The organism is Reichenbachiella sp., assembly GCF_039969095.1.
Taxonomy (GTDB): Bacteria; Bacteroidota; Bacteroidia; order Cytophagales; family Cyclobacteriaceae; genus Reichenbachiella.
On record NZ_JBDVOL010000015.1, the window covers coordinates 115,343 to 230,685 of the forward strand.

At 38.1% G+C, this 115,343-nt stretch carries 102 protein-coding genes and 1 tRNA gene (2 of these 103 running past the window's edge); 36 read left to right on the top strand and 67 right to left on the bottom strand.

The genetic code is table 11. From position 1 onward, the window contains the following. From ABJH98_RS15850 to ruvB, 4 genes are all read right to left on the bottom strand, one after another. Positions 1 to 302 carry the 5' portion of a M3 family metallopeptidase gene (locus ABJH98_RS15850; RefSeq protein WP_348308679.1) on the bottom strand. 1,750 nt of this gene lie to the left of the window's left edge, so the window shows 302 of its 2,052 coding nt (coding positions 1–302); it begins with the start codon at positions 300 to 302; its stop codon lies off the left edge, out of view. Positions 303 to 363: 61 nt separating this feature from the next. Next, a complete protein-coding gene (gene queG, locus ABJH98_RS15855) occupies positions 364 to 1,290 on the bottom strand; it encodes a tRNA epoxyqueuosine(34) reductase QueG (protein ID WP_348308680.1) in 927 nt (308 codons plus the stop codon). Then, entirely contained in the window at positions 1,290 to 2,222 is a 933-nt protein-coding gene (locus ABJH98_RS15860) for a hypothetical protein (RefSeq protein ID WP_348308681.1), read from the bottom strand. Before ABJH98_RS15860 ends, queG begins: the two co-directional genes overlap by 1 nt. 1 nt (position 2,223) lies before the next feature. Beyond that, positions 2,224 to 3,252: a Holliday junction branch migration DNA helicase RuvB gene (gene ruvB, locus ABJH98_RS15865; protein ID WP_348308682.1), complete on the bottom strand. Its 1,029-nt coding sequence runs from the start codon at positions 3,250 to 3,252 to the stop codon at positions 2,224 to 2,226. 131 nt (positions 3,253 to 3,383) lie between these two features. Here ruvB and ABJH98_RS15870 point away from each other — a divergent pair, with 131 nt between their 5' ends. The 12 genes from ABJH98_RS15870 to ABJH98_RS15925 all read left to right on the top strand — a co-directional run bounded on the left by ABJH98_RS15870 (position 3,384) and on the right by ABJH98_RS15925 (position 14,372). Further along, positions 3,384 to 4,400 (top strand): FAD:protein FMN transferase, encoded by a 1,017-nt coding sequence (locus tag ABJH98_RS15870; protein WP_348308683.1) that lies wholly within the window; start codon positions 3,384 to 3,386, stop codon positions 4,398 to 4,400. A 54-nt stretch (positions 4,401 to 4,454) separates the two neighbouring features. Then, positions 4,455 to 5,189, top strand: a complete 735-nt coding sequence (locus ABJH98_RS15875; RefSeq protein ID WP_348308684.1) for a class I SAM-dependent methyltransferase — start codon at positions 4,455 to 4,457, stop codon at positions 5,187 to 5,189. Position 5,190: 1 nt separating this feature from the next. After that, positions 5,191 to 5,934 (top strand): ZIP family metal transporter, encoded by a 744-nt coding sequence (locus ABJH98_RS15880; RefSeq protein ID WP_348308686.1) that lies wholly within the window; start codon positions 5,191 to 5,193, stop codon positions 5,932 to 5,934. Between the two features lie 308 nt (positions 5,935 to 6,242). Then, positions 6,243 to 7,100 (top strand): ATP phosphoribosyltransferase, encoded by an 858-nt coding sequence (gene hisG / locus ABJH98_RS15885; RefSeq protein WP_348308687.1) that lies wholly within the window; start codon positions 6,243 to 6,245, stop codon positions 7,098 to 7,100. After that, positions 7,097 to 8,377, top strand: a complete 1,281-nt coding sequence (hisD, locus tag ABJH98_RS15890) for a histidinol dehydrogenase (RefSeq protein WP_348308688.1) — start codon at positions 7,097 to 7,099, stop codon at positions 8,375 to 8,377. The genes hisG and hisD overlap by 4 nt, the downstream gene beginning before the upstream one ends. A 3-nt stretch (positions 8,378 to 8,380) precedes the next feature. Then, a complete protein-coding gene (gene hisC, locus ABJH98_RS15895) occupies positions 8,381 to 9,418 on the top strand; it encodes a histidinol-phosphate transaminase (RefSeq protein WP_348308689.1) in 1,038 nt (345 codons plus the stop codon). Positions 9,419 to 9,505: 87 nt separating this feature from the next. Next, positions 9,506 to 10,660, top strand: a complete 1,155-nt coding sequence (gene hisB, locus ABJH98_RS15900) for a bifunctional histidinol-phosphatase/imidazoleglycerol-phosphate dehydratase HisB (protein ID WP_348308690.1) — start codon at positions 9,506 to 9,508, stop codon at positions 10,658 to 10,660. Then, positions 10,657 to 11,244, top strand: coding sequence for an imidazole glycerol phosphate synthase subunit HisH (hisH, locus tag ABJH98_RS15905; protein ID WP_348308691.1), 588 nt, complete (start codon positions 10,657 to 10,659; stop codon positions 11,242 to 11,244). The genes hisB and hisH overlap by 4 nt, the downstream gene beginning before the upstream one ends. A 16-nt stretch (positions 11,245 to 11,260) precedes the next feature. After that, positions 11,261 to 11,980, top strand: coding sequence for a 1-(5-phosphoribosyl)-5-[(5-phosphoribosylamino)methylideneamino]imidazole-4-carboxamide isomerase (gene hisA, locus ABJH98_RS15910; protein WP_348308692.1), 720 nt, complete (start codon positions 11,261 to 11,263; stop codon positions 11,978 to 11,980). Then, positions 11,970 to 12,725, top strand: a complete 756-nt coding sequence (gene hisF, locus ABJH98_RS15915) for an imidazole glycerol phosphate synthase subunit HisF (protein ID WP_348308693.1) — start codon at positions 11,970 to 11,972, stop codon at positions 12,723 to 12,725. The genes hisA and hisF overlap by 11 nt, the downstream gene beginning before the upstream one ends. 2 nt (positions 12,726 to 12,727) lie before the next feature. Further along, a complete protein-coding gene (hisIE, locus tag ABJH98_RS15920; RefSeq protein ID WP_348308694.1) occupies positions 12,728 to 13,318 on the top strand; it encodes a bifunctional phosphoribosyl-AMP cyclohydrolase/phosphoribosyl-ATP diphosphatase HisIE in 591 nt (196 codons plus the stop codon). Between the two features lie 343 nt (positions 13,319 to 13,661). Beyond that, positions 13,662 to 14,372, top strand: a complete 711-nt coding sequence (locus tag ABJH98_RS15925) for an ion transporter (protein ID WP_348308695.1) — start codon at positions 13,662 to 13,664, stop codon at positions 14,370 to 14,372. Here the strand turns inward: ABJH98_RS15925 and ABJH98_RS15930 are convergent. From ABJH98_RS15930 to ABJH98_RS15990, 13 genes are all read right to left on the bottom strand, one after another. Next, on the bottom strand, positions 14,369 to 14,818 hold the full coding sequence (locus tag ABJH98_RS15930) for a GreA/GreB family elongation factor (RefSeq protein ID WP_348308696.1): 450 nt from the start codon (positions 14,816 to 14,818) through the stop codon (positions 14,369 to 14,371). The genes ABJH98_RS15925 and ABJH98_RS15930 overlap by 4 nt on opposite strands. Beyond that, on the bottom strand, positions 14,815 to 15,837 hold the full coding sequence (locus ABJH98_RS15935) for a hypothetical protein (RefSeq protein WP_348308697.1): 1,023 nt from the start codon (positions 15,835 to 15,837) through the stop codon (positions 14,815 to 14,817). The genes ABJH98_RS15930 and ABJH98_RS15935 overlap by 4 nt, the downstream gene beginning before the upstream one ends. Further along, complete coding sequence (locus ABJH98_RS15940) at positions 15,834 to 17,234, bottom strand: aminopeptidase P family protein (RefSeq protein WP_348308698.1); 1,401 nt, start codon at positions 17,232 to 17,234, stop codon at positions 15,834 to 15,836. The genes ABJH98_RS15935 and ABJH98_RS15940 overlap by 4 nt, the downstream gene beginning before the upstream one ends. Before the next feature lie 135 nt (positions 17,235 to 17,369). Beyond that, positions 17,370 to 18,920, bottom strand: a complete 1,551-nt coding sequence (locus ABJH98_RS15945; protein WP_348308699.1) for a SusD/RagB family nutrient-binding outer membrane lipoprotein — start codon at positions 18,918 to 18,920, stop codon at positions 17,370 to 17,372. 23 nt (positions 18,921 to 18,943) lie between these two features. Beyond that, positions 18,944 to 22,216, bottom strand: a complete 3,273-nt coding sequence (locus ABJH98_RS15950; protein WP_348308700.1) for a SusC/RagA family TonB-linked outer membrane protein — start codon at positions 22,214 to 22,216, stop codon at positions 18,944 to 18,946. A gap of 342 nt (positions 22,217 to 22,558) precedes the next feature. Beyond that, the gene (locus ABJH98_RS15955; protein WP_348308701.1) at positions 22,559 to 23,614 is read right to left on the bottom strand and encodes a proline racemase family protein; all 1,056 of its coding nucleotides are present in this window, start codon (positions 23,612 to 23,614) and stop codon (positions 22,559 to 22,561) included. Positions 23,615 to 23,671: 57 nt separating this feature from the next. Continuing rightward, positions 23,672 to 24,916, bottom strand: a complete 1,245-nt coding sequence (locus ABJH98_RS15960) for an FAD-dependent oxidoreductase (RefSeq protein WP_348308702.1) — start codon at positions 24,914 to 24,916, stop codon at positions 23,672 to 23,674. A gap of 47 nt (positions 24,917 to 24,963) precedes the next feature. Further along, on the bottom strand, positions 24,964 to 25,329 hold the full coding sequence (locus ABJH98_RS15965; protein WP_348308703.1) for a four helix bundle protein: 366 nt from the start codon (positions 25,327 to 25,329) through the stop codon (positions 24,964 to 24,966). Positions 25,330 to 25,418: 89 nt separating this feature from the next. Continuing rightward, complete coding sequence (locus tag ABJH98_RS15970) at positions 25,419 to 26,420, bottom strand: 4-hydroxyproline epimerase (protein ID WP_348308704.1); 1,002 nt, start codon at positions 26,418 to 26,420, stop codon at positions 25,419 to 25,421. 80 nt (positions 26,421 to 26,500) lie between these two features. Then, positions 26,501 to 27,448, bottom strand: a complete 948-nt coding sequence (locus ABJH98_RS15975) for an ornithine cyclodeaminase family protein (protein WP_348308705.1) — start codon at positions 27,446 to 27,448, stop codon at positions 26,501 to 26,503. A 42-nt stretch (positions 27,449 to 27,490) separates the two neighbouring features. After that, entirely contained in the window at positions 27,491 to 29,236 is a 1,746-nt protein-coding gene (locus tag ABJH98_RS15980; RefSeq protein WP_348308706.1) for a DUF885 domain-containing protein, read from the bottom strand. Continuing rightward, positions 29,233 to 30,813 (bottom strand): aldehyde dehydrogenase (NADP(+)), encoded by a 1,581-nt coding sequence (locus tag ABJH98_RS15985; protein WP_348308707.1) that lies wholly within the window; start codon positions 30,811 to 30,813, stop codon positions 29,233 to 29,235. The genes ABJH98_RS15980 and ABJH98_RS15985 overlap by 4 nt, the downstream gene beginning before the upstream one ends. A gap of 124 nt (positions 30,814 to 30,937) precedes the next feature. Beyond that, complete coding sequence (locus ABJH98_RS15990) at positions 30,938 to 31,858, bottom strand: dihydrodipicolinate synthase family protein (RefSeq protein ID WP_348308708.1); 921 nt, start codon at positions 31,856 to 31,858, stop codon at positions 30,938 to 30,940. A gap of 288 nt (positions 31,859 to 32,146) precedes the next feature. Here ABJH98_RS15990 and ABJH98_RS15995 point away from each other — a divergent pair, with 288 nt between their 5' ends. Next, a complete protein-coding gene (locus ABJH98_RS15995) occupies positions 32,147 to 33,025 on the top strand; it encodes an AraC family transcriptional regulator (RefSeq protein ID WP_348308709.1) in 879 nt (292 codons plus the stop codon). 234 nt (positions 33,026 to 33,259) lie between these two features. Here the strand turns inward: ABJH98_RS15995 and ABJH98_RS16000 are convergent, their stop codons facing one another. From ABJH98_RS16000 to ABJH98_RS16015, 4 genes are all read right to left on the bottom strand, one after another. Further along, positions 33,260 to 34,198, bottom strand: coding sequence for a hypothetical protein (locus tag ABJH98_RS16000; protein ID WP_348308710.1), 939 nt, complete (start codon positions 34,196 to 34,198; stop codon positions 33,260 to 33,262). Between the two features lie 146 nt (positions 34,199 to 34,344). Further along, positions 34,345 to 37,617, bottom strand: coding sequence for a glycosyl hydrolase (locus ABJH98_RS16005; RefSeq protein WP_348308711.1), 3,273 nt, complete (start codon positions 37,615 to 37,617; stop codon positions 34,345 to 34,347). Positions 37,618 to 37,764: 147 nt separating this feature from the next. Then, a tRNA-Val gene (locus ABJH98_RS16010) sits at positions 37,765 to 37,839 on the bottom strand. A gap of 47 nt (positions 37,840 to 37,886) precedes the next feature. Next, entirely contained in the window at positions 37,887 to 38,660 is a 774-nt protein-coding gene (locus ABJH98_RS16015) for a class I SAM-dependent methyltransferase (protein ID WP_348308712.1), read from the bottom strand. A 59-nt stretch (positions 38,661 to 38,719) separates the two neighbouring features. Here ABJH98_RS16015 and ABJH98_RS16020 point away from each other — a divergent pair, with 59 nt between their 5' ends. Both ABJH98_RS16020 and rlmB read left to right on the top strand, forming a co-directional pair. After that, the gene (locus tag ABJH98_RS16020) at positions 38,720 to 39,922 is read left to right on the top strand and encodes a GWxTD domain-containing protein (protein WP_348308713.1); all 1,203 of its coding nucleotides are present in this window, start codon (positions 38,720 to 38,722) and stop codon (positions 39,920 to 39,922) included. After that, on the top strand, positions 39,901 to 40,674 hold the full coding sequence (gene rlmB / locus ABJH98_RS16025; RefSeq protein WP_348308714.1) for a 23S rRNA (guanosine(2251)-2'-O)-methyltransferase RlmB: 774 nt from the start codon (positions 39,901 to 39,903) through the stop codon (positions 40,672 to 40,674). Before ABJH98_RS16020 ends, rlmB begins: the two co-directional genes overlap by 22 nt. Here rlmB and ABJH98_RS16030 read toward each other — a convergent pair. Continuing rightward, positions 40,671 to 41,744, bottom strand: coding sequence for a mannose-1-phosphate guanylyltransferase (locus tag ABJH98_RS16030; RefSeq protein WP_348308715.1), 1,074 nt, complete (start codon positions 41,742 to 41,744; stop codon positions 40,671 to 40,673). The two genes, rlmB and ABJH98_RS16030, sit on opposite strands and share 4 nt — an antisense overlap. A 238-nt stretch (positions 41,745 to 41,982) precedes the next feature. Here ABJH98_RS16030 and recQ point away from each other — a divergent pair, with 238 nt between their 5' ends. The 4 genes from recQ to ABJH98_RS16050 all read left to right on the top strand — a co-directional run bounded on the left by recQ (position 41,983) and on the right by ABJH98_RS16050 (position 47,369). Next, positions 41,983 to 44,172 (top strand): DNA helicase RecQ, encoded by a 2,190-nt coding sequence (gene recQ / locus ABJH98_RS16035; RefSeq protein WP_348308716.1) that lies wholly within the window; start codon positions 41,983 to 41,985, stop codon positions 44,170 to 44,172. A gap of 167 nt (positions 44,173 to 44,339) precedes the next feature. Further along, positions 44,340 to 45,617 (top strand): phosphoribosylamine--glycine ligase, encoded by a 1,278-nt coding sequence (gene purD, locus ABJH98_RS16040; RefSeq protein ID WP_348308717.1) that lies wholly within the window; start codon positions 44,340 to 44,342, stop codon positions 45,615 to 45,617. Positions 45,618 to 45,709: 92 nt separating this feature from the next. Continuing rightward, positions 45,710 to 46,876 carry a regulatory iron-sulfur-containing complex subunit RicT gene (gene ricT / locus ABJH98_RS16045; protein ID WP_348308718.1) on the top strand — a complete coding sequence of 389 codons (1,167 nt, stop codon included), beginning with the start codon at positions 45,710 to 45,712 and terminating at the stop codon, positions 46,874 to 46,876. Positions 46,877 to 46,880: 4 nt separating this feature from the next. Then, positions 46,881 to 47,369, top strand: coding sequence for a gliding motility lipoprotein GldH (locus tag ABJH98_RS16050; RefSeq protein ID WP_348308719.1), 489 nt, complete (start codon positions 46,881 to 46,883; stop codon positions 47,367 to 47,369). 1 nt (position 47,370) lies between these two features. Here the strand turns inward: ABJH98_RS16050 and ABJH98_RS16055 are convergent, their stop codons facing one another. Genes ABJH98_RS16055 through prfA form a run of 4 tightly spaced genes read right to left on the bottom strand, consistent with a single transcriptional unit; the run spans position 47,371 to position 54,892 of the window. Continuing rightward, a complete protein-coding gene (locus tag ABJH98_RS16055; RefSeq protein WP_348308720.1) occupies positions 47,371 to 51,396 on the bottom strand; it encodes an AAA domain-containing protein in 4,026 nt (1,341 codons plus the stop codon). A gap of 57 nt (positions 51,397 to 51,453) precedes the next feature. Further along, positions 51,454 to 52,368, bottom strand: a complete 915-nt coding sequence (locus ABJH98_RS16060; protein ID WP_348308721.1) for a helix-hairpin-helix domain-containing protein — start codon at positions 52,366 to 52,368, stop codon at positions 51,454 to 51,456. A 47-nt stretch (positions 52,369 to 52,415) separates the two neighbouring features. Next, complete coding sequence (locus ABJH98_RS16065; RefSeq protein WP_348308722.1) at positions 52,416 to 53,819, bottom strand: hypothetical protein; 1,404 nt, start codon at positions 53,817 to 53,819, stop codon at positions 52,416 to 52,418. Between the two features lie 2 nt (positions 53,820 to 53,821). Further along, on the bottom strand, positions 53,822 to 54,892 hold the full coding sequence (prfA, locus tag ABJH98_RS16070; RefSeq protein WP_348308723.1) for a peptide chain release factor 1: 1,071 nt from the start codon (positions 54,890 to 54,892) through the stop codon (positions 53,822 to 53,824). A 154-nt stretch (positions 54,893 to 55,046) separates the two neighbouring features. Between prfA and ABJH98_RS16075 the strand changes: the two genes are divergently transcribed. Next, positions 55,047 to 55,598, top strand: a complete 552-nt coding sequence (locus ABJH98_RS16075) for a hypothetical protein (protein ID WP_348308724.1) — start codon at positions 55,047 to 55,049, stop codon at positions 55,596 to 55,598. On the opposite strand, the gene ABJH98_RS16080 is transcribed toward ABJH98_RS16075, so the two are convergent. The 4 genes from ABJH98_RS16080 to ABJH98_RS16095 all read right to left on the bottom strand — a co-directional run bounded on the left by ABJH98_RS16080 (position 55,595) and on the right by ABJH98_RS16095 (position 60,955). Then, positions 55,595 to 56,461, bottom strand: a complete 867-nt coding sequence (locus ABJH98_RS16080; protein WP_348308725.1) for a universal stress protein — start codon at positions 56,459 to 56,461, stop codon at positions 55,595 to 55,597. The two genes, ABJH98_RS16075 and ABJH98_RS16080, sit on opposite strands and share 4 nt — an antisense overlap. Before the next feature lie 102 nt (positions 56,462 to 56,563). Next, a complete protein-coding gene (gene asnB, locus ABJH98_RS16085; protein ID WP_348308726.1) occupies positions 56,564 to 58,438 on the bottom strand; it encodes an asparagine synthase (glutamine-hydrolyzing) in 1,875 nt (624 codons plus the stop codon). Positions 58,439 to 58,484: 46 nt separating this feature from the next. After that, positions 58,485 to 59,513 carry a phenylalanine--tRNA ligase subunit alpha gene (gene pheS, locus ABJH98_RS16090; protein WP_348309098.1) on the bottom strand — a complete coding sequence of 343 codons (1,029 nt, stop codon included), beginning with the start codon at positions 59,511 to 59,513 and terminating at the stop codon, positions 58,485 to 58,487. 62 nt (positions 59,514 to 59,575) lie between these two features. Continuing rightward, a complete protein-coding gene (locus ABJH98_RS16095; protein ID WP_348308727.1) occupies positions 59,576 to 60,955 on the bottom strand; it encodes an undecaprenyl-phosphate glucose phosphotransferase in 1,380 nt (459 codons plus the stop codon). Between the two features lie 383 nt (positions 60,956 to 61,338). Here ABJH98_RS16095 and ABJH98_RS16100 point away from each other — a divergent pair, with 383 nt between their 5' ends. Both ABJH98_RS16100 and ABJH98_RS16105 read left to right on the top strand, forming a co-directional pair. Continuing rightward, entirely contained in the window at positions 61,339 to 62,874 is a 1,536-nt protein-coding gene (locus ABJH98_RS16100) for a right-handed parallel beta-helix repeat-containing protein (protein WP_348308728.1), read from the top strand. Further along, entirely contained in the window at positions 62,861 to 64,348 is a 1,488-nt protein-coding gene (locus ABJH98_RS16105) for a sulfatase (RefSeq protein ID WP_348308729.1), read from the top strand. The genes ABJH98_RS16100 and ABJH98_RS16105 overlap by 14 nt, the downstream gene beginning before the upstream one ends. 70 nt (positions 64,349 to 64,418) lie before the next feature. Here the strand turns inward: ABJH98_RS16105 and ABJH98_RS16110 are convergent, their stop codons facing one another. The 29 genes from ABJH98_RS16110 to ABJH98_RS16250 form a co-directional block, all read right to left on the bottom strand. Continuing rightward, positions 64,419 to 66,035, bottom strand: coding sequence for a sulfatase (locus ABJH98_RS16110; protein ID WP_348308730.1), 1,617 nt, complete (start codon positions 66,033 to 66,035; stop codon positions 64,419 to 64,421). A gap of 190 nt (positions 66,036 to 66,225) precedes the next feature. After that, positions 66,226 to 66,828, bottom strand: coding sequence for an HAD family hydrolase (locus ABJH98_RS16115; RefSeq protein WP_348308731.1), 603 nt, complete (start codon positions 66,826 to 66,828; stop codon positions 66,226 to 66,228). Next, positions 66,829 to 67,416 (bottom strand): phosphoribosyltransferase family protein, encoded by a 588-nt coding sequence (locus ABJH98_RS16120; RefSeq protein WP_348308732.1) that lies wholly within the window; start codon positions 67,414 to 67,416, stop codon positions 66,829 to 66,831. A gap of 2 nt (positions 67,417 to 67,418) precedes the next feature. Further along, positions 67,419 to 68,222 carry a glycosyltransferase gene (locus tag ABJH98_RS16125; protein WP_348308733.1) on the bottom strand — a complete coding sequence of 268 codons (804 nt, stop codon included), beginning with the start codon at positions 68,220 to 68,222 and terminating at the stop codon, positions 67,419 to 67,421. Further along, complete coding sequence (locus ABJH98_RS16130; RefSeq protein ID WP_348308734.1) at positions 68,223 to 69,104, bottom strand: glycosyltransferase; 882 nt, start codon at positions 69,102 to 69,104, stop codon at positions 68,223 to 68,225. Between the two features lie 11 nt (positions 69,105 to 69,115). Beyond that, on the bottom strand, positions 69,116 to 70,021 hold the full coding sequence (locus ABJH98_RS16135; RefSeq protein WP_348308735.1) for a sulfotransferase: 906 nt from the start codon (positions 70,019 to 70,021) through the stop codon (positions 69,116 to 69,118). Positions 70,022 to 70,026: 5 nt separating this feature from the next. Beyond that, on the bottom strand, positions 70,027 to 71,142 hold the full coding sequence (gene glf, locus ABJH98_RS16140) for a UDP-galactopyranose mutase (RefSeq protein WP_348308736.1): 1,116 nt from the start codon (positions 71,140 to 71,142) through the stop codon (positions 70,027 to 70,029). Next, positions 71,130 to 72,017, bottom strand: a complete 888-nt coding sequence (locus ABJH98_RS16145; RefSeq protein ID WP_348308737.1) for a sulfotransferase — start codon at positions 72,015 to 72,017, stop codon at positions 71,130 to 71,132. The genes glf and ABJH98_RS16145 overlap by 13 nt, the downstream gene beginning before the upstream one ends. Next, positions 72,017 to 72,967, bottom strand: a complete 951-nt coding sequence (locus ABJH98_RS16150) for a sulfotransferase (RefSeq protein ID WP_348308738.1) — start codon at positions 72,965 to 72,967, stop codon at positions 72,017 to 72,019. The genes ABJH98_RS16145 and ABJH98_RS16150 overlap by 1 nt, the downstream gene beginning before the upstream one ends. Positions 72,968 to 72,972: 5 nt before the next feature. Continuing rightward, positions 72,973 to 73,932 carry a sulfotransferase domain-containing protein gene (locus ABJH98_RS16155; RefSeq protein ID WP_348308739.1) on the bottom strand — a complete coding sequence of 320 codons (960 nt, stop codon included), beginning with the start codon at positions 73,930 to 73,932 and terminating at the stop codon, positions 72,973 to 72,975. Then, positions 73,929 to 74,810, bottom strand: coding sequence for a sulfotransferase domain-containing protein (locus ABJH98_RS16160; protein WP_348308740.1), 882 nt, complete (start codon positions 74,808 to 74,810; stop codon positions 73,929 to 73,931). Before ABJH98_RS16160 ends, ABJH98_RS16155 begins: the two co-directional genes overlap by 4 nt. Continuing rightward, complete coding sequence (locus ABJH98_RS16165; protein ID WP_348308741.1) at positions 74,803 to 75,822, bottom strand: sulfotransferase domain-containing protein; 1,020 nt, start codon at positions 75,820 to 75,822, stop codon at positions 74,803 to 74,805. Before ABJH98_RS16165 ends, ABJH98_RS16160 begins: the two co-directional genes overlap by 8 nt. Further along, positions 75,815 to 76,417 (bottom strand): sulfotransferase family 2 domain-containing protein, encoded by a 603-nt coding sequence (locus ABJH98_RS16170; protein WP_348308742.1) that lies wholly within the window; start codon positions 76,415 to 76,417, stop codon positions 75,815 to 75,817. Before ABJH98_RS16170 ends, ABJH98_RS16165 begins: the two co-directional genes overlap by 8 nt. 1 nt (position 76,418) lies before the next feature. Further along, a complete protein-coding gene (locus tag ABJH98_RS16175) occupies positions 76,419 to 77,756 on the bottom strand; it encodes a polysaccharide biosynthesis C-terminal domain-containing protein (protein ID WP_348308743.1) in 1,338 nt (445 codons plus the stop codon). Further along, positions 77,753 to 78,610 carry an O-antigen ligase family protein gene (locus ABJH98_RS16180; RefSeq protein WP_348308744.1) on the bottom strand — a complete coding sequence of 286 codons (858 nt, stop codon included), beginning with the start codon at positions 78,608 to 78,610 and terminating at the stop codon, positions 77,753 to 77,755. Before ABJH98_RS16180 ends, ABJH98_RS16175 begins: the two co-directional genes overlap by 4 nt. Before the next feature lie 470 nt (positions 78,611 to 79,080). Then, on the bottom strand, positions 79,081 to 80,148 hold the full coding sequence (locus ABJH98_RS16185; RefSeq protein ID WP_348308745.1) for a hypothetical protein: 1,068 nt from the start codon (positions 80,146 to 80,148) through the stop codon (positions 79,081 to 79,083). A 34-nt stretch (positions 80,149 to 80,182) separates the two neighbouring features. Continuing rightward, positions 80,183 to 82,720 (bottom strand): SLBB domain-containing protein, encoded by a 2,538-nt coding sequence (locus ABJH98_RS16190; protein ID WP_348308746.1) that lies wholly within the window; start codon positions 82,718 to 82,720, stop codon positions 80,183 to 80,185. A 33-nt stretch (positions 82,721 to 82,753) separates the two neighbouring features. Continuing rightward, positions 82,754 to 83,524, bottom strand: coding sequence for a 3'(2'),5'-bisphosphate nucleotidase CysQ (gene cysQ, locus ABJH98_RS16195; protein ID WP_348308747.1), 771 nt, complete (start codon positions 83,522 to 83,524; stop codon positions 82,754 to 82,756). Positions 83,525 to 83,535: 11 nt separating this feature from the next. Further along, positions 83,536 to 84,816, bottom strand: a complete 1,281-nt coding sequence (locus tag ABJH98_RS16200) for a GTP-binding protein (RefSeq protein WP_348308748.1) — start codon at positions 84,814 to 84,816, stop codon at positions 83,536 to 83,538. Positions 84,817 to 84,843: 27 nt separating this feature from the next. Then, positions 84,844 to 85,749: a sulfate adenylyltransferase subunit CysD gene (cysD, locus tag ABJH98_RS16205; RefSeq protein ID WP_348308749.1), complete on the bottom strand. Its 906-nt coding sequence runs from the start codon at positions 85,747 to 85,749 to the stop codon at positions 84,844 to 84,846. Next, positions 85,742 to 86,338, bottom strand: a complete 597-nt coding sequence (gene cysC / locus ABJH98_RS16210) for an adenylyl-sulfate kinase (protein WP_348308750.1) — start codon at positions 86,336 to 86,338, stop codon at positions 85,742 to 85,744. The genes cysD and cysC overlap by 8 nt, the downstream gene beginning before the upstream one ends. After that, positions 86,335 to 86,769: a DUF2061 domain-containing protein gene (locus ABJH98_RS16215; protein ID WP_348308751.1), complete on the bottom strand. Its 435-nt coding sequence runs from the start codon at positions 86,767 to 86,769 to the stop codon at positions 86,335 to 86,337. Before ABJH98_RS16215 ends, cysC begins: the two co-directional genes overlap by 4 nt. A 197-nt stretch (positions 86,770 to 86,966) precedes the next feature. Beyond that, a complete protein-coding gene (locus ABJH98_RS16220; protein WP_348308752.1) occupies positions 86,967 to 88,217 on the bottom strand; it encodes a nucleotide sugar dehydrogenase in 1,251 nt (416 codons plus the stop codon). A 6-nt stretch (positions 88,218 to 88,223) separates the two neighbouring features. After that, positions 88,224 to 89,168, bottom strand: a complete 945-nt coding sequence (locus ABJH98_RS16225) for a UDP-glucuronic acid decarboxylase family protein (RefSeq protein ID WP_348308753.1) — start codon at positions 89,166 to 89,168, stop codon at positions 88,224 to 88,226. Positions 89,169 to 89,173: 5 nt separating this feature from the next. Next, positions 89,174 to 89,725 (bottom strand): dTDP-4-dehydrorhamnose 3,5-epimerase, encoded by a 552-nt coding sequence (gene rfbC / locus ABJH98_RS16230; RefSeq protein WP_348308754.1) that lies wholly within the window; start codon positions 89,723 to 89,725, stop codon positions 89,174 to 89,176. A gap of 1 nt (position 89,726) precedes the next feature. Further along, complete coding sequence (rfbA, locus tag ABJH98_RS16235; RefSeq protein WP_348308755.1) at positions 89,727 to 90,587, bottom strand: glucose-1-phosphate thymidylyltransferase RfbA; 861 nt, start codon at positions 90,585 to 90,587, stop codon at positions 89,727 to 89,729. A 30-nt stretch (positions 90,588 to 90,617) separates the two neighbouring features. Then, positions 90,618 to 90,854 carry a hypothetical protein gene (locus ABJH98_RS16240; protein ID WP_348308756.1) on the bottom strand — a complete coding sequence of 79 codons (237 nt, stop codon included), beginning with the start codon at positions 90,852 to 90,854 and terminating at the stop codon, positions 90,618 to 90,620. 255 nt (positions 90,855 to 91,109) lie between these two features. Further along, positions 91,110 to 91,586 carry a DUF4920 domain-containing protein gene (locus ABJH98_RS16245; RefSeq protein ID WP_348308757.1) on the bottom strand — a complete coding sequence of 159 codons (477 nt, stop codon included), beginning with the start codon at positions 91,584 to 91,586 and terminating at the stop codon, positions 91,110 to 91,112. Next, positions 91,583 to 92,689 (bottom strand): glycoside hydrolase family 3 N-terminal domain-containing protein, encoded by a 1,107-nt coding sequence (locus ABJH98_RS16250; RefSeq protein WP_348308758.1) that lies wholly within the window; start codon positions 92,687 to 92,689, stop codon positions 91,583 to 91,585. Before ABJH98_RS16250 ends, ABJH98_RS16245 begins: the two co-directional genes overlap by 4 nt. Positions 92,690 to 92,816: 127 nt before the next feature. Here ABJH98_RS16250 and dxs point away from each other — a divergent pair, with 127 nt between their 5' ends. The 3 genes from dxs to ABJH98_RS16265 all read left to right on the top strand — a co-directional run bounded on the left by dxs (position 92,817) and on the right by ABJH98_RS16265 (position 96,856). Then, the gene (gene dxs, locus ABJH98_RS16255; protein ID WP_348308759.1) at positions 92,817 to 94,730 is read left to right on the top strand and encodes a 1-deoxy-D-xylulose-5-phosphate synthase; all 1,914 of its coding nucleotides are present in this window, start codon (positions 92,817 to 92,819) and stop codon (positions 94,728 to 94,730) included. A 178-nt stretch (positions 94,731 to 94,908) separates the two neighbouring features. Beyond that, on the top strand, positions 94,909 to 96,330 hold the full coding sequence (locus tag ABJH98_RS16260) for a transporter substrate-binding domain-containing protein (RefSeq protein ID WP_348308760.1): 1,422 nt from the start codon (positions 94,909 to 94,911) through the stop codon (positions 96,328 to 96,330). Between the two features lie 79 nt (positions 96,331 to 96,409). Continuing rightward, a complete protein-coding gene (locus ABJH98_RS16265) occupies positions 96,410 to 96,856 on the top strand; it encodes a hypothetical protein (RefSeq protein ID WP_348308761.1) in 447 nt (148 codons plus the stop codon). A gap of 272 nt (positions 96,857 to 97,128) precedes the next feature. Here ABJH98_RS16265 and ABJH98_RS16270 read toward each other — a convergent pair whose 3' ends face one another. The 5 genes from ABJH98_RS16270 to ABJH98_RS16290 all read right to left on the bottom strand — a co-directional run bounded on the left by ABJH98_RS16270 (position 97,129) and on the right by ABJH98_RS16290 (position 104,164). After that, a complete protein-coding gene (locus tag ABJH98_RS16270) occupies positions 97,129 to 97,965 on the bottom strand; it encodes an alpha/beta fold hydrolase (protein WP_348308762.1) in 837 nt (278 codons plus the stop codon). A 58-nt stretch (positions 97,966 to 98,023) separates the two neighbouring features. Further along, on the bottom strand, positions 98,024 to 98,959 hold the full coding sequence (locus tag ABJH98_RS16275; protein WP_348308763.1) for a LysR substrate-binding domain-containing protein: 936 nt from the start codon (positions 98,957 to 98,959) through the stop codon (positions 98,024 to 98,026). 49 nt (positions 98,960 to 99,008) lie between these two features. Then, entirely contained in the window at positions 99,009 to 101,045 is a 2,037-nt protein-coding gene (locus ABJH98_RS16280; protein WP_348308764.1) for an OmpA family protein, read from the bottom strand. Positions 101,046 to 101,091: 46 nt separating this feature from the next. After that, positions 101,092 to 101,811, bottom strand: a complete 720-nt coding sequence (locus tag ABJH98_RS16285) for an OmpA family protein (RefSeq protein ID WP_348308765.1) — start codon at positions 101,809 to 101,811, stop codon at positions 101,092 to 101,094. Positions 101,812 to 101,872: 61 nt separating this feature from the next. Next, positions 101,873 to 104,164, bottom strand: coding sequence for a patatin-like phospholipase family protein (locus ABJH98_RS16290; protein WP_348308766.1), 2,292 nt, complete (start codon positions 104,162 to 104,164; stop codon positions 101,873 to 101,875). Positions 104,165 to 104,287: 123 nt separating this feature from the next. Between ABJH98_RS16290 and ABJH98_RS16295 the strand changes: the two genes are divergently transcribed. The 6 genes from ABJH98_RS16295 (at position 104,288) to ABJH98_RS16320 (ending at position 109,023) form a co-directional block, all read left to right on the top strand. Next, positions 104,288 to 105,505, top strand: a complete 1,218-nt coding sequence (locus tag ABJH98_RS16295) for a HAMP domain-containing sensor histidine kinase (protein WP_348308767.1) — start codon at positions 104,288 to 104,290, stop codon at positions 105,503 to 105,505. A 105-nt stretch (positions 105,506 to 105,610) separates the two neighbouring features. Then, a complete protein-coding gene (gene atpD, locus ABJH98_RS16300) occupies positions 105,611 to 107,116 on the top strand; it encodes a F0F1 ATP synthase subunit beta (protein WP_348308768.1) in 1,506 nt (501 codons plus the stop codon). An 8-nt stretch (positions 107,117 to 107,124) separates the two neighbouring features. Then, positions 107,125 to 107,382: an ATP synthase F1 subunit epsilon gene (gene atpC, locus ABJH98_RS16305; RefSeq protein WP_348308769.1), complete on the top strand. Its 258-nt coding sequence runs from the start codon at positions 107,125 to 107,127 to the stop codon at positions 107,380 to 107,382. Positions 107,383 to 107,547: 165 nt separating this feature from the next. Beyond that, positions 107,548 to 108,255, top strand: coding sequence for an NAD-dependent epimerase/dehydratase family protein (locus ABJH98_RS16310; RefSeq protein ID WP_348308770.1), 708 nt, complete (start codon positions 107,548 to 107,550; stop codon positions 108,253 to 108,255). After that, positions 108,227 to 108,679, top strand: a complete 453-nt coding sequence (gene dtd / locus ABJH98_RS16315) for a D-aminoacyl-tRNA deacylase (protein ID WP_348308771.1) — start codon at positions 108,227 to 108,229, stop codon at positions 108,677 to 108,679. Before ABJH98_RS16310 ends, dtd begins: the two co-directional genes overlap by 29 nt. Next, positions 108,679 to 109,023, top strand: a complete 345-nt coding sequence (locus tag ABJH98_RS16320; RefSeq protein WP_348308772.1) for a nucleotide pyrophosphohydrolase — start codon at positions 108,679 to 108,681, stop codon at positions 109,021 to 109,023. The genes dtd and ABJH98_RS16320 overlap by 1 nt, the downstream gene beginning before the upstream one ends. 46 nt (positions 109,024 to 109,069) lie before the next feature. Here the strand turns inward: ABJH98_RS16320 and ABJH98_RS16325 are convergent, their stop codons facing one another. Genes ABJH98_RS16325 through dusB form a run of 3 tightly spaced genes read right to left on the bottom strand, consistent with a single transcriptional unit; the run spans position 109,070 to position 111,788 of the window. Further along, entirely contained in the window at positions 109,070 to 109,900 is an 831-nt protein-coding gene (locus ABJH98_RS16325; RefSeq protein WP_348308773.1) for a lysophospholipase, read from the bottom strand. A gap of 5 nt (positions 109,901 to 109,905) precedes the next feature. Continuing rightward, positions 109,906 to 110,793, bottom strand: coding sequence for a DMT family transporter (locus tag ABJH98_RS16330; RefSeq protein ID WP_348308774.1), 888 nt, complete (start codon positions 110,791 to 110,793; stop codon positions 109,906 to 109,908). Then, positions 110,790 to 111,788: a tRNA dihydrouridine synthase DusB gene (gene dusB / locus ABJH98_RS16335; RefSeq protein WP_348309099.1), complete on the bottom strand. Its 999-nt coding sequence runs from the start codon at positions 111,786 to 111,788 to the stop codon at positions 110,790 to 110,792. The genes ABJH98_RS16330 and dusB overlap by 4 nt, the downstream gene beginning before the upstream one ends. Before the next feature lie 81 nt (positions 111,789 to 111,869). Here dusB and ABJH98_RS16340 point away from each other — a divergent pair, with 81 nt between their 5' ends. The 5 genes from ABJH98_RS16340 to ABJH98_RS16360 form a co-directional block, all read left to right on the top strand. Continuing rightward, positions 111,870 to 112,793, top strand: coding sequence for a CPBP family intramembrane glutamic endopeptidase (locus tag ABJH98_RS16340; protein WP_348308775.1), 924 nt, complete (start codon positions 111,870 to 111,872; stop codon positions 112,791 to 112,793). Further along, positions 112,786 to 112,992, top strand: coding sequence for a hypothetical protein (locus ABJH98_RS16345; protein ID WP_348308776.1), 207 nt, complete (start codon positions 112,786 to 112,788; stop codon positions 112,990 to 112,992). The genes ABJH98_RS16340 and ABJH98_RS16345 overlap by 8 nt, the downstream gene beginning before the upstream one ends. Then, positions 112,973 to 113,812: a phosphatidate cytidylyltransferase gene (locus tag ABJH98_RS16350; protein WP_348308777.1), complete on the top strand. Its 840-nt coding sequence runs from the start codon at positions 112,973 to 112,975 to the stop codon at positions 113,810 to 113,812. The genes ABJH98_RS16345 and ABJH98_RS16350 overlap by 20 nt, the downstream gene beginning before the upstream one ends. A gap of 83 nt (positions 113,813 to 113,895) precedes the next feature. Beyond that, positions 113,896 to 115,170 carry a Glu/Leu/Phe/Val dehydrogenase gene (locus ABJH98_RS16355; RefSeq protein ID WP_348308778.1) on the top strand — a complete coding sequence of 425 codons (1,275 nt, stop codon included), beginning with the start codon at positions 113,896 to 113,898 and terminating at the stop codon, positions 115,168 to 115,170. Positions 115,171 to 115,192: 22 nt separating this feature from the next. Next, positions 115,193 to 115,343, top strand: partial view of a phosphatidylserine decarboxylase family protein gene (locus ABJH98_RS16360; RefSeq protein WP_348308779.1) — the 5' portion only. It continues 509 nt past the right edge of the window; 151 of the gene's 660 nt are visible here — the first part of the coding sequence; the start codon lies at positions 115,193 to 115,195; its stop codon lies off the right edge, out of view.

Sequence of the window (115,343 nt, forward strand, 5' to 3'; positions counted from 1 at the left end):
TCGGTGAGCATCGGAGACAGCTCATTGGCTAGAGCTTGCATTTCATCAGAGGTTTCTGCAGAATTTAGATTAAAAAATATCTCAGCCGCTTGATCTAAATCTCGTCCTCCTCTTTCTAGTGCGACTACTGTATTTTCAAAGCTTGGAGTTGCTTCTAGATTTGAAATGGTATCGATCTCATTTCGTGATTTTTCTATTAGCTTTTCAATGCCTGTCTTGTAATGCTCCAGTTTGATTTCAGCAAAAGGAGGCACACCAAAAGGGGTGTTGAAAGGTTCTAAAAGAGGATTGTTGCTAGCCATAAGAGTTCAATTAATAGGTCGGCAAAAATAGATGAATAGAGCTAAAAAGATAGTGATTTTGCTACTCCCTTTTGAGGAATTTCAAATTTCTCTTTAGCCCAGTATACTTTGCTCGCTTCACGGCTGAACCCTTGAAAATTTCTCGGAAAAGCTCTTCTGTCAATTCCTCCCAGTCCGTGGAATTCATTTCTCCTAGCCTTTCATGAGGAACAAAATCAGGTTCTTGATGCGGTTGTGAAAAACGATTCCAAGGGCAAACATCCTGACAAATATCACAACCAAAAGCCCAACTTTCCATTTGTCCGGCAAATGAAGATGGAATTTCATTCTTGAGTTCTATGGTCAAATAAGAAATACACTTACTTCCGTCTACTACATATGGGTCTGGGATGGCATCGGTAGGACAGGCATCCATACAAGCGGTACAGGTTCCACAGTAGTCTTTCATTGGGCCGTCGTAATCCAACTCTATATCGACTATTATTTCCGCTAAGAAGAAAAAAGAACCCATGGATTTGTTGAGCAACAGAGAATTTTTTCCTACCCATCCTAGCCCAGCTTTAGCAGCCCAAGCCCGCTCATGCACAGGTGCCGAGTCCACAAATACGCGAGCACTCACGTCGCCCACTTGATCGGTTATAGATTGAAGAACGGTCTTAAGCTTGGGTTTGATAATGTAGTGATAGTCCTTGCCAAAAGCGTACTTGGCAATTTTTACGTTTTTGTCTTCATTCAAATCCTTTTCAGGATAGTAGTTATAAAGCAGGGAGATAACGGACTTGGCTCCATCGACCAATAGGGTAGGATCAAGTCTTTTGTCAAAATGATTGGCCATGTATGCCATTTCACCATGCATACCTTGATTGAGCCATTTTTCAAGTCGAGGTGCTTCTTCTTCCAGGAATTCTGCCTTGGCTATACCACAAAATTGAAATCCCTCTTCTGCAGATTTTTGTTTGATGAGTTGGGTGAGTTTGGAGCGATCCATTAATTGCACTTACATTCCCCAACGAAGTCCTTTTCAATATAGAAATTGTCATTAGACTCAATCCTAATCACGCCGGACTTTCTCAGCACTTCGCCGATATTCTCCTCTTTATACGGAATTTCAGTAACTCGAAAACCTTGAAATTTCTTGGAAAAATCAATACTTTTTTGTTCTCCATTGATTGACAAGTATTCGATAGTACCATAGTCATTCGCATAGAAAAATTCTTGATTCTTGAATTTTTCCCAACTTTCAGCATACAAGCAGCCACATTCCTTTATTTTGTTACTTGGCTTTATATGACCTAAACTAAATTTTATGTCATTGGATTTTTTGAAGCTCTTCAGTACACTTGAAGTAAGTAAGTTATTAATTTTTGCCTTTGAATCTTGAACAGTTTCTTGAGCATAAGAAGTATTTTTTCCTTCTTGTTGAACTAGAAGACCTTTTTGTTGACAGCTATCTATTCTAAACATAATTTCATAAGGCTCGTCAAAGGTAGATTCAGTTAAAAACTTGGGTAAAGTTGAATCAATATCGTACATGTGATTGAAAGACTCATCGACTATAATCCCATTTGAGAATAGGGTAATTTGTTCCGTATCATATTCGATTTTTCCTCCAGTTAATCTAACGTCACCCACGCAATAATTAAATAAATAGAAAAGTGAACCTTGTAGAATAAGATCTCCTGAACAACAATCACATTCAAAGAAAAACTTACAATCTGAAAAATCTTGATATGACCCAATTGTAAAAAGACCACTAATTTCTTTTTTTTCATTTTTCGGCACTGCTTTATCAATGCTGATAGTTAAAGAATCATTCGGTCGAATACTATAGGATGTTTCAATATTTGTTCGTTCTTCTTTTGAGCCATTTTGACAACTTAGAAGTATTAAAAAGAAAAAGGAACAAATAAAATATTTCATACTAGTCAAACAAAGTGCCCATCCTTGAAGGAGGCACAATTTTTAGATGTTTGTAGGCGAGTTCGGTAGCCTCACGACCTCTACTCGTTCTTTTTAGAAATCCTTCCTGAATTAAAAAGGGTTCATAAACTTCTTCGATCGTATCCGCTTCTTCTCCGCAGGCTGTAGCAATGGTTGAAAGGCCGACTGGGCCACCTTTAAATTTTTCAATGATGGTGGTCAGAATACGATTATCCATTTCGTCCAATCCATGGGCATCTACATCCAAGGCATCCAGTGCAAACTGGGTAATTTCTTTGGTGATCGTTCCATTGCCTTTGATCTGGGCAAAATCACGCGTTCTGCGTAGGAGATTGTTGGCGATTCTTGGTGTACCTCGACTTCTGCGTGCTAGTTCTACAGCAGCATTTTCTTCGATTGGTGTTTCTAAAATGCCCGATGATCTTTTCACTATGCTCGACAACAATTGTGAATCATAATATTCTAAACGAGCATTGATGCCAAATCGAGCGCGCAATGGTGAAGTCAAAAGGCCTGATCGGGTAGTAGCTCCGATTAATGTGAATGGATTCAGGCCGATTTGTACCGATCGGGCATTTGGACCGGAGTCCAGCATGATGTCGATTTTATAATCTTCCATGGCTGAATAGAGATACTCTTCCACTACTGCATTCAAGCGATGAATTTCATCAATGAATAATACATCATTGGGTTCCAAATTGGTCAACAGACCAGCTAAATCACCAGGTTTGTCTAAGACTGGCCCTGAAGTTACTTTGATGCTGGAATCCAATTCGTTAGAAATGATATGGGAAAGCGTGGTCTTTCCTAAACCAGGAGGCCCATGCAATAGGACATGATCCAAAGGTTCAGATCTTTGTTTGGCAGCTTGTACAAAGACCTTGATATTTTCTACCACCTTGGCCTGACCGGTAAAATCATCGAAAGACAGGGGGCGCAATGCCTTTTCAAACTCAACTTCTTCTGAGTTTAGCTCTTCACCATCTGCATTCAAATAATCTTCCCTCATGGTTCTTGAATAATTTCATCAAAAATAGGATATTAAAAGCAGTCTGAAGGAATGAGAAATCCTAAAGTTTACAAGATAGCAGCAGCTTTGATGGATTTATTCTTTCTTTGCACCCGCAAAAAAGAGAAAAGATGCAAAAGCGAAGAATATTGATCATTGTCCTGGCCGTAGGAATATTGATCTTATACAGACAACTCAACCCAGTTGAAACCCAGGTGTTGCAGCATGTCACGGGTACTACGATGGGTACTATTCCTTATTCGATTAAATATTTAGCAACGGAAGAAAACTTCTTCAAAACAGAAGTAGATTCTATTTTGGTGGCTTTCAACCAGTCGCTTTCCACCTATATTCCAGATTCAGAAATTTCTCGGTTCAATAGATACGATACAATTAGTTATGAATCCACTTTCCTCTATCCTGTTTTAAAGATTAGTCAGGAAATGTTTATCAAAAGTAAAGGAGCCTATGACCCTACCATCGGGCCGCTTGTAAATGCCTGGGGGTTTGGCCCAAAAAAGAAAACTATACTTGATAGTGCGACCGTTGATTCATTGCTTCAGATTGTTGGATTCGATCAAGTGATTTTTGATGAAAAGAGAGCACAAAAACCTACAAACACCTATTTGGACTTCAGTGCATCTGCTAAAGGATATGCCTTGGATGTAATTGCACATTATTTAAATGAAAAAGGAGTGGATAATTATATGATCGAAATTGGTGGAGAGGTACGTTGCCAAGGTCAGAATCAGAACCAAACCATTTGGAGAATTGGGATTGAAAAACCTGAAATGAATCAAAGCGTGGGCAATGTTTTTGCTACTGTTTTTGTGAATAACCGGTCGCTTGCTACTTCTGGCAATTATCGAAACTACTATGAAGAAAATGGTAGAATTATCTCACATACTATTAGTCCTTTTACAGGCTATAATGTTTCTCATCATTTGCTTAGCGCTTCCATTTTTGCGCCCAATTGTACATTGGCTGATGGTTATGCTACAGCTTGTATGGTTATGGGGTTAGAAGAATCTATAGAAATGATAAAAAAGCTAAATGGCGTTGACGCTTTCTTCATTTATTCAGATGAAAATGGAGAACTCCAGTCCTATGCAACCTCTGGGATAGAATCTCAAATAGAAGTGCTTTAATCCTTATCAACTAGAATCAGTTATTTTAGCAATCCAGTTCAAAATCATCTAAGAATGTCAAAGAAGGAATGGTTTGACGAATGGTTCAATACCATTTACTATCATATTTTGTATAAACACAGAGATTACGAAGAAGCGGCTTCTTTTCTGGATCATCTCATTGACTATTTTGGGATGAAACCCGGATCAAAAATTTTAGACTTGGCATGTGGCAAAGGCAGGCATTCTATTTATCTAAATGAAAAAGGGTTCGATGTAACTGGTGTGGACCTATCGGAAGAAAATATCAAATATGCCAATACGAAACAAAACGATTCGTTGCACTTTGCCGTTCATGACATGCGTGATGTTTTGGACAGAGAAAAGTTTGATTATGTTTTCAACCTTTTTACCAGCTTCGGCTATTTCGATTCGAAGGAAGAAAACCTGAATGTAATTGATGCAACCATCCAATCTTTAAAACCTAAAGGGAAATTTTTACTGGACTTTTTAAATCCGTATGTGGTGGTGAATAACTTGGTGCACGAAGAGGATAAAACCATTGAAAACATCCATTTCCGGATTCAAAGAGAATTTACCAAGGATGAATTTATTGTCAAGAACATCCTGGTGGACGACCATGGTCAGCATTATGAATATCAGGAAAAAGTAAAAGCAATCAGGCGAACCGATTTTTTAGCACATTTTGATAAAATCAATTTGAAAGTAATAGATATATTTGGTGATTATGAGCTCTCTAAATATCATGCTGAAGAATCTGAAAGGCTCATTTTTGTTTTAGAAAAGTAATATGATTTTCAACTCCATTGTTTTGTTTTTGTCCGCTGTATTTGGTGGGCTTTATGCTCTCAGAGTGACTAAAACTAAAGAGTCTCAAGTCAAATCAGTGCTCGTTTTTGCAGGATCATTTCTGTTCTCTATTACAGTAGTACATATTCTCCCAGAACTTTTTGAAACGCATAAAAATCAGTTTCATATAGGCATGTTCATTTTGGCAGGCTTCTTTTTTCAGCAAATTTTAGAATACTTTACTAGTGGTGTGGAGCACGGTCACATGCATGTTCATCATCATAGCAACAAACACTCTGCCTGGTCAGGCATTTCATTAATGACAGCGTTGTGTGTCCATGCTTTTTTGGAAGGCACTATTTTGGCTCATCCAGAAGTCATTCATGACAGCCATAGTCAAGGTAGTTTACTTACAGGCGTGGTATTGCACAAAATCCCAGCTGCTTTAGCATTGATGACGGTCTTAGCTTGTCATTACGATAAGAAGCAAACACAATTGATTTTACTTTTGACATTTGCATTGGCTTCTCCATTAGGAGTTGTGGCAGGTCATTGGTTGACCCCTATGGGATTATTTAGTGAAGATGGAATGGTTATGTTGTTTGCATTTGTAGCAGGTAATTTTCTCCATATATCTACTACAATTTTTATTGAGTCTAGTCCAGAGCACCATTGGAATTCTAAAAAACTAATAATTAGTTTGCTTGGAGCCGGGCTAGCCGTAGTTTCTGAAATGTTCTATTAGAAGAGATAGACTGTTTTGATAGTTTCTTCGGATTACCTGGTCTGACTTTCAGGAGCATCTTTAATGCTTTTCAGGCATCAAAGTAAAATTTTCAGGCATTATACTTTTTATATCAATTGATCATTCAGTATGTTTGCATCTCAATACAAAAATCATGAATATCAGGACACAACATCATCACCATCATATGATCGCACAGGCGAGGTGATATTGTTGTAGTCAATAAAAATATCAAATCCCGTCTGAGTAATTGGACGGGATTTTTTTATGCCCATCTTTGGTTTACTCAGGCACTAACAAAACAAAACATGAGTAAACTTAAAATTGCAGTTCAGAAATCAGGAAGGTTAAACGAAGACTCTATAGGTCTACTCAAAAACTGCGGAATTCACATTGATAATGGCAAAGATCAACTCAAAGCCAGTGCCTCAAATTATCCGTTGGAGGTTTTATATCTTAGAAATGGCGATATTCCTCAATATGTGGAAGATGGCGTGGCAGATCTTGCCATTGTAGGCGAAAACCTATTGGTGGAAAGCCAAAACGACATTGATATCGTCCGAAAATTGGGCTTTTCTAAATGCAAACTTTCATTGGCCGTACCCAAAGAGGTAGATTACCAAGGGGTGCAATTTTTCGAAGGCAAAAAAATAGCAACTTCCTACCCCAATACTTTGAAACAATATCTCAAAGAAAATAATGTGAATGCTGAAATTCACCTGATTAAAGGTTCGGTAGAAATCGCACCAAACATTGGATTGGCAGAAGGGATATGTGATTTGGTAAGCTCTGGTAGTACACTATTCAAAAATGGTTTGAAGGAGACAGACACTATTCTGACTTCTGAGGCCTGTTTGGTAAAAAGCAAAAAGCTGAATGCTGAACAAAATGCATTGTTGGATACGCTGTTGTTCAGATTAGATGCCGTGCAAAAAGGCAAAAAATCCAAATATGTATTGATGAACGTGCCAAATGCGAAACTTGATGAGGTGGTGAATATCCTGCCTGGTATGAGAAGTCCAACGGTGTTACCCTTGGCAGAAGAAGGATGGAGTTCTGTGCACTCGGTAATAGAAGAAGGTGAATTTTGGGAGGTGATAGACCAGCTGAAATTGGCTGGTGCTGAAGGCCTTCTGATTGTTCCAATAGAAAAAATGGTATTATGATTTTAGCCAAAAATCCAGATCGGAAGAACTGGGACAAATTGACAAAAAGACCTACTTTGAAGCAACAAAACCTTCAACAGCTGGTTAATGAAGTATTTCAGGCCATTCGTGAAGAAGGTGATCGAGCAGTACTTTCATACACCAAAATTTTCGATAGAGCTGAAGTAGAATCGTTGAAAGCCACTCCGGAGGAATTGGCTGGTGCTGCTAACAAAATTTCAGACGACCTGAAGGCTGCTATCCGTTTGGCTGGAGCCAATATTGAAAAATTTCACAGGGCACAAACTCCACAGCTGGTCGAGGTCGAAACTGTACCTGGAGTGAAATGTTGGCAGGAGACTCGTCCGATTGAAAGAGTAGGAATCTATATTCCTGGAGGCACGGCACCTTTGTTTTCTACCGTATTGATGTTGGCTATTCCGGCACAAATTGCCGGATGCAAAGACATCGTACTTTGCACGCCACCTGATAAAAATGGTCAAATCAATCCTGCTATATTATTCGCTGCTCACTTTGCTGGGGTTACGCAAGTATTCAAAGTAGGAGGAATCCAAGCCATTGGGTCAATGACATTCGGGACAGAAAGCATTCCTAAAGTGAATAAAATTTTTGGTCCAGGAAACCAGTATGTCACAGCAGCTAAACAAAGAGCAACTCAATTGGGAGTTGCCATAGATATGCCGGCTGGTCCATCAGAACTTTTAGTTTTGGCTGATGAAACTGCCAATCCAGAATTTGTCGTCTCTGATTTGCTGTCGCAGGCTGAGCACGGTGCAGATAGCCAGGTCATTTGTGTAGTAAAATCTGCTAGTTTGATTCCTAAGGTTCAAGAGCAATTATTAAATCAATTGCCTTCTTTACCTAGAAAGGACATCGCTCGTAAAGCAATAGAAAACTCTAAATTGGTCTTGATCGAAGACGATCAGGAGTGTTTGGATTTTATCAATGAGTACGCCCCAGAGCATTTCATTTTATGTGTTCAGAATGAGGAATTTTATTTGAACGGATTGATGAACGCCGGTTCTGTTTTTATTGGAAATTATACTCCAGAAAGTGCTGGAGACTATGCATCGGGTACGAATCATACGTTGCCAACTAATGGTTATGCAAAATCATTTAGTGGGGTGAATATTGACTCATTTTGTAAGAAAATTACTTTTCAAAAAATTACAGAAGATGGCATTCGTCGCATTGGTCCGGCCATAGAGTTCATGGCCGAAGCTGAGCAATTGAAAGCGCACAAACTAGCGGTCACTAAAAGATTACTGTCTTTGTAAGTCATGGATATTTCAAAACTCATACGAAAAAACATTCTGAGCTTGACACCATACAGTTCGGCCAGAGACGAGTTTAATCATGTGGCCGAAGTATATCTCGATGCCAACGAAAATCCATTTGAAAATGGCTACAATCGTTATCCAGATCCTTATCAAAAGGCAGTCAAAGAAAGGTTAAGTGAAATCAAAAGTGTGTCAACTGAAAACATCTTGTTAGGCAATGGCAGCGATGAAGTATTAGACTTAATCTATCGCGCATTTTGCGAACCAGCGTTGGACAATGTGATTTCTCACAATCCAAGCTACGGGATGTATCCCGTGCTCTCTGAGATCAACAATGTGTCCTTGAGAAAAGTAAACCTGGAGGGAGGATTTCAATTGAATGGGCAGGCGATGATCGACGTTTCAGATGCACATACCAAGTTGTTTTTCATCTGTTCTCCCAATAACCCTTCGGGCAATCTTCTGGCCAAAGAAGAGATAAAAAAACTATTGGATTTGCAAAAGGGATTAGTAGTCATAGACGAAGCTTATATCGATTTTGCAGATTCTGATTCTTGGCTTTCAGAGTTAAAAAATTATCCGAATCTGATCGTGTGCCAGACTTTGTCTAAGGCATGGGGATTGGCAGGGCTCAGAGTAGGCATGTGCTTCGCTTCTGAAGAAATAATTAAGGTATTGGAGGCCATCAAACCGCCTTACAATGTGAATGAATTGTCACAGCAAGCGGCATTGAAAGCGTTGAACGAAGAAGAGAATTTTAAAGCCAAATTGAAGATTATTTTAGGAGAGAAGGCGAAAATGGAACAAGCACTGGATCAGTTGTCTTGTATTTTGGAGCGTTTCTCTTCCGATGCAAATTTCATTTTGGTGAGAGTGGCAGATGCCAAGGGTCTGTATGATTATTTAATGGAGCAGCAGATCATCGTAAGAAATAGGTCGAAGGAGTATCTGTGTGATAATTGTCTGAGGTTGACCATTGGAACTCCTGAGGAGAATGAGAGGCTGTTGAGTGCACTTCAAGTTTATAGTAGAATTTAACTCAAATTGTCATTTCGAACGGAGAGAGAAATCTTATTGTGATTGATTGGATTTCTTCTATCGTCGAAATGACAAAAAAATATTGAAATGAAAAAAGTATTATTTATAGATCGAGACGGGACATTAGTGCTGGAGCCTCCAGTGGACTACCAGCTGGACTCTTTGGAGAAATTAGAGTTCTATCCGGGCGTGTTTCAGTGGATGTCAAAGATTGCCAAACTTGGATATGAGTTGGTGATGGTGACCAATCAAGATGGTTTGGGAACAGATTCGTTTCCAGAAGAAGCTTTCTGGCCAGCGCATGATAAGTGTATGAAAGCATTTGAAAATGAAGGGGTCGTATTCGATGCGGTAAAAATAGACAAAAGCTTTCCAGCCGATAACGCACCAACCAGAAAACCAAGAACAGGTTTGCTCACTGAGTATATGAATGGCGAGTACGATCTGGCTAATTCTTTTGTGATTGGAGATCGAATTACTGATGTAGAGCTAGCCAAAAACTTAGGAGCACAAGCTATTTTCATAGCCAACGCCCACCTGTCGGACGGACAAGAAGAAGGACAGGGTGCCGAGGAAATTTCCTCGAAAGTTGAAGAATTGAATTCTAATATTGTGCTAACCACAACAGATTGGCAGGACATATATGAGTTGGTGGCTCGAGGTTCAAGAAAAGCGGGTGTTAAGCGAACAACCAAAGAAACAGACATTGACATCGAAGTAGAATTGGACGGCACAGGGCAGTCTCAAATAGATACCGGCATCAAATTTTTTGATCACATGCTGGACCAGATCGCCAAGCATGGCTTGCTTAACTTGAAAGTGATAGTGAAAGGTGATTTGGAAGTAGACGAACACCATACGATAGAAGATACGGGTATCGCCCTAGGAGAAGCTATTGCAGAAGCATTGGGCAATAAAAAGGGAATTGAAAGATACGGATTCTGCTTGCCGATGGACGATTGTTTGTGTCAGGTAGCTTTGGATTTTGGTGGACGTAATTGGATGGTGTGGGAAGCTGAATTCAAGAGAGAAATGGTGGGTAAAATGCCAACGGAAATGTTCTTTCACTTTTTCAAATCCTTCTCTGACGCAGCCAAATGCAACCTGAACATTAAAGCAGAGGGTGGCAATGAGCACCACAAGATAGAAGGCATATTCAAGGCGTTTGCGAAAGCGATCAAAATGGCAGTAAAGCAAGACAAAGACAAAATGATTTTACCATCAACTAAAGGCATGCTATGAGCAAAATAATCATCATAGACTATGGTGCCGGTAATGTGAAGTCAGTCAAATTCGCCTGTGAGCGTCTGGGTCTTGACACGGTTTTGAGCAATGATGCCGAGGAAATAGCATCGGCAGACAAACTCATATTTCCGGGTCAGGGAGAGGCGAGCAGTTCGATGCGTTCACTTGAGAAATATGGTTTGGTAGAAGTCATCAAAAATGCCAAGCAGCCTTTTCTTGGGATTTGTCTGGGTATGCAGATGATGTGTGATTACTCGGAAGAAAATGACACCAAGGGACTTGGATTATTTCCGTTGCCCGTGCAACTGTTTCCTGACCAAGGACTCAAAGTACCACACATGGGATGGAATGAGATCGAAGGATTGAAGACGCCACTGATGGCTGGATTGAAAGAAAACGAGTACATGTATTTTGTGCATTCGTATTATGTGCCGGATTCGGAGTGGACGATCGCACGAGCGAATTATCCAGAACCATTTAGTGCGGCCTTGCACAAGGACAATTTTTATGGTTGTCAATTTCACCCAGAAAAGAGTGGTGAGTTTGGTCAACAGATTTTGAAGAATTTTATAGAACTATGACGACTAAAAAAGATAAATGAGAATAATACCAGCAATAGATATCATAGACGGCAAGTGTGTCAGACTGACCAAGGGAGATTACGATCAGAAAAAGATCTACAACGAAAACCCCTTGGAAGTGGCCAAAATGTTTGAAGGGGCAGGGATAAGGCATCTGCACTTGGTCGATTTGGATGGTTCAAAGGCCAAAGAAATTCGCAACGCCAAAGTACTTGATCAAATTGCCTCTAAGACTAGTCTGAAAATTGATTTTGGTGGGGGTATTAGAACGGATGAAGACATCAATATCGCTTTCAATGCTGGTGCTAAACAAGTGAACTTGGGTAGCGTAGCTTTGGAAAACAAAAAAATATATGGCGAGTGGCTCAAAAAATTTGGGGCTGATAAGATCATTTTGAGTGCAGACTCGACCAATCGAAAAATTGCTATCAATGGTTGGCAGGAAGAGTCGGAAGTGGAGCTGTTTGATTTGATTATGGAATATCAGGATTTAGGCAACAAGTACATTGTCTGTACGGATATAGCAAAGGATGGCATGCTGCAAGGCATTGCAGTGGATTTGTACAAAGACCTGATGAATGACTTTCCAGATCAAAAAATTATTGCCAGTGGTGGAGTAAAAGACATCAAGGATGTGGAAGCTGCAGCAGCTCTGAAAATGGATGGTATCATCATCGGAAAGGCCATCTACGAAAACAAAATCTCACTAGAGCAACTGATGAAATATGTTGACTAAAAGAATAGTTCCTTGTTTGGACATCAAAAATGGACGTACCGTGAAAGGGGTCAATTTTGTTAACCTGAGGGATGCAGGTGACCCTGTAGAACTGGCTGCAGCTTATTCAGAACAAGGAGCAGATGAGTTGGTATTTCTGGATATCACAGCGACTGGAGATGGACGAAAGACGACGGCTGAATTGGTAGAAAAAGTGGCGGAGAAAGTAAATATTCCATTTACTGTGGGCGGAGGCATCAAGTCGGTGGACGACGTCTATACTTTGTTACATCGAGGAGCGGACAAAATTTCTATCAACTCCTGGGCGGTAAAGGAGCCAAAGGTGTTAAATGAATTGGCAGCACAATTTGGCAGTCAGTGTGTGGTGCTGGCGGTAGATGCCAAAAAAATAAATGGTCAATGGAAAGTCCATTTGGTAGGAGGAAAAGTACCGACAGAAATCGATTTATTTGATTGGGTACAAGAAGCTGAATCAAGAGGAGCAGGGGAAATCCTCTTTACTTCCATGGATCATGATGGGTCTAAAAATGGTTTTGCCAATGAGGCTTTGTCCAAAATATCTGAATTGGTCAATATACCAGTGATCGCTTCTGGTGGAGCGGGTAACATTCAGCATTTTGCTGATACTTTTATACATGGGAAGGCTGATGCGGCATTGGCGGCTAGTGTTTTCCATTTTAAAGAAATTGAAATCCCTGTATTGAAACAAGAATTGAAAAATAAGGGAATAGCAATAAGAATATAAAAATGAATATAGACTTCGAAAAAACAAACGGCCTGGTACCAGCCATTATTCAAGATACCAAAACAAAAAATGTTTTGATGTTGGGCTACATGAATGAAGAAGCACTGACCAAAACCCAGGAGACGGGCAAGGTCACTTTCTTCAGCCGTACCAAAGAAAGGCTCTGGACGAAAGGAGAAGAAAGTGGAAACTTTCTAGAGCTAAAAGATATTAAGCTGGATTGCGATAACGATACTTTACTCATTCAGGTAAACCCAATAGGACCAACTTGTCATAAAGGCACCGACACTTGCTGGGCAGAAGAAAACAAGCCCAATTTCAGTTTTCTATCCACACTAGAGACGGTCATCAAGGATCGATACGACAACCCCGATGAAAAGTCATATACATCTTCTCTATTTAAAAAAGGGATCAACAAAGTCGCACAAAAGGTTGGAGAGGAAGCCGTAGAGGTGGTGATTGAAGCGAAGGACGACAACGAAGAATTATTTCTTAATGAATCTGCTGATCTGCTCTATCATTATATGATTTTATTAAGAGCTAAAGGCTATGACCTCAAGGACGTCGTAAAGGTACTTGAAGAGCGCCATTAAATTGAAATATACCTATTTCTAGGTATTGCGCTAATCACAATTATATCAGAATTTTAAAGTGAATTTCATAAGTACCTTTAGCTACTACTCAAATGTGTGCTGGTTAAAAGCATTTGAGGCCAAAGGATAATGGAAGACAAACTTTTCTCTAATGCGTTGCGGCATCTTCTAACGTGAGGATGCCGCAATTTTTTTATCCATTTGTCAATTTTAAAAGGAGACAAGTAAAAGACTTGATTTGAATTTAATTATTGAAAATGAGTATTTTTATAATATTGAATTGATTTAAACCATCCTGAGAAAACAAATATTTCATATTCTTGAGCCGTCTAATAAAAAGGACTTGAGTCACTATTTTGATCTTTTTATTATGGTCATGATCTGTCTCAGTGTAATAGACATAATTCTTGAATCAGAAGAATCTCTAAAAGTAGAGTATAGTTCCTGGTTTCAATTCTTTGAATTTTTTTCAGTGCTAGTATTCAGTATAGAATACGCTTTACGTGTTTGGACTTGTGTTGAACATAGAAAGTACAATTCTTCTCTTTTCGGTAGGATTAAATACATGTCAAACCCAATGGCTCTTGTTGACTTAATTGCCATTCTACCTTTTTATTTACCATTTGTTGGAATTGATTTGAGGTTTATAAGAATTTTAAGACTTTTTAGAATTTTCAGGGTACTTAAAATGGCTAGATATTCTAGCGCTTTCAACTTAATCAAAAATGTATTTAAAGAGAAAAAAGAGGAGTTACTTGTAACATCTGTTTTTATAGTAATTATTCTTATAATTATATCAACGCTCATGTATTATTTAGAGCGAGAAGCTCAACCAGATCATTTTTCAAGCATTTCTAAATCCTTGTGGTGGGGAATAGTAACATTAACAACTGTTGGCTATGGAGATGTATATCCTGTAACAGCTTTAGGGAAAGCATTAGGTGGAATCATTACATTACTAAGTATTGGTCTCATTGCTTTACCTTCAGGGATATTAGCATCAGGGTATACAGAACAAATCATAATGCGAAAGGAAAAAAAGAAAAAGAACTAGGCTATAGATAATATTCTATTCTCCTTTTTCATCCACTCAAAAGTATCCTCCACTTTTTTGCCCAACATGGCTTGCGCAATGGGAGAGATGGCTGAGATGGCCATGATTTGCTGATTTTCGACTTGGATCACACCTAGACTAGCAGAAATGTAATAGGATGAAGTGCTTGTCTCTACCAAAGCACCTAACTCAACTGTTTTTAGAGATTTTTCTGGGTCTACAGCAGTCAATGCTTTTTTCATGTTTATCAATTCTGCGAGTTGACGGGCATGCAAATCTCGCTCGCGCTGACTCATGGCTCGGCCAGTTTCATACTTGTCTCCAGCAGATGATTTGGTTTCATTATTGGCACTGGCTTGAGCTTCCTCCATGCCTTTTTTCGAAATTTCAATTTTAGAATCGAGCAATTCGAGGCATGAAGAATGAATTTTTTTCTTATCTATCATTTTAAGATAAGTTGGGCAATTCTGCCTTCTTTGCCTGCCGCCCAAATCGTGCCATCTTCAGCTACATCCAAGGTATTAAATCCAGAATCACCAAATGCATTCCAAGTGAGTCCGCCATCGCTAGACTGATAGCAGCCTGCTGGTCCTACAGATATTAATTCATTTTCTGAGAGGTATCTAACCGAAGATTGAAAGACAGGGAAGTTTTGACTTAACGACCAAGTTTGACTGGCATCAGCAGTTCTAATCACATTCTTCCCACTTTCTCCTTCTTTTTTGTAATCGCCACCCACAGCTACTCCAGTATTTTCATCGTAAAAATCGATGGAGAATATGCCTTGTGAGCTGTCTCCCTGAATGATTGGAGTATAAACAACCTCCCAATGGTCTCCTTTGTCTTTGGAATAAAATACTCGGGAAGTTGCCGCTCCAGACCCAACCCAAATTGAGTTGCTTTTTACAGTCAAGTGACTTCCGCTTGCCGCAAATCCACCGAACTCACCATCATTCATTTCAGGTAATTTGTCAGGGTGAATTCTTTGCCAACTGTCTCCACCATCAGTGGTTTTCATTAAAAAAAGTTTTCCGTCAATAGGGTCTCCGCCCAATACCCCTTCTGTTTCGTTCCAAAAGGCCATACCATCAAAAAAACCAAGGCTATCTTCATTGGCTAATGTTTTCTCCCAATGATGTCCGCCATCTTTAGATTTAAAAATATTGGATAAAGAATCTGGGCCAGCACTCATCAATACTATTTCATTTTTGGACAAGACTTCTACATCTCTAAAGTCTAAGGAGTCAGCATCGGGAATGTAAACTTCTTCCCAGTCCAATCCTCCATTTTCGGTCTTGAGTACCAATCCGTTGGTACCCGACACCCAGATGATTTTTTCATTTAGAACAGAAATCCCACGAAAGGACGCATCGTCATGCACTGCAAATTCATCCCAGGTGTAAACCTTGCTTGATGGTTGACAAGCAGCTAATAGTATTAGGGCAAATAGGATCAGATTTTTCATGATTGTAAAGCTTCTTTTCTAATTTCTTCTACATCTTTCACTGTTTTGGCGACTGGTTTTCCTAGTAGGTCTGCGCCCTTTTCAGTGATTACAAAATCTTCTTCGATACGAATACCTCCAAAGGTTTTGTAAGACTCTAATTTATCATAATTCAGGAATTCTGCATACTTATTTTCAGCTTTCCATCGATCTATCAATTCTGGAATGATATAAATACCAGGTTCGACCGTAATGACGAATCCAGCTTCCAACTCCTTTCCGAGACGCAAAGATTTTAACCCGAATTCAGTACTTTTCTTTAAAGTATCAGAGTAACCCACATACGGTTCGCCGAGATTTTCCATGTCGTGTACATCCATGCCCATCATATGACCAAGACCACATTGGAAAAACATAGTGTGAGCACCTGCAGCCACTGCTTCTTCAGGATTTCCTTTCATCAAGCCGACCTCAGTCAGTCCTTTGACTAATTCAGTACAAGCCAAGAGATGCACGTCTTTGTATTTGATGCCTGGTTTTAATGCTGATATGGCTGCTTCATGCGCATTCAATACCGTTTGATACAAATCACGTTGTGTATCTGTGAATTGAGCGGAAACAGGAAACGTACGAGTCATGTCTCCGGCATAGCCAGAGGCGATTTCTGCTCCAGTGTCGCAAAGAATCATATCTCCGTCCTGAATCGTATTTCCATGATAATGATTGTGTAGCACTTGACCGTTTTTGGTCATGATGACAGGAAAGGATAACTGTCCTTCACCAGCCAAAGCCACTTGATTGACTCTAGCTGCTATCTCAGCTTCTTTCATGCCAGGCTTTGCATATTGCATCGCTGCCAAATGCATATCAGAAGTCAAATCCACCGCTTTGTGCAATTCTACAATTTCTTCTGGGGTCTTAATGTTTCTTTGCGCAATGATCGCTTTGATCAATGCTACAGATTCACCCGATCTAATTTCAATGATTGCTTTACCTGTCCAAGCAGACAACTTAGTCACGTGTTCTTCTCTGTAAGGAGGGATGAAGTGAATCTTTCGCCCAGAAGCTATGGCATTTTTTAATATTTTTTCAATCTGGCTTGCTGGAGCAGTTTGGATGATTCCACTTTTTTCGGCTAAAGAAGCAATGCTTGGTTGTGGGCCTGTCCAGACGATATCATCGATGGTCAGTTCGTCACCTAGTATCATGTCTTCCCCACTATCACAATCAAAAATGGCGGTAAGGCTCGGAAGAGCTACAGCACAGAAATAAAGAAAGGAACTGTCTTGACGAAAATGATACCAATTGTCTTTGAAATTGATACTACTTTCTTCGTTGCCAAGTAAGACAATGAGGCCATTTCCGACGTCTTTTTTAAGTCTATTTCTTCTCTGTATGTAGGTGTCTTTGCTGAACATGGATACTTGTTGTTTTGAATTTCAAATATAATATAAAAGGTTATGCTTAGGTTAAACCGTTAGCATTGAAAAAGGGCTGCCGAGTTTTCGGCAGCCCTATAGCAACACAATAGTTATTATGAGAAAACTAATTGATTAATTTACATCCCACCAGACTTTGGCTGTTAGTGAATTTTCTCCACCTAGATCATTGATTGCACTAGCTGTATTGGAAGAATTGAGCAAAACTTCATCCTGAGGATATCTCATTCTACTAGCTACTGCAGGTAGCTCGACAGCACTTTTGACTGGAAGTGTGAGCGCTGGAAAATCTAGTCTTCGCAACTCAGAAAAAGCTTCTGAAGAATAAGGAAAGAACGCAATATATTTTTGAGTTCCAATTTTCTCCTGCCAAGTAGCACCTGCTGTAGCGTATGCTACATTTGGCTGAGCCAAATAAGCCGAAATTGCTGTGGGATCAATCCCCCAATACTCCATAGAAGCCGTGATAGCTTGATTATAGAAAGCCTCGCTAGATCCAGCAATGATGCCTCTTTCAACGGCTTCAGCCTGAAGGAATAAGACCTCTGCATAGTCCATGATAAGATAATCCCAGTTTTCATCGGCGAATTCATCTGCATATCTGAAATTCCATCCTAGAAAAGCCCAGTCATAACTTCCAGGATTCCATCCTAACCCTAGACCCTCATTGATCTTAGCACCATGAGTTACATAACTCTCGTCTGTCAATGGATATCCATCAAACCCACCAGATGAGAATGTATCGCCATAATAGGCAGAATAATCATAGCCCCAGGCATACATTTGATATCCTCTTCGGGGATCTAATCTTTCATTGACGACGTCAGTGAAAGACTTGCAAATGACAATATCAAACCAAGCCGCTTCTCCATTGTTTCTTCTCAATGGGCTTCTGAAGGTTTCATCAGCAAATTGAAATGAAATATTCTCCGCATTGGAGCTGATTACACCGTCTGCTATAGCTTCTGCTACTGCTGCTTCTCCTTTTGAGGTGTTGGCATCTATGATTCTCATGCCCATTCTCAACTTCAGAGAATTGGCAAATAGAACCCATCGACTCATATCTCCATTCAGAATAACATCAGCACTGCCAAAAGACGATGCTCCTAAATCAATGCTAGCTATGGCGGCATCAATTCTGTCAACGAGGTCTGGGTAGATTTCTGACTGCTGATCATAGGCAGGTTGTAAATTGTCCAAAGTATTTAGTGCATCTGAATAAGGAATATCTCCAAATTGGTCTGTCAATTGCGTCCATGTCCAAATCTCAAGGATTTCAAAAATGGCTTTTTGGTTTGCTTTTATTTCATTGGATTGAAGATTATAGGGAGGCGTGTCAATCATTTTAAGTGCCTCTCTCATCCTGTACATGTTGTGATAGCGTCTGTTCCAGTAAGTATTGAACATCCCACCTCTGAAGTCATAAACATTCTCATCAGTGTACAAGTGTTTGGCAAAATATTGTGCCATTGTACCAGTCTCATTTTCATTGAGACTACTGGTATAAACATAATTGTTCATAAGGTCTCCCTCGACTCCAGTCAGAATAAAAGCTGGATCTACTTCAGTGGGTTTTTTTGCATCTGTATTGATCTCTTCGAAATCGCTTGTGCATGATGCTAATGCTACCACTAGAGACATTAGCCATATATTTATTTTTTTCATTTTAAATTCTTTTAGTCAATAAATTAAAATTGAGCAGTGATCTTGAAACCATAAGATCTTTCTCTTGGTAGCATTCCCCAGTCTATGCCTTGAGAATTACCAACACCATAAGAGACTTCTGGATCAATAGGAGCATTCTTTTGTAGAATGGCTAGGTTTCTTCCAGTCAGTGAAAGAGACACCATGGTAAATGGAGTATTACCAATCACAGATTTTGGCAAGGAATAGTTTAGGGACATCTCTCTAAGCTTGATGTAGCTTGCATCAAAGATTGAAGCCGACTCAGGATTGTTAGAATCATGGTGAGCATCAGAAGCTGAAATTCTCGTTGTGTTTTCAGAACCATCCGCTACGACTCCATCCAATATAACCCCGCCTTGTGCAGGATTAGCAATTTGATTGCCATTGCCATCATCTATAGTTTCGCTATAGTCATTTCGAATTGGGAATCCTAAATCATTTGTGCCGACAGTTTCGGCAGCATTCCCAGTTTCTCTTAACCATCTGTGCGACTGAGAGTAAATCTCTCCACCTTTTTTGATGTCAATTAATACATTCAAACTAAGGTTTCCATTAGAGAAAGTATTTGTAATTCCCATTTCATAATCTGGAACTATACTGCCCAATACTTTAGGGTCGGATAATTCATAAGTACCGAAACTATTGATTACTTTTCTCCCTTCGTCGTCATATACATAATCTCTTCCGTAAAAACTTCCGTAATCTTCACCTTGGATATGCAATTGTTTAAGTTCATAAACAGATGCGATCTCGATGCTCTCAAGCGATTCTGGTAATGCAGTCACCTTATTGTTGTTCTTAGAAAAGTTGATGTTAACATTCCAATTGAATTTGCCTAATTGTAATGGAGTGGCATTTAATGCTAATTCAATACCATCGTTTTCAATTTCGCCAGTATTAGCATAAGAATAATAAACACCACTAGATCCAGATACAGGAACGTTAAGCAGTTGGTTATAACTTCTTCTCTTGTACCAGGCAAAATCAAGCTTTAATCTGTTGCTGAAAAATGCCAGCTCTGCACCCAATTCAACATCTTTAGTGATTTCAGGCTCTAAGTCGCCATTTACTACAGACTGCACATAATAGGCAGGATTGCCATTAAACTTGTCTCCAGCAGTATAATTTGGAACTTCGTTGGTACGATATCGAACCGGAGCATTACCAGTTTTTGCAAAACTTGCTCGTAGCTTTCCGAATGATAACGCAGAGAATGATTTGATTACATCAAGTTCAGAAAACACAAATGAAAGTGAACCAGCATAATACCCAAAATCAAATGGTGATTTCATAGTAGAAGACCATTCATGACGATACGATCCTTCTGCATAAATTAAATCAGCATAACTCAAATTTAAAGTACCATACACCGCATGATCTTTTCGCTCTTGGTTCCATTCACTAAAGTTAACGTTGTCACTTGCAGAGTTGCTAATGGCATACACGTCGGGTAAAACCAACCCATCTCTTGTTCCTAATGTGGTGCCTTCCCAGTTTTGTTGTCTGAAGTTAGCTCCAATAATCGCACTCATAGAAATTTGATTGTTAAAATGCTTTTCGATATTGGCAAACAAATCATAGTTCTGCTGCTTTTCAATATTCTCATTCACAGCATAAAGTGGATAGGCTCCACGTCCAACGTATTCTACTACACCACCTTTGGCAATTCTATAGTCTCTAAAGAATTTTGAAAAGTCTAAACCCGCTCTTCCTGTTACACTTATCCAATCCAATACATCATAAGTCAATTCATATTTTCCGTAAAAACGGTCTCTATTATCACTTTGAACGTTTTCATTTCTGGTCCAATATGGGTTGTCCCAATAGGCTGGATTAGGATTGTCGTATGAGCTTCTGTTCCATGATCTTTGGATTCCATCTACAGTTTTCCATTGAGTCATTCGACTGATGTCTAATTGGCGCTGGTGCCAGTTGCCAAATGCAGCCATAATACTAATACCATCATCATCTGAATAGCCTGTACCCGCTCTTCCTTCCGCCTCAGATCGAACTACATTGGCGCTGAAAGTAGACCTTAGTTTTTCGGATAATTCATTGGTCATTGAAGCGTTGAATGTCCTTCTATCGATTGTACTATTAGGCATAGTGCCATCTATTCTGTAATCTGTGTACCCAACTCTGAAAGAGTTCTTTGCATTTCCTCCTTCAAGAGAAATATTGGTACTGATTGCAACTCCAGTTTCGAAAAATGATTCAATTCCATTTGGTGTCGCTACCCATGGTCTCACTTGTCCAAAATTTTCTGGATCAGACTCATCCCAACTGTCCCAGTGTCTTACATTTCTATTGGGGTCGAACTTAGGCCCCCAACTAGCATCGGCATCGTATTCGACCATTTCTTGTCCATCAAAAGATGCCCAAGAACTTGGATGTATGGCTGGGTCATATGAGAAAATCGGCATGTTTTCTCCTCCATAACCTCCACCATACTCATTTTGATATTCAGGTAAAGTAGATTCATCTATTTTGGAAAACGTAACTCCAGAACTGACTGTAATTTTTGTTTTTCCCGTTGTTCCTTTTTTGGTCGTAATCAAGATGACACCATTTGCCGCTCTTGAACCATATAGTACTGAAGCACTACCGCCTTTTAATACGGAGACAGATTCAATATCGTCAGGGTTGATATCCGAAGCAGAGTTACCGAAATCATAACCGCCTCCGCCAGATAGTTGAGAGGAACTATTGTAAGAAGAGTTATTTACCGGCACCCCATCTACTACAAACAATGGCTGATTATTTCCAGAAAGAGAAGAATTTCCTCTAATAAGAATGTTGGTACCACCACCCATTGTAGAGGCAGCTCTTACATTTACTCCTGCAATTTTTCCAGATAATGATCGAATGAAATTCTCTTCTTTAGCTGTATTGATAGCATCACCATCCACTTGTTGAACTGCATAACCAAGCGAGGCTTTATCTCGCTCTAATCCAAGTGCCGTAACAACCACTTCTGATAATTCAGTAGCATCTGCAGTCATGGAAACATCTATTTGAGAACGACTCGCAATTTCTACTCTTTCAGTAGCCATACCAATAAAAGTGAAGATAAGTGTTTTGCCACCATCTGGTACTTCTACAGAATAATTTCCGTCAATGTCCGTGACGGTTCCGGCGGCAGATCCCTCTACCAATACTGATACCCCGGGGAGATTTTCTCCTTCCGATGATACCGTTCCTTTAATCGTGCTTTGTGCCCACACGTTTGACATGACCGCACTTACGACGGATGTCAATAGTAAAAACTTTTTCATACATAATGGTTTAGAAATAATACATAGCAATCCCAACCAATCGTCATCGGTATGGGTTAAGCTGTTTAATGGTAGGGCTGAAGAATATCAGCTAATTTGATGCGCAATAATTATTACCTACAAGGTGCGAACGACTTCATTTAAGTCTTTCGCAACGTAAAGGAGAATAATTATTTCTGGACAAATACGTACTATTTTAACTTATGGGAGTACAAATTTGGTGAATCATTTCAATCAAAGTAAAGAGTATTGTGTAGATGTTAAATAAACAAATAATATATTGACATGGACATGCAAATCAATATAAAAGATTGTATGAAGTTGTTGTCAAATGATACGATATTATCTTAAAATGAAACCGTTCTTAAAGGGGTCTTCGGGGTCAATTAAAAATTCGTTTTGAGCCACCACATGTGCTGTGCCCTCTACGCTAGGAATCACAGCATCGTATCTGCCATATTTTTCTTCTTTGTGGATAGACCCAGTGAATACAGAGCCAATAATGCTTTCGATAGACATGGTCTCACCATGCTTAAGTTCTTCTTTTTTAGATTGAATTGCTATTCGGCCAGAGACTCCCGAGCCTGTAGGAGAACGGTCGACTTCACCAGTGGCGAAGATGCATACGTTGCGGGAATCTATTCCAAGGGTATGTGATCGTCCAGTAAATATGGTACCATATAATTCGCTCATTTGCGGTTCAAACGGGTGAATGATTTGATCATTGGTTTGGATGACTGCTTGTTTGATAGCCATTCCTTTCTCAATTAATTGGCGGTAATTGTCCGAGGTCATTTTAATACCATATTTGTCGGCATCCACATAGGCATAGAAAGCACCTCCATAAGCCAAATCATATTGGATAAGACCAAGTCCTTCTACTTCTACCTTGTAATTGAGCCCTACAACAAATGAAGGAACACAGTGAAAATAAACGGATTCTACTTGTCCATTTTTGATACGGGCAAAGCTTTCCAGTCGTCCACAAGGAGCGTCGATGACTACTTTGGTAAGTGGTTCAATTTTTTCAACCCAACCTAAGTCTACAGCGAGTTTGGTGATGGCAATGGTGGCATGGCCGCACATGGTGCTGTAACCTTCGTTGTGTGTAAACAAAATACCAAAGTCCGCGCTTGCGTCGTTGGGTGGTACCAAAATACAACCATACATATCGGCATGGCCGCGTGGTTCGAACATCAGGGCTGTGCGGATGTCATCATGGTTTTCTTTCATGTATTGTCTGTATTCCAACACATTATTTCCCTTCAATTCTGGTAGACCACTTAGAATCACGCGGAGTGGTTCACCTCCCGTGTGCATGTCGATGGTTTTGATTTTTAGCCAATCAGAAGGAGGGGTAAAGGTTTGGGAGGATTGGATGCGTTCGAATGTATTCATGATGTATTTTCTTAAATAAAGAGGTTGGACCTGACAGATTTTCAAAACCTTTCTGGTTTATCTATATCGTTCAACTGCAAGTAATTTGTCATCCAAATGTGGCGTGTTTTCTTGTGCGATTTCACAGACCAGCTGACCTGTAATTGGGCCTAACGAAATACCTAGCATAGCGTGGCCTGTGGCTACAATAAGGTTGTCAAAAATTTTGGTTTTACCAATGTATGGCATGCCGTCTGGAGAACATGGTCTTAGTCCAGCCCAAGGTTTTACATCCTGAAAAGACTCTTGATTGAATTGAGGAAAATAGTCTGGAATGGATTTCTGAATGCCCAATACTCTACGGGGATTGATGGAAAGGTCTAAGCCATTGACCTCCATAGTTCCAGCAAAACGTAGGCCGTGTTGCATGGGTGTGACGGCCACGCGGGCCTCTGTGAGGATGGAAGCGGTCTTGGGCATGACCGGCGGATTTTTTACTTCAAAACTGTAGCCTTTGCCACCTTGCAATAATATTTTTATTCCTAGCTGCTTTAGGAATTTCGCGGTCCAGGAGCCAGTGGCAACCACAAATTGGTCAGCTTCTATTTTACCTTTATCTGTAATCAATGCCTTGAGGTGACCCTGATTCTTTTCCGCGTCGGTCACTTTGGTTTTGTAATAGAATTTGACCCCTTGTTTTTTGAGGTAATCTTGAAATCCATTCATAAAGGAATTAGGAGTAAACCAGGCATCGTTTTTAAAATGTACGGCGCCCACGGTATCAATCTCAAATCCCGGATTGATTTTTTCCGCTTGAGCTGATGATAGCACATCTACATTTTGCCCACATTTTCTTCCTAATTCTGCCATCTCTGCCTCTTCATCCAAGACATGCTGAGACTTGCAATACATGAGTAAACCTTTGTTGTCGAAGCCAGCGTCAATTTTGGTATCAGCTAATATTTCTTCAATCAAAGTTCGGCTTTCCATCAACATTTGGTTCAAAATAGGCACTGCACTTTCGACTCTTTTCTTCGTGGATGCACGAAAAAATTGCCAGCTCCATTTCGCTAAATTCACATTCAGACTTGGCTTGATGTAGAAAGGACTTTCAGGATTGGTCATCCATTTCAGTCCCTGAGCAATAATGCCAGGAGAGGCCAAGGGTACCATATGGCTCGGGCTAAAAAATCCAGCATTTCCATATGAACAATTGTTTGAACCATCTCCTTCATCTATCACAGTGACTTCATATCCTTGCTTGTTCAAATAATACGCCGAGCAAAGCCCGATCATACCGCTACCTACTACTGCTATTTTCATTATTCAATGATTTATTGACTGAATGAAACATTGAATAAAGATTTCATTCACTTATTTTTTCCAGCATTCTTTCTGGCCTTAGAGACCACTTTTACAATTTCCTCACACTCCTTCATCAGTGTTGGTAATTTGGTGTCTTTTGACATTCCAGATTCATCAATTACTTCGAGCCAAAATAATGATTCATCCGCTTCTTCAACCACAATAGACATTTTTGAGAAAAATTCTGCTTGAGATCGAGCGATGCATGCTGCTCTATAATTTGCTGCAACAGAAGTGATTGACCTTATGAGTTGTCTCCCTGCTACTATACTGCTATCTGTTTTTTTTATGCGGTCGTAAAGCCAAATAATCTCAATCGCTAATTTTTTTGTTCTCGCTTTAAATTTTTGAACGAACTCTGATTTTACCATGATTTGTTAGATTAGGTAAAACCTTAATTTAATTCATGATTTCAAAAAAGTCATTAGTTCATTGTTACATTAAATCATTTATTCCCTAATCATATAACCTGAAACCCATGCGCGTACGGATCATCATCATCAATAATAATATTATTATACCCAGTCACCTGCGCCCAGCCTTGAATACTCGGAATTATCGCAGGTTTATCGCCAAGCATAGTTTCTTCCACCACTCTTCCAATAAATTTAGAGCCTATATAACTCTCATGTACAAATTCTTCACCCATTTTTAATTTTCCTTTGGCATGCCATTGTGCCAAACGTGCGGAGGTGCCTGTGCCGCAGGGTGAGCGATCTATGGCTTTGTCTCCATAAAAAACAGCATTTCGTGCTGTGGAGGTGGAATCCAAAGGGTCTCCAGTCCATAGCATGTGAGACAGTCCTCGGATGGTGTCATTTTCAGGATGTACAAACTCGTATTTCTCATTGATTTTGTTGCGGAGTTCTTGGCTCCAGCGGATCAAATCTCCGGCGGTATTCTTGTGAACGCCCGCGAAATTTTTTTGAGGATCGACAATAGCGTAGAAATTCCCACCATAAGCCACATCAAATGTGAGTTCGCCCAAATCCTTGCTTTCAATGGTTAACTTTTCAGCAGCTAGATAAGATTTGACATTAGTCAATTTGACCCATTTCACTTTTTTCCCTTCTTGTAAATATTCAACCAAAACCAACCCAGCTGGAGTTTCTAGTCTCAATTTTCCGGGTACTTTGGGCGTAATTAGCCCTTCTTCAATAGCAATGGTTACGGTACCAATCGTACCATGACCGCACATGGGTAAGCAGCCGCTCGTTTCAATAAAAAGAACCCCAACATCATTTTGAGGATCAGAAGGAGGGAAGAGCATGCTGCCCGACATCATGTCGTGGCCTCGAGGTTCAAACATCAATCCAGTTCTGATCCAATCGTATTCCTTGAGGAAATGCTGGCGCTTCTCACTCATGTTAGCGCCTATCAAGTTAGGGCCTCCGCCGGCTACTACGCGAACGGGATTGCCACAGGTATGAGCGTCTACACAAAAAAATGTTTTTCTAGCCATGGTTTCTTTTAGTTACGTTTTTCAATCCCCATTTTCAAAGGGGGACGGAGGGGGATTTCTGCGTTCTGAAAGTTCTCTTTTCATCTGCTTTCACTTTTCTCGTAGGCCAAAGTGGCTGCTGCCAGATCCTCTAAGGCATGTCCCACGGACTTGAAGCAAGTAATCGCTTCAGGGCTTCTACTGAGTTCTTTTTTGCCTTGAGCTAATTCAAATAAATCAGCTTTGATGTCTTCAACCTTAAATGTGCCATTAGTAATTGGGATGGCCAAATCACCTGTTTCTTTGGTAGCACCTTCTATGTTATCCACGTAGATCTCGGCTTTGGCCAAAACTTCGTCATCCATCTCTCGCATGTCGGGTTTGTAGGCGCCGATCATATCCAAGTGCTGCCCTGGCTTCAAATCTTTGCCAAATACTAATGCAGTCGGGCTGAGCGTGGCGCAGCTGATAATGTCTGCTCGTTTCAGACCTTCTTCAATTGTTGAAATGGTGTTAATAGTGACTCCTTCAAGCTTGACAGAATCAACAACCGATTGTGCTTTTTCTATTGATCTGCCCCAAACCAAAACTTTTGATATGGGTCGGACTGAACAATGCGCCTGAATCAATTCGGCAGATAATGCCCCTGTCCCAATCACTAAAAGTGTTGTGCTTTCCTTTAGCGACAAATACTTTGAAGCCAGGGCAGAAGCTGCAGCGGTTCTTTTTACGGTTAGTTTTTTAGCATCCATCAAAGCTTTTGGTGTACCCGTTTGTAAATCAAAATAGATATATAGTCCTTGGATGGATGGAAGATTGTGCTGAGCATTATTGGGCGAGACATTCACGATTTTGACGCCGAGGTTTTCGCCATTGTCCCAAGCTGGCATCAGAAGCAATGTGGACTCTATGCCTTCCTTTGGGTTAGGGTACTGGTGATGGTGGCGCATGGGGATGTTATAATCCTGAGCAAATGCCTCATTGATTTTTGGAATCAATTCATCATAAGTCAATAATTGCTCGAGCTCTTCTGCTTCTATGTATTTCATAATTAAAGTTTGAATGAATTAAGGAGGGAATGATTCATCAAATCACTTTTTCATTTCCTCATTAATATATTGTTCAACCATCTCTTCCATAATCTCCAAAGTGACTGTGCCTTGCGACAAAATCAGATCATGAAATCCACGAATGTCAAATTGATCACCCAACTGTTCTTCTGCCCTTTTTCGTAAGGATTTTATTTTCAATTCTCCAATTTTGTAAGACAAAGCCTGAGCAGGCCAGGAAATGTATCTATCCGTTTCAGTTTTGATTTCATGCAAGGACAGGGCGGTGTTGGCGGCCATATATTCCATCACTTGGTCTCTCGTCCAACCTTTGGCATGAATGCCGGTGTCTACCACCAATCTACAGGCGCGCCACATTTCATAAGTGAGCCTTCCAAAGTTGCTGTAAGGATCTTTGTAGAAACCTGCTTCAAGTCCTAGAAACTCTGAGTATAAACCCCATCCCTCTCCAAATACGGAGAGGTAAAGTGACTGTCGGAAGTCTGGCAAATGCGTTAATTCTCTAGATAAAGCTTCCTGCAAATGATGTCCCGGTACGGCTTCATGAAAGGACAAGGCTTCTAGCACATACAATGGTCTGCTTTCTAGCGCATAGGTATTTACCCAATATTCGCCTGGTTGATTAGCGTCGAGCGAACCCGGAGAATATCGACCGCCCGTATATTTAGGTGCTAGATGATCAGGTACTGGTTTGACGGTGTAAGGCTGTCTGGGCAACTTTCCAAATAGTTTAGGCAACTTGCCGTCCATGGATTTCGAAATCCAGGTTGCTTCTTTGAGCAATTGGTCTGGTGTATCGGCATAGAATTGCGGGTCGGTTCTTAGAAATGTAAGAAATTCAGTAAAGCTCCCATCGAATTCCACGTCATCAATAATGGTTTGCATTTCCTCTTTGATTCGTGCAACTTCCTGAAGTCCTAATTGATGGATCGAGTCTGGGCTCAATTCCAACGTGGTGAAGTATTTAATTCGCTGTCGATAAAATGCATCTCCCTTTGGCAGTTCGCTGGCTCCAATGGTTGTTCTTGTTTTTAGAATAAATTCATTGGTCATGAATTCAGAAAATAGCTGATAGCCAGCAACTGCCCCGTTGCTTACAGCCTGCGCCCCTTTTTCTTGTAGCTCTTTTTTCTCTTGCTCAGATAATTGATCGGGTAGGTTTAAAAATGGTTGGTAAAAAAGGCTCTCCTCTGCGTTGTCAACGATGTGGTTATTGTAAGTGACTTCGTAACCATCCAAAATGATTTTGGGCTGCACCATTCCAATTTTCAAACCTTTTCGCATCAGTGCAATATGCTGCTTTACATACTGTGGAAATGATTCCAACACACCGATATAATTCAGGTAGTCTTGTTTGCTTGTAAATGAAAAATATTCGGGCGTGAATGCAAATGAGATATGAAAACCATCATCGGCCAGAATAGGGTTGAGATGCCCTTTTAGGTCATATTGAGTAACCTTATCCTCTTGTACAAACTGAAAAAGTGCCAGTGTAATCTGATCTTCAAAGCTCAATTGGTTTTTGTCAATAGTTTCCAATTGAGAAATAATATCCCGAGTGAAATCAGCTCTCTTTTTGATGGCCGCTTCACTCATATTGGGCAAGTGATTGTAATTGTCTGATAGGCTTGAAAATTCTTGCCTTTCAAAGGCTTCATTGGCAGCAATAATTTCAAAAAGTCTGTCCTTTTCAGAAACAGAAGGGCCTGTGCAACTAACTACAAGCAACACAAGCCCTATCCAACAACCATTCACTAAATTTTTCATATTCTTTCGTCAGTCCATTGTCCATTCACACTGCGCCAAATCTGATTTGAATTTTCATCCTTCAACTCAACAGGAAGAAGAAACTGTGGAGCATTTTGAAAAGCTACCGGTCGTGCAAACCTTTTGATGGCATCAGAACCTACAGAAGTAAATCGACTATCCGTGGCTGCCGGAAATGGCCCGCCATGCTGCATCGAAGCACAAACTTCTACGCCGGTTGGTACACCATTATAGATCAAACGTCCTGTCTTTTTCTCCGCAGATTGAATCTGTTGTTCGAATGACTTGAAATCATTTTCACTACCCATGAACGTTATGGTCAATTGTCCATTGAGCTGCTTGATGACTTCATCCAACTGAGCCTGGTCTTGGCAAGTCACTACCAGGGAATAAGGGCCAAATACTTCGTGTTGCAAACTTGAATTGATCAGAAAGTCGGTAGCAGATACCCTCGCGACGGCAGCGTTAGCACCGTTGCGAGGGGTTTCCACATTATTCGAACTAATTAACTTTACGCCGTTTTGAGTTAACGAAGTTTCTTTGTTTTCGGAATAGCTTTTCGCAATTCCTTCATTGAGCATAGTAGCCGCTGCACTGACGGATATTTCACTGGCCAAAGTTTCACAAAACTGATCCAATTCAGGACTTTCAAGGCCAATCAACAATCCCGGATTAGTACAGAACTGTCCTACCCCAAGGGTGATAGAACCAGCATAAGTTTTGGCTAGTTGCTCAGTTTCAGTTTTTAATTTTTCTGGCAGGAAGATCACTGGATTGATGCTTCCCATTTCGGCGAAGACCGGGATTGGTTCGTCTCGCTCTATAGCCATTTTGTATAGCGCCATGCCACCTCCCAGAGAACCTGTAAAGGCAACTGCTTTTGTTTTTGGGTGTTTGACTAGAGTAGTACCTAATTCAATCCCCTCTCCTGCCAATGAAGAATAAACGCCATCTGGCATGCCTGTTTTCTCGGCTGCTTTTGCGATAGCGTCAGATACCAATTCGTTGGTTTGTAAGTGTGAATTGTGAGCTTTCACTATCACTGGGCAACCTGAAGCCAATGCTGAAGCGGTGTCTCCTCCTGCAGTAGAAAATGCCAAAGGAAAATTACTTGCCGTAAATACTACCACTGGACCAATAGGCCTGAGCATTTTTCTGATGTCAGGTTTTGGTAGCGGCTCTCGATCAGGTTGCGCCGTATCGATGGTGGCTTCTACCCATGCTCCATCTCGTAGTAGTGAAGCGAATAATTTCAACTGCCCCATGGTACGACCACGTTCACCAACGATTCGTCCTTCTGGCAAAGCAGATTCTTCCATCGCTGCTTGCACCAACTCATCGCCAAGACTTAGAATTTCATCTGCAATGGCTTCTAAGAATTGAGCCCTTTGTTCAGGTGAGGTTTGACTATACCTGCCGAAAGCCGTTTCGGCTTTTGCCATAGCTGCCTCGATATCTTCTCCAGTTGCTCCTTTGAATTGACCTGCTCTAGTCTCTGCCGTGGCCGGGTTAAAAGATTGCAGTGTAGCTGTTCCTTTGTCTGATAATTCGAATCCTATCCTGTTGTTTCCGTGCATGGGGTAATTTTGAATGAATGAATAATTTTAACGTCATTGCGAACATAGTGAAGCAATCTTATCACTTTTAATAGAACGAGATTGCTTCGTTGCACTCGCAATGACGGCTTTTAATCCTATTTATTTATACAGCCAAAGCCTTATAATCAGGAAGTATTGGTCTTGACTTTATGCCTGCATCAATGATCTCCAATACTTCTTTTCTTTCCTTACCGATGATTGGCAATCGTGGTGCTCTTACATGTTCGGTTCCGATGCCTTCTGCCACTTCTGCTAATTTGATGTATTGAACCAATTTTGGATGTAAATCCAATTCGCAAAGTGGAATGAACCAGCGATTGATAGCAGCAGCTTCTAAAATTCTGCCTGCCTTGAATAGCTCATAAATAGCTACTGTTTCTGCTGGAAAAGCACAAACCAATCCACCAACCCAACCGTCGGCACCATTGATTAAAGTTTCCATGGCCAGCGTGTCTACACCACAAAGTACTGCGTATCTATCTCCGAACTTAGATTTTAAGCGAGTCACATTAGTTACGTCTCTGGTTGATTCTTTGATTGCTTGGATGTTAGTACAAGGCAGAAGCTCTTCGAACATGTCGATCGTTACCTCAATCTTATAATCTACAGGGTTGTTGTAAATCATGATCGGTAAAGAAGTTGAATTCGCCACTGCTTTGAAATATTCTACGGTTTCTCTATCGTCCGCTTTGTATCTCATCGGAGGCAAGAGCATCAATCCATTGGCTCCATTGCTTTCTGCTCTTTTGGCTGCAGCTATGGCTCCTCTTGTGCTTTGCTCCGCAATGTTGATCACCACCGGAATATCTCCTTTAGTCACTTCGATAGTGCTTTTGATCAACACATCTTTTTCTTCCTCTGTGAGGGTACTGGCTTCGCCCAATGTACCGCCTAAGATGACACCGTGTATGCCTGATTCAAGCTGCACTTCAAGATTTTTTTTGAAGGCATCCAAATCAAGATTGTCATTTGCATCAAACTTGGTGGTAATTGCGGGGTATACGCCTTGCCAATTAATTTTCATGTCTTTACTGTTTAAATATCCTTAGGTGAATCAGAGTCAATCATTGGGAACAAGGCTGGCTCCTTCTGTTTATATGACTTTCTCAACCAATTTAAAATTTTTGTAAAAGTAGAGCAAGGGAAAATGCGTGGCTTATCAATATTTGATTGATACTAATACTATATTAACATCATATAAGGGTTTGTTTTGATATTAATGTATAAATAATATCTTTTGTAGTGAATAGTGGTACTATTCAGCGCATTTGATCGATGAAGCAGCAATTAGAAAATGATAATTTGATGAGTTATGAAGGTTTTACCATTTAAAATTCCGAAGACAGACGATTCCTCATTTAGGGTACAGATCGATATCATGCCCCAGTTCTATGATATTCTTCACCAGCATCCTGAATCGCAAATTACACTGATTGTTAAAGGCCATGGTACGGTGATCCAAGGGGACTATATCGGCAATTTCTCAGAAGGCGATGTATTTATTTTTGGAGCTAATGTCCCGCATGTTTTAAAGAGTGATCCTTCTTATTATGAGGAGGATAGTACAGAAATGTGTCATGCAATTTGTGTGTTTTTTGATTCAGAAAGTTTTGGCAAGGACTTTTTTGAGTTGCCTGAGATGCGCAGTGTCAACGATTTTATGCGAAAAAGTGTGAGAGGCCTCAAACTGAATGGCGATGCCAAACGACGGGTATCCAAAATCATAACTGAGATCGAAGAGCATGATGGGATAACCAAAATCATTTCCCTACTCAACATTTTTAACTTACTAAGCCAAACCGACGAACACCAATGGCTGTCCAATGAGCCTCACAACTTGAATGTGGATGAATCTGAAGGCAAGCGCTTGAATGACATTTTCCAGTTTACCATGAAAGAATACCATCGTCCGATCACGTTGGATGAAGTGGCGGAGGTGGCGAATATGACGCCGTCTGCTTTTTGCCGTTACTTCAAACAAAGAACCAGAAAGACGTATGTGAGTTTCTTGAATGAACTACGCGTGGCACATGCGTGCAAACTGTTGCTCAATAAGGAGATAAACGTAACAGAAGTCTGCTATCGCTCCGGCTTTGTGAACCTTTCCAACTTCAACCGAAAGTTTAAGTCCCTAACCAATCACACGCCTTCGCAATACCAGAAGGTGCATTTTCAGGAGCAGTTGCTTTGATACCTTAAACTGTGTCTATAGTTTTTTGTCATTTCGACGAAGGAGAAATCTCATCAAAATTTAATTGCACTTATAAGGTCAAGAAGATTTCTCTCTGTCGTTCGAAATGACAACTAATCACGTGATTGAGTGCATCCCTGTCCGTCGACAGGCAGTGTGATGTGTTCTTCTCTGATTTGGGAATTTCAAATGCCTAGAAAGCTTTAGTAGCAATTCAACTACGACCAACCGGGATTAGCCAGTGCTTAAAAATGTTCTTCTTCTGATGATAGGAAATGTTCTTTGAACTAATCCTCTTTTGACATTGTCGTTTTTGAATTTATCAAGGATGAATAACTGATCAACTAGTAAATTAGTTAAATTAATAATTTCACCTGATTCAAATTCAATTTCGGTATATCCATAAAACAGCCATGGGACTCGACCTCCAACAACAACGTTTAATGATTCTTTTTCAATTGTTGTTTTTAGAACAGTTTTAATATCATTTTTCAGAAATCGCTTTTTGATATCACCATATTCAACGAGAATTTCGGGATTACCTTTTGTGACTATAATTCTGAGATTGGCGTTGTCTTTATAGTATTGCCAATGTATTAGTAGTCCAGGAAGCCAAAGAAAAAGCCCAAGAGCAAAAATTATAAGTGACATTATTATACTGAATTCATTCTGGTTCTTTTGATTAAGAATTGAGAATTCGAAAAATGTAAACATTAAGATGTACGGAATACCTAAAGTAAAAAACCATTTTAATTCCTTCCAATTTCTCTTCGGAGTAAGAGTGTAATTATGATTTTTGAGAAGCTCTTCTCTTAAATATTTTCTATCTTTTGTTGTCTTGTTTAGACTAACTTTTAGTTTGGAAAAATCAGAAACAAAAAAGTAACGCATCGATTCTAAAATCAATTCAATTCTACTTTTTTTATGATAATGATATTTGTTATTTCCAGAATCTAGATAATAAACCTCATACACACCTCTTCTACAATTGTGAAGAAGAATTTGGTTATTTTGATTATCTGAAATATTAATAATCTTTAGATCTTCCAGATATCCTTCACTTGGCCATTTATTTTCAATGATTCTTTCTATTTCAGAGATACTTGCACTAACTGGTTTAGTATATTCTCCGTCCTCATCTTTGTAAAAATGCAGTTTATAAAAAATTGACATAGTTCTGCGCGTAACAATTCAGTCGAAATTAAAAATAATACCAAAACAAAAGGTGACACCGTTGCGACAGCACTTTTTGTTGATTTGATCAGAATTTAAAACATCCATAGCTCAGGGTTTAAATCCTGAGCTATGGATGAAAATCACTAATCCAAATACCTCAAATTCCTTGGCGTATATGGCGCGCCAGCGGCTTTCAATTCTTTCTTGAAAGCTGCCATTTTCACTTCTAGCAGTTCTTTGGTGGCAGCGTATATTGGCTCTAGTTCTTCTACCGTGATTTTATATACATCTCGGTGTGTCTGTGTAGGTGCAGAAGTTGAAGTGGCTTGTTCCCATCCGAGTGACCCGACGCGGCTGCTCAAGGAAGGTACTTGTCCCATATCGAGTTTGGCTTTGTATGGATCGCCATTCACTTTGATGCTCAAGGCATTCAGCTCTTCTTCGATGGCATTGTAAGACGCCAACAATTCGCTTTGTGATTTTGGAGTCGCGAGAATGGCTGCATTCATGTATTTCATCTCGCCTTTCATTTCGCTCAGAGCTTGTGACACACTAGATACTCTGCCTTCGAGTTTCCCTACTTTGGTCATAAACTCCGCCAAAGCTGCTCTATCAGATGCAGGAAGCGTCGTATTATTGATCGGAATCAAATTGAATGATTGCTTGCCGAGCACAGATTCTTGGCCAGCTACGATAGAAGACATCACAACTGAATAATTGCCTGGAGCGACCATCGTGCCTTCATTGGTACCTGCCCATGGATTGTAGAAAGCCGGTGTGCTTAAGTCAATCGGACCCTTAGCTGTATTGCGCAAGTCCCAGTTGAGCCGGTTGATACCTTTTGCCGGGGTAGTGCTGAGTTTTCTTACTATGTTACCCTTAGCATCTTGAATGGTGAAGAGAAGTACTGGTTTTTCTTCTTCTTTTTCCGCTTTTAGAGCCTCATAGGAAGGGAAGTAGTTGTTAGCTTTTTTCTTCACGTTTTCAGCTTCCTGTTCTTTCCTTTGATCAGCTTTCGATTTGATATCGTCTTTAATGAAATAAGTAAATATTACTTCAGAGCCTAAGTTTTCAGCCGTATAGAAGTTGTCTCCTTGCATGGATTTTCCTTTCAGCCCGTACGGGTAAGAATATTCGAAAAGTAGACCTTCTCTCACAGGGAACAGCTCAGCGTTTTTGCTCAACGTGCTACTCACATTTCTCAATGCAGAGTAATCATCGAGCACATAGAAACCACGTCCGAAAGTACCCAGTACCAAATCATTTTCATCTTTTTGTATGGCTATGTCGCGCACCGCGATAGTTGGTAATCCAGCTTTGAGCTGCTTCCATTCTTGTCCGCCATTGTCGGAGAAGAAAGCACCGAATTCTGTACCTGCAAAAAGCAAATTGGCATCTTTGTGGTCTTCTTCTATGCAATAGGCCGAACCTCTTTCTGGAAGGTTTGCGCTGATGCTCTTCCAGCTGGTTCCCTGATCCGAAGATTTCAAAACGTAAGGTTTGAAATTGCCTCTTTTATGGTCGTTAAATACCGCATAAATTACATTCTTATCATGCTTAGAAGTGAATACCATATTCACATAAGTATTGGCAGGAATGCCTGGAAAACTTGATGATTTTCTCCAGGATTGTCCCCCATCTTTTGAGATTTGAATCAATCCGTCATCGGTTCCTACCACCAATAGATTTTCATCTAATGGTGATTCAGAGAATGCGACAATTGTTCCATAAGGAGAAGTAGAGCGGTTTTTGGCGACAGCATCTACACTCCAGATTCTGTCCATGACTTCCAATTTGTTTCTATCGATTTGAGCAGTCAGATCATCTCCTAACACTTCCCAACTATCTCCTCGGTCGTCACTCCGGAAAAGCTTATTGGCGGCGAAGTAGAGTCGCTGCGGCTGATGAGCACTTACTTGAAGTGGTGCATCCCAATTCCAACGGTATTCGTTTTCTCCTTTTCTTTCCTTGGGCTGAATGCCTTTTTGCTCTCCACTTTTCTTGTCGTATCGAGTCAGTCCTCCATACTGATATTGCGCATATACGATGTCTGTGTTTTCAGGGTCAATTTGCGTTTCAAATCCGTCGCCACCCTGAGTGATGTACCAGTCCGAATTGACAATGCTGCTGGCGCTCACTGTTCTGGACGGTCCACCGAGACTATTGTTGTCCTGAGTACCTCCATAGATATTATAGAAAGGTTTGGCATTATCCACAGAGACTTTGTAGAATTGAGTGATGGAAAGGTTGGCCTTGTAGGACCAGTGTTTTCCACTATTCCAAGTTTCATAAATGCCGCCGTCACATCCAGCAAGCAGATGATTAGTGTTAGCAGGGTTGATCCATAAACAATGGTTGTCCACATGTTTGGCGTCTTCACCTACATTTTTGAAGGTACGGCCACCATCCACAGACACTTGCATCCAGGTGTTCATACTGTAGATTTTATCTGGGTTTACAGGATCTGCTATGATTTCCTGGTAGTAATTTCCACTAGAAGAATAGCTACTTCTTTTTTCCCAAGACTCGCCTCTGGTAGTAGAAATATAAAACCCTCCTTCTCCTCTGGCGGCTTCTACAATCGCATAAATGTATTCAGGGTTAGCTGGTGAAATCGCCAAACCGATTCTGCCTAAATCTACTTTAGGTAAGCCGCTGTTGATTTCCTTCCAGTTTTTTCCTCCATCTGTTGACTTATGAATACCAGAACCTGGCCCTCCGCCTATATAAGTAAATACATGCCGTCTTCTTTGGTGAGAAGTAGCATAAAGTACATCCGAATTTCTAGGATCCATGTGTACTTCGTTTATTCCTGTGTGTTTGTCAATATGTAATATGAGTTCCCAGTTTTTACCCCCATCTGTGGTTTTATAAAGCCCTCTATCACCACCATCGTTCCATAATGGTCCAATGGCTGCCACATACACCACATCTGAATTGTTGGGATCGACTACGATTGAGCCGATATGCTCAGAATTTTTCAGACCCATTTGTTGCCATGTTTTTCCACCATCCAAGGATTTATAAATTCCATCGCCATAAGCCACACTTCTTTGATTGTTGTTTTCACCAGTGCCCACCCAGATCACATTGGAGTTGTTTGGATCCATGGTGACTACACCAATAGAATAACTTCCCTGACCATCGAAAATGGGCTCATAGGTATTTCCGTTATTGGTTGTTTTCCAAACGCCACCTGAGGCCACGGCCACATAGTATTCTGTTGGGTTTGCTGGATTGACGGCAAAATCAGCAATACGTCCAGACATGAGTGCTGGGCCCACATGACGAAACTTCATTCCATCAACTGAAGTTTCGCTGAGCACTGACTGAGGTGTAGAACTTGATGATTTTCTTTTTTGGGCACTAACCGTAAGCGTTCCGAAAATAAGAAGGAGGGTTAAAAGCTGTTTCATTTTTCAGGTATTTGATTTAATAGAAAAAGAAAGGTACATCAATCCCATGCAATATGGCAAATCAAAAAATTGAGGGTGGTTAATAATTGGTGTGAGTGGAGGTATAAAATTAAAGAGGTTACTTGAAGTAACCTCTTTAATAAAATGTGGGTCGTACTGGATTCGAACCAGCGACCTCCGCCCTGTCAAGGCGGCGCTCTAAACCAGCTGAGCTAACGACCCGTTGTACTGTTTGGCAAAGCTATATAAAATGTGATTTTGTACAACTACTATTTGGTGACTACACAAAAAAGATCCAGATTCTCTTCGTGCTCTTCTCTTAAGAAATAATCTGTCCGTTCTATCTCGGTGACAAGCCCTTCATCTTGTTTTTGCAGATTGTTTCTATTGAGCCTATTGAGTAAATCATATGGAATTCTCAATAGCGCATTCGGCAATCTGTATTGCAAATTGAAAACATCGAATCTGGTAATTCGAGCTACTGAAGTCCTGTTTTGTTCATGGTATTCCATCACCTTTTCGTTGCCCGCAATACCTTTCATGTCTACTTGCGAAAAAATGCTACCCGCTAAGTCTTTTAGTTCCTGATTGGTGTACTCCCTTTCGTGCCATGGATTTCTCGAGAGTGACATTTTAATATTAGGTGTCGTAATGACCGCTTGTCCGCCTGGTTTTAGCACTCGGTGAATTTCTTCTAGAAACAGTTTGTCATTTTTAATATGCTCGATCACCTGAAAGGTAATGACTGTATCAAATGAATTGTCTTCGATCTGATCAAAAGGAGGAAAGACCGCAGCTCTAAATTCAACTTCAGGAAATTTGGGTTTTAGATTCTCCACCACTTCTTCGATTTTGTCCAGAGCCAAATAGCTATCAGCCAATGGTGAAAGAACGGAAATACCACGACCTTCACCACATCCAGGTTCGAGGACTTTACCTTTCACAAATGGCATAGCCTCATAGTAGGCCTGAAGCAATCTTTGATGAATGGGGTTGTCGGATACTATTTTGTCCGAGGCTATTTCTGTAGTGTATGTTGCCATAGGGCGCAAAAATAAGTCAATTTTATAGGTTAGTGTCCAATTTGATTTATATTAGTTTCATGTGCATTTTCAAATACTTCTATACTGCTTTAGTTCTAATTATCTTGATGGTTTCAGGGCCAAATATGAATGCTCACGACCTAACGAAAGAAAACTTTAGTTACCTCTACAATCATGACCCAGTCAAAATTGATTATCAAATTGCACAACAAGACTCCCTTTATAAACTGATTTTAACTTTTCATTTGGTGAAGGTGCTTCCTTCAGATAAGCTTGAAGAGTTTGAATTGTATGAGCAGAAAAAAATTAATTCAGGGCAAGAAAGTTTAATAGAGCCAATCTTAGTAAAAGTTGATTCTGGGTTTATTAAGAATGTAATTGAATTGGATTTTTATGCTCAAGAGGAGAGTAATTATTTGGTAGTACAATTTTCCTTTTTAGGGAAACCTTACTTGTATGGAATTCCAATCAATGCTTCTTTGGCATTTCCATTAGCCAACATTATTTATGGTGGGGATAATGAAGCCATGTTTTACGAGGGGTATAAAAAATCGGATTCAGTTTGGTTTGAAGATATTGATGATGCTAGTCAAAAAGATCAATTCCATGCCTACCTGTATGAAGAAAATTTTCCCGCTGCCATCCCACCCATGGTAGTGGATGGAGTAGCTTCTGGCGAAATGCTACAGATAAAAAAGCGATTGGCTTTTAGGCGGGGTATGATGCTCAATGAAGCTGATTACTTATATTTTATTCAGAATGATACAGCTTCGGACAAAGGGGTGTCTATTTTAAGTCACAAGGAATATTACCCTCGAAATAAAAAAGTTGGGGAGCTGATCGAAGCGCTGAAATATATCTGTACTGGCGATGAGTTTGAAGAACTGAACAGCGCAGAAGATAAGAAATTGGCTTTTAATAATTTTTGGCTCAGCCATATTGATGATAAGAAACTGGCCTCTGAAACGATTAAAAAATATTTTCGATCAGTGAAGTTTGCTAACGCGCTATTTACGGATTATAAAAATGGATGGAAGACAGATCGAGGCATGATTTATATCGCATTTGGTCCGCCAGAAGTAGTTACAAAAAAAGAGGAGTTAGAAATATGGGAGTATAAGACATTCGATGGTGATTTAAAGTTTATTTTTGCCAAAACACGCAACTTATTTGTTCAATACCACTATTCCCTCATTCGCGAGAAGTCGCTCAATAAGGCGTGGTTTACGGCAGTACAAAAATGGAGAACCGGAGATTTGTAAAACGACCCCCAAGAAAAGAAGAACCTGATAATATGATATTTGGCACCCGTGCCGTAATCGAAACGATCAAATCAGGAAAAACCATAGAGCGGATATTTCTTCAAAAGGACTTAAAGAATGATTTGACTAAGGAATTGGTTGAATTGCTCAGAGGGTCAATGGTAACTGTGTCTAAAGTGCCAGTAGAAAAGCTCAATCGATTGACCAGAAAAAACCATCAAGGAGTAGTAGCATTTGTTTCTCCAATAGATTTTGTTACGCTGCACAATATTGTGGCAAACAGCTATGAAAACGGATTGGCTCCATTGGTTCTGATCTTGGATCGAGTGACTGACGTTCGAAATTTTGGAGCGATTTGTAGGTCCGCAGAGTGTGCGGGCGTAAATGGAGTGATTATTCCGACCAAAGGAGGAGCGATGATTAACTCTGATGCCGTTAAAACCTCTGCAGGAGCATTAAGTTACCTGCCCATTTGCAAAGAAGATAGTTTGACACACTCCATCAAGTATTTGAAAGACAGTGGTTTTCAAATTGTTGCTTGTACAGAAAAGACAGAAAAAAAAGTATTTGATGCTGATTTGTCTATCCCAACGGCCATTATCATGGGTTCTGAAGAGGATGGAATTTCTGAAGAATTGCTCAATGCAGCTGATGAGAAATTGATGATTCCTATCGTAGGCCAGATTGATTCTTTAAATGTATCTGTAGCCGCTGGAGTTATCTTATTCGAAAGTATGAGGCAGCGAAGCTAGAGATATTTGTCGCCTTTTAGTTTTTTGGCTTGCGCTACATATTCTCGAAATTGGGCGTCTTGATCTTTTTTGCAAACGATTAGTACGTCATCAAAATCTCCAACGAGGTAGCCTTCCAGATTGTCAAGTACAAGTAATCTTTTTGTTTCCGATTTGACAATATTGTCTTTGCAATCGCCAAGAATAACTTGCCCATCTATCACATTATCGTTTTCATCCTTTTCTCTGATTTCGTGAAGAGAATTCCAAGATCCTAAATCAGACCAATCGAAAGTGCCCTGCACAACATAGACTTCTTTTGATTTTTCCAAAATGCCATAATCGATGGATATGTTTTCGCATTGTGGATAAATTCGATCGATATATGATTTCTCACCCTTTTCGTAATATTCTGAATCTCCTGCATCGAAGGCTTCAGCTATATCAGGTAATGAAAGTTCAAAAGATTTAACAATTGCCGGAATAGACCAAACAAAAATCCCTGCATTCCATACAAAATCGCCACTTTCTAAAAACTTCTTAGCCAAAGCTAATTCGGGTTTCTCTGTAAAAGTCTTTACTTTTTTTACTTCATTTTCACTTTCTAAGTATTGGATATATCCATATCCAGTTTCAGGGCGGTTAGGCGTGATCCCTACAGTTAGTAGTTTGTCAGAACCTACAGCAGCAGTGGTTGCTGTTTTAATTACCTTGGTGAAATTTTCTTCTTGAAAAATGGCATGATCTGCTGGTGTCACTACCATCACAGCATCGGGATTTTGCTTTCGGATTTTGTATGCAGCATAAGCGATGCATGGAGCAGTATTTCTCCTAGCTGGTTCCGTCAGAATATGTTCTGGATTCATGTCAGGCAACTGTTCTTGCACCAAATCCGCATATATGTCATTAGTTACAACCAATATGTTATCTTTGCTTGTTGTTAACAGAAAACGCTGGTAGGTCATTTGTAGAAGTGATTTACCATTGCCCAATACATCAATAAATTGCTTGGGTCTTGTGTTTCGACTATACGGCCAAAACCTACTTCCAACACCTCCTGCCATTATTACTACAAAAACTTCTGATTTCATTTTTAATGAATTATTGGATGGCAAATATAGAAGGAGAATAATAGTATGCGTAACTAATCAATCAAAGAATTAGTAATAGAATTGTGATAGGATCATTCAATTTCAATTGATTTTATCATGGTATTTGTATAATTTAAATAATAATTAACCAGCGACCGGAAACGAAATTTTGCAAGGCTAACTATGGTTAGCTCATTTTTTGTTAAATTATGTATCCGGTATATAAATTGAGAAGAAGATGATTGCATGCCAGGAGGATGAACTGAGGGGAAAACTGAAAGAAATATTTGGCTTTAGTAATTTCCGAGGGAATCAAGAACAAATCATAAACAACCTACTTTCGGGGCGAAATACATTCGTATTGATGCCGACAGGAGCCGGAAAATCTCTGTGCTATCAGTTACCAGCAATAATCAGTGAAGGTACAGCGATAGTCATTTCGCCGCTTATAGCACTGATGAAAAATCAAGTAGATCAGCTCAATGCTTTCGGAGTGAATGCCCAATTCATGAACTCGACTCTCAATAAAACTGAGATGAAGCGAGTGAAAGCGGATACCTTATCAGGCAAAGTAAAACTACTTTACGTAGCACCTGAATCATTGACTAAGGAGGAAAACATAGAGTTTTTATCCCAAGCCAAAATATCCTTTGCTGCTATTGATGAAGCACATTGTATTTCAGAATGGGGACATGACTTTCGCCCGGAGTATCGAAAAATTAAATCCATCATAGGTCAGTTTGGTGATATACCCATCATTGCCTTGACGGCGACAGCCACGCCTAAAGTCCAATTGGATATCCAGAAGAATCTCCAAATGGAAGAAGCTGACGTGTTTAAGTCTTCTTTTAATAGAAAAAATCTTTATTATGAAATCAGACCTAAAGTTGATGTAAAGAAACAACTCATCAGGTTTGTAAAAGAACAAAAAGGTACGTCAGGGATAATCTACTGTTTGAGTAGAAAAAAAGTAGAAGAAATAGCAGAGCTACTCAAAGTAAATGATGTCAATGCGGCGCCTTATCACGCAGGGCTAGATAGTAATTTACGAATGAAGCATCAAGACGGCTTTCTCAACGAAGACATAGATGTGATAGTAGCAACTATTGCCTTTGGAATGGGGATTGACAAGCCAGATGTCAGATTTGTGGTACATTATGATGCACCCAAATCCTTGGAAGGGTATTATCAAGAAACAGGACGAGCTGGTCGCGATGGATTGGAAGGCAAATGCATCTTGTTTTATACTCTTGATGATATTATCAAACTTGAAAAGTTCAATAAGGATAAACCAGTCACTGAGAGAGAAAATGCAAAATTGCTTTTAGAAGAAGTTTCCTCTTATGCTGAGTCTTCTGTGTGTCGAAGAAAACAGCTTCTCCATTATTTTGGTGAAGAATATATGGATCCTGATTGCTCTGACGAAGGGTTGTGCGATAATTGCGCACACCCCAAAGAGTTATTTGAAGGTCAAGAATTTATCCAACAAGTCATACAAACTTCGATTAAAACAGAAGAACGATTTGGCATCAAGCACCTTGTAAATGTAATTAGAGGTATTGAAAGTCAATATGTCAAAAGTTATAACCATAGCAATTTGGATGTATATGGCATTGGCAAAAATGAGACAGAAGTCTTTTGGAGATCTGTGGTACGTCAAACTTTATTAAACGAATTCCTAACAAAGGATATCGAGAATATTGGTGTGCTCAAAGTGACCGATAAGGGGCATGAATTTCTTACGAAACCTTTTTCAGTGGAGCTATCTAGAGATCATGATTATACAGTTGAAAATTTGGATCATGACAACGGAGTAGATGCAAATGGTAAGGCGCACGATGAAGACTTATTTGATATATTAAAAGGCATTCGAAAAAAGGTTGCAAAACAAAAGAATTTGCCCCCATATGTGATCTTTCAAGACCCTTCTCTGGAGGAAATGGCCACGAGCTACCCAACAACCAAAGAAGATCTAGCACAAGTCAATGGCGTAGGCATGGGTAAGGTCATGAAGTTTGGCAAACCTTTTATTGATGCTATTTCCAATTACGTTGTTGAAAATGAATTAGAAACCGCATCCGATGTGGTCATCAAATCTGCGGTCAATAAATCGAAAATCAAGATTTTCTTGATACAACAAATTGATCGAAAAGTAGATTTAGAGGAAGTGGCAGATATCAAGAATATTTCTTTCGATCAAGTTTTGACTGAGATAGAAAACATTTGTTTTTCAGGCACTAAACTTAACTTGGACTACTATATCGATCAGTTTATAGATGATGATCGACAAGATGATCTCTTGGACTATTTCATGACTGCCGACACAGACGATTTGGATATCGCAATGGACGAACTAGAACAAGATGGGTATTCAGAAGATGAGGTTCGTTTGATGCGAATCAAGTTCATGTCTGAACACGCCAATTAAAGCCCAGATATTTTCTCATTACCGCAGTGGATTCATGAATTGGATTAATTTTGCTCTTGACTAAAACCTTGCAAAATATCTGCTAGGCGAGGTTGAAAAAAACTAATTTGATCGGCGCAGAAGTCGAGGAAATATATCCCATTGAATGGGTAAAATCGAATGAATTCATGAACGTACTCGTAATAGGAGCTGGAGGGCGAGAACACGCGCTGGCTTGGAAAATCAAACAAAGCCCAAATTGTAACGAACTGTTTATAGCACCAGGAAATGCTGGTACGGCAACTGTAGGTGCCAACCTCAATATTGGTGTGAATGATTTTGAAGAGTTGGGACAGCAAGTATTGGACAAAAAGATTGACTTAGTCATAGTTGGACCAGAGGAACCATTAGTGAAGGGCATTCGAAATTACTTTGCCTCAAAAGAGGAACTCAAAAATATTTTGATGGTTGGGCCAGATGAAGTCGGGGCTCAATTAGAAGGTAGTAAAGACTTCTCTAAAGCCTTTATGGTTAGAAACAATATCCCAACAGCAGGTTCTTTGACGGTAACTGCTGATAGTTTAGCCGAGGGAATAAAGTTTTTATCGAAGGTAAAAGCACCCTATGTACTCAAAGCTGATGGATTGGCTGCAGGCAAAGGTGTGATCATAACGGAGGATATTAAGGAAGCAGAACATGCCTTGAAAGAAATGCTTGCCGGTCAGTTTGGTGCGGCCAGCAGCAAAGTATTGATTGAAGAGTACCTGCATGGCATCGAACTTTCAGTTTTTGTATTGACTGACGGCAAGTCGTATATGACACTTCCCGAAGCGAAAGATTATAAGCGAATTGGAGAAGGAGACACAGGGCCAAATACAGGAGGTATGGGCGCCGTTTCACCAGTTTCTTTTGCCGATGAGAATTTCATGAAAAAGGTGGATGATAAAGTGATCAAACCAACAGTAAATGGATTGCAAGCGGATGGGATCGATTTTATTGGGTTTCTTTTTATTGGATTAATGAATGTAAATGGCGAACCTTTTGTGATAGAATATAATGTAAGAATGGGAGATCCTGAGACAGAAGTTGTCATGCCAAGAATTAAGTCAGATATGCTCTCACATTTAGCAGCTGCTGCAAAAAGGGAACTGGCTCAGGAAACGCTAGAAATAAAACCAGAAACAGCCACCACTGTAGTAGCCGTAGCAGAAGGATATCCTGGATCGTATGAAAAAGGAAGAAAAATGATTGGTTTGAATAATGCCTTCAAAGGCATTGTTTTTCATGCTGGTACAGCACATCAAGGAGATCAGATAGTAACCAATGGAGGGAGAGTAATAGCTTCTACAGGATTAGGGACTGATATTCAGTCAGCTCTTGATCAATCCTATGAAAACTTGCAATCTATCCAATGGGATGGCATGAATTACCGAAAGGATATCGGTCAGGATTTGTTGTCACTCTGACAATCTATCGGTTAGAAAAATTTACCGTCATTTGTTAATAATGGGGATAACAATTCTTCATTATATTTAAGGCTAATATAAGCGAGGACAAGATGTCGGGATGCAGTACTTGCAGCACATTGACCGCTGCAGACGGAAGTATAAAAGGATGTAAGAGTAACGGCGGTTGTAGCAGTGGAGGCTGCAACAAGATGAATACTTTTGACTGGCTCTCCAATATGGAGACTCCTGCCAAATATCAATTTGACATTTTTGAAGTAAGATTTAAAAATGGCCGCAAAGATTTTTTCCGCAATTCGAATGACATAGAGATATATCCAGGTGACCCCGTGGTAGTAGATGTGCCCAACGGTCACCATATTGGCTATGTATCCTTACAAGGAGAATTAGTCCGCCTTCAGATGAATAAAAAGAAGGTTAAAAACGATGATGAGATCCGTAGTATTTATCGTGTGGCTTCTCAAAAAGACCTTGAAAAGCTTGATTCTGTTCAAAATCGAGAAAACCCTACCATGTTTCGTTCTCGTGAGATTATCAATGAGTTGAAACTCGAAATGAAGCTCACAGATGTCGAATATCAAGCTGACAATTCTAAAGCCACTTTTTATTATTCCGCGGACGAGCGTGTAGATTTTAGAGAATTGATCAAAAGATTGGCCGGAGAATTTAAAATTCGTGTCGAAATGCGACAAATCAGTCTGCGACAAGAAGCTGGAAGGTTAGGTGGTATTGGATCTTGCGGACGTGAACTTTGTTGCTCTACGTGGTTGACGGATTTTAAAAATGTATCCACCTCAGCAGCGAGATATCAAAATCTATCATTGAATCCAAGTAAGCTGTCTGGTCAGTGTGGTCGACTTAAATGTTGTCTCAACTATGAATTGGAGACATACATGGATGCTCTCAAAGATATCCCAAAAGTAGAAGCAGGTCTATTGACTGATAAAGGAGAAGCTCGATTGCAGAAGACTGATATCTTCAGAAAAATCATGTGGTTTGGTTACAAAAACGACAACGCATGGATCGCGCTTGGTGCGGATCGAGTAAAAGAAATTCAAAAGCTGAACCAAGACGGCAAAAAACCAGAAACCTTATTAGAAGATAAGGTGGGAGGAGAGAACCGTGAGTCTCAATCTCTGAACAGTGATTTAGAGCGAATGGATAAAAAATTCCGTAAAGGAGGAAAGCCAAAAAATAAAAATCGTCGCAATAAAAAGCGAGGAGGAAAAAATAAATTCAATAAGAAAAAACCTGATTAATCTTATGCTTAAATCTATCTATCAATTATTGGTTGTGAGTGGACTTGCCGCGTCAATAATGGCTTGCAGTAGTAATACCGTTATTGATGAACAATCTGATATTCAGGAAGGACTTTGGCACTTAGATTCCCTAGTTGCATTTCAATTTGAAATTGAAGACACCACGTCAGCCTACCAAATTCAATATAACGTCAGATATTCGGTGAATTACCCATATTACAATCTTTTTTTAAAGTACTACCTTGAAGATTCTACTGGAGAAATTCTTTCGTCTGAGCTGCAGGAGTTGATCCTTTTTGATAAAAAAACTGGGGAACCAATCGGAGAAGGATTGGGAGATTTGTTTGATCGTGGAGTGCCAGTATTTGAAGACCAGAAATTTTCTTATGCTGGATCGTATTCTTTTAAAGTAAAGCAATTCATGAGAATGGAACAACTGCCTGGTATACTATCCTTTGGATTGAAAATCCAAAAACCTGAAGAACAAGAATAAATTACTCGTCTATTGCTCTAGTAATCAATCTATTGATTCTTTCTTTGATATGTTCTGAGTCCATCCAAAACTGACGACTGGATATCATTTCGAATTTCCAATTTTTTTGTTTTAGCGTAAAGGGCCTGTACACATGAGATGCTTTTATAGAAATATCATGATGATACAAGTCGTCATCGGTGATTAAAGCTGCTACATATTGGTCTTTGTTCTTAATTGCCAAATCCACAAAAGGAAGTGTGTGGTCGATTTCCAATGTTTTGAAATGATCAAATCCAAGTGCTTGAATTCTGTCTTTTAAAAACCAAGAAGACGAGTGATTGTCAGTTGATTTTTCTGCACGAGTGAGAGTCCTTTCTGAAATGGCGTAAGCATATTCCAAGTATTTTTTGAGTAGCTTAGGCCCTTCGTTTTTGGCCTCTTCTACGTGGAGTTGCTGAGGCATGATACTAGTGACCAAATAGATTTTTTCTCTGGCTCTAGTTATTGCTACATTCAGTCTGTTTTCTCCGCCTTCAGCATTTAAACTCCCAAAATTCATGTTCATTTTGCCATTTAGATCTGGACCGTAAACGGTAGAGAAAATGATCACATCTTTTTCATCTCCCTGAATGTTTTCTATGTTTTTAACAATGAGTGATTCTGGTATGGTAAAGTTGTTTTCGAGCGAATACTCTTCTAAAAAATCTAAAATATACATTTGCTGAGTGGCGTTAAAAGTGACCACTCCAATTTCCAGTTTGGAATTCTTTTTAAGTAGACCTTGAATGATTTGTGCCACTCGAACGGCCTCCTCATGATTGGTGTTTTTCTGCCAAAAGCCTTCAACTTTCACATAATCAATGGCAGTTTGATCCTTGTTCAAGTCGTTGAAGTCTGGAAGCATTTTTAAGCGTTGATCATAGAAGTGATCATTGGAGAATCGAATGAGGTCAAGATTTTTACTTCGATAATGGCCATTGAGCTGGACTTGCATCAAGTATTGACTGCCAAGATTGAGCAATGAATCAAAATCCAGTTCGATTACGTCTTGATCATTTTCTTCCTCCCAGCGTACTTGGTATAAATCATTGGGGCGAAGTTGCTTGTCGTCACCAGCAATAACCACCTGCTTTCCTCTGAACATGGCAGGAATGCCTTTTTCAACAAAACACTGTGAGGCCTCATCGAATATCACAAGATCAAATACTTTTTCCATTGGGAAAATTGCGGAAGCAGATTCTGGCGAAGCCAGCCAGCATGGAATCAAGTCGAACACTTCGCGTGGGTAATTGGCAATCACTTTTCTTACAGGCCAAATTCTTCTTTTTTTGGTTACTTGATGATATAGGTCTCTGTAAGTGACACGATTGTTGAGTCGGTTGTATTCTACATTCTTATAGACTCGTTCTCTTGCCTTGAGCAGGAGTATTTCTACACTCATGCTTAATTTGTTTTTCACGCATTCTTGAAGCTCAGCTTGCATGTCCTCAAATTTTTGAGAAGATACAGCTCTGAGTATCGGGAATTTTAGTTCAATATGCTCGATCCAAGCCAACCTGAGACTGTTATCGAACAATCGCCACCAATCGTCAGCATTTACGCGAGGTTCTTCTTCTAGTAGCTTGGTGATGATTCTTAATTCATCCTCATTTAATTCATTTTGGAGTTTATCAAACTCACAAAGCGAATCGAAATCTTTCTTCAGTGAAGAAAGTAATTGCTCAACATCCAATTGACCAGCAAAAATCAACCTTAACTGAGGAATGGAAAAGTAAACTTCCCATTCTTCCAATTTTTCACCAATGGGCTTCAAAGCGGTCAATAATGAGCTGAGCTTGTTTGTATATTCGGTTTGATTAAGAGAAAGCGGTGAAATGTATTCGTTCATGTGACGAATCTCATTTAGTGTGGTTTGAGCTTCTGCTGCTTGTTTTTGGTAGAAAAACCAATTTTTAATTTCTACTTTGGAATTGCCAGGAGGAAAGGGTCCTAAGGCTGGCTCACCTTTTAATGTACTCAGGTTATGCTCTAGGTTGAGTCGATTATCAACTTTTTGAACTAGCGTATCAAAACTAGCACGATCACTTTTCAGTCCATTGTTTACCAGTACTCGTGTAATGAATATTTTGTCTTTGGAAAAGAGCTTCCACCGCAGCCATTTAAAAATGCTTTTACGAGCATCCAAACTTCTATCCAATGCCTCTTGAAAGCGACCTAGCTCATCAGAAGAAAGTGAAAGTTCTGCGCCTTCCCCTTCATAACTCTGCATCACTAACTTTTCAGTTTCTACGAGTTTTTCCTTACTCACTACTCGTTGGGCATTTCTGAGCACTAGATTAAGCGCGTTATAAACGAGTGGATCTTTTAGAACAGAAACCAAATGCTCAATTTCCGAGTACTTTTTTATGATCTCTACAACATCTTCGAATGACACTTTTTTGCCTATGGCTTTTTCAGTCACTGTTTCCAGCACATTGATATAGAGTTTGATCTCTTCTAGGTGTTTAGAAATCAAGTTAAGATCAGAAACTTTGTAATTGATAAAGGGCTTTCTATTGAACCACGGGTGGTGTTCGTTGAGAAAACCTTCCCCATACTGAGTATAAGTGTATAATTTTCTTTTGAAGCTGTCTAGATCATTAAATTTTATATCTCGATATTCTAGGTTCAAGCTAACAGCAGGAGCATGAGGGTCGGAAGTGAGGTATAATTCTTTCACTGATAGGCCACATTCGGTTTCGTCGAACAGGCTCGCTTTAAATTCTGATAGTTCTTCGTCCAGCTGGTCGATTCGCCTACTTGTTTTTAAAAAATTACGTTCAAGTTGGATAGCATCAAGAGAATTATTCACAGACTGGTAATCTTCCATTCTATTGATCTGCCCCTCGAGTTGTTCATAGATGGGCTTACGATCATTTTTAAAATCGTGAAGTAATCCTATGAAATCGTTTAATTCTTTTTCCTTTAATCTTTCGAAAACAACATCAAGAGCTGCTTTTTTTTGACTGACAACGAGAACATTCTTTCCTCTGGCAATGTAATCAGCCACCAGATTACATATAAGTTGTGATTTGCCAGTACCTGGAGGGCCTTGTACAACGGCAGAATTTCCTTTTTTGACTGCTTTGATCACGTTTTCCTGATAAGCATCCATCTTGAATGGAGTAAAGGTCTGGTCTTCCTTTACACGTTTGAGAAAGCGATAGTAGGAGGTGTCCTCACTCTGGGTTTCATCAAGATTACGTTCAGCGAAAAACTGCTCTAAGGTTGAAAGTTTCGGGTGCTCTAAAAGCGTGAGGTAGTCTGGGACAAGGTAAGAGCCAGCTTGCGGAAAAATCCCGACAACAGCCTCTGGAAACAATTTGAGTTCACCGTCTTTTTCAGAAAGTTCGAGTTCAGATCGTTTATAGGTTTTGAAGCTGGATAGCTCATTAGTGAAATTGTCCTGATTAAAATTGATCTCTAATTGCTCTTCTTTTAATAATTCATAGAGGTCTGTCCTGAAGCCTTTGCTCTCTTTGTCAAAATCATCAAACACTCTTTCCAATAGATTCTCATTGGCTGGCAAGCCATTGAAGTATGCGTAAGCTAGAAGAAAAGATTTATTCATGGTCACGTTTACATCTTTCCTACTCATCAGATGCCAGTCCTTTTTGTCAGCATCCAATTCCACAGGAAAAAATAGCAGTGGGCATCTGACTAATGTGCCATCAGAAAATTTTCCTTTAACAAAAGGCCATCCAACGTATAAATCTTTAGCTCCACGCTCTTCGAAAATCAGATGATCCTCACGTTTGAGTTGTTTTATTTTTTGAGACAAACGATTTGAGTCCTGGTCTCTACTATTTTGAATTTCACATAAAGGGATTTTTGCTTTTCTGGATAGAATTCCCTCAAGGATGCTGAAAGAGGGCTCGTTTCTAGCAAAATCAAATTCATGAAGATCTATAAATTGACCTACGGGTAGCTTAGGCAATAAAATAGAACGGCTGTTACCAGATAAATTGGTTAACCTTCGCAAGTAAGACTGAAGTATTTCTCTCATGAGATAAGTTCTGAATGTAAAATAGAAAAGGATATTGATTTTCCCTAAAGGGTATTCTTATTCTGTTTTTTCTATTGTCAGATAAGGAGCTATTCTACGATATAATGAGTCTGAGATGGTATATATTTTTTTCAACTCCTCTACAGATTGGTAGTCTCCATGCTGTGCGCGATACTTCACAATGGCTCTACTGGTTTTGTAATTCAAATAAGGATGTTTTGATAAGAAATTGATGGAGTCTTCATTGATATTAATTTTCTTAGCCGAAGAAATGAGAATGTCAAAATGACTTAACATCCTTTGATATACCTCTTCTTCTAGGCCATAAACCTCTTTAAGCTGTGTTGTACTTGTATATCCTCCTAGGAGTTCGCGATACTTAATAATTCGACCAGAGAGTACGGGTCCAATTCCTCGCACTATTTGAAGTTGTGCGGAATCGGCAAGATTAAGGTCAAACTTTGCCGCTTCTTTTTCGACCACCATCTTTTCAATAACTTTTTTGAGTGCAGGAGCGGTACTTTTAGGTTTTGGCATGGGCTTCGGAATAATTATATATTCAAAGTATGCCGTCACGAGCTTTTGGTTTATGCCATAAATCTTTAGCAGATCTTCTTTCTTTTTGAATGAGCCTCCTTTATTTCTGTATTTTATAATATTCTGGGCAGTTTTCTTTTTGAACCCGAGAGTCACCCATTTTTCTTCATTGATTGTATTAGGATTGAAAAAAGTAGGAATGAAGGTGGTACTGTCTTCAGTTTTTAGTTTACTCTTAGATTCTTCCAGCCAGGCTTTCAACAACCGTTCATCTTCTAATTGACTTTGTGAAGATTGTTTTGAAAGGGCATTTTTCAATAGGTTGGGTGCAGCCAGAATCAAAACAAGGATGGGGACTAATATGATTAGACCGTTGGTTTCGGAAGATGAGAACCCAAAGAATAATCTGATTCTATTTTTTAGTTTGGTTAGCACAAAATAAAAATAGCATAATAACTATTAAGTTCCGAAATAAATTATATCTAAGGAATGGAGTCTTTTCTCTCATATGCACCAATATCTGGCATGGCATCTCGGAGAGAGCCTAAAAGGTCATGGGTAACTGAGGAAGGAGAAGCCTTGTCTCTAGCATTTGATAGAGAATCAATTTGATAATTAAAGAAATTTGGTGAATAAAAACCAGGATAATTATCCTCTTGACTAATTAAATTTCCTAAATCAACCCAAGACTCTTGCTCTGAACGAAGAATATTATTTTCAACTTGAACAATTGCGATTGCATTGGTTGAAATATCAACCACTAGTTCTTCGTCTTCCCTTCCCCAGACAATGGAATTGGTCAATTGGACTGATAAATCGTTAGAGAAAACTGAGCCATTACCAAAATCTAAGTAATTGGTGAATCCTACCGAAGCACCTTCACGAGTAAACTCGTTTGGTGAATTAGAAAATGTACAGTGATTTAAAGTATATGTACCACCCCCTAACCCGGCGATGAGCTGATTTCTACAATTGAATATTTCAAGATTGTGAGCATCTAGGGTACCAGCATATGCAGTAAGGCCTGACTCAGACATGTGTTGTATGGAAGTATTACTTATTTGTAGTTCGGCTCCATTTCCACTATTCAAATCCACTGCTAAAATCACCCCATTTGTACCATTTTTTATCGTAGTATGATCGATGACATTGCCAGTACTTCCTGGGAAGAAAAAGAGGCTTCCCCATTGGCCAGGAGCTATATCATATTTTGGGTCCAATCGAGTATTTGCTATTAGAATTTTTTCTTCTGCTGTTCCTTGAAGAAGTACAGTACCTGCTATCGTTAACATGGCTCCATTGTCAATGAAAATTCTAGAACCTGCTTCCACTGTGAGTTGGCAATCTGAGGCCACCCATGCGGAGTCATAAATCACATAAGGTTTGTCTTTAGTCCAAACGGCATTGCAAGGAATGGCTTCATTGTTTAGAAAAACAGCATCCTGTCCCCATGCGACTAATTTGATGTTTTCTGACCTGTTATTATAAGTTACAACTACAGAGTCTTTGACTAAAAAAGGTAAGTTCTGATTGTTAGGGTCAATCAAAACTTCCACGAGCACTAAAAGACTATCATTCCCAAAAATAATTTCGTCTTGAAACAAATAATTCTCAATTCCATTTACAGTAATCAAATAGGGTGACTTATCTCCGTTCCCGATAGAAAGCTGATTCAGTTTTATGGCTTTGTCATGAGTATTGTAAATCTTGAAGCGTTTGGTAATACTTCCCACACTACTGAATAAAGTATCGAAAGTGACAGTATCTGTAGAATAGGAGAGTTGCAAACCGTTATCGGATGATAACTCTTCAACTGAAGGATCACACCCCATAAATGCAAATGGCAAGAACATAGAAAGCAATATGAAATGCTGGATTAATTTCAAGATTAAACTTCTCCGTCTTTTAGTTTTTCGGCATTCTCAGCGATTCTGAGTTGCTCGATGAATTCTCCGATCTCTCCATCCATCACTGTAGGCAAATTGTGCTGAGAGTATCCAATTCTATGATCTGTCACACGTCCTTGTGGATAATTGTAAGTTCTGATCTTATCCGAGCGATCTCCGCTTCCTACCATGGATTTTCGTTGTGCTCCAACTTCGTCATTGTGTTTTTTCAACTCAATATCATAGATCCTTCCGCGAAGTACTTTTAATGCTTTGTCAAGGTTTTTTAATTGGCTTTTTTCATCCTGACAAGACACGACCAATCCAGTCGGAATATGTGTCAGGCGAATAGCAGAATAGGTAGTATTCACGGACTGACCGCCTGGCCCACTAGAACAGAAAGTGTCTTTTCTGACGTCATTCATGTCTATTTGAACGTCCACTTCTTCCATTTCTGGCAGAACCGCTACAGTAGCGGCAGAAGTATGAACTCGGCCCTGAGTTTCAGTAGCTGGTACTCGCTGCACGCGATGAACGCCAGATTCAAATTTCATTTTCCCGTATACATCTTCACCTGAGATCATACTTATTATTTCTTTGTACCCTCCAGAACTTCCTTCAGTCAAATCCATTACGCCTAATTTCCAGCCTTGTTTTTCGCAATAGCGCTGATACATTCTAAAAAGGTCTCCAGCAAATATGGCGGCTTCGTCTCCACCTGTTCCGGCACGTATTTCAAGGATACTGTTTTTATCGTCGTTGGGATCTTTGGGAATGAGCATTTGCTTAATTTCTTCCTCGATCTCTTCTTTTTTGGGTTCTAATTCGTCCAATTCCATTTTGGCCATCTCCCGGAACTCTGGATCTTTTTCAGTCTCCAAAATTTCTTTAGAATTGGTTAGATTTTCAAGTATGTTTTTATACTCCTCATATTTATTGACAATTTTCTCAAGATCTTTGTATTCTTTACTCAGTTTCGAATAGTAAGACATATCAGACATGGCGTCTGGTTGAACGATCAATTGCCCTACCTCTTCGAATCTATGTTTGATCTCCTCTAGTTTTTCTTTCATTTTCAACAAATTTGAAAGCAAATCTAATAAATACTCTGATGCCATTTGATGAAATCACAGATTCCAAATGTTCCTTTGGTGTACTGCAGGAATCCAAGTCATCTAAATCACGTAAACTCTTTTTTAATCAAAGTCACGTTGCGAAATTTGCCTTATGAATAAGACCTTCATTCTTGCTTTTTTTACCTGCTTAATTTCTTGTCTATCTCCAGATGATATTGAAATCACTTCTGACACTGATGCCAAATCACTAGATGATTTTTTGAGGACTGCAATCAGTGATCAAGAAGGAGTGATACTTAATAAAGTGGTTGTTTTTGATGATCAAACGGAGTCTGCTCAACTGAAATTTGATACGTTAACGATAAAGAAAGATTTAAAGAAACTAGTCGAGTTTTCGTTTGCACGATTGATAAGATCAACTAATTACAATAAAACCATTCAAAAAGATGGGGTCTTGTTCGAAAGAAAATTGAAAGAAAAGAAAGGTCCTATATCTATAGAAGTAGGAAAGAGTAATCTTGGCTTGATTAATTCCTTAAGGGTTAAGTTTGAGGAAGAAAACTACCTTTATCAATCGAATCAAATCATTCAGCTATCCTTTGCGGGCAAAAAATTGGTCAATTATAAGATTGAAGAAGTTCAAAAACTGATAGGAATGGATCCATCGTCTCAATCTATTGAAGTAAGATTTGAGAAGCTTTAGAGTTTCATCAAAGTTTCGAAAAATCCCATATTTTCAGATTTGTTTTTTACCACCAAGCAAGCAATTTCTCTATCATAGCTAATCAAGTTAGCCGCAGTACTACCTTTAAGTAATGAAGCCAGTTTGGTTCTTCCTCTTGAGGCCACAATGATCATGTCGGCATTGCGCTCTTTTGCCATTTCGTAGATGTTGTCAGAAGGATTTTGGTCTTCATCTAATTCAAATATGACTTCATATTTTGATTCATCCAGCGACTGCTCACGTTTGAATTGTTCATATTCCCGTCTTTTATTCTTGTCCATGATCTCAGCCATTTCGTCATAGCTTTTGCCAGTGTGGGTATAGCCAGATGGCACAAAATAGACATGGTGCAATAGTACCTCTATATCGGCGATCTTTTCTTTGAAGTTTAGTGCGGCATTGATTGCTGTGACCGAACTGCTCGAAAAATCGAGAGGAATGATCACTTTAGCTAGTTTCAACTTGGCAGTAGGTGGAACTAATAAAACTGAACATTGGGCTTCATTGATCAATCGTGCGGCGTGTTTTCCCGTTGATTCGGTTTTAGGTTTAATACCTAATATTACTAGATCGACGATTTTAAACTCAGACCACTTTAATATTTGAACTGCATTTTTGCCTTGGTGAATTTGCATTTCGGTTTCACATTTGGCTGTGAAGTGTTCCTGAATTTTTTCTTGGAAATATTTTTTAACCTTAAGGCTAAGGTTTTTCTGAGCGATATGAACAAAATAAACTTTTTCACATCCAGTTAGTTCTGAAATCATAGAACTATACTTTATGATATGTTCATCTAAAGGAGTGGAGTCCAAACAGACTAAGAATTTCTTCAAATTTTGCATGCCAGTTGATTTTATAGAAATCGAATGAGAATAAAATTAACCTAAATCTTGATTAATTGTTCTGATGTGAGGTTGATTTTTCTAATAACCGTTAGGAAGGGTCTAAAGATGCTTAGAATGCCATTTTTGGAATATGTACAATCCCCAAATTCGAGCATGGCTATCTTCTGGATTTCTTGAGTAAAGTTGCTTTTTTAATCTTTCAATTTCATGCCAGTTAAAAATATCTTGACTTTCAATTTTTTCTTTGTCGAAAAGATTTTCATTCAATTCATTTTTCAAAGAGGTTTTCAACCAATCCAGTAAAGGGATTTCAAAACCTTTTTTTGGTCGGTTGTAAAGTTCTGATGGCAGGATGCTTCTATAAGTATCCTGTAGTATCCTTTTTCGAAAAGACCCATTGATTTTCATCTCTTCTGGTAATCGAAATACAAAATCTACTAACTCATGGTCTAAAAAAGGGACGCGAACTTCAAGGCTATTTGCCATGGACATCAGGTCTACTTTTTTGAGCATATCATTGGGCAATACAAATTTTGTATCGAGCCTCAAGAGATTGTTGATATTTTTGGCATTGGTCATAGGTTCCATCCAAGAGTTCCTTTGAATGTCATCGTTAAATGAAAACTTAAGGAGTTGATTGGCCTGTAGTTGCGTAGCGAAAGAAGCCAAAAACCAGTAGCGATCTTTAGGACTCATATTCATGGCCTTAGCAAATCTAACTACTTGCCGAGCGGCATTACTGATGGCTCCAGATCTGGATTTGGGTAACAATTGCGCTGCAGGATTCATTAAAGAAACTAAAGTTTTGAATTTCCAATTGTTCTCCATTTTCCACCAAGCAGCATGCTTATTATAACCCGAGAAAATCTCGTCTGCACCATCTCCTGACAGTGCAACTGTCACTTGTTGTCTGGTTTTTTTGCTAAGCAAGTAGACTGGAATAGCAGAGGAGTCTGCAAATGGCTCATCAATATGATCTACAATGTCTGCGAGGTGGTTGGTGATTTCCTCATTTGATAATTTGAATGTAGTATGATCTGTTTTGAATTTTCTAGCTACAAGTTCGGCGTATTGCGTTTCATCAAAAAATTGATTGTCTTCAAATCCGATAGAGAAAGTTTTCAAAGATTTAGTTTGACTTGAGGCTATTGATGTAATTACGCTGGAGTCTATACCACCACTTAAAAAACACCCCAAAGGCACATCGGCTATCATTCTTCGTTCGACCGATTTTTCAAGCAGTTCTTTTAATTTGTTTTGAGCCGTTTGGTAATCAACGGTTGAGTCGATAGGATCGTAATTTGGAACGTCGTAGTACTTAGTCAGACTGATTTCCCCATTTTTAACAGTCATGTAATGACCGGGTTCTAATTTCTTAACACCCTTTGTCATGGTTAAAGGAGCTGGCGTGTAATTGAGTTGGAGGTAATAATTAAGTGCCTCTTTATCGATTTCTTTTTCAATATTATAGGCCAAAATGGCATTCATTTCTGACCCAAATACGATTTTGGATTCATCATGGTAATAGAGGAGTGGTTTGATGCCTAACCTATCGCGCGCGATAAAAAGAGATTTTTCGAATGAATCATATACAGCAAAGGCAAAGAAACCATTGAGCTTGTTTAAGCAATCTTTCCCTTCGTTGGCAAATAAATGTAATAGAACCTCTGTGTCAGATTCTGTTTTGAATTCAATTCCCTTTGAGATGAGGTCCTTCCTAAGAGATTTATAATTAAATATTTCACCATTAAAAACGATAGCATATCTACCATTTAAAATCTCAAAAGGTTGGTTCGCATTAGAGCTGGTGTCAATGATGGAGAGTCGCCGATGTCCGAGGCCAATCAAATTTGAACTGTAGATGCCCTCATGGTCTGGTCCACGATGTGCAAGGGCTTGAGTAGCTTTTTCCAAATTAGAAATATCACTCTGCCCAATTTCATTAAATGCCAGAATGCCTGTAATTCCGCACATAGAGGATTAGTTATTGTTCTGGAAAGCTAGCAAGAAAGATTCGCAGTTAGAAACTGCCTTGAAACTGTCTTAAGAACCTAACGTCATTTTCTGAGAAAAGTCTCAAATCATTGATCTGGTATTTTAGCATAGCGATTCGCTCAATGCCCATGCCGAATGCAAAACCTGTATATTCCTCTGGGTCTATTCCACAATTAGCCAATACATTTGGATCTACCATGCCCGACCCGGCAATTTCCACCCAATTGGTGTATTTGCATACGTTGCATCCTTTGCCCTGACAAATAAAACAACTAATATCAATTTCCGCACTTGGTTCCGTGAATGGAAAATAGGACGGTCTGAATCTTACTTTGGTATTTTCACCAAACATTTCCTTCACGAAATGATAGACCGTTTGTTTTAAATCTTTAAATCCTACATTCTTGTCAACATACAGTCCTTCCACTTGGTGGAAAAAACAATGTGCCCGAGCACTAATTGCTTCATTTCTATAAACTCGCCCAGGCATGATCGAACGGAAAGGAGGTTTTCCTTCTTCCATCATTCTGATTTGCACATTAGAAGTGTGAGTTCTTAATACTTTATCTGGATTTTTCTCTATGAAAAAAGTGTCCTGCATTTCTCTTGCTGGATGGTTTTCTGGAAAATTGAGTGCTGTAAAATTGTAAAAGTCTTCTTCGATTTCCGGGCCACTGGCCACATTGAACCCCATGCGTTCGAAGATTTCGATGATTTTGTTTCTGGTAATCGTTAGAGGGTGAACACTGCCATTTTGGTTTGGTATATCAGGTAGTGTTAGATCCACTCCTTGACTAGCGCTTTCACTTGAACCGTTATCTAAGGTTTCAGCTAGAGATTTAAATTTATCCTGAGCTAGCGTCTTTAATTCATTCAGTGCTTGGCCGAATGCTTTTTTTTGATCGTTAGGTACATTTTTGAAGTCATTAAAAAGCGCTGTGACGACACTTTTTTTACTGATGAACTTCATTCTGAATTGTTCCAAGTCATCTGCAGCTTTTGCTTCTGCAGCTTTAATCATGGCTTTGTACTCTTCTACCTTATCGAACATAATAATTTTATTGAAGCAGCGAAGTTACGATGGCTTGATAAGAAAAGAAAGACAAATGAGATAGACTAGTAAGCGTTTTCAGTTTTAAACAGAATAGAGTAGATGGTCATGAAAATGATTTTGACATCAAACCAAAGACTCCAATTTTTGACATAAAAACGATCAAGTTTAACACGGCCATACATTTCGCTAAAGCGAGCAGTTTCCCCTCTATATCCTTTAGCTTGTGCTAAACCTGTAACCCCTGGTTTTACAGCATGACGCTGAATAAATCGATCAATCTTAGGGGAAAATTCCTCATTTAGTTTAATCGGATGTGGGCGAGGACCAACGACGGACATATTCCCTAAAAAGACATTGATGAATTGGGGCAACTCATCCAATGAAGATTTCCTAAGAAATGCTCCAATCTTTGTGATACGAGCGTCGTTTTTGGTAGCTTGTTTACTGTCAGATTCTTTATTCACTACCATACTTCTGAATTTCCAACAAGGAAAGTACTTATTTCCTTTCCCATGCCTGTTTTGAATAAAAAAGATTGGCCCAGGTGATTCTAGTTTAATTAGTAATCCGATGAGAGGAATGAGCCAGGACAATAAGAATATCATCACAAAGCCTGAAAATAGAATGTCGAAGACTCGTTTTGCAAATCGGTTTATCATTCTGTCTAATGGAATTGAACTGACATTGAGTACAGGTATATTACCATACTGCTGCACTTCTAGTTTCTTGTTTCCGACCTTACTAAAATCTGAAAGTAATTTGATAGTGATCAAATTGTTTTCTGCAAAGTCTATCAATGGCTTAACATCCTGTTCAAACAGTTTTGGTAGGCAACAAAATATGACATCAATGCCATTTTCTTTGGCATATTCTGGAACATTTTCAACGGGACCTGCGACTTCTGCTTGTTCAGTTTTATGATCGAAAAAACCTTTGAATTTATATCCAATTTCAGGGTTGTTTTCTAAGTGTCTTTTTAAATTTCTACCAATGGGACCATAACCAACAATGACAATATTTCTAATATTATACCCTTTGGTTCGGTAAAAACGGAGAATATTTATAAAACCTACTCTCCAACCAATTATGAGTACTGAAAATATTAGGTAGGTGTAGAATAAGTGTTCTCGAGAGTAAAAGTAGGCTCTAGTAGAAGCCCACATGGTAAATACTACAGCAAGATTAATGGTGAGACCAAGAAGAATCTGTGAGATATAATCAACAACGCTTCTTTCCCTATCTACACGATCAAGCTTTGTGACAAAAAAGATGACTACCCAAGTAATATTAAGAAAAACAAAAAGAAATGGGTATCGATCTCCTTGAAACCAAAAAGTATTAAACCTTACATAGTTGGCCACAAAAAATCCAACATTCAAAAACAGCAAGTCTATGAATAGAAATAAAGCAGGAAAATATTTTGAAAATCTCCTTTTTTGCATGTTGGGGGAATGCTTGGTGTGATTTTAGCTTGCTAAGATAGAAAAATTCATAATATCAGAGGCATTAAACATTTTATAAATTTAATTAGTATTTAAATTCCGATATAAAAATCAACTATGAATCCAAAGCAATACTCCATATTAAGTAATTTGACCTAGTATTGTTTAAGACATTTAACTGAATTATGAGAATCCACAAAAACTATAGTATTGAATTGGTAATGAAACTGTCTTTTATCAAAACTTCATTGGTGTTAACCATATTTTTATCACTTATATTAAGCTCTTGCTTTCTTCCAGAATCCAAAGCATCTAAATACTACGTAAGCAGTACAGAAGGAAGTGATCAAAATGATGGAACTACAAAGAATCCGTTTCAAACTTTGGAAAAAGTCAACAATCTAAATCTACTTCCTGGAGATTCTGTTTTTTTTAAATGTGGGGATAGATTCATGGGCCATTTATTACTGAATGAATCTGGTAATCAAAATTCTCCTATTGTTATTACAAGTTATGGAATAGGTAACAAGCCAATAATCAGTGGTGCAGTAGGCCCAGATAAGGGTGGGGATTATCAGGAAGCTATATTGATAGAAAACGTGAGCCATTATATTTTGGAAAATTTAGAAATTCAAAATGAAAGGAAACATAGAAGAAAAGGTGTCGAGGATAAAGATTCTTATGGTATAAGAGTTCAAAACTCGGGTAAGGAAACTATAAGAGGTTTTGAAATGAGAAATTTGGACTTCAACAATATTTATGGTGTAATTCCAATTCAAAAACGCGAAAAATTCAATAAAATATTAGTCTCTGGAATTCGATTTGAATCAACTAAAAATACAGTTGTTGGGGAAGAGAAAAACATCCAGGATGTTTTAGTTGAGAAGTGTAATTTCACCAATTTACAGCGTTTAGGAATACATATAGTTCATAAAGGAGGGGCCGAAGGGATAGGTACAGACTCTACAAACAGAAATAAAAACCTTATCTTTAGGAATAATACATTTTATAAAATTGGTGGAACTTGCATATTACCTGTTGGCACATATAATTGCTTGATTGAAAACAATGTGTTTGACTACCCTGGAGACAATTCAGATCCTAGAATGCCAGGAAGAGGAAGTGCTGTATGGACATTAAGATGTATAAACACAGTGATTCAATTCAACAAATCTTTGCACGCTAGAGGATATCTGGATTCTCATGGGATTCACATTGATCATGAAAATGTAGACACATTTATTCAATATAACTATATGGAGGACTGCGAAGGAGGGTTTGTTGAAATTTTGAGAGGTAATATAAATGCTGTGTATAGATTCAATATAAGTGTTAATGATGGATGGAGAGATAATCCGAATAAAACTAACAGCAATCATACCATTTGGATACCAAAATGGGTTGTGGAAGGAGACACCATTTATTCACAGGACTCTTATATATATAACAATACAATAGTAATTGACAAGCCTTTTGAAACTGCAATTACAATAAACTCAATAAGAACTAATATTTATAACAATATATTTTATTCTCTCGAAGGCACTATTGGAGGAAAGGAAACCAGGATTAGAACCAATGATTCAGAATTCTTTATTAGTAATAATATTTTTCATGGGAGCATCAATAAAAATCTAATAAAAAGGGATTCTAATCCTATATTGGCAGACCCAAATTTTAATAATCCAAAATCTGGGTCAAAATTCGGATTTCAATTGAAGAAATCTAGCCCAGCTATAAACAGTGGGTCGAATAAAATGGGACCAGCTATTCCTGGAGCTGGTGAAGGAGTATTTCGAAATGTACCTGCTTATCCAAAAGTTGATTTTTTTGGCAACCCGGTTGATTTTTCATCTGGACAAATTAATATTGGCGCATGTAATTCAAAGAAAGGAGAGATTGTAAATGAGGAAAATTAATAGATTTCTAAGTCTAAGGTTTAATACAAAGAAAGTATTATTAAGATTTTTCATCCTGATACTTCTAATAACGAATTTCGATGTTGTAGAAGGACAGAATAAAGGCAACGTTCTGTTTATAATAGTGGATGATTTGCAGCCAATGATTTCGAGCTATGGTGCAGAATTTGTTTCCACGCCGAATATGGACTCTCTTTCTAAAGAGTCTATACAATTTAACAGTGCATTTTGTACCTATCCACTATGCTCACCATCACGTGCATCTGTACTTACAGGAAAAAGATTTAGATTCCAAAATCATACTAACGATGAGGAAGGTCCCTCTACACCTTCTATTAATGAAGTCATTAGGGAAAATAAAAGCTTAGGGGAGTTGTTTAAAAAGAATGGGTACTTTACTGCTGCCTTGGGGAAAGTTTATCATGGACATGTACCAGAACCGGATGTACCATATTGGGATTTAATCTATGATTCCGATAGTAAGAAACGGTCAATGGAGGAGTGGTCTACAATGACTAAGGAAAATCGCGGTGGGCGGTCAGATCATATTTGGAAAATCGGAAACAAATTGAAACCAGCTGGAGCTCTAGTTTGGGGTCATTTAGATGTAAAGGATGATTATTTTTCAGATGGTGAGGCAGCTAATAAGGCTTGTGAAATTATTTCATCACATAAAAAGAAAGATCCACTTTTTCTAACTTTAGGCTTTCGAAGACCTCATCTTCCTCTTTTTGCACCAAGTAAGTATTTTGATCAACTAAGTGATGAAAACTATCCTGTATTTGCTTCTCATGATAGGTCTCTCAGACCATTTGATATCACACCTAAAAATAAAGGGCTTTGGAATGAAGGAATGAGTGATAAGGAATCTCAAGAAGTGATTAAAGCCTATAATGCTTGTGTTTCTTATGTTGATAACCTCATAGGTAAAGTAATTGATGAATTGAAAAAAGCTGGGATGTATGATAATACCACAATTATACTTTGGGGGGATAATGGATTTCACCTTTCCGATCATGGATTGTTTCGGAAAAATACACCTTGGCAAGTATCAAATAGAGTCCCTTTGATGATTCATTCATCGGCACAAAAAACAAAAGGAGAATATAATGGAGTGGTAGAAGCAGTTGATATATACCCTACTCTTGTTGATTTATTGGATTTGAAAACAGATATGAAAAAAACTGAATTTGATGGAAAATCACTTGTTCCAATTATTCAGGGCAATTTAGAGAAGGACCATAAGGAATTTGCGATGATTACCGCAAAAACAAGAATTGGCATTGTTGACAGGAAGCATTATTTTTTACTAGATAGTGTTTCTGCTGAAATTGAATTATATGACAGAATGGAGGACCCTTCTCAATTGAAAAATCTTGCAGATAGTTCTTTATATGATGACACTAAGAATGATTATATTAATAAGGTAAAGGCTGCATGGGAAAATGTTCCTTGGCGGTTTTCAAAACAATAATTGGAATCATCATTAATCTATACCTTTACTCAAAGAGAGGGGTTACAACAGTATTTTTATCTTTTATTGGTTAAAATTCAAGTTTTATTTTCGAGCTTTCTTGGTAATTATCTATAAATCTCGAATTGATAATATAAATCCCATCACTTAGGTTGGCTAAAGTATTATAACCAATTTGTAAATTGTCTATCACGGTTTTTCCATATACGTCCAATAGTCTAATACTGCCAAGAGCATACTTGCTGGACAAGAATATTTCAGAATTCTTAAAGTCAATGAGCATCCTTTTATTTGAATTGTATTCTATAGAATAGAAAGGATCATTAGGAATAAATTTTTTAAGCTTTCGAATTGTATTATCATAGCCTACTTCGTTTGCAAGGTTTGTCCATTCATTTTTATCGGTTTCCAAATTGTACAGTTCTTCCGAACCATTTTTATATTTAATATAGTGATAATTGTCTTTGACAATTCCAATATTTCCAATTCCATTCATAGATATGGATGGGTGGGGCCAATTGGAATCTGGAGATTCTATTAAGGGCATTAGACTATATCCATCTAATTCTTGTATTGGATTTGAAATTGAGCAAACCTCTAATAAGGTTGGATAAACATCAACGAGATTTACAGGAGCTGATACTATTTGATTTTTTTGAAACCTAGGGGTTTGAATCATCAATAATACATTGGTGCTGATTTCCCAAAGCGTAAATTTTGAAAAATGTTTTTTTTCTCCTAAGTGATAACCATTATCTGACATGATACAAACAACGGTATTGTCATTATACTGACTTTTTTCTAAAGCTTTTAAGACGTTTCCCAGTTGAGCGTCCATGAAACTCACACTAGCCATGTATGCCTGCACGATTTGTTTCCAATAATTGCCACTTCTGATTAATTCAAAATTTGGTGACTTTTCAGCTAATTCCTTAGCAACTAGAGGAAGGTCTTCAAAATCATCTTCTAAAAAGGGGGGTAGTTCAATTTCATCCAGAGGATACATATCAAAATACTTTTTTGGAACTGTCCATGGGGGATGTGGATTATGAAACCCCAATGCAATGAAAAATGGAGAATTGTGGTTTTTTTGCAATTCTTTTTTTATCAATTCAGCATTTACATAATCAGGATGATCCGTCAAAGGACCTTTCCACGGTTGAAATTCAAAATTTTCAATATTGGTTATTTTATTAGGGATGTTGTTTTCTGTTGGTGCTGGCAGTTGACCGTTGATTCCTATTGTGCTATTCCATATACTTTTAAAGCGTGATGATTTCCATTTGTTTGACCCATGAAAAATTTTACCTGCATTTATTGTCCAGTACCCGTCATTTCGGAAGACTTCCGGTAAATATTGAGCTAGTTTTGCATTTTGAGAACTTGTAATTGGTTGCTGGTTTTTATAAATATCAGTTTTTGATGGCAACAAACCAGACAGTATACTCACTCTAGAGGGGTTGCATTCTACAGCCTGGCTGTGTGCATTTACAAAGGTTGTTGCTCTTTGTGCAAAGGAGTTTAAATTGGGTGTTTTCAACCCTGGGAATTTTTGTAGAACATTAACGTAATTGTTTAAGTCATCAATTACAATGAAAAGGACATTTGGCTTTTTTTGAGCTTGTGTAAATTGAAAAATATGCATTAAACAAGCGAAGACTATAACTAAGACTCTCTTATTCTTCATATCAGTATTAAGTCTAATAAGATGGCTACTTTTAGAAATGATTATAAATCATTGATATTACAATATTTGGAGCATCAACAATCTAGATAATATTTCACTCTTAAGATAAAATCATAGAATATCTTTTCCTTATGTTTTTAAAATCGAATCAATTTATCCTTAACCAAGGAAAATTCTATTCATTCAATTTTTAGTTTAGAATAAGTTTATATGCTATGCCCGATTTTTCAAATTCATTTAATGAATGATTAGTAGGGTTAACTAAAACCACTTGGTTGCAATGTCGTGCAAGAGGAAGGTCTTCGGCATGGTCAGTATAAAAAACATCGAATAAATCATTTTCGTTAAAAGAGGCTATCAGTGTATTTTTTTTGTTTTCTGAGCAATTCTCAAACCATGAATTATCATTTAAATATGAGGTGAAAACATAATCAGCATTTAATGAGTTTTTCATCAAACGTGCGTATGGCAAAGCAGCGGAAGCTAGAACTATAGTGTGAGTGGGTTTTAATTTGTCTAATTCATTAACTATTTCTTTATTCATTTTAGACATGCAAATTGCTATAAATTCAGAGCTTTCGGCAACATCCTTTGTCAATTTATATATATGAGTTTTGTAGATGTTTCGAGATATAAAACCAAACTTTCTTAATACAGAATATGCAATAACCATTATTGCACTCCATATTTTTAATCGTTTAGGGAACTCTTTCAAGACAAATTTGATCAGTAAAAGAAATGTATTTTCTCTTATGATTGTCCCGTCTAAATCAAAGATTGCTATTTTTTTCACCTATTCTTGTTCTATTTCCATTGACCATGGGAACCTACATATAGTCCGATTATAGAGCGTATAATCTGCATTTATTATTGGATTTTTATGTGTTATAGTAATAGTGGCTATTTCTACTTTGACGTTAGGATTTAGCTTGATTAGAAAGTTTTTAAGAACGGATAATGTATTTCCTGTATCGATGCAGTCATCAACAATCAATGCTTTGATCTCGCTATTTCCAGAGAAGTAATCTTCAAATTCTCCTATAAAATGATCAGGAATGATGCGTTTAGTGTTTTTAGTATTTCTAACTTCCAAATAATGAACTTCAGCTTTAATAAGAATTTCAGTCAGAAATCGTGGCAACTTTTTGAGAATAGATGACACTTTAAACTTCTCCTTTTTTTTTGTTAACTCTCTTTTTATTTCAATTTCTTTATAATCTGGAGGTGAACTAGGCCAGTTTTCAAGCATTTTTCGTCCTACAAAACCTCCGCCACTTCTAACACCTATGACAATATCGGGTTTGCTTTTTTCTGCCACAATCGCTGCTAAACTTGTACAGGCTTTGTCAAAATCATCTTTGATCAAGTATTTGATTTTCATAGCTATCTATTTTTATAAAGTCTAACCTTGAACCAATTTAGAATTGAGGGTGAAATCAGGTGGGTCAGAAATGCACGAATGAGACCATAGGTTGGATATATTCCAAAATAATAGTTGTCTAAAAATAGTTTCAATCGACTTTTTGTTTGTGTACTTCTTTTTGAAAGGCTTATTCCCGTAGGGTTTAATTCATATTCTACAAGCACTTTATTCAGCACAGCAGTTTCATGTTTTTTGGAGATTCGCATAAAAAAAGCATGATCTTCCAAGGCTGGGTAATCCTCAGGATAAAAGCCTATATTTTCGATAATCGCCGTTCTAATCATGACAGCAGGATGTATAAATGGATTATACACATGAATGTCTTTTTTTAGCTGGTTGTAATTAGTAGCTGGAGTTAAATCGAATAACTTTTGTCTGTCCATATTTACGAACCTAACGAATGACCCTAAGAGGGCAACAGTTGGGTTATTTTGCATATATGATACTTGTTCTTTAAATCTTTCATTAAGGTTTCTGTCACCAGCATCTATTCGAGCGATAAACTCAAATTTATTCAATTCACATATTTTTTTTAATCCAAAGTTGAGTGTGCGAGTAATCCCAAGGTTTTTAGAATTTAATATTAATTCAATTCTAAAATGCTTTCTAAAACCATCACAAAGTATTTCTAGTTCTTTATCGAGTTTGCTGCCATCATCAATAAGAAATAGAGTAAACAGGGATGATTCTGAAACCAATGATTCTAGTGTTAATCTCAGACCATTTAGGTTTTTATAATGTGGTAAAAGAACAGCTACTGACATTTATTTTAGATCAGAAATATTCATTGACAAACCATCTCTTATGCCTCGAATTGCATCAAAAACACGTTTCCAATAATCTCCCTTTTGAAAATTGATGAGTAGAAGTTTGCCAAAGTTATAAAGCAATAATGAAAAACGAGATTGTCCAGCAATCCTATTAAACACAATTACATTTCTAAAGAAATAATAGGTCTTCCAAGTGCCATAAGTGGGAATCTCTCGCGTGACTAGACCAAAGGCAAGCTTGATAACTTTAGAATCTCTGCCTGAATGGTGCATGCCAGCATCAATCGGTAATATATATATATCATAGACCTTTCGAATTCTTCGAATCCATTCTTGATCATCTAGATAAATGAACCAAAATTTATAGGGAAAGCCTACATTTTTGTAAATGTCTTTATGGACAAATAAAAAAGGAAATCCTGCGTCCTCAGTTTTTGTCAACTCATCTTTCATGTTTTGATCTGAAAACCATTTGCTATTTTCAGCTCCACAAAAAAATTGATTTCGGCCTTTGTCGAAAAACCTTCCAGAGCAGACTTTGATCTCACTTTTAGTTAAGTAAGGCTCTGCTTTTTCGACGTAATCAAGGGCTGGTTCACAGTCATCATCAAACTGCAAAGTCCAGTCATAACCTTTTTCGAATGCATAGTCAAAACCTCGTCTAAAACCACCAGCACCTCCAGTGTTTTCTTGAGTGATTATTGTTACATCATCCAAAGTTTCTAACCATTCCCCTGTTCCATCAGTACTCGAGTTGTTTATGATTATAAGTTCATCAAGCGATCTGGATTGCTTGGCTAAGGATGCATAACACTTTTTGAGTAGGTCTAATCTATTGTGAGTAACGATAAACCCACATATTTTTAATTTTTTCATGGAGGGCAAAATTAACCATTATAGTCTCTCCATAAAGAAATATCCACTCCTAATTCTTTCTTCAATCGTAAAACGTCTGATTTAAAAAATGGGATTAATTTCCGAATTGTATCATCTTGAAGTTGTGGATTGGCTTTTCTGAATTTTGAGAGAATTTTAGCTTTGAAAGAAGAGTAATCAACAGGTATTACTTTCTTAATAAAATCTTTAACAGGACTGTGTCCGTGTAAAAAGCTTGTGATGGCATTGTCCTGATAGGTGCCTCCTTCATTAAAACGCTCCTCTATATTTGGTGGAATAAAATCGCTTTGAATCCCAAGAAATTTGAAAATTCGAGTCAGTTGATTGTATTTGTCAGCTACAAATAATTCGAACGGAATCACCAAAACCTCATCAAATGAGTCCTTAATTGCCTGAACCTTGTCAGAATATGTAGAATTGTAGGCATATCGCCAAAAATCAGAGTAGCCCTGTTTTTGCCTGTTTTCTTCTTCTGACATAGCTTGCTCAAAACTCAGTTTTTCTCGCTTTTCTCTAACCAAATGCAAATAGTTTGAATATGCTCTGTTTATTGGGTCTCGAAGAAGAACAATGACTTTAACTTGACCAAGTTTTTCCTTGATAATTGGAAAACATTCGGGGTAGCTTGCATAAGAAGGAGAAACATCACCTATGGCTATTTCTTTGTCCACAAAAGAATAAAATTGGGCATATTGATCCCAGTTTGCAGCGTGATATTTATTTACCGCAGCATCTCTTGGTCCCTGGACATTTTTAGACAAAATATCATGTGTGAAATAATGCAGTTCTTTTTGAGAGGGTAAAAAAATCTGAGGATGATGCTTAAGATAGTGATGCATCGAAGTGGTTCCACATTTGGGTAAACCAGCAATTAGAAAATTAGGGACTTTCTTCATAAGGGCTATATGGATTCGCTTTTCTTCAATGCCGCTCCTATGACTTGATGCATGTCGTAGTACTTGTATTCCGCCAATCTACCTCCAAAAATGTATTTATCATCAGCGTCAGCTAATGCTTTATATTTCTTATACAATTCATTATTCTTATCATTGTTGACGGGGTAATATGGCTCTGCACCATTTTCCCACTCAGAGCTAAATTCTTTGGTAATAACGGTTTTCTTTTGCTTACCAAATTCGAAATGCTTATGTTCTATGATTCTAGTATATGGAATTTCATATTCAGTATAGTTGATTACTGCATTCCCTTGATAATTTTCCATTTCATGAGTTTCATTTTCGAACCGTAGTGTTCGGTAATCCAACTGACCGAACTGACAGTTAAAAAATTCGTCAATGTTTCCTGTATAAACTACTTTTTCTGCTAAACTATCGAATGATTCTCGGTCTTGTAAGTAATCAATTCCTAGACGCACTTCTATTCCTTCTAAAAGTCCTTCGGTAAGGAGATTGTAGCCTCCCTCTGGTATTCCTTGATATTTATCATTAAAATAGTTGTTGTCATATGTAAATCTCAATGGTAAACGTTTGATGATAAATGCAGGTAGCTCAGTGGCTTTTCGTCCCCATTGTTTTTCTGTATACCCTTTAATAAGTTTTTCATAAATATCTTTTCCTACCAAATTAATAGCTTGTTCCTCCAGATTCATTGGGCGATCGGTTCCAAACTCTTGGACTTGTTCATCGATCTTGGCTTTCGCTTCATTTGGAGTTTTTGTTCCCCACATTTGATAAAAGGTATTCATATTAAAAGGCAAATTGTACAGCTTGCCTTTAAAATTAGCTACCGGCGAATTGGTGTATCGGTTGAAAGGAACAAATTGATTTACGTAGTCCCATATTTTTTTGTCATTAGTATGGAAAATATGAGCACCGTATTTGTGAACATTAATGCCTTCTATATTCTCGCAAAAGGTATTCCCACCAGTATGGTTTCGTCTGTCAACTATCAAACACTTCTTTCCCTTTTTTTTTGCTTCGTGAGCAAAAACACTGCCGAATAACCCAGCTCCAACAATTAAATAATCATAGGTATATTTCTTTGTTACATCAGCCATTTTGATAGATCTCTATTTATTATTTTTTCTAATTTATTAATATCATCTGTAAAGAATCGAGCCAATTCAGCTCGAGTTTCTACATTCATTTTTTGTTTGCTAAGATTGCGTTTGAGTAAGTAGTCTTTTGCTTTTGTTCGAATCGTTTTGGGAATGAGACTCAAAATCCATTTTTTCACTTCACTATTACTTCTTAAAACAGATTGAAGATGCTTTGATTTTGGAACACCGGAAAAGTTTTTAATGGTATATTCAATTTCAATTTCTTCATCAACTTCTAATATTTGAAAAAGTTCTTTTGTTACCTTTTTTGGATCTTTTTTTAGATCATCAAAAAGAAAGACTTTAAAATGGGGAAATACTGAAGCATAATGAGCGATGGCTTCACTATACAAGCCTGCAGTTTTGTAGTACCATAAAAATTCCCAGTTGTTTCGAATTCGTTTGGCCTCTTCATTAAGCGCCTCTTCAAAAGTTAGTGTTTCTAATAGATCCCTCACTTTATGTAGATAAGCTGAGTAAGCTCTATCTACTGGGTTCCTTAATATGGCTATGACTTTTATATCAGTTCCAAGGTCTTTTACTATTCGTGGAATTACTTTTTCATGGTAAAAAATATAGTCTGCAGAAATATCCCCAAGTAATGATTCACTTCTGTTTTGAAATAATTGATAATAGTCTTCTGAAGATTTTATTAACCTGGCATTCATTCGTTCAGATCCGGGCCCTTCATAATCCCCATCATAAGAAAAATATTTGCATTCCTTAATTTCAGGAACGTATATATCTGGGTGCTGCGTCAAATAGTCAAAAAGAGAAGTGGTTCCACTTTTAGCTGCTCCTATGATTACAAAGTTTGGTTTATTCTGCTTCACTATATAATGGGTCTGTCTGATGACGTTGAGTATATTTTAATCTCAAAGTAATCTAAAACTCTCTGTACTTGATTTAATTCTACATCACTGACAAAGTTACGCCATTTGCTCAATTGCTCTGTAGTTGATTTTCTAAGATCTCCAGCAAAATCAGTTCTGCTTTTTTTGGACATGGCTTCTTTCAATACTTCGGTGTTAGAAAAATCGCAAAAAGAATTAATTTTTGTTAGTTCTTTGACCGGATCAATAAGTAGTTCTTCATAGTAAAGGGTGTACCATTTTTTATCTTTATGGTCTAATGCTTCTTTGTTATGAATGCACCATAGTGCAACTTGATTTTCGAGATGGCTCGATAGCGTTTGTAAAAACTCAAAATGTATAGCGTAATGTTCTGTATACCTAAGATTTGGGATTTTTAGTGGCCCTGTTGTGCGTTTGGATTTGAAAGCTTTAATTTGAGAAAGTGCTGTGGAAATTGGGTGTCGAAGTAAATGTATGGCCTTAATATCGAATTGTTTGGTGATCCAAGGTAAAGCGCCATTGGCACGAATGAATTTAACAACATAAGGTTTATCAATAAAATATTTTGATGGCGTGGCACTGATGCTATAGCCATTGATTTTTTCCCCTTTAAAAATGGATTCAAATTGTTCCCTAGCTTCTGGCCATTCCACATTTTCTGGAATCGAAAACCGAGATCCATTTTTGCTATTGAGGCCTAAACTAGGCTTCAGTAGACCACGTGTTGGATGAAATGGCTCCCAAATAACCGTTCGATTGTCGACATTTTCAAGAATTTGTGAAAGCCAACTGCTTCCCCCTCTTGGATCTGAAAACAGATAAATATTCTCCGTTAAGTCACGAGGTTCTAAGTTGTTTGCCCAGCGATAAACTTTGATGAGCAACACATAAAAGTTCCTATAAGATCGTCTAATATATGGTGTGACCATCTCTGCTAAAAATAATTATATTTTGAAAAATCTAAGTCAGGCAATAATTTCTTCAATTTCTCATTGCTAGGCACATAGTAATCTCCAATCAAATTGTCAATTTCGTTTTGAAGACGGGTTTTTAATCTTTTATCCAGAGGTGAAGTGAGCAACCCAAAAGTTAGGATGAAAAATTTCGCCAATTTTCTTGTTATGAAATTGCTCCAAAAAGAGTAATTGGTATAAGAATTTTTATTAATAAGCACATTCAACGCACGTAAATGATATTTGCTAAAATGATAACTTTTCTTATTTACGATTTTTTCAGATGCTTTCTTAGCATAACCACTTAAATCTAGGTCAACATACTTTCCTAAGCGATCAAAAAATATTTCGGGTTGGTGTTTAAATATTTCATAAGGAAGAACAAGAACATGATCTTCACCAAATAATTGTTGATAGTGTTTAATTAAACCGTCATACTTTAAATAGTTTTTAGAAAAATAAGGTCTAAAATCATCGTAATGAGTGGTTAGCATCTTTTTCAAAGAAAATGTACCTCCCTCTTGAAGGTATTGAAAGTAGTGGGAAAGAATGGCACTCTTCTGTTCCCGTATCATGATAAGAACCTTAGGTTTATCAAAATTGGTGCTTATTCTTTCGGCAATTGCCAATGCATCAAATCCTCCACTTGATGGATGACCACTAAGCCGTTCTCTTGATATTACCCAGTTTTTATTGGTAAAATCATGAATGCCGGATGTGATTATTTTTTGTAATTCTTGGTTAACCTGTTCTGTATTATGATCGAATGGCGAAAGCAATTGACCCGATTGATCAGCATACAGAAGTCTGGCCAAACTACTTTGTTTGTCTTCATCCCAGGACAGAGGCACAAAATGACGACTTTTTGCTGAAAAGAGCTCTTTTTGCAACCAGGTAGATCCTGTTTTATGATAACCTATATGGACTAAGATTTCTTTCATTTAGATTTCCAGCTAATGATATCTGACCCAAGATATTCGCTCAATTGAAAAATGTCATTTTCAAAATAATTGGCAAGATGTTGGCGATCAGAATCTGACATTGGTTTTTTTTCTAATGATCTTTTATCCAAATTAGATTTGATCATTTTTTTTATAAAACTAGGCATGAATTTTTTCACCTCTTTGAGCATTGGGGACTTAGATAAGTATTTTTTTAATGCACTTGGCTCTCCTGTGGCATTTAGTTTTTTGACTTGTGGATGGAAATGGGCATCCACATTCAAAAACAAGAATATTTTCTCCATTGTTTCTTGAAAGTGCTCTTTTAATTCTTCCTGTGTCAAAATTAAAACCTCATCAAAAGCTTCTTTGAATGCCCTTACCTGGTTATAATATAATCCGGCATCTTTATATCTCCACATGAGCGCATAATTCTTCTCGATACGATCTTCTTCAGCCTTGAGAGCATTGGTGAAATCTAGGTCCTCAATCATATCTCTACGATTATGTAGATATGCAGAATAGGCTCTTTCTATTGGGTGCCGTAAAATGATGATAATCTTGGTTTGTCTACCGAGTTTATCATGTATTGATGTGATCGTCGGTTTATAGTAGTATAGATAATCTGGAGTAGCTTCTCCTATGGCTGCTTCATTTTTTACTTCATTAAAATACTTGATATATTCTTCCCAAGTTCTTGTCCTTTTCTTGTTTCTATACTCATCACCAGGGCCAGTGTTTTCTATGATTCCACTGAAATACTTGCATTCCTTTTTCTCAGGCAAGTAAATCTCAGGATGCTGGCGCAAACAATCATACAAGGTAGTCGTGCCAGATTTGGCAGCACCAACAATTAGAAAGTTTGGCAAATTATTCATGGCTTTTTATTTTCGGTTCAGAATCAAATGCAGAATAAACTTTTATATCAAAATAGTCTAATACAGTTTGTACATCTTTCTTTTGTGATTCACTTAGAGCATTTTGCCATTTGTTCATCTGTTGAGTTGGATCAGATTTAAGTTGGTTTTCTCTATCTGTAGGGCTTCTAAGCCGGACTTTATCCAAAGTTTTTTGAGGTAATGACAGGCCCCATTCCTTAAAACATCTCCGCAAAGTAGGCTCTGGATCCATGATTAGATTTTCATAATATATCGTCACCCATTTTTGCTCTTTTTGAGAAGCAAGGGCGGGTAAATTATGCACACACCATAATCCCACATTTCTAGTCAACTGTGTGTCAAGCTTTGATAAAAAGTCGATATGTTCTTCAATCAACCCAGGATATTTTTGGTCAGGAATGGATAAAGGCTGAAATTTTTCTCTGTACTGAAAAGTTGATATTTGAGACAGCGCAACAGGAATTGGATGACGCAAAAAATGAATGGGTTTATATTTTATTTTTAGATTATTGACAATCCAAGGCAAGACTGCATTTCCTTTAATAAATTTGACAATAAAGCTTGTATTCGAAAAGTATTGACTTGGATGTAGGCTGGTGGTTATTCCATTTATTTGCTGGCCGTTGAATATTTTTATTAATTCCTTTTTTAATTCTGGCCATTCTAAATCTTTAGGAACGAAGGGATATGTTTTGGTTTTCTGCGTACCTAATCTTAAGTGAGAAGAAACCACACCATATCTTTGATGAAATGGCTCCCAAATAATGGCTCTATTGCCTAAGGAGGTTAAAATTTGCATAAGCCAGGTGCTACCACCTCTTGGGTCTGCAAAAATATATAGGTTTTCATCTGGTTTTATATGTTTTCTACGTACTCTTAAAACTGAACTTAAAACCAAAGAGCGTAGCCAAGCTACAATTAGCTTTAACCTTTGAAAGACTGAAAAGTGATTAATTTTCTTTCGAATCCTATAATATAAAACTTTACTCATATGAATAAGAACCTAAACGGATATCATCTTGAAATAACCCTTCTACTACTTGCTTGAGGTGATCGTTGTAGTACGTTTGATAAGAAGCCCTTTTGGATTTGTTTTTATGAATTAATTCTGCTTCGATATTGATTTTATCTGCTATGAATTTAATCTCATGGTTAAGGTTTTCAAGTTTGGCAATATAGTCAATGTCTTTCACCGGAAACAGTTTAGATTGTCTCATAATATGGCGGTCACAGTTGTCAAGGTTTTGACGCTGTAAGAATCCTACAAAGTAAGCAAAGTCTTTATCCCAACATTCCTTAAATAGCAGTTTTCCTTGAACTTTATCACAATAGCAAGACACTACTCTATCCCAAGGATTTCTGATTACGGCAAATTTAAATTTTTCATCATGCTGATTTTTCACATATTTCACATAGGAACTGTCATTAATCGGAGTATTAGCACTTTGTAGCATGCGCAGCACTGATCTCGTTCCATTTTTGGCAATTCTGAACCAAGTATAGTTTTCTCCAGATGTAATATGATATCGTTCTTTCGGATCAAAATTTCGATAATAGGCGTGTTGTAGGGCTTTAATAATTCTCATATCACAAGCTTAAATATCCAATTTTGTACTTATATGTCCTTCTAATGGATAACGAGCAAAGGGCGTGTCGGACTATTATGGTACTTGAGAAAGCAATGGCGGCTCCATTATACGAATACAATGGGTTAAGAATTAAATTTAAAGTGACAAAGAGAATGAAACTTATAGTATTAATTCTTTTGACATCTTTATTATGTCCAGTCATATTAAGAAAGTTGTCTCCAGCTCCAAAAAATACTTTTAATACTAATCCAACTGTGATAATCAAAAAAGGGACATAACTTTTTATAAATTCCTCTCCATGCAATAATAATAAATACGGAGTGGATATAATCAAAACTAAGACTAAAGGTATAGAAACAAATAATACTAATTGTGTACTTTTTTTCGCCTCGTCGATCAAAGCAGGAATGTCTCCATTAGCTTTATGTTTAGCTAATTGAGGAGAGGTATATCCTTTGACGGTCATGTAAATCATATTTACGATAAACGCATATCTTGTCGCCATTGAATAAAAACTAACTTCTTCCAAATCATGAAAATACCTTAAAAAATAGATGCCTCCCTGCAGAGTGAAAAAATTAATTAGCGTTGTATAATATAATGGTAAACTTTCGCTGAGAATATTTTTTAATTTAGGTAATGCTAATTTATCTTGACTATTTGGGTCAATAGGTGTGGCTTTAGATTCATGACTCACCACCAAAATCAAATATATTCCGTAAACCAAGGCATCAATCAATAAAGCAATTGCAATAGATTTGTTTGGGTGAATAGGGTTGTCCAAATACAAGCCTATTGCTAATACACACAAGACAAAAACGTTCATTGAACCTTGGCCAAGTGCGTAAGGCCAGATTTTCATAAACCCTCTTGAAGAGGATAATGAAAATTCTTTATAGGTTCTAGCAAAAATAGCTACAATTAAAATGATAGGAAAATACTCAATGTGATCTCTTAAAAAGTAATCCTCATTAAATAAAATAAGTAAATAGACAGGTATAAAAAAAAGGAATTGCGACACAAGTAGGAGTCTCAAATTTCCTTTGAGCCAAGGAATCGGAGACAATTTTTTCACTTTTAATTCGGGTAAATTCTTTAATGTGGATCTATTTAATCCCAAGAGTAATAGCATGGAAGAAATATTGGTGAATGACAAGAAGAGAGAATATTCACCAATTGCTGTAGTGCCATATTGAGTAGCAATTATATAATTTAAAGCCAATCCGCAAACGATCCCAACGAATTTCCCACTGAATATTACCGCAGTAGATTTAACCTTTTTTAGTAAGTTTTTTTGTGATAGTAGCTTACTTGTCTTTTTTAGAATTTTCTTCATTTATTTCTATGATCTAGGTATCCCATACTAGCACCAAACAGCAAGAAAAAAAATGGCAAATTCTGATATCCCAATGGTGAAATGTATACAATAAACAAAACTAGGTATGTTATAATACCCCATACAAAAGCCACATTAATACCTATTAATTTTGATGACCTTAACATGGCGATTAATGGATACCAGACTACGTATAAAAAAAACACAAAGCAAAACATACCTCCACCTACCAATATGCTTAAATATGTGTTATGCGGTCTCATTTCATCTTTTATACCGTATATGCCATATTCTTCCCACAAGTGTCGCATGTTGGTATAACCTAGTCCAAATAAAGGGTTATCCATAAAGCCTTGCAATGCACCAATATTCATCGCTACACGATAATCCAAAGATGCTCCTGACCCTGTATCCGAGCTATTGGAAGCCTGACTCACTCTATATTCAACCACGTCTAGTACTAGCATAATCAAATCTAAGTTTGATATTATGACAAAAGCACAAACGCCGATAATTGCTGAATAGAATATAAATCCTCTCATTTCTAATAAATGAGTGAATTTTGTATTTTGGATTTGGTTTAAAAAAATGACAGCTGAAGTAAAAGCTAGAAACAATCCTATTGAAGCTCTTGAAATGGTAAAAATCAACGTGATGAACCCTAAGAGCAATGCTATTCTGGATAAATACCATATAAAATTGGAACGGATAAATTTAGGTGCCAGATAAGCAAAAGGGGATGAGATAAGTATCCATGTGGCTACCCAGTTTGGGTGGCCTACAGTTCCAATTACACGGCTAATGGTTGAGTCGCTAACTGTATTTAACTCGCTTTTGGTTTCTTGACCTAGCATATAACTTAAATTCCCAAATGATGAATTTGTCAATTGTTGAACAATGCCCGTGAAAGATTCAATGATTAAGACAATGAGAAAAAAGTAAATTAAAGTGTTCAATGAATATAATCTATTGTAGGCCTTCCTTGCGAAGACCGCAAAAGAACTTGCTGCAATAAAGCTGAAAACAAGATGAAAATTATCGATTGCATTGTCATGAGTTATAGTAGACAGTAGCAATAAAAAATTTGTTCCAAGAACGGATATGTCCCAGGCATCAAATCTTTCTATGAAAATTGATTTAAACCATGCCTTTATCCCACCAATAATGAGTAGAAAAAAAAATGGAATTTGCCATGTATTGAGATCTATCAGTCCAAGATTTAGGGAAAGAGGAAAAAGAATCCCAAGAAAGATAAATGAAAATAAAAGTTGTTCAAAGTCAACTTTTCTCCATTTGTCCAGAGATATTCTCATGGTTTGAAGTATTAGATATAAAACTCCTTAATAAACAAATATATTAGTGCTCCAAGAAAGCCAGTGAATGTAAATAGAATAATCAAAGAGCCTCTTTTAGGTTCGCTTTTTTCAACAGGTATACTTGGTGGGTTGACGATGGTGAAAACTGGAGCTGCCTCCTTTACTGTCATTTTTGCTTGTTCTAATTGAGTTGAAAGACCTTTCAATATAGAAAATGACAATTCATATTGATTCCTAAGTTCTTCTTGTTCAAAGCGAATCCTTTCAGAAGTTATGTTTTGATTCCTATCTATAAACCCTGCCAAAATGTTCTTTTTTGTTTGATATTCCTTTTCAGCTTCTTCATAGCGAAGAGTGAGAAATTCCAATTCTTCTTTGGCCTTTTTTACATGAAAGTCTACAATGTACTTTTGAAGTTTTTCAAGACATATAGAATTTAATTGCGCAGTAGCGTAGGCATCTGGCATTTTAGTATTCAGAATGATGGATCCAGACTCCGGATTGATTTCTATATTTATTCGTCCACGAAAATTATCCAATATTTCAAAATCTCCCATCGAGAAAGAATAAATTCCGTTTTCAAATGTGATCTCTTTTTCTTCACGATCGGCCTTAAACAAATTGGCAATCTGATAAGGTAGTTTTACTGTGAATTTTACTAAAAAATCTACAATACTAAGGTCATGATATTCTTTAAAATATATTAATGAAGATTTTGTAAGGTTTTTTGATTTAAAATTAAGTTCATGGCCTACTAGGTCAATAATAAAAGGAAAACTATTGACCACTTCTGTGTACATTTCAGGGGAAATCCCATCTACATTACCTCCTCCTAGATTTATTCCTGCTAATCCAGCCAAGCTACTTAGCCCACCTAAACTGGGAGAAGAGCTACTGCTTTCAGATTTTAAAATCACTTTAGATGTCGTACTGAATTCAGGAGTAGTCCCAAATGCAAATACAAATCCTATAAGAATGAATAGGAATGTTATTTTTCCAATCTGTCTCCATTTTTCAACAAAATGACGAAAGACTTCACGAATATCAATAAATTCAGAATTATTTTTTTCGGACATTTTATATCTTGGTTTTACCTTGCAGCGCCATTATCTAGTTCAATAGTCGATCAATTACTAGCGCTAGTGTTGCAATACTAGAAGCCATAGCAACCCAAGCCTGAGCAGATAGTGGTGTTCGATCTGGTTTTCTAGGTACAACAATTTCAGCACCTGGTTCTACTTTTGGGTATGATCTAAAGAATAGGAAACTTTTAGTTTGTGCAGATTGACCATTGGCATATATGATATATGATTTTGATTTTTTGGCTTCTTGATCAAATCCTCCTGCGTAAGATATGAACTTTTTGAAACTATAACCATCTTCATGCCTTACGTTGCTTGGATAAAGCACTTCACCTCTAACTCGTACAGTTTGAAATTCGCGAGGAATACTAATAATGTCGCCCTCCCTTAAAATCATATCGTGCTTGCCTCCAGGGTTCTTTAAAATCTTTTCTAATTCAATTCCAATAGATTCTTGTTGTCTAAATATTTGAGCACTATCAGTAAATAGGGTGTCTTTTTTGAAAAGATAAGTCAAATCTTCTCGACGTATTCGAGCCGCATCTTTTTCTGGATTAACAAGGCCAGTAATTGCTCCATATTTATTGTAAATGTAATTTTCTGGAGGGGTATAATATTCTGTTCGTCGGATCAGTGTAGCTCCTTTAGCGTATGCAAAACTGGTCAAACCGCCAGTTCTTTTAAGTACAGATGAAATAGTTTCGTTTTTTTGATCAAGAGCGTATGCACCAGGGTATTTAACTTCTCCCTCTACAAATATTACTTCCTGTTCATCAAAAAATGGACTTTTTCTAATAACTACAAGATCGAATGGTTCTAGTTTGAAACTTGATGCTTCAGCAGATATTGAAAGATTTTTACTGATGTTAAAATTGAAAATTTCAGCATTATTATATGTGTCAGTTGCGCTGTCAGGATTGATTCTTCTTGCAACTTCGACAAAGGATTTTGATGCTGATTCTTTAAATCCGCCTGCTAAAAAGATTAGGTTTTCCACAGTCATTCCTTCTGCAAATGAAAATTTGCCAGGGCGCTGAACTTCACCTTCTACAGTTAGATGATATTCTTCTCTAAGGTCATAAATAGATTGAAATTTAACTATATCATTATTTTGCAACAATATAGATTCTTCTCCACTTAAAATTTTGGCAGGGTCGAATGCTGTACTGGTTAGTGTGAAATTTTTCTTTTGTCCAATAATTACAGCCCGTTCCATGAATACATCCCCTTTAAAGCCATCTGCTTTTAATATCAGGTCTTTTAAAGTCATTCCGTCTACAAGTTCGTATTCACCAGGGTTCATCACAGGACCTTCTATAGTCACGCGATTCACGAATTCGTTGGTAATCTTACTCACAAATATTTCATCACCGTTCTTCATAGTGAAGTTGCTGATACTATCTAAGTTTATTGAACGAACAGTTTTTTGGTTTTTATCTATTCTTCTTAAGTTAACAACCCCTCTGTATGCTTTGTCTGTTAAACCTCCAGAATAAGTTAATAATTGCTCAAATGTCTCATCATCCAATAATTCATAAATGGCAGGATTCTTAACTTCCCCATCAAAAGTGACACGATTAGTATAAGGTCTAACAATTACTACATCTTGATCTTGTAGCGTTATATTTTCACCAGTTCCCTCAACGAAAAACTTGTATGCATCGAGTGTTGAAATTAATTCTCGAGATCGATAGATTTCAATTTTTCTAAATGAACCATCTTCTGTTGGTCCGCCTGCACTATAAAGTGCGTTAAATGCTGTGCCAAAAGAAGAAAGGGTGTAAGTGCCAGGTTTTTGAACAGCTCCAATCACGTGAACATTGGTTGAACGAATTTGACCCAGAGTAACATCAGCAAAGGAACCTCTATCAATAGTACTGTAGATTTTTTTCAATCTAGCAATCACTTTGCTTTTAGCGTTCTCTACTGTAAGCCCAGATACATAAATTGGCCCAAGATTTGGAACTCGAATTGAACCTTCTGGAGAAACCATTAGTTGGTAGGTTTGTTCTGAAGCTCCCCACACATCAATTATCATTTCATCCCCAGGTCCTATCGTATAATTTTTTGGGGTTGGCATATTTAAGCCTGGCTCAAAAGTCAGAGCACTATTTTCAAAGAATTTCATTCCGAAAATCTTCAAACCGTCTTCTATATTTGTAGAGTCCCCTAAAAGATTGAAGAAAAGATCATTAGGTTCGAGAGAAAATTTATCAACCTCGTTTTCAGCATCTATTTGCTCATTTTTCGATCTTCTAAGGTTTGTTACACTTGTTGAATTACTTCCAGTGGAACTTCCAGATCGCACTTGTAAAATTCGGGATTTAAGTTTTTGGATTTGTGACTCGCTCATCCCCCGGGCTTTCGCCATTAAGATTAATTGGTCTTCTGAATATCCACTTTCTTCTACTTTTGTGATGAATTTTTGAATTTGCTCATCAGATAAGTCATCAACATTAATGCTAGCTATATTTTGAATGCTAGGCATTTGCTGGGCAAATGATTCAAATACGGGAAAAATTAGGGCTAGTACAAGGACTAATGCTACTAATGAAACATGTCTCATATAAGGGATAAATTTTGCGCAATTTAGGTAATTCTAGTTATTGATTCTGCTCGCAACTAGAAAATGTGGATTTAAAAGATCAGGTTTATTGTACTGCACAGGTTCGTTCGAGTCTTTAATTGTAACAGTCCCACCTGCTTCTATTACAATGGCATGAGCAGCAGCTGTATCCCATTCCATTGTTGGAGCATATCTTGGATAAAGATCAGCTTTCCCTTCGGCAACGGCTATCAGCTTCAATGAACTACCCATACTGACAATTTCTGGTTGATCAAACTGATCCATAAATTGCTTGGTATCATCGTTGAGATGAGATCTAGAGGCTACAATTTTTAGACTGGAGTCATTCATTTTTATTGAATTGGCTTGAATTTTATTTTGTGTTTCTCCTTCTAGAAAAGCACCTTGCTCCGTAGTAGAATAATAGAGTTTGTTTTGCACAGGGACTTGCACTACACCTAGGATTGGTCTACCATTGTGAATCAGTGCTATGTTAACTGTAAATTCGCCATTCCTTTTGATAAATTCCTTGGTTCCATCTAACGGGTCAATCATCCAAAAATATTCCCAGTCCTTTCTTTCTTCAAATGGAATATCTCTTCCTTCTTCACTGAGTATGGGTAGATTAGTCTTTTCTAACTCTGCTACAATTGCCAAATGTGAAGCTTTGTCAGCTTTTGTAAGAGGAGAATCATCCGATTTAGCTTCGATTGAAAAATCTCCACTTTCGTAAATCTCCAAAATAGAAACTGCAGCTTTTTTAGCCGCAGTTTTTGCTATTTCTAGCAGTGGGTTCAAATCCATTTTAATATTATTTAAACAATCATTCCGGCAGCTACCGTTTCATTGGTCGCTTCGTCTACTAGAATAAGACTTCCAGTAATTCTATTTTTATTGTACGAATCAGCTAGGAGAGGCTTTGTCGTTCGAAGTTTCATCTTACAGATATCATTTGCAGTAATATCTTTATCCTCCTCGTTTCTATGCAGAGTGCTAATGTCTAATTTATAACTGATTTCTTTAATCATCGTTTTAGCCTCTGATGTAGTATGTCTTAGAATATATTTAGCTCTTGGTTTTGGCCCTTGAGGATTCAACCAACATATCATAGCTTCTATATCCTGAATTGGTTCAGGTTTGTTATTTGTCCTGACAATCATATCTCCTCGCCCAATGTCAATTTCATCTTCTAATTGAATTGAAACAGACATAGGAGCAAAAGCTTCTTCTAGTTCTCCATTGAATGTGTCTATGGACTTAATTTTTGAACTAAAGCCAGAAGGGATAACGGTTACTTCATCGCCTGGCTTGAATACACCACTCGCAATCCTTCCTGCGTATCCACGATAATCATGAAATTTGTCATTCTTGGGTCGAATGACAGTTTGTACAGGGAATCTACAATCTATATGATTGTGATCACTCCCGATATGAATGTTTTCTAAAGTATAAAGAAGAGTAGAACCTTCATACCAAGGCATATTTTCACTTCTATTTACTACGTTGTCTCCATTTAAAGCTGAGATGGGAATAAAACGCACATCTTTAACTTCCAGTTTAGATGCAAATGCTTCATATTCTTCTTTAATTTTCTCAAAGACCTCTTGATCATGATCAACTAAGTCCATTTTGTTTACACAAACAATCACATGAGGAATCTGTAAAAGAGAAGCGATAATTGAGTGCCTTCTAGTTTGCTCAATCACTCCTTTTCTAGCATCTACCAGCAACAAAGCGCAGTTAGCAGTTGAAGCACCTGTCACCATATTTCTTGTATATTGGATGTGACCAGGTGTATCCGCAATAATAAATTTCCTTTTTGGGGTAGCAAAGTATCTATAGGCTACATCTATAGTGATTCCTTGTTCTCGTTCGTCTTTCAACCCATCTGTAAGAAGGGCTAAATCAGTATGTTCCAATCCTTTTCTTTCACTGGATTTGGCCACCTGATCCATTTGGTCTTCGAAGATTGATTTAGAATCGTAAAGTAAGCGCCCAATCAATGTACTCTTTCCATCGTCTACACTACCTGCGGTCGTGAAGCGAAGCAATTCCATGTCTAAGTAAGAGTTGTTATCGTGTTTTTTATTTTCCATTGTCATCAGTATTGACTGTGCTAATTTCTAAAAATATCCTTGTTTTTTTCTGTCCTCCATAGAGGTTTCAGATCGTTTGTCATCTTCTCTATTTCCTCGCTCAGTTTGTCTTGCAGAAGCTACTTCATCTACAATTTTTTCGAGGGTATCAGCATCAGATTCATCTCCACCAGTAATTGTTATATCTCCTAATGTTCTAAATCTAATCTTCTTAGTTACGATTTCTTCATCTTCTGCTATTTGGATGTAATCAGAAACAGGCAACCAGGTGTTACTTCTTCTTATTACTTGTCTTTCGTGAGCAAAATAGAGACTTGGAAGAGCTATGTTTTCTGATAAGATATATTGCCACACATCCATTTCGGTCCAGTTGCTTAAAGGAAAAACTCTGAAGTTCTCTCCTTGGTGGCATCTACCATTGAATATATTCCAAAGTTCAGGTCTTTGATTTTTAGGATCCCACTGCCCAAATTCATCTCTATGCGAAAAAAATCTTTCTTTAGCTCTTGCTTTTTCTTCGTCTCTTCTAGCTCCGCCAATGCAAGCATCAAATTGATTTTTTTCAATAGTATCTAAAAGAGTGACTGTCTGGATTGCATTTCTGTTTGCATTCTTGCCTTTTTCTTCTGCGGCAGAGCCCTCATCTATGGATTCTTGCACTGAACCTACAATAAGTTTTACGCCTAGTTCTTCGACATATTTATTCCTGAAATCCATAGTTTCTGGAAAATTGTGTCCAGTATCTACATGTACAAATGGAAACGGGATTTTTGAAGGAAAAAAAGCTTTTCTTGCTAAATGAGCTACACAAATTGAATCCTTTCCTCCAGAAAATAAAATGGCAGGGTTTTCAAATTGGGCAAAGACCTCCCTTAGGATATAAATAGCTTCCGCTTCAAGTTCTTTGATGTGCGTCAGATTGTAATTACTCATTATCTTTTATTTTTTTAATAACAATGTCATATATTTTTTGAACACCTTCATCAATTGACAATTCATGGGAAGGTATCACTATATCCGCATTTTTTGGTTCTTCAAAAGGAGAATCAATACCAGTGAAATTTTTTATTTTACCTTCACGTGCTTTTTGGTATAATCCTTTAACATCTCTTTTTTCGCATTCTTCTAAAGGGCAATTGACAAATATCTCTATATAATCTTTACCCATCAATTCTTTGACTTTTTGTCTTTCCTCTTCAAAGGGCGTAATAAATGCTGTAAGAACTACGGTGCCGGCATCTACAAATAGATTTGATACCTCAGTAATTCGTCTTAAATTTTCTTTTCTACTCGCATCAGAAAAATCCAAATCTTTATTTAAACCACTACGAATATTATCACCATCTAAGATGTAGGTGTTAATACCTTCGTTAAAAAGCCTTGTCTCCAAACCACTAGCAAGCGTTGATTTACCTGAACCAGAGAGTCCAACAAACCAAATTAAAATTGGGTGGTAACCCAATTTATTTATTCTATCAGATCTCTTAATCGTATGATTATGTGGTACTATATTCTCTGTCATGCTGCTTTTTTATTATTCCGATTGTCAAGGCCCAAATTTATTCGGTACCACAATTCCTCGTGTCCATAATAAAATCCCATTTTCAATATAGATTCTATCAATGCTATCCAAGTAGCTTTTTCTAGCGCACCATCATGTCCACTAAAAAGCATCATGGCCAAGATAAAGGTAGTGCCTGAAGCAATAACCCGCCATGTCAAAGCTTTTAAGATATGGCGTGTTCTATGGTTTAGATTTGAGCTTAAATTAAACCAAATACGCTCATGAACGTAGTAGATTGCAATTTTAATGGTGGTTTCTAAAGCAGTCAACCAAGAAGCCATGGCTAACTCAGCCTTTCCAAAAAAAGCAAGAGTTAATGAAAAAGTAGTCGCTGACGCTATAATGCGCCAAGTAATTGATTTTGTAATATGTCTGACCCTACTGTCCATTATTTAATTATTTTGAGATAAGATAAAGTTTAAAACAATCTGGATTACTCCCAGAAACAAACCATCAACAGCAGGTCGTTGATTGATGTATCTTGTATGTAAATGTCTTTTTCAATTTCTTATCTGCTATCTGCAGGGTTAAATGAGGCGCAAACTTAGTAACAATTGTTAAATTGGAAAGGATGAAAACTTAAAAACTACAAACAACCATCCGAAAAATTTGTTGGTAGAATTCCTTTCACATCAAAAATTACGGAATTTTCATTCAGGCTGCTCCAATTTAATTCTCTAAACGCATCATGTGCTACGGCAAGAATATAGGCCGAATAATCAGAAGAAATGGTATTCACGAGATCATACCCGTATTCATTTTTTACTTCTTCATTATTTGCTAAAGGATCATGAACAGATACTTCAATATTATATTGTTCAAGTTCCTTGGCTATATCAATAACCTTAGTATTCCTGATGTCGGGACAATTTTCTTTGAATGTCAGCCCTAGGATCAATACCTTTGACTTAACTATTTCTAGACCTTTGATCGCCATCAATTTTATGACTTCTTGTGCCACATGCTTACCCATGTTGTCATTGATTCGTCTGCCAGCTAAAATTACTTCAGGTAAATAGCCAACACTTTCAGCCTTGTGAGTCAGGTAATATGGGTCGACCCCAATACAATGGCCGCCAACGAGCCCAGGTCGAAAAGGCAGAAAATTCCATTTGGTTCCCGCTGCTTCCAGTACCTCATTTGTGTTTATATCGAGCTTTTTGAATATCAAGGCTAGTTCATTGACAAAAGCTATATTGATGTCTCGTTGTGCATTTTCTATCACTTTGGCGGCTTCTGCCACTTTTATAGAAGATGCTTTGTGCGTACCAGCAGTAATTATTGAGGAATAAAATTTATCAACAACATCTGCAATTTTTGAAGTGCTTCCACTAGTGACTTTTAAGATGTCTTTAACTCCTCTATTTTTGTCTCCAGGGTTTATCCGTTCAGGTGAATAACCACAGTAGAAATTGACATTGAATTTCAAACCAGATATCTGTTCCAAAACTGGTACACATTCGTCTTCTGTACAGCCTGGAAACACGGTAGATTCATAAACTACAGTATCTCCTTCTTTTAAATACTTCCCAATGAGTTTGGAAGCATTTTTAAGTAATGATAAATCTGGATTATTATTCTTGTCGATTGGGGTCGGCACAGTGACAATATAAAAATTTGAACTTGCCAAATCTTGTGATCCACATGTAAATACCAAATTGGAATTAGAAGTCAAATCAGTTGATTCTACCTCATTAGTTCGATCAAATCCCGAATTTAATTCTTCAATTCGTTTGGCATTAATATCGTAGCCGACAACTTTGTATTTTTCAGCAGCTGCAACGGCTAATGGTAATCCGACATATCCTAACCCAATAATTGCAACACGGTATTCCATTTTTCCCTAACCTTTAACTTTCTTCATGAAATATTCTAAAGTTGGTTTTAATCCTTGACTTCTAGAATATTGAGGTTCCCAATCTAAAATTTCTTTCGCCTTTTTGATATTTGGTTGACGTTGTTTCGGATCATCTTCTGGCAGAGGACTATAAGCAATTTTTGATTTGCTTCCTGTCAGTTTTAATATTTCTTCTGCAAACTGATTGATGGTGATCTCACTTGGATTCCCAATATTTACAGGGTCAGGACAATTGCTTAGTAATAAACGATAAATACCTTCTACAAGGTCATCCACGTAACAAAATGATCTAGTTTGAGAGCCATCACCAAATGCAGTCAAATCTTCTCCCCTAAGCGCCTGACCAATGAAAGCAGGCAACACTCGACCGTCATCTAGTCGCATTCTTGGTCCATAGGTGTTAAATATTCTTACAATTCTGGTTTCCACTCCATGAAAAGTATGATAGGCCATGGTCATGGCTTCTTGAAAACGTTTGGCTTCATCATAAACACCACGTGGACCCACTGGGTTAACATTTCCCCAATAGTCTTCAGTCTGCGGATGAACTAATGGATCTCCATAAACCTCCGATGTGGATGCGATTAGCATTCTTGCTCCTTTTACTTTGGCTAATCCTAGAAGGTTATGAGTGCCTAAAGACCCCACTTTCAAAGTCTGTATAGGCATTTTTAGATAGTCTATTGGGCTTGCTGGCGAAGCGAAATGCATAATATAATCTAAGCCCCCAGCGACATGTACAAACTTGGAAACATCATGATTATAGAATTCGAAATCTTCTCTATGAAATAGATGTTCTATGTTATCTAATGAACCGGTTATAAGATTGTCCATGGCTATGACATGACAGCCTTCTTTTAAAAACCTGTCACAAAGATGAGACCCAAGAAATCCTGCTCCTCCAGTAATTAAAACTCTTTTTTTAGTCATTGATTTTAAAATTTTAAAGATGCGTTCGTGAAAGAAGCATATGTTTTATCTCTGTCGGATAAGATGATTTCATTTTCATCTAACATCCAGTTTATTTTTAACTCTGGGTCGTTGTAGCAAACCCCTTCCTCATAGTCAGGCGCATAAAAATTATCTATAGCATAAAAAATCTCTGCCTCTTCAGAGAGTACAAGGAATCCATGAGCGAATCCTTTTGGAACGAACAATTGATTCTTATTACTTTCCGAAAGAATAGTGGAATAATGCTGACCAAAAGTAGGTGAATCCTTTCTGACATCAATTATCACATCCTGAATTTCTCCTTTTGTCACGGCTACTAACTTGGATTGAGCGTGAGGAGTGCGTTGAAAATGCATGCCTCTCAACACACCTTTTGTAGATTTGGAGCAATTAAATTGTAGAGGTTGAAAGGATACGTTTGTTTCCTTTTGGAATTTTTCCATATTGAACCATTCAAAAAAGTAGCCTCTTTTATCCGTATGTATTTCAGGACTAATTTCAAAGGCGCCTGATAATGGAAGTGCTTTTACGATCATTCTATTTTAATAAATTTAGAAGGTATTCTCCGTATCCACTTTTCACTAGAGGGGAAGCTATTTTTTCTAATTGTCTTGATCCAATATAGTTCATCTTGAAGGCTACTTCTTCTATACATCCAATTTTAAGACCTTGACGTTCTTCAATGATTTGAACAAATGAACTAGCTTCATTTAAAGATGCAAAAGTTCCTGTATCCAGCCATGCAGTTCCACGGTCCAAAATTTGAACGCTTAATTTTCCTTGACTAAGGTATTGATTGTTTATTTCTGTAATTTCCAACTCACCTCTGGCACTAGGCTTAATAGACTCACTTATTTCAATAACATGATTATCATAGAAGTATAAGCCTGGAATAGCATAATTTGATTTAGGTTTAGATGGTTTCTCTTCAATTGACAGCGCTTGATTATTATTATCAAATTCAACAACACCATATCTTTCTGGATCATGTACGTGGTATGCAAATACTATTCCTCCTTCTGGTTCTACACATTGTTGTAATTTTTTAGAAATCCCAGAAGCGTAGAAAATGTTATCACCTAAAATTAATGCTACTTTGTCCTTACCAATAAAGTCTTTGCCAATCAAAAAAGCTTGAGCCAAACCTTCAGGTTTTTCTTGAACGGCATATTGAAAATTGCACCCCAATTGACTGCCGTCACCTAAAAGCCTTTCGAATACGGGTAAATCTCTTGGCGTGGAAATAATCAGAATATCTCTAATACCAGCTAACATAAGAGTGGAAAGCGGATAGTAGATCATTGGCTTGTCAAATACAGGTAATATCTGTTTGCTTACAGCCATTGTCAATGGATGCAATCGAGTGCCAGAGCCTCCTGCCAATATAATTCCTTTCATAGGCAATTTTTCTAAAGAAGTAAAACTACCCTAGCAATTTGTGTTTTTCAATGTAATCACAGCTGTACAACCATTGGAAAGCGGTAAGTCTATAATCATGTTAGTTTCAGACACATCTGAAATGGGGAGATCGTAGGCTTCTCCATCTGTAGGTTTTAGCCTAATCACACTATTTTTTGCTTCATATTCTCCAGTTTCACCATTAATGTTGGCATCGAAGTCTACTATAAGTATATAGGTGCCATCTCGTTCAAGAATAAATTTCATACAAGATTTACATTGATCTGGGAAATTTATGCAATTTAGACCTCCGTCATTGAGTGGGTCGTCACAGTCTTCACGAACTATGTTGGTTGCTAACCAAGTTCCCAATATGACACTCTCGGTGCTATCTTCTCCACAACTAACTATAAAAAATTGACCAACTATAATCAATCCTAGTAAATAACGTCTCATATGTATTCTAAAAGAAGGGTTGTTAATGAATGCTCAAAATTAGGTATTAGTAAGGTAAAAGGGAATTTAATCTTCAATGATTACACCACTGGCTACAAAACTATATTCAGTTTTTGCCTCAGTAATTGATGCAATAATCTCTTCTGATTCTCCTGCATCTTGCGCATAGTGGCGTAATTCTTCGACTGAAGTCAATTGTTTTACACAATAACCATTAATCGTAGCTTTTTTATTTTCAACTCCAGATTTTGGTACAAAGAAACCATAGTCTTTAAATGTTACGCGAAGTGTGTTACCATCACTTGTTTGTAGCTGCATCCAACACCCCTTGACCGCGCAAGTTTTTTCAATTGTTCCATTTAATGTTGTAATTACAGAATCTGAATTTGCCATGATATTTGATAATCCAGATATATCTTTTGAAATAGAATAATCAAATGCTTCACCATAAGACTGAAAAGCAGGTTTTTCTTGTGAAACTTGTTTTTTCCCACAAGAGAAAAATACTAAACTTAGGAACGAAAATAGAATGAGATTCTTCATTGGAGTTTTGATTTGAGTTGAATAATTCGGTAATAAGATGCTCGTATTTGATCTTCTGAAATTTCACCTTGTACTATATAATTTTTTATAATAGAATGTATTTGAGAGGGAGTTCTTCTTTCATTTCCAGGCACATTATTACAAAAGAGCATAACATCTACTCCAGCATTGATGGCCATTTTAATTGATTCTTCAAAACCATAATTTTTTGAAATAGCATGCATTTGCATGTCATCAGTGAACACTACGCCCTGATAGCCTAAAACCCCTCGAAGAATATTTCTGATTATATATGGTGATAAAGTGGCAGGCAACTTTGAAGGATCCAAATGCTCGTTTACAATATGTGCAGTCATGATACCATCAACACGACCAGAGTCAATAAGCCACTTGTAAGGCATAAGTTCAGAAAATTGCCAAGTATTACTCACATCGGCTACACCTAGATGTGAGTCATTTCTGGAGCTACCATGGCCAGGAAAATGCTTAAGAACAGCGAGCACTCCATTGGCTCTATGAACGTCTATGACCTGTTGTGCTTGATTTGCAACAATTCGTGGATCATCAGAATAACTTCTACCTAATTTGGCTATTACAGGATTGTCAGGGTTGATCGCTACATCTACATCTGGAGCATAGTTTACATTGAAACCATACTCTTGTAAAGTACTTGCCGTATTTCTAGCATAGAATGCCGTAGTGTCCAAATTATTAATCTCTCCCAATTCACCCGCTTGCATAGTGGAGGGGAAGCCATATTTAGTCTTAAGCCTATTTACTTTTCCACCTTCTTCATCGATACTTATGAAGAGTGGGTAATTTGCCGCTCCTTTGATCATTTCGATCGTTCTTTTCAATTGTTTTTTGGGATGCTCAGCATTAATGTTTTTTTCAAAAAGAATGACACCACCGACTTTTCCTGCCTTGATTTCATCCAAAATTTCAGCATCTTCTGGCATATATGAAAAATCACCGATCCCAGTAAGAATCATCTGACCGATCATCTCATCAAGACTAACACTATCCTGATTTTGATCTTTCCCCTGTGCGATTGCATGTGCACTCGTAAGAAATAGAAAAAGGGCGGTAATTACTTTATTCATAAAATTGACCTCTAAAATTCGATGCAATATAAGTAAGTAAATCTGTTTAGTTTTGCAGGCACTTTGCCTACTGGCACATATGATGCCACTTTTTGGTGCTTTAAAATTATAACAGTACATTTAGTTTATGCAAATCGAGCCCGGTAAGTTACTCGCCCAAATCAACTCTCCCGCGGACATGAAGAGCTTAGATGCTGTCCAACTGGTCAAGCTTTCTGAGGAACTTCGTCAATACATTGTAGACGTAGTGTCTGTTTATGGTGGCCATTTTGGAGCCAGTTTAGGAGTAGTTGAGCTAACAGTAGCGCTACATCATGTATTCAATACACCTGAAGATCAATTGGTTTGGGATGTAGGACATCAGGCGTATGGGCATAAAATTTTAACTGGAAGAAGAGATCAATTTCATACTAATAGATTTTTTAATGGTCTTTCAGGGTTTCCAAAAAGAAAAGAAAGTGAATACGATGCATTTGGGGTAGGACATTCTTCAACTTCTATTTCTGCAGCTTTGGGTATGGCTGAGGCATCTCGTCATAAAAATGAGAAGGACAAGCAACACATTGCGGTAATTGGGGATGGGGCTATGACAGGTGGAATGGCATTTGAAGCCATGAATCATGCCGGAGTCTCTAATTCTAATTTATTGATCATTCTTAATGACAACTGTATGTCTATCGACCCAAATGTAGGAGCCTTAAGAGATTACCTTACAGACATCACCACTTCCAAAACGTATAATAAAATGCGTGATGAAGTCTGGAATATTCTTGGAAAGATCAGCAAATTTGGCCCTAATGCTCAGGAAATAGGATCGAAAGTTGAAAGTAGTGTAAAGTCTTTTCTGCTTAAACAAAGTAATTTATTCGAATCGCTCAATTTAAGATACTTCGGACCAATCGATGGGCACGATGTCAATCACCTAGTGAGTGTTTTAAATGACCTCAAAGATATTCCTGGCCCAAAAATTCTGCACTGCCTGACAAAAAAAGGCAAAGGATATTCTTTGGCAGAAAAAGATCAAACCAAATGGCATGCCCCAGGTACATTTGATAAGTTTACTGGAGAGATCCACAAAAAAGTTTACGAAACACCCCAACCACCAAAGTATCAGGAAGTGTTCGGTCATACGATTGTAGAATTGGCCGAAAAGAATGAGAAAATTATGGGAATAACTCCTGCCATGCCTTCTGGTTCTTCATTGAATATCATGATGAAGGCCATGCCGGATCGTGCTTATGATGTAGGAATTGCAGAGCAGCATGCAGTAACTTTTTCCGCTGGATTGGCCACTCAAGGTTTGGTGCCATTTTGCAATATATATTCTACATTTATGCAGCGTGCCTACGATCAAGTGATTCATGACGTAGCCATTCAAAATTTGAACGTAGTATTCTGTTTAGACAGGGCAGGATTTGCTGGAGCAGATGGGCCTACTCATCATGGCAATTATGACCTTTCGTATTTTAGATGCATTCCGAATATGATTGTATCTGCTCCAATGAATGAGGAGGAGCTTAGAAACCTCATGTATACGGCGCAATTGCCAGACCAAGGGCCATTTTCTATTAGATACCCAAGAGGCAATGGTGTGATGCCAAATTGGAAAACACCTTTTGAAGAAATTGAAATCGGTAAAGGAAGAAAAATCCAAGACGGAGACGAACTGGCTTTTTTAACTCTTGGCCATGTAGGCAACTATGCCATCGAGGCTTGTCATAAATTGTCAAAAGACGGATTAAATGTGGGTCATTTTGATATGAGATTTGTCAAACCATTGGATGAAGAAATGCTCCATGAAATCTTCAAAGATTACAAGTATGTCATCACTGTAGAAGATGGATGTCTGCAAGGAGGTTTCGGTAGTGCAATTCTTGAATTTATGGCCGATCATGGTCATCAAAACAAAGTGGTGCGTCTTGGTATTCCAGATGAAGTAGTTGAGCATGGCACACAAATGGAGCTACACAAAGAGTGTGGGTTTGATCCTGAGAGCCTTTATCAATCGGCTAAAAAATTGCTTTCTCTTCAGGAAGTATAAAATCTAAAGATTTCCATTATTTCATTTATCAGAAAGATTCTAATCTTGGAATGTTTCAAAATATGTATATTGTAATCTAGCTCCCATCTCCATTATGACAATGAAGTATAGATATCTTTTTATTTGTTTTTTGACCTTGCTCATTAATCTTTCTTCTTGTAAAAGATCCAATTTGGAAATGACTTCACTCGAGGGAACACCTCAATTAGAGGATTCCACTTATGGTTACGACCCAGAACGTATGGTTCAAATTGATTTAGAGCAGATCAAAGAAAGAGGGTATTTCACTGCCATTGTTGACAACAGCTCTACAGGAATGTTTCTGTACAGGGGAGAGCCTATGGGATATGAATATGAATTACTCTCACTTTTTGCTAATAGTATAGATTTAGAGATTCGGTTTGATATTACTCCTAGTATTGAGGAAGGATTTAGGAAACTTAATGCAGGACAAGGGGATGTTTTAGCCTATAACCTGTCTATAACCAAAGAACGCCAGCGGTTTTTGGAATTTACTTCTCCACACAATTTTGTCAGACAAGTGCTTGTACAGCGCAAGCCTGATGACTGGAGGAATATGAAGCTACATGAGATCGAAAAAACACTATTGCGTAACCCTATTGAACTAATAGGAAAAGAAGTTTACGTAAGGAAAGGGTCTGCATATACTACCCGTTTGAAACATTTGGCTGAGGAAATTGGTGGGGATATCCTCATTGTTGAAGAGTTTGACGAATTAGAAACAGAAGCACTCATAGAATTGGTAGCAGATGGCAAAATTGATTTTACTGTAGCAGATGAAGACGTAGCGTTAGTTAATGCGAGATACTATCCCATTTTGGATGTAAAGACAGCAATTAGTTTCCCCCAACAGATTGCCTGGGGAGTAAGAAAAAACACTCCTCAATTGCTTGATACTTTAAATGCTTGGATTGGTGATATGAAGCGAACCAATGAATATTATGCCTTGTATGATAAGTACTTTAAAAGCACTAGAAAAAGTAAAGAAATGGTCGAAAGCGATTTCTTTTCTAGAAGTTCTGAGAGAATTTCACCTTATGATAGTTTGATTAAAATAAGTGCGGAAAAAATAAACTGGGATTGGCAGTTGCTTGCTGCACAAGTATCTAAAGAGTCGCGTTTTGATCCAAAGGCAGAATCATGGGTTGGTGCCAGAGGATTAATGCAAGTTATGCCGAAAACAGGTAATTCATATGGAGTCAAAAATTTATTCAACCCTGAACAAAACCTAAAAGCTGCAGTTAAGCACATATTATGGCTAGAAGATGTTTGGAAGCATATTGAAGATGAAGAGGAAAAGGCCAAATTCGTTTTGGCCTCATACAATGTAGGTCAGGGTCACGTGCAAGACGCTGTTAGACTTGCAGAAAAGTATGGTATGAATCCTGACAAATGGGAGGATGTAGCTGAATACTTAAGACTTAAATCTAAGAAGAAATATTACAATGACCCTGTTGTGAAATTTGGCTATTGCCGAGGGGATGAGCCGGTGGATTATGTGATAGACATTTTGTACCGTTACAATCGTTATTTGCAATTGGATCAAAGTGTTTCGAATGTCGTAGACTTGGAGGAATAATTGGAATACTTCAAATTGATGCCCAAATTCTTCTATTTAGGTATTATCTTTAGAATTCATCAATTGATTTCGAATCCCTATGACTCCACAACTTCATCAGCTTTATATTGAATACATCAAATCTCGGAAGATCAAAATTCCTGAAGACCAATTCAATTATTTGGCCAAATTATATCCTGCCTTATTGGTTTGCATGAGTGATGGCAAATTAGATCAGGAAGAGTGGGATGGTATTGTGATGGCTACAAGAGGGCTTTCAGCAGAATTTGTGAAGTCACCAGACGATGATCGAGATTTGATTGCAATGTCTTTTCGAACAGAAATTAGATATCTTCTGGATAATGTGGACAAATGGAGTAAGAAATTTTTAAATGCCCTTCATGCGTCCATTCAAGGAAATAAAATGGATCAGGAATTTATTATGGAAACGATGTACCTCTTTGCCAACATCACCGATGGAATTTCTGATGAAGAAGAAGAGGCCATTCGAAAATTAGCTCACAGACTGGAAATTGATCAAGCTTGAGTCTTGGGTAATTTCACCTGATCGAGGTAGAAAAATATTCTATTTGACTTATAATTGAGCGGAGATATCTTAGTAATCTCAACCGATTTGTGATTGATGAAAACCTCAAAATAATTTCCATTTAATAAGAATAAATTTACCTTATATTCATAGTACCTGATATCGGTAATGAATGCTCCATTTTTATAAATATGTTGAACCTGCTCCCCTAGGGACATGTTCAGAAATTGCACCTGGGTCATTTAATCATCATGTTGTTGTATTCAATATACTTAAAAATCTAGGAAATCTTTTAGCGATTTATCGAATATTAAATCGTATTTCCCTTGTAGGATTTCATCCAAATGGTTGTGATATTCACTGAATGAAGTGAGATTATTGTGTTTGCCCCCATGGATGGGTATCAATCGAGTGGTCAATGGCGCCTCCTTACGTAATCTTACGCTAGAGCGGTATGGAATTAACCCATCTTTTGTACCATGAATAATGTAAATTGGACACCTTACATACTTGATCCAGATGTCAGTTCGGATGTGATATTTGAGTAAAATGGACAAAGGAAGGAAAAAAAGCCAGCGGGAAGTGAGTTGGGAGAGGCTATAATATGGAGCATCCAGGATGAGCATTTTAGGTGTGTTTTTAGAAGCGAGCTTAGCTGCAAATCCTGAACCCATGGATCTCCCATAAATAATAATTTTTTCCTCAGGATACCATGATCTAACTTGATTATAAACATATTGGCTATCTTTATAAATGGCCTTCTCTGCACGTTGTCCAGTGCTTTTCCCAAACCCTCTATAATCAATCAACAAAACTTCATAATCACTTCTAGTGAAGTCTCTTGCATATTTACTCCAGCCTTTTATACTTCTTGTATTGCCATGAAAGTAGATGACTATGCCTTTGGGTTCTTTGACTTTAAAATGCAGTCCATTTATTCGAACCCCTTCTTCCACGTCGAAAAAATGTTCTTCAAATGGCTCTTCGTATTTGTATTCAAAGTCTTCAGGTAGTTTCTCAGGGTGGAACATGAAATACTCCTGAACCAGATAAATTAGAATTGATAGGAAAAAGTACAAACCAAGACCAATCCAGATATACTTTTCCATTACTAAAAGTTACTGGAAAAGGATTAACAACCCAAATAGAAGAGTCGAGGAAGTTAACTTATAGTTTTATTACTTTGGTGTTTTTTCTACTGACCATAGTTGGGGGAAGGTTGGCGAGTATTTCTTGATGCATGGCTTCCAATAGTTTCTTTTTGGCATAGCTTTTTTTAACTACGAGTCCTACTTCTCTGGTAGGTACCGGATCAGAAAACTTACGGAGTTTCGTCTGCTCATCTTTGCTCAAATCAAGAGTAAAAAGTTCTGGGAGCAAGGTATACCCTCCACGACGATCAACTAGTTTTTTTAGAGATTCTAATGAGCCACTTTCGTAAAGCACCCGATTGTTATAACGGTCAGCTTTTTTAGCATTGCATATATTGAGCATTTGGCTTCTAAAACAATGTCCTTCATCTAGAATCCATAAGCCTTCGTTATTTAGTTCTGATGAATCAATTTTCTTAAGATCGTACATTGGATGTCTGTGAGAGACATAAGCAAAAAATTCTTCGTAAAACAAGGGACTCTCTTTCATGCTTTCTTCATTCAAAGGCGTCACCATGAGTCCTATATCAATTTGATCCTTTTTCAGTAGGTCCAGCATAGTACTGGTCATATGTTCACTTACCTGAAGGTTTATTTTCGGGTATTTTTCTATAAAGGACGATATAAAAAGTGGCACAAGATAGGGGGCTAATGTTGGTATTACACCAATTCTAACATCACCTTTTATGTCGTGTTTTTCGTCATCTATGATTTCATTCACTTTCTTTGATTCTGCAATGATTTTTCTTGCTTGTTCAAGAATTTGAACACCTATCTCTGTTGGTGCAATGGGATGCTTGCTTCTGTCAAATAAAATGACACCAAGCGTGTCCTCCAGCTTTTGTATTTGCATACTTAAGGTCGGCTGCGTGACAAAACATTTTTCAGCTGCTATGGCGAAATGTCTGTAATTATCTAGGGCGATAATATATTCGAGTTGTACTAGTGTCAATGGAATTAAAATATAAAGTGAAAAAGGCTCGAATATCGAGCCTTAAATTTTAGTCAATTATTTTGAATTCTACGCGCCTATTTTTTCTACGGTTATCAGCCGTATCGTTTGGTGCTAGAGGCAATGTCTCTCCATATCCGACAGATTCAAGTCTGGAAGCGCTAATGCCATTGGCTATAAAAAAGCTATAGACTGACCATGCTCGTCTTTGGGACAAATCTAAATTATAGTCATCATCTCCTACTGCGTCTGTATGACCAGAAATCTCTATACTATTGATCTTATTGTCGACAAGCAATTTCAATACTCGATCCAATTCTGCATAGGAAGAGGTCCTCAAATCGGATTTATCAAATTCAAAGAAAATATTATTGAGCGTAATGGCTACACCTTTTTCGATAGGAGAAAGAAATAGATCTTTTTGAATATCGGTAATTTCAACTACTTCATTCAAATCAATATTTTCACTTTGAGAAAGATAACCATCCTTGGCTGCAAGTACACCGTAGGTGGCGCCAGGCCTCACTTTAAACACAAATTCACCATATTCATTTGTTTCTGCACTTCCTACTGTAATACCGTCTGGTAACCTTTCTACAAATACACTACTTACAATAGGTAAGCTACTTTTGGAATCGAATACTTTGCCATGAATGGTGACAAAAATTTCTGTTGGGTCAAGTTCAGGCTCGTCTGTTGGCTCAACAAATAGTTCATCCACACGAAACCTAAAAACATCTGTATTTTCATCTGCGCGACCTCTAGTGAAATAAGCATGCCTACCAGTTGCTGGGATATTAAAGTAAGTATCATCGTCAGGGCCGTTTACTCCTTTACCTAAATTCTCAGGCTTAGACCAATTGGTCCAAGATTCGTCGAGGCGTTTTGACACATAAATATCTGCTCCTCCATATCCTCTAAAACCTTTAGATGAAAAGTAAAGTGTTTCACCATCATGATGGAGAAATGGCCCACTTTCCACATCCGCTGAGTTAACTACATTGCCAAGATTTTTAGGTTCGCTGAAATCACCATTAGGTTGAACAAATGAAACATAAATGTCTCTATCTCCATAAGTGTCGTCTCGCTCTATGGCCATCAAAATCACTTTTGTATCTGTACTCATGTAGTAGTCTACCTTTTCAGAATAGTTATAATCATTTTCAACATTTAAGTTGGTTGGTTTTTCCCATTTCCCATCTCCTTTACTTCTACTCATTGATATTCCTTGAGCCATTCGTCCTCTTTTTTCATATCTATTTCCAAGTAGAAGAACTGTTTCACCCTCGACTTGAGTAATTGAACAAATGAAGTTTGGGCCAGGGGTATTTAATGGTGGCCCCAAATTTTTAGCAGGTAGCCATTCTTGAGTTTCTTCGTCTAATTCCGAATACCAAATGTCTTCATAATCATCAACACCTCCGACATTATCAGGGTGAGCTCTCCGGCTGAAATACAGCGTTTTGCCATCAGGAGAAAGAATTGGACTTTGCTCCAAATATTGACTGTTTACATTTTCACTCAATCGTTCAGTCACTAAATTTTGGTTTACATTTTTAGCCAAATCAATCAAAACACTTATAGGAATATTGGAAGCAGAAAGACCTATCGCATCTACACTATTAAAACCAGGCACATTGCCTCCTTTTATATCCACTCTTATATAAGCGATGCGATACGGAGTTTTTTCAAAAAATAAATTTAAAAGCCTGCTTTGAAGTGGGATTGGTCTTGGATTTAGATCAAAAATCAAATACTCATTGTCGAGAGAATCGTATGCAAAGACTTTGGAAATAGCACCAGGATTTTCTGTTTCAGCAATAGCAATTTGTTGTGCTCGAATAGGGGCATCAAATTTTACTACTATGTATTCGTCATTGTCTGGCTGAGCTGGCCTCCAAGCATTTGGGCTTTCTCCGCCTTTTGGATACACATTGGGTGCATGCAAAGCTTGGCTTGCCGAGTACTGTAGGGCAGTGGTCTCTGAGGTCACATGCATGACTTCCGATGCCCACTTTACAGTTTCTTGTGCATATAAATTACAGGAGATTAGGCCAGCAACGAATACAGTGATAATGTTTCTCATTGAGGATAATAATTTATTATAGGTGGTAATAAATATATTCAATTTTTTATTGCTTCAAGATTCTAACTTCAACTCGTCGATTGGCAGTGCGTGCTTCATCTGTTCTTTCTCTGCTCAATGGCTGGGTTCCTCCAAAAGCTTTAGTTTGAATTCGAGTCTTTTTCACACCTTTTTTAGTAAGATATTCTTTCACCGCATCCACTCGTTCCTGAGACAATTTCAAATTGGCGTCTGCATTACCTTGAAAATCTGTATGGCCTTCAAGTTGAATATTTACACTTGGTCGTTCATCTAGCCAAATAACAAAATCATTAAGCTCAGTATAGGACGATTCATCAATGACGGCTCTGCCTCTGGCAAAAATCAAATTGTGAAGGTCGAATTTTTCATGTGCCTGATCGGGCTCCATGATAAAATTCTTTTCTATCAATTGGGTGCCATTGTCCTTAATTTCTATTTCCTCGCTTATAGTTTTATATCCATCTGCTTTTACATTTATGATGTATTTGAGGTTTTCAAGCATATAGAGTTCATAAACACCATTTTGCTGATTAGTTGCAGCAATCCCCATGTCATCGTAGTAAGGCAATTTTTCATAAAAGACATTCGCTATGAGTGGGGTTCTAGATTCATTGTCTAGTACGGTACCTGTGACTCGTATCAGCGTACCTTCCTCATGCGCTTGAGCTTGAGCATTTTCTGAGGAAAATAAAATTAGGTTGAAGGCAAAGAAACAAAGCGAAATTATAAAGCTTGTTATTTTCATAATTCAAGTAGATCTTTTCATCAAAGGATTGATAGAATGTAATTTACAATAATTTAAAAATTTACTCCAAGGAATGATCATTGAATAGCAAATAACCGATATGGAGCAATGCTCCCCACTGATGTTGGGCATCGTCATAGTAGTTGACATGAATCCCTAATGAGCCAATAAACGAGTGATAAACAAAACCAGAAGTAGCAGCATAAGACGGGTTTATCCAATCCCTGTGGAAACTAGGAGATTCATTGTTTGCCCCAACCAGATATTCTGTGTCATTAAAGACATATCCTTCAAGTCTGAATTGTAGGTTTTTACTAAGTGACCATACATTTTTTAGGCCTAAAGCGACGAATTGACGCGCTCTGAAATTTTCTAAAAGAATAGTTTTACTATCCTGTAATGGATAAAAGCCAGTGGAGTTGATAATAGTGCTAGAAGTGGTTCCCAATGCTGGTTGATTTGAATATTGTGCTTCTACTACAGTGCCAAGACTATATGTTCTACCAAAATTGTAATACTTTTCCGAGGCGATTTTTGCCGCAAACCAATTTACATTCTCGACAGAGGCATTAATAGAGGAAGTTGTTCCTGGTATATAATTGCTTTCTACAATAAACTGATTAAGAGCAATTTCAAGTTTAGACCCTGACGAGGCAAATTGAGGATAATTTAGATTGTCGTGGTAGAGTCTTGTTTCAAGCCTTAAACCTTCTAATTCTAGTTCATCAAAATTTTCATTTGTATTGATTTGAGTCTCATTACTGAATTTATCCTTGTTCAGGATATAAGAAGCCTCTGCACTTAATCCATACTTTCTGTTCAAAGGGAAACCAAAAAACAATCCCATTTTCCTGTCCACACGATCCAATATGGTTAAATCTGGTTCGCCTAATAGATAGTCTGCTAAGTTTAAAAAATCCCGATGATTGAGCGTTATCGTTGGCCCAAAAGAGAAGGGTCTTTTACCAGGCAATGTAAGTCTGTTCTTGAAATATAGCGATTCATAAAATGGCCCCGCGAAAACATCTATTTCGTACTCTTCTAATATTCTTGAGAGCCTTTTGAAGTCAAATCCTAAGTACATGAATGAAATATTTCGAGAAGTGAGACTTCCTCCAATTTTTGCTTTGAGTCTTGGATTAGGATTGCCGGAAAGTCGAAACGCATATCGCCCATTATTAGAGTAGCTGGGGAATATATTGATAAAATAGTCATTGTCAATCAACCTGAAATATGCCTTTTTTGCCTGCTCAAATTCGAACGATTTGTCTTTATCAAATATGCTGGTGATGTATTGAGATGTTTTTTCACTGAATCCATCTACCTCTACTGTGTCGAAATAATGTCGCATGGGTTTGTTTAGAAAGGCAACTCTTTTTTCTTGTAATGTGGCTGCATTGACTCGACGATTTATTTTATTTTGAATTTCTTCAATCTGATTAATCGTAGTTTGATATCCTACTTCATAGATCTCTTTCGCTTTTTCAAAATCAAGGGTGCTATATTTAGAGAGTTTGACATCAATAAAAACATCAGTACTGTCAAGTTTTGATGGGTCTCCTTTGTTTAACATGAAAAACAGAAGTGATTCTGCTAACAATTCTTCATCGTTATCCTTGGGGTATTCTTTCAAAACTTTACTTCCAACATTCACACCTATAACGACGTCGGGTTTAAACTCATCTTTGGCAGTTGAAATCGGAAAATTATTATAAACACCGCCATCAAAAAGCAATTCGCCATTTACTCTGACCGGTCTATAAAGTAATGGAATGGCCATTGAAGACCGTATAGATTCATATAACACACCACTGTCAAGTATGACTTGTTTCTCCATAAAAATATTCGAGGCCATGGCCCGAAAAGGAACGAATAAACTGTCAAAGTCTCCATGGCAAACATAAGAGGCGTGCTGAAGACGCTGGGCAAGATTTATATTTAAGACAAAGTCTCTATCTAGCGAAGGGTCAATGCTGGATTCAAATGCAGAATCAAAATTCAACTTAACCTTAAGCCAAGAAGGATCAGGAAGATTTTCATCATAACTGTATTGATATTTTTCATCAATCACACCATCCACCCAATCTTGCAAGTCTTGCGAAAAGGCTAAATTTTTGATCTGATCTGGCGTATAGCCTGCCGCATAAAAGCCACCTATTATACTTCCCATAGAAGTCCCCATCACATAGTCGATTGGAATATTATGCTCTTCGAGTGCTTTTAGTACTCCAGCATGAGCAAGGCCTTTTGCTCCGCCGCCACTTAAGACTAGTGCTACCTTTTGGGCATTTATAGCAAAGGGAATTAGAAAGAGAAAAATAATAAGCAAAGGCTTCACTAAAAGTGAATACATAGTTGATTTTGGTTGTCTTGCTTAAAAATATCTCAAACCAATGGAATGAGGGCTTTATTTATTAAAATAAACTAGACAAAGCTGATTCAAATCCTATATTTGCCGCGTAGGCACTCATAATACATGGCTTCCAAATTATACGACAGCACACAACTCGATTTATACAGAAACCGATCCAAGTTTAAATGGGTGGTTTTGGCTATTTCTATAGTTATTAGCATCGTTTCGATTTATTATACCAATGTGCTGGTTGAACAAATCAAGTCAAGAGAAGAGAAGCTGATCGCATTATATGCAAATACTTTAGAGTACTTTGCTAACCAAGAGAATAACTCCGATCTCAATTTTATATTCGACGAAATCATCCTTTCTAATAAGTCTATACCCGTGGTGATGGCTGATGAATTGGGTAATCCTTTGGAATATAAAAACATCGCTGCTGCAGATAAGGCAGCCACCAGAAAAGAACGCAATCGAATTTTGCTAAAAGAAATTCGTGAAATGGAAGAGGAACATGAGCCATTGTTGGTCACACTTAGGCGAGACGGGAGTATTACGGGATATCAATTCATTTATTATAAAAATTCATTGCTCCTAACTCAGCTCAAATATTATCCACTTACACAGCTTTTTGTTATAGGTATTTTTGGCATGATCGCCTTTTTGATTTTCAATTATTCTAAAACTGCCGAACAAAATAAAGTATGGGTCGGTTTGGCCAAGGAGACAGCGCACCAGCTAGGCACGCCTTTGTCATCGTTGATGGCATGGGTGGAATACCTCAAGTCCGACGAAAAGCTCAAAGACATGGACATGATCGTTGAATTGGAAAAGGATGTTGAGCGCCTGAATATGATTACTTCGCGGTTCTCAAACATTGGCTCAGAACCCATTCTTGAAAGCACCAATGTATACGATTTGATAGAAGAGACATTGAGCTATCTGAAAAGGAGAATTTCCACTAGAGTGGAATTCACGCTGGTTTGTTTCCCAAATCGAGATCTGGAAGCAAACATAAACAAACCACTTTTTGAATGGGTTATAGAAAACCTTTGTAAAAATGCTGTGGATGCCATGGGAGGAGAAGGCAAGATTCATATCAAAGTATTGAAAGCAAATGAAGGTCATGTGATAATAGATATTTCGGACACGGGCAAGGGCATGACAAAAGCCGGAATTCAAAAAATCTTTCAACCTGGGTATACCACCAAAAAACGTGGATGGGGACTTGGATTGACATTAGTTAAAAGGATTATAGAAAACTATCATAAAGGAAAAATCCATGTAAAACGTTCGGATGTGAATCGTGGAACCACCTTCAGAATTTCATTAAAATCATAATCAATTAAAAAGAAATGCGATACTTGGGGAAAAACTAATTATTACCTTAACTTCGCACTTTGAAAAAACAGGACACAATTTTTCATTGAAATAAACAATCAAGAAATGGCAAATAGTGGTAAAATCACACAAGTAATTGGCCCAGTAGTTGACGTAAGCTTCGAAGCTGATGGTGCTAAAGTTCCTAATATTTTGGATGCGTTATACGTAATCAAACAAAATGGACAAAAAGTAGTGTTGGAATGCCAGCAGCACTTAGGCGAAGACAGAGTTAGAACTATCGCGATGGAAGGTACCGAAGGATTGACCAGAGGTATGGAAGTTATCGATACTGGCGCGGCAATTACTATGCCTATCGGAGAAGATATTAAAGGTCGTTTGTTCAACGTAATCGGTGAAGCCATCGATGGTATTGAGCAGCCAAAAGGAGAAAAGTCTCTGCCTATTCACAGACCAGCTCCTGCATTTGAAGACTTGTCTACTTCTACAGAAGTATTATTTACAGGTATCAAAGTAATTGACTTGATTGAGCCTTATTCAAAAGGTGGAAAAATTGGTTTGTTTGGTGGTGCTGGTGTTGGTAAAACGGTTTTGATTCAGGAATTGATTAACAACATCGCCAAAGGACACGGTGGACTTTCAGTATTTGCTGGTGTTGGTGAAAGAACAAGAGAAGGAAACGATTTGCTTCGTGAGATGATTGAGTCTGGTATCGTAAACTACGGTGACGACTTCTTGAAGTCTATGGAAGAAGGCGGATGGGATCTTTCTAAAGTAGATAAAAAAGCATTAGGTGATTCGAAAGCTACTTTCGTTTTCGGTCAGATGAACGAGCCTCCTGGGGCAAGAGCTAGAGTGGCACTTTCTGGTCTTACGGTAGCGGAATACTTCAGAGATGGTGATGGTGAAGGAGAAGGAAAAGATATTCTTTTCTTCGTCGATAACATCTTTAGATTTACACAGGCTGGATCTGAGGTGTCTGCACTTTTAGGTCGTATGCCATCTGCGGTAGGTTATCAGCCTACGTTGGCTACTGAGATGGGAGCTATGCAGGAAAGAATTACTTCTACAAAGAGAGGATCTATTACATCAGTTCAGGCTGTTTACGTACCTGCTGATGATTTAACTGACCCTGCTCCTGCAACTACATTTGCTCACTTGGACGCGACTACAGTACTTTCAAGAAAAATTTCTGAGCTAGGTATTTACCCAGCGGTGGATCCATTGGATTCTACTTCTAGAATTTTGTCTGAAGAGATTGTAGGAGCTGAGCACTACGGATGTGCACAGCGAGTAATTGAGATTCTTCAGAGATATAAAGAACTTCAGGATATCATTGCTATTCTTGGTATGGACGAATTGTCTGATGAAGACAAGCAAGTAGTACATAGAGCAAGAAGGGTACAGAGATTCCTTTCGCAGCCATTCCACGTAGCAGAGCAGTTTACCGGTTTGCAAGGCGTATTGGTTGATATTAAAGACACCATCAAAGGATTTAATATGATCATGGATGGTGAATTGGATCACTTGCCAGAAGCTGCCTTTAACTTAGTAGGTGGAATTGAGCAAGCGGTTGAAAAAGGCGAAAAATTATTGGCTGAAGCTAAATAATTCAGACTATGTATTTAGAAATAATCACACCAGACGAAAACGTTTTTGAAGGAGAGGTAGAATCTGCCATGTTTCCTGGAAGCGACGGCTCGTTTCAGGTTCTTAACGATCACGCCCCCTTGGTTAGTTCTGTAGGGAAAGGTGACGTAAAGATCATAAAACTGCATGACAAGAAAACCGAAGAGATACATTTCAGTATCGATGGCGGAGTGGTCGAAGTACTAAACAACAAAATTTTAGTATTAGCCGAGTCTATCGGAGAGTAAAGTCAGGTGTAAAAATATAAGGGAAGCCATGAATTTTAATTCATGGCTTTTTTTGTGCCTAATCTATTCTATCAGGCTTCAAAATAGCTCATCGGTTTATGAATTTTTTTGTATCTTGTTGACCAACTATCTAATCTAATTTAAACGACTACTAATTAGAATTACATGTCAGGCAGAACAGCATTGATCGTAGGCGCCACCGGCTTGGTTGGCAGAGAGCTCTTAAACGTGCTTTTAGAGAATGATCATTACTCGAAAATATTAATTGTAGGGAGGAGTTCTCCTGGGGTGAAAGATAATCGAATCGAAGAGCTGCTCATCAGTTTTGATGACCTAGCCAACTATAAAGATAAAATTTCAGCCAACGATTATTATTGTTGCATAGGGACTACCATGGAAGTGGCTAAGTCGAAAGAAGCATTTTATCGAGTCGACTATACTTATGTAATGGAGCTGGCAAAAATGTCTAAGGAAGATCCTGCCTGTGATCAGTTTCATGTCGTTTCATCCTACGGGGCAAATGCCCAATCTGGGCTTTTCTATAACGCCGTAAAAGGTCAGGTAGAAGATGCCTTAAAAGAATTGAATCTTAGAGCGTTACATATATTCCAGCCTTCCCTTTTATTGGGCTATAGAAAGAATTTTAGACTTTGGGAAGAATTGGCTAAAGTGGCTTCAGGTGTATTGTCCTTCTTTATAATAGGCTCACGATTGAAATTTTGGGCAATTGAAGGCGCTGAAGTAGCGAAATCTATGTTCTATGTGGCCTTGAGTGGTGAGACAGGTACACACGTACACAAGCCACTCGAAATGAAACGAATAGCACACACCAAAGAATACAAAGGTGATAACAGTGTTACAGCGGACGTCTGAAGCGTCAGTACAAATCAATCATGAAGTAGTAGGGCAAATCGAGGCAGGGTTGATGATTCTGCTTGGCATCGAAGAGGCAGATAGTCAAGAAGACATAAACTGGCTTACTCGCAAAATCTGTAATCTCAGAATCTTTGATGATGAGTTTGGAATCATGAATAAAAGTGTGCTGGACGTGGAGGGTGATATTTTACTCATCAGCCAGTTTACTTTGCATGCCAGTACGAAGAAGGGCAATCGTCCATCCTACATCAAAGCAGCCAAACCAGAAATTGCCATCCCGTTATACGAGAAGTTTATCGAGCAGCTGGAAATGGAATTGGGAAAATCTATTCAAACTGGTGAGTTTGGAGCAGATATGAAAGTGAGTTTGACCAATGATGGGCCGGTAACGATTATGATCGACTCCAAAAACAAACGATGATGACCATAGAAGAAGCACAGGAACTAGTAGATGATTGGATCAAAAAGCATGGAGGCTACTTCAGCGAGTTGACCAATTTGGCTGTGCTGACTGAGGAGGTAGGCGAATTGGCCCGTATCATTTCCCGCAAGTACGGCGATCAGTCCTTCAAAGACAAAGAGGCAGAGGCTGACTTGGGAGACGAACTAGCGGATGTGTTTTGGGTAGTGATATGTTTAGCCAATCAAACTGGCATAGACCTGACCAAAGCCCTAGAGAAAAACGTGCAAAAGAAAACCAAACGAGACTCCAAGCGCCACAAGGAAAACAAAAAGCTTTGGAAACAGAAGCCGCCGGAGAATTAGAACGGGGTTGCTTGCAGGTCTTGTGACCAACAAGCTGCTAAGTTTACTAATGAGCTGAAACCCACCCCAAAATCATCTCCAACAGTTCTTCCTTCTTTACATCATTATGAGGCTCATGCTTGATGCCTTCCCATTGAAAGTAAGTAGCAGCCTCTCCGATATTTTGAGCAAATGCTTTTGAAGCACTAGGCGAAGTAATTGGGTCTTCGGTACCGTGATAGATCAATAATGGAATCTTATTCTTGTGCGTGTTTTCCAAAGTCCAAAGCCCTTCACGATAAGCTTCTGTAAAAAGCCGAGTAGATATTTTACCATGAACCAAAGGGTCGTTTTTGTAAGCTTGATTAACCTCATCATCATTGGTTAGATTATTGATATCTAGCTGGTTGGACTGGGTCAGAGATGGTAAGAACTTGGAAACAAATTTCGCCATGTTAACCTGCCAACTGGGCGGCTCTTGGGCCAGAGCAAGCCAAGGTGAAGAGATGATAGCACCTGTTAATTCATTGGTGTTCTTTTTTAAGACGTAGTTGCTGACAATATTACCACCCAGGCTATGACCATAGAGAAAGAGTGGTGTGTCATTGTACTCTGCGCGTGCATACATCAACAGCTCTTCTACATCGTCCAGTAGCATATCATGTGATGGCGTATGACCACGCTTGCCTTCGGATTGCCCATGTCCACGAAGGTCTGTAGCAAAAAAAGAAATCTGGTTGTCATTAAGAAATTGAGCGACGTGCTCATATCTTCCAATGTGCTCACCCAAACCATGAACTAAGCAAATCGCTGCTTTAGGATTCTTAACGAGCCATTCACGTCCATATAATGAAGTACCATCTTTTGCCGTAAGGATGAAATTTTCTACTTCTTCCATTCAGATTATTTTTTGTTGGCAAGATAGACACCCACCAATACAATCCCAATTCCAACGATCTGATAAACATTGAGCAATTCGCCATCGATCAATCCCCAGCCAATGGCTACAATCGGGATCACATAAGTGACCGAACTAGCGAAAATGGGAGAGGCGGTTTTCACCAATTTATTGAAAATAACTAGTGCCATCGCTGTACCGATTAATGCAAGCGTAGAGACGTAAGCTAAACCAGACAAGAACTGCGGGTCTGTGCCAACTTTATCCAAAAAATCTGTTGCGATAAGCAGATAGCCTAAACTAATCGGACTCACCAAAGTGAAAGAAATGGCTGTAATATGGATAGAGCGAATATCCGTAAGAAAGTGTTTGATCAGATTAACACTGATGCCGTACATGATGGTAGCAGCTATTACAAACAGCGCATAAAGATTGACACCTGACAAATCAAAATAGGCACCACCCAACATGATGAATGAACAACCCATAAAACCAATAGCAATTCCTATGGCATTGACAGTTTTGATTTTGTGGTGAAAAAACACCAAACCGATCAGCAAGACAAATACGGGAGTCATCGCATTAATCACTCCGGTGATCGCACTTTCGAGTTGAGTTTGAGCAATGGCAAATAAAATAGCAGGCAGCAAACTGCCTACAAACCCAACTAAGAAAAGAGTAGGCAATTTTTTACTATCGATCTTTTTCAGAACTGGAATAGCGAAAGGGGACAACCCTATAAAGGCAATAAACATTCTAAGCGTACCGACTTCACCAGCAGAGAAAGTCAAGAGACTTTTTTTGATCAGAATGAATGAGCTCCCCCATATTAATGCCAACAGAATGAGTAACAGCCAAGAGACAAGCCCTGGCGAATTTTGGTCTTCACTCATTGAGTCACCAAGCTTGCATTCTGAAAGACATCTTCTACTTCGTCGAGGATACTCGAGGTAGCTTCAAATGTTGGGGATTCAACCAATCGTGCTCTGAAAGGTTTAAATCCATGAATTCCACGGAAATAGTTGGTGTAGTGACGTCGCATTTCGAAAATCCCTTTTTTCTCTCCTTTCCATTCAATAGAGAATTTCAAATGGCTACGAACCGCATCCATTCTTTCTGACAAAGTCGGAGGAGCAAGCTCTTCTCCAGTTTTGAAGTAGTGTTTGATCTGATTGAAAATCCAAGGATTTCCGATGGCTGCACGGCCGATCATAATGCCGTCTACACCATATTGTTCACGATATTGTTTGGCTTTTTGTGGAGAATCTATGTCGCCATTACCAAAAATGGGAATATGAATATCAGGATGGTTCTTGACTTCGGCAATTGGGTTCCAATCTGCCTCGCCTTTGTACATCTGTTGTCGGGTTCTTCCGTGTATACTGAGCGCTTGAATGCCAACATCTTGTAGGCGTTTAGCTACCTCTACAATTTTGATGGTGTCATGATCCCAGCCCAGGCGAGTTTTGACTGTCACGGGTTTACTCACGCGTTTCACGATTTCCTCAGTCATTTTTTGCATCTTAGGAAGGTCCAGTAAGATGCCAGCACCAGCGCCTTTACACGCTACTTTTTTCACCGGACAGCCATAGTTGATGTCAACCAGTTCGGGATTGGCCTCCTCAGCAATTGCGGCTGCTTCACGCATGGATTCTATTTTTTCACCAAAAATCTGAATGCCGATGGGCCGTTCGTAGTCGTAAATGTCGAGTTTTTGAATACTCTTGGCTGCATCTCGAATGAGTGCTTCTGACGAAATAAATTCTGTATACATCAGGTCAGCTCCGTTTTCTTTGCATACCGCACGAAATGGAGGATCACTTACGTCTTCCATAGGCGCTAGCAAAAGCGGGAAGTCTCCTAATTCTATATCGCCAATTTTTACCATTGTATTTTCTTTGGGCAATCGGAGTGTAATTTTTGTTTATTCCAAATATCCGATCATTTTTGCTGCAAATTTAATCCATTTATGGCCAATTCACTACATAGTAACCGAAGCCCACTCTCATTATTGTTGTTACTAGTATTGCTAAGTCTAGGTACTTATTTAGTGGCGCCTATGGTTTTCATGCTGATTGGAGTAGAAGCTTTGGGGATTTCATTTGATCAGTTTATGCGAAATATAGCGTCAGGAAATACAGACCCTTCAGGACAGCTGGTCTTATTAACCGTTCAAGGCGTTTCAGCGGTACTGAGCTTCATAGTTGTGCCAGCCCTGTTTATTAGAAAATTTGAGTCTGGCCGACTTGATAATTATTTTCATTCCAAGTTTATCAATCTTAATGCTATTGCCATAACAATAGGGTTGACCATGTCCTTGATGGTAGTCAATAGCTTGTTGATTGAGTGGAATATGAGTGTTGAGTTTCCTGAGAGCTTGGCTGCCACTTTTGATCAAATGGAAGAGCAGGGGAAATTGATGACTGAATACCTGACTGATTTTTATTCCTTTCCTTATTTCTTGTTGACAATGCTAGTAGTGGCAGTGGTGCCTGCTATTGGCGAGGAGTTACTTTTTAGAGGGTTGATACAAAAATATTTGCAAAGAGTCTGGGGTAACCCTCATGTGGCCATTTGGGTAACCGCCATGTTTTTCAGTGCTTTTCATATGCAGTTTTATGGGTTTGTTCCCAGGATGGCTCTGGGTGCATTTTTTGGTTATCTTTTTTATTATTCAGGAAATCTATGGTATGCGTCCATTGCGCACTTTGTGAATAATGGGTTGACACTACTGATGATCTACTTATTTCAACAAGGCGTAGTGGAATTTGATATTGAAAGTACCGAATCCATGTCTATTTGGTCAACATTAGCTTACGTAATTATTGGAGGGATTCTGTTTGTTTTGTTCAGAAAACAATTTCATATTACAGATAATTTGAAAAATGAGTAATTGGCAAAAAGTTTTTTCAGACAAACATGAATATCGCGCAGACATCGTCGTCGCAGTGCTTCAGGATTCTGGGCTTCAGCCAGTAATGGTCAATAAAAAAGACGCCGCCTACCAGTTTGGCCATTTTGAAGTATTGGTAGCACCTGACCATGTACTCAGGGCAATTAAGATCATAGAGAATGACATCGAATTCAAGTAAGTTTTCAGACCTCGCTAAAAGATTGGTCACCGGATTAATAGGAGCGTTCGTCGTCTTATTTGCAATCGCTTTTCATGAATATGGCTTTTTTGTTGTTTTCCTCATCCTTTGTGTGTTGACTCAGTGGGAGTTTTATAAGTTGATTATAGCCAATGGCATAGTGCCTCTTCGGACCTTTGGTACCATCATGGGCGTCATTTTATACACCATGATTTATTTAGTGGAAAAAGGAACGTTACATTTTGATGCCTTTTTCATGATTTTGCCATTCAGTTCCACGATCTTTTTTATCAAGCTTTATAAAAAAGACGAAAAGAAACCATTTACCAATATTGCCTTTACCTTCCTAGGAATAATCTACGTCGCATTACCATTTTCACTTCTCAGTGTAGCGGCATTTATTTTGGATCATTATAGCTATCAAATCATCATTGGTATCTTTTTAATTCTTTGGGCGAGTGATACAGGGGCTTACTTTGCAGGCATCCAATTCGGTAGAAGAAAACTTTTTGAAAGAGTCTCCCCTAAAAAATCTTGGGAGGGGAGCGTAGGAGGAGCTTGTCTGTCATTGGCTTTTGCTATTGGCATGTCTTTCTATTTTACAGATTTAGAACTTTGGCATTGGATAGTAATTTCTATCATTACTGTAATTACAGGTACCTACGGAGATTTGGTTGAATCGCTGTTTAAAAGGAGTATGGACATCAAAGATTCAGGGCGAAGGTTGCCTGGTCATGGTGGCTTTCTGGATAGATTCGATGGATTATTGTTATCCATTCCATTCATCATCATTTTCTTGAAGTTTTTTGTGCAAGAATGAGTGAATATTGAGGGTAAATCCTGTTTTCATTGGATGAATGTGTAATTTTGCCTACCGAAAAATGACAACACAAAACACTTAAAATGGCATATATAGAACCGGCTCCGATCAAGGATAAAGAAAATCCTTTCGAGTCAATGATGTCGAGATTTCATATCGCGGCACAAGCATTAGGGCTTGACGACGAAATTTATAATGTACTTAAGTCTCCATATAAGCAGGCCATCGTTTCGTTGCCTGTCACTATGGACGACGGTTCAATCAAAGTTTTCGAAGGTTATCGAGTGATTCACTCCAACATCTTAGGCCCATCTAAGGGTGGTGTAAGATTTGACATGGGTGTGAACTTGGACGAGGTGAAAGCATTAGCAGCCTGGATGACTTGGAAATGTGCGGTAGTAGATATCCCTTACGGTGGAGCCAAAGGCGGAATCAAATGTGATCCGAGATCTATGTCTCCTGGAGAAATCGAAAGATTGACCAGAGCTTATACGCAAAATATGCACGAAATCTTTGGGCCAGACAGAGATATCCCTGCACCAGATATGGGAACCGGACCGAGAGAAATGGCTTGGATGATGGATGAATATTCACGTGCGCAAGGTATGACGGTAAATGCCGTGGTGACTGGAAAACCAATCGTTTTGGGAGGTTCTTTAGGCAGGACTGAGGCCACTGGCCGTGGGGTAATGATCTCTGCTTTGGCAGCGATGGAAAAAATGAAAATCAACCCTTTCAACGCCAAGTGTGCGATTCAGGGGTTTGGTAATGTAGGTTCTTGGGCTGGTAAGTTGCTTGAGGAAAGAGGAGTGAGCATTGTAGCAATCAGTGATGTGTCTGGTGCTTATTTCAATGATGGCGGCATCAACATGAACGAAGCCATTGCCTACAGAGATAACAATAAAGGTCAATTGGAGGGCTTCCCTGGAGCTGAAAAAATTGATGCAAATGAGTTGTTGCTTTTAGAAGTGGATGTCTTGATTCCAGCTGCGAAGGAAGATGTGATCACATTTGACAATGCAGGCAAGATCAGAGCTAAATTAATAGTGGAAGGAGCAAACGGTCCTACTTCAGCTAGAGCGGATGCTATTCTATTAGAAAATGATGTACTAGCTGTTCCAGATATTTTGGCGAATGCTGGTGGCGTGACCGTATCTTATTTCGAGTGGGTGCAAAACCGATTGGGATATAAGTGGACGCGCGAAAGAGTGAATCGTAGATCTGACAGGATTATGAAGACTTCTTTCAACAAAGTATATGAAACTGCTCAGGAATATGAAGTGTCCTTGAGAATTGCAGCCTATATTGTGGCTATCGAAAAAGTATCGACAACCTATAAATATAGAGGAGGGTTTTAAATCTTCTCGTCTTTTCACTACTATGACCATTCACAAGGAAGGATACAAAATTTTATTTGTGCTATTGTGCGTATTGGCTTTAGCCAATTATGCGGTGAGGTATTATATGCCCACCAATGAGCTAGCACAGCAAATGGCATTAATCGTGAGTTTGATTGTTTATCTATTGGTAC

Bases quoted from the DNA above. Each gene is read 5' to 3' on its own strand.
- queG (WP_348308680.1), bottom strand. From the start codon at position 1,290: ATGGATCGCTCCAAACTCACCCAACTCATCAAACAAAAATCTGCAGAA.
- ABJH98_RS15860 (WP_348308681.1), bottom strand. From the start codon at position 2,222: ATGAAATATTTTATTTGTTCCTTTTTCTTTTTAATACTTCTAAGTTGT.
- ruvB (WP_348308682.1), bottom strand. From the start codon at position 3,252: ATGAGGGAAGATTATTTGAATGCAGATGGTGAAGAGCTAAACTCAGAA.
- ABJH98_RS15870 (WP_348308683.1), top strand. From the start codon at position 3,384: ATGCAAAAGCGAAGAATATTGATCATTGTCCTGGCCGTAGGAATATTG.
- ABJH98_RS15875 (WP_348308684.1), top strand. From the start codon at position 4,455: ATGTCAAAGAAGGAATGGTTTGACGAATGGTTCAATACCATTTACTAT.
- ABJH98_RS15880 (WP_348308686.1), top strand. From the start codon at position 5,191: ATGATTTTCAACTCCATTGTTTTGTTTTTGTCCGCTGTATTTGGTGGG.
- hisG (WP_348308687.1), top strand. From the start codon at position 6,243: ATGAGTAAACTTAAAATTGCAGTTCAGAAATCAGGAAGGTTAAACGAA.
- hisD (WP_348308688.1), top strand. From the start codon at position 7,097: ATGATTTTAGCCAAAAATCCAGATCGGAAGAACTGGGACAAATTGACA.
- hisC (WP_348308689.1), top strand. From the start codon at position 8,381: ATGGATATTTCAAAACTCATACGAAAAAACATTCTGAGCTTGACACCA.
- hisB (WP_348308690.1), top strand. From the start codon at position 9,506: ATGAAAAAAGTATTATTTATAGATCGAGACGGGACATTAGTGCTGGAG.
- hisH (WP_348308691.1), top strand. From the start codon at position 10,657: ATGAGCAAAATAATCATCATAGACTATGGTGCCGGTAATGTGAAGTCA.
- hisA (WP_348308692.1), top strand. From the start codon at position 11,261: ATGAGAATAATACCAGCAATAGATATCATAGACGGCAAGTGTGTCAGA.
- hisF (WP_348308693.1), top strand. From the start codon at position 11,970: ATGTTGACTAAAAGAATAGTTCCTTGTTTGGACATCAAAAATGGACGT.
- hisIE (WP_348308694.1), top strand. From the start codon at position 12,728: ATGAATATAGACTTCGAAAAAACAAACGGCCTGGTACCAGCCATTATT.
- ABJH98_RS15930 (WP_348308696.1), bottom strand. From the start codon at position 14,818: ATGATAGATAAGAAAAAAATTCATTCTTCATGCCTCGAATTGCTCGAT.
- ABJH98_RS15935 (WP_348308697.1), bottom strand. From the start codon at position 15,837: ATGAAAAATCTGATCCTATTTGCCCTAATACTATTAGCTGCTTGTCAA.
- ABJH98_RS15940 (WP_348308698.1), bottom strand. From the start codon at position 17,234: ATGTTCAGCAAAGACACCTACATACAGAGAAGAAATAGACTTAAAAAA.
- ABJH98_RS15945 (WP_348308699.1), bottom strand. From the start codon at position 18,920: ATGAAAAAAATAAATATATGGCTAATGTCTCTAGTGGTAGCATTAGCA.
- ABJH98_RS15950 (WP_348308700.1), bottom strand. From the start codon at position 22,216: ATGAAAAAGTTTTTACTATTGACATCCGTCGTAAGTGCGGTCATGTCA.
- ABJH98_RS15955 (WP_348308701.1), bottom strand. From the start codon at position 23,614: ATGAATACATTCGAACGCATCCAATCCTCCCAAACCTTTACCCCTCCT.
- ABJH98_RS15960 (WP_348308702.1), bottom strand. From the start codon at position 24,916: ATGAAAATAGCAGTAGTAGGTAGCGGTATGATCGGGCTTTGCTCGGCG.
- ABJH98_RS15965 (WP_348308703.1), bottom strand. From the start codon at position 25,329: ATGGTAAAATCAGAGTTCGTTCAAAAATTTAAAGCGAGAACAAAAAAA.
- ABJH98_RS15970 (WP_348308704.1), bottom strand. From the start codon at position 26,420: ATGGCTAGAAAAACATTTTTTTGTGTAGACGCTCATACCTGTGGCAAT.
- ABJH98_RS15975 (WP_348308705.1), bottom strand. From the start codon at position 27,448: ATGAAATACATAGAAGCAGAAGAGCTCGAGCAATTATTGACTTATGAT.
- ABJH98_RS15980 (WP_348308706.1), bottom strand. From the start codon at position 29,236: ATGAAAAATTTAGTGAATGGTTGTTGGATAGGGCTTGTGTTGCTTGTA.
- ABJH98_RS15985 (WP_348308707.1), bottom strand. From the start codon at position 30,813: ATGCACGGAAACAACAGGATAGGATTCGAATTATCAGACAAAGGAACA.
- ABJH98_RS15990 (WP_348308708.1), bottom strand. From the start codon at position 31,858: ATGAAAATTAATTGGCAAGGCGTATACCCCGCAATTACCACCAAGTTT.
- ABJH98_RS15995 (WP_348308709.1), top strand. From the start codon at position 32,147: ATGAAGGTTTTACCATTTAAAATTCCGAAGACAGACGATTCCTCATTT.
- ABJH98_RS16000 (WP_348308710.1), bottom strand. From the start codon at position 34,198: ATGTCAATTTTTTATAAACTGCATTTTTACAAAGATGAGGACGGAGAA.
- ABJH98_RS16005 (WP_348308711.1), bottom strand. From the start codon at position 37,617: ATGAAACAGCTTTTAACCCTCCTTCTTATTTTCGGAACGCTTACGGTT.
- ABJH98_RS16015 (WP_348308712.1), bottom strand. From the start codon at position 38,660: ATGGCAACATACACTACAGAAATAGCCTCGGACAAAATAGTATCCGAC.
- ABJH98_RS16020 (WP_348308713.1), top strand. From the start codon at position 38,720: ATGTGCATTTTCAAATACTTCTATACTGCTTTAGTTCTAATTATCTTG.
- rlmB (WP_348308714.1), top strand. From the start codon at position 39,901: ATGGAGAACCGGAGATTTGTAAAACGACCCCCAAGAAAAGAAGAACCT.
- ABJH98_RS16030 (WP_348308715.1), bottom strand. From the start codon at position 41,744: ATGAAATCAGAAGTTTTTGTAGTAATAATGGCAGGAGGTGTTGGAAGT.
- recQ (WP_348308716.1), top strand. From the start codon at position 41,983: ATGATTGCATGCCAGGAGGATGAACTGAGGGGAAAACTGAAAGAAATA.
- purD (WP_348308717.1), top strand. From the start codon at position 44,340: ATGAACGTACTCGTAATAGGAGCTGGAGGGCGAGAACACGCGCTGGCT.
- ricT (WP_348308718.1), top strand. From the start codon at position 45,710: ATGTCGGGATGCAGTACTTGCAGCACATTGACCGCTGCAGACGGAAGT.
- ABJH98_RS16050 (WP_348308719.1), top strand. From the start codon at position 46,881: ATGCTTAAATCTATCTATCAATTATTGGTTGTGAGTGGACTTGCCGCG.
- ABJH98_RS16055 (WP_348308720.1), bottom strand. From the start codon at position 51,396: ATGAGAGAAATACTTCAGTCTTACTTGCGAAGGTTAACCAATTTATCT.
- prfA (WP_348308723.1), bottom strand. From the start codon at position 54,892: ATGAAAGAAAAACTAGAGGAGATCAAACATAGATTCGAAGAGGTAGGG.
- ABJH98_RS16075 (WP_348308724.1), top strand. From the start codon at position 55,047: ATGAATAAGACCTTCATTCTTGCTTTTTTTACCTGCTTAATTTCTTGT.
- ABJH98_RS16080 (WP_348308725.1), bottom strand. From the start codon at position 56,461: ATGCAAAATTTGAAGAAATTCTTAGTCTGTTTGGACTCCACTCCTTTA.
- asnB (WP_348308726.1), bottom strand. From the start codon at position 58,438: ATGTGCGGAATTACAGGCATTCTGGCATTTAATGAAATTGGGCAGAGT.
- ABJH98_RS16095 (WP_348308727.1), bottom strand. From the start codon at position 60,955: ATGCAAAAAAGGAGATTTTCAAAATATTTTCCTGCTTTATTTCTATTC.
- ABJH98_RS16105 (WP_348308729.1), top strand. From the start codon at position 62,861: ATGAGGAAAATTAATAGATTTCTAAGTCTAAGGTTTAATACAAAGAAA.
- ABJH98_RS16110 (WP_348308730.1), bottom strand. From the start codon at position 66,035: ATGAAGAATAAGAGAGTCTTAGTTATAGTCTTCGCTTGTTTAATGCAT.
- ABJH98_RS16120 (WP_348308732.1), bottom strand. From the start codon at position 67,416: ATGAAAATCAAATACTTGATCAAAGATGATTTTGACAAAGCCTGTACA.
- ABJH98_RS16125 (WP_348308733.1), bottom strand. From the start codon at position 68,222: ATGTCAGTAGCTGTTCTTTTACCACATTATAAAAACCTAAATGGTCTG.
- ABJH98_RS16130 (WP_348308734.1), bottom strand. From the start codon at position 69,104: ATGAAAAAATTAAAAATATGTGGGTTTATCGTTACTCACAATAGATTA.
- ABJH98_RS16135 (WP_348308735.1), bottom strand. From the start codon at position 70,021: ATGAAGAAAGTCCCTAATTTTCTAATTGCTGGTTTACCCAAATGTGGA.
- glf (WP_348308736.1), bottom strand. From the start codon at position 71,142: ATGGCTGATGTAACAAAGAAATATACCTATGATTATTTAATTGTTGGA.
- ABJH98_RS16150 (WP_348308738.1), bottom strand. From the start codon at position 72,967: ATGGTCACACCATATATTAGACGATCTTATAGGAACTTTTATGTGTTG.
- ABJH98_RS16155 (WP_348308739.1), bottom strand. From the start codon at position 73,932: ATGAAAGAAATCTTAGTCCATATAGGTTATCATAAAACAGGATCTACC.
- ABJH98_RS16160 (WP_348308740.1), bottom strand. From the start codon at position 74,810: ATGAATAATTTGCCAAACTTTCTAATTGTTGGTGCTGCCAAATCTGGC.
- ABJH98_RS16165 (WP_348308741.1), bottom strand. From the start codon at position 75,822: ATGAGTAAAGTTTTATATTATAGGATTCGAAAGAAAATTAATCACTTT.
- ABJH98_RS16170 (WP_348308742.1), bottom strand. From the start codon at position 76,417: ATGAGAATTATTAAAGCCCTACAACACGCCTATTATCGAAATTTTGAT.
- ABJH98_RS16175 (WP_348308743.1), bottom strand. From the start codon at position 77,756: ATGAAGAAAATTCTAAAAAAGACAAGTAAGCTACTATCACAAAAAAAC.
- ABJH98_RS16180 (WP_348308744.1), bottom strand. From the start codon at position 78,610: ATGCTAGGTCAAGAAACCAAAAGCGAGTTAAATACAGTTAGCGACTCA.
- ABJH98_RS16185 (WP_348308745.1), bottom strand. From the start codon at position 80,148: ATGTCCGAAAAAAATAATTCTGAATTTATTGATATTCGTGAAGTCTTT.
- ABJH98_RS16190 (WP_348308746.1), bottom strand. From the start codon at position 82,720: ATGAGACATGTTTCATTAGTAGCATTAGTCCTTGTACTAGCCCTAATT.
- cysQ (WP_348308747.1), bottom strand. From the start codon at position 83,524: ATGGATTTGAACCCACTGCTAGAAATAGCAAAAACTGCGGCTAAAAAA.
- ABJH98_RS16200 (WP_348308748.1), bottom strand. From the start codon at position 84,816: ATGGAAAATAAAAAACACGATAACAACTCTTACTTAGACATGGAATTG.
- cysD (WP_348308749.1), bottom strand. From the start codon at position 85,749: ATGAGTAATTACAATCTGACGCACATCAAAGAACTTGAAGCGGAAGCT.
- cysC (WP_348308750.1), bottom strand. From the start codon at position 86,338: ATGACAGAGAATATAGTACCACATAATCATACGATTAAGAGATCTGAT.
- ABJH98_RS16215 (WP_348308751.1), bottom strand. From the start codon at position 86,769: ATGGACAGTAGGGTCAGACATATTACAAAATCAATTACTTGGCGCATT.
- ABJH98_RS16220 (WP_348308752.1), bottom strand. From the start codon at position 88,217: ATGGAATACCGTGTTGCAATTATTGGGTTAGGATATGTCGGATTACCA.
- ABJH98_RS16225 (WP_348308753.1), bottom strand. From the start codon at position 89,168: ATGACTAAAAAAAGAGTTTTAATTACTGGAGGAGCAGGATTTCTTGGG.
- rfbC (WP_348308754.1), bottom strand. From the start codon at position 89,725: ATGATCGTAAAAGCACTTCCATTATCAGGCGCCTTTGAAATTAGTCCT.
- rfbA (WP_348308755.1), bottom strand. From the start codon at position 90,587: ATGAAAGGAATTATATTGGCAGGAGGCTCTGGCACTCGATTGCATCCA.
- ABJH98_RS16240 (WP_348308756.1), bottom strand. From the start codon at position 90,854: ATGAAATTTATTCTTGAACGAGATGGCACCTATATACTTATAGTAGAC.
- ABJH98_RS16245 (WP_348308757.1), bottom strand. From the start codon at position 91,586: ATGAAGAATCTCATTCTATTTTCGTTCCTAAGTTTAGTATTTTTCTCT.
- ABJH98_RS16250 (WP_348308758.1), bottom strand. From the start codon at position 92,689: ATGAATAAAGTAATTACCGCCCTTTTTCTATTTCTTACGAGTGCACAT.
- dxs (WP_348308759.1), top strand. From the start codon at position 92,817: ATGCAAATCGAGCCCGGTAAGTTACTCGCCCAAATCAACTCTCCCGCG.
- ABJH98_RS16260 (WP_348308760.1), top strand. From the start codon at position 94,909: ATGACTTCACTCGAGGGAACACCTCAATTAGAGGATTCCACTTATGGT.
- ABJH98_RS16265 (WP_348308761.1), top strand. From the start codon at position 96,410: ATGACTCCACAACTTCATCAGCTTTATATTGAATACATCAAATCTCGG.
- ABJH98_RS16270 (WP_348308762.1), bottom strand. From the start codon at position 97,965: ATGGAAAAGTATATCTGGATTGGTCTTGGTTTGTACTTTTTCCTATCA.
- ABJH98_RS16280 (WP_348308764.1), bottom strand. From the start codon at position 101,045: ATGAGAAACATTATCACTGTATTCGTTGCTGGCCTAATCTCCTGTAAT.
- ABJH98_RS16285 (WP_348308765.1), bottom strand. From the start codon at position 101,811: ATGAAAATAACAAGCTTTATAATTTCGCTTTGTTTCTTTGCCTTCAAC.
- ABJH98_RS16290 (WP_348308766.1), bottom strand. From the start codon at position 104,164: ATGTATTCACTTTTAGTGAAGCCTTTGCTTATTATTTTTCTCTTTCTA.
- ABJH98_RS16295 (WP_348308767.1), top strand. From the start codon at position 104,288: ATGGCTTCCAAATTATACGACAGCACACAACTCGATTTATACAGAAAC.
- atpD (WP_348308768.1), top strand. From the start codon at position 105,611: ATGGCAAATAGTGGTAAAATCACACAAGTAATTGGCCCAGTAGTTGAC.
- atpC (WP_348308769.1), top strand. From the start codon at position 107,125: ATGTATTTAGAAATAATCACACCAGACGAAAACGTTTTTGAAGGAGAG.
- ABJH98_RS16310 (WP_348308770.1), top strand. From the start codon at position 107,548: ATGTCAGGCAGAACAGCATTGATCGTAGGCGCCACCGGCTTGGTTGGC.
- ABJH98_RS16320 (WP_348308772.1), top strand. From the start codon at position 108,679: ATGACCATAGAAGAAGCACAGGAACTAGTAGATGATTGGATCAAAAAG.
- ABJH98_RS16325 (WP_348308773.1), bottom strand. From the start codon at position 109,900: ATGGAAGAAGTAGAAAATTTCATCCTTACGGCAAAAGATGGTACTTCA.
- ABJH98_RS16330 (WP_348308774.1), bottom strand. From the start codon at position 110,793: ATGAGTGAAGACCAAAATTCGCCAGGGCTTGTCTCTTGGCTGTTACTC.
- dusB (WP_348309099.1), bottom strand. From the start codon at position 111,788: ATGGTAAAAATTGGCGATATAGAATTAGGAGACTTCCCGCTTTTGCTA.
- ABJH98_RS16340 (WP_348308775.1), top strand. From the start codon at position 111,870: ATGGCCAATTCACTACATAGTAACCGAAGCCCACTCTCATTATTGTTG.
- ABJH98_RS16345 (WP_348308776.1), top strand. From the start codon at position 112,786: ATGAGTAATTGGCAAAAAGTTTTTTCAGACAAACATGAATATCGCGCA.
- ABJH98_RS16350 (WP_348308777.1), top strand. From the start codon at position 112,973: ATGACATCGAATTCAAGTAAGTTTTCAGACCTCGCTAAAAGATTGGTC.
- ABJH98_RS16355 (WP_348308778.1), top strand. From the start codon at position 113,896: ATGGCATATATAGAACCGGCTCCGATCAAGGATAAAGAAAATCCTTTC.